The organism is Microvirga aerilata (assembly GCF_016743775.1).
Taxonomy (GTDB): Bacteria; Pseudomonadota; Alphaproteobacteria; order Rhizobiales; family Beijerinckiaceae; genus Microvirga; species Microvirga aerilata.
In genome coordinates this window covers 56,621-158,520 of record NZ_JAEQMY010000010.1, presented here as the reverse complement: position 1 = coordinate 158,520, position 101,900 = coordinate 56,621, and the positions used below count along the sequence as shown (strand labels likewise).

Below are 101,900 nucleotides of genomic sequence, written 5' to 3'. Positions count from 1 at the left end.
GAAGGGATCGCCCGCAAGCTGCTTGATGCCGAGCGAGATGCGCTCCTTCTCGACGTCCACGTCGAGAACCTGGGCGCGCACGACGTCGCCCTTCTTGAAGTCGTCGATGACCTGCTCGCCCGGACGGTTCCAGTCGAGGTCCGAGAGGTGGACCATGCCGTCGACGTCGTTCTCAAGGCCGATGAACAGACCGAATTCGGTCTTGTTCTTGACTTCGCCTTCGACCTCGGTGCCGACAGGGTGCTTCTCGGCGAAGGCCTCCCACGGGTTCTGGAGCGTCTGCTTCAGGCCCAGCGAGATGCGGCGCTTCACCTGATCGACCTCGAGGATCACGACCTCAACCTCCTGCGAGGTGGAGATGATCTTGCCCGGGTGGACGTTCTTCTTCGTCCAGGACATCTCGGAGACGTGGATCAGGCCTTCGATGCCGGGCTCCAGCTCCACGATCGCACCGTAGTCGGTGATGTTCGTGACGCGGCCCTTCAGCTTGGCGTCGACCGGGTAGCGGGCGGCGATGCCCTCCCACGGATCGGCGAGCAGCTGCTTGATGCCGAGCGAGATGCGGTGCGTCTCGTGGTTGATCTTGATGATCTTCACCTTCACCGTCTGGCCGATGGTTACGACCTCGGACGGGTGGTTCACGCGGCGCCATGCCATATCGGTGACGTGCAGCAGGCCGTCGATGCCGCCGAGATCAACGAACGCACCGTACTCGGTGATGTTCTTGACCACGCCGTCGATGACCTGACCCTCTTCGAGGTTCGCCACGAGCTCGGAACGCTGCTCGGCGCGGCTCTCTTCGAGAACCGTGCGGCGCGACACGACGATGTTGCCGCGGCGGCGGTCCATCTTGAGGATCTGGAACGGCTGAGCCACGCCCATGAGCGGGGTGACGTCGCGCACCGGGCGGATGTCGACCTGAGAGCGCGGCAGGAACGCCACTGCGCCGTCGAGGTCGACGGTGTAGCCGCCCTTGACCTGGTTGAAGATGGTGCCGTTGACGCGCTCCTGGGCCTCGAAGGCCTTCTCGAGCTTCACCCACGACTCTTCGCGGCGGGCCTTGTCACGGGAGATGACGGCCTCGCCCAGGGCATTCTCGATGCGCTCGACATAGACCTCGACCTCGTCGCCGACGACCACGGTCTGGTCGCGGTTCGGGCCGGCAAATTCCTTCAGAGCGACGCGACCTTCGGTCTTGGCGCCGATATCGATGACCGCGACGTCTTTCTCGATCGCGACCACCTTGCCCTTCACGACCGAGCCTTCGCTGATCTCGTTCGTGAGGAAGGATTCTTCGAGCAGGGCCGCGAAATCTTCACGGCTCGGCTGTTGCAAAGCTGCAGACATAGGTTCTCCTGAATGGCCCAACATAAGGGGCAACGCCGGCGGCTCGTGTGAACGGGCCGTTTCCAGCCGCCGCTGCCAAGGACGCCCCTTCAGGGCCATGTCCTGGGCATGCTGCCCTTAGATAAGAGCAGGCCGGCGTATCATCGACGGATGGAAACGCTTGATCCGCAAGGGTTTTTCGGAACGCCGCGAGGGCGCGGAACACGCACCCTCACAACCGAATACCGTCAACGCCTTGTCGGATCGGGGTTCTTTTATCCCAGTTGGCCCCGGATCACAAGGCTTTCAAGGCTTTGATGCGTTCGAGGTCCCGTGCTCAGCCGGGAGCCGCTCCCTGCGTGTTGACGTAGACCGCATAGAGCGACTGGCTCGCCGCCATGAACAGGCGGTTACGCTTGGGTCCTCCGAAGCAGACGTTGCCGCAGACCTCCGGCAGGCGGATGCGCCCGATCAGCCTGCCTTCGGGATTCCACACGGTCACGCCGCTATAGCCCACGGCGCGCCCGGCGTTGCTCGAGGCCCACAGGTTGCCGTTTACGTCGCAGCGAAGGCCGTCGGGACCGCACTTCACCCCATCGATCACGCAGTCGGTGAAGAGCCTGCGGTTCGAGAGCCTGTTGTCGGTGCCCACATCGAAAACATAAATGTCGCTTTTGCCGCCGGGCCCGGTGTCGCCCGGCCCCTTGCCGGTGCTGGCAACGTAGAGCCTCCGGTAGTCGGGCGAGAAGCACAAGCCGTTGGGATCGGGCACCTGGTCCTCGGTCACCACGAGGTCCACGCGGCCGCTCGGATCGATGCGGTAGCAATTGGTCGGCAGCTCCCGTCGCACACTGCCGATCCCCGGGGGCTGGCCCAGCCTCGGGTTGAGCCGCCCGGCCGTATTGCTGGGCCCGCCCGCGATGTCGGGCGCGCCTTCGTAGAGCTGCCCGCCATAGGGCGGATCGGTGAACCAGTAGCTCCCATCGGGATGAGGCACCACATCGTTGGGCGAGTTCAGGCGCTTTCCTTCAAAGGCCTCCGCCAGAACCGTGACCGAGCCGTCGAGCTCATAGCGAACGACCCGGCGGGTGAGATGCTCGCAGGAGAGCTGGCGGCCCTGGAAATCGAAGCTGTTGCCATTGCTGTTGTTGGACGGCATCCGGAACACGCTCACGTGACCGTCGTCCTCGAGCCAGCGCATCTGGCGGTTGTTGGGAATGTCGCTCCAGAGGAGGTATCGCCCTTGCGCGTTCCAGGCCGGCCCCTCGGCCCAGAGCGCCCCGGTCCAAAGGCGCGTGATGGCGCTGTTGGGCTGAACATACCCGTCGAAGACCGGATCGACGCTGAGGATGTCGGGATCGGTGAAATAGGTGGTGGGCGCACCGCCCGGAGCGAAATCGCGCGGGGGATTCGTCACTGTGCTGGGAGGTTGGGCTGGCGTTTGGGCCAGGGCGGAACCGGAGCCGGCCACGAGGGCCCCTGCGCCCACCGCCTTGATCAGTGTTCTTCTCGACAGGGCCTTGTCTCGCTCAGTCCGAGGCTGCTGACCATCCATGACTTGCTCCCGATTCGCCGGCTGGGGCAAAGATCCCACATCCAAGCATGACGGAAACCTCTTTTCTGCCGGACGACCCTGCTCTTTGGAGAGCCCGGACCCTTCCACGGCCGTCGCCGGGGTTAATCCCGTCGAAGGTGTGGCTGCGGCCGCTCAGGCTGTCGGCATGTCTGCGGTCAGCCCGGCGCCGCCCCGCGCCGCGCCTGGGCGATGGCCCAGTCGAGGGCCTGTTCGAGCCGGTCGTTGCCCCAGAACATCTCGCCGTCCTCGGCAAAGAAGGTGGGTGCGCCGAAGAGGCCTCGCGACAGAACCTCGTCGCCCATCCGGCGCAGGCGCGTCTTGTTGGTGTCCGATTGCGCCTCCGCGATGACGGCCTCGGCATCGAGGTTCAGGCCCGTCAGGATATCCAAGATAGTCTGCGGATCGGAGATGTCGCGGCCGTCGCCGAACTCCGCCGTGTAGACCGCCCGGGTAAAGGCCGGCGTCCAGCCGCGATCCGACCCGAGCAGGGCGACCCGCGCCGCCATCAGCCCATTCTGCGGGAAGATTTTGGGGTGGTAGAAGGGGATCCTGAGCCTTGCAGCCTCACGCTCCATGTCCCGCCACATGTAGCGGCCTTTGACGGGAAAGAGGTTGAAGGGAGAGTTGTCCCACCCTTGAGCCTTGAAGACGGGACCCAGCAGGAAGGGCCGCCACACGACCCTGACCCCCGCCTGCTCCGCCGCCGCCTCGACGCGCATGGCGGAGAGATACGAATAGGTCGAGGCGAACTCGTACCAGAATTCGAGGGTGGGCTGACGTTGCATGGAGGGTCTTTCGCTGCCACGGATCCGGGAGGGGAACGGTCAAACTCCGAAAGCCTGCCTTTCGCTCCCTCAGCCGGCTTAACGCATTCCCTCCCGCTACGGCAGGCTCCCCTTCTCCGGGCAGAAATGCATGACAAGCATACCCGTCCGTTAATTGCCCGTTGCGCCGATACGGCTTCCGTTTTAAGTCGCCAGCACCCTTACTCTTTCGGAACCTTCGCTATGGCTGAAAAGCGCGTGAACAAGGTCGTGCTCGCCTATTCCGGCGGCCTCGACACCTCCATCATCCTCAAGTGGCTGCAGACCACCTATGGCTGCGAGGTGGTGACGTTCACCGCCGATCTCGGCCAGGGCGAGGAGCTGGAGCCCGCGCGCCAGAAGGCCCTGCTGCTCGGCATCAAGCCCGAAAACATCTTCATCGAGGACCTGCGCGACGAGTTCGTGCGCGACTACGTGTTCCCCATGTTCCGGGCGAACGCCCAGTACGAGGGCCTTTATCTGCTCGGCACTTCGATCGCCCGGCCGCTCATCGCCAAGAAGCAGATCGAGATCGCCGAAAAGGTGGGCGCCGATGCGGTGTCCCACGGCGCCACCGGCAAGGGCAACGACCAGGTGCGCTTCGAGCTCGGCTATTATGCCCTGAAGCCGGACGTCACCGTGATCGCCCCCTGGCGCGAATGGGACCTGCGCTCCCGCGAGGCGCTCATCGCCTTCGCCGAGCAGAACCAGATCCCGATTGCCAAGGACAAGCGCGGCGAGGCCCCGTTCTCCGTGGACGCCAACCTGCTGCACGCCTCCTCCGAAGGCAAGGTGCTGGAGGATCCGGCCATGGAAGTGCCGGACTACGTTTATTCCCGCACAAACGACCCGGAATCCGCCCCTGATCAGCCCACCGTGATCTCGATCACCTTCGAGAAGGGCGATCCGGTCGCCATCGACGGCAAGAAGCTGGGCCCCGCAGATCTGCTGGCCAAGCTCAACGAGCTGGGCCGCCTCAACGGCATCGGCCGCCTCGACCTCGTGGAGAACCGGTTCGTGGGCATGAAGAGCCGCGGCATGTACGAGACCCCCGGCGGCACGATCCTGCACCTCGCCCATCGCGGCATCGAGTCGATCACCCTCGACCGCGGTGCCGCGCACCTGAAGGACGAGCTGATGCCGAAATACGCCGAGCTCATCTACAACGGCTTCTGGTTCTCGCCGGAGCGCGAGATGCTCCAGGCCTTGATCGACCGATCCCAGGAATTCGTCACCGGCGAGGTCAAGCTCAAGCTCTACAAGGGTGGCGTCCACCTCATCGGCCGCGAGAGCCCCTATTCCCTCTACGACCAGGACCTCGTTACCTTCGAGGAAGGCGCGGTCGCCTACGACCACCGGGATGCGGCCGGCTTCATCAAGCTCAATGCCCTGCGCCTGCGCACGCTTGCCCAGCGCAAGAAGAAGCTGGGGCTGTAGGGGAGCGGCTGCCGAACCGGCTCAAGGTGCATGGGCATCCCGTCGCACCCTGAGCCCCCTTTCTCGGCATATCGAGCAATGTTATTGCGTAGGAAGATTCCATTCCTGCAGAAACATCTCATGAAACTCCTCCTTGCTCCTGCCCTTCTTCTTTTGCTCTCCGCGTGTCAGGGAACCGGCACAGCCGGCTCTGGAGCGTTGAACGACCCGGTCGATTTGCCGCCCGACTATCAGGTGAAAGCTGCACCTCATTTGGTGACGGAGTATGTCCGGGATGCACTCGGACCGGCCGAGATCACCTCCGACGTGCGCTCGGGCCAAGGCCTCCTGGGGGCATCAAGCAGCGTTCTCGTGCGCTACCCCGTTCGCACCCATAGCCTCGGACAGCAGCTGATCGCCAAGGACTGGCTCCTCGACAGCATGGAAAAGACGGAAACCGGGATGCGCTGCATCACGATTTCCGTAGGTCGGAGCATGGCCACCGGCGGAGAGACCAAGTTCAGAGCCTCGCGTCCGAAAGTCGACGGCACGAGCTGTGGTGAGGGGCGGAGCTTCGTTCCCTACACCGAGCTGGAACAGGTCGCACAGCGATTGAAGGCGTGCCGAGCCAAAGGCGAGGAGCGGTGCCTGCTCTCCACGAACCTGCCCGACGCCCAAGCGCGCAAGCTCATGAATCAGCGCTGATCGAGCCTACGGGCTTCAGCCCCTTTGCCTGAGCATCAGAGCCGGTCTAGCGAAGGGTCGCTCTCGCCGAACCAGTTCTTCCGCATGAGCGCCCGCGCCTCCTCGGCCGCCGCCGCATCGCCACGGAACTCGGCGGCCTGAAGCAGACCGGCGGCCGCCCAGCCGTTGTTGGGCGCCCGCTCGATGGCGGCACGGAACGCGGCCTGCGCCTCCTCGGCCTTGCCCTGCTGCAGCAAGGCGGCGCCGAGCGACTGGTGCACCGGATAGTACCAAAAGGGCGGCTCCATGTAGGGCAACCGGTCCTGGATCTCGACGGCTTCCGCGAATTGCGCAGCAGCCCGGGCATGATCGCCCTTGGCCTGGGCAATCCGCGCTTCGATCACCTTGGCCTCGATGGCAAGCACATCCGGCCCCGGCACCCCGGCAGTGGGCAGCGCCGCGATGTCAGGCGTCTGCGCCAGGGCCGCGATGGCCGACATTTCGGCCTGCGCTTCGTCGCCCCGCCCCAGCCGCGCCAGGGCAATGCCGCGGGCATAGTGCCATGTCGCTCGCACAAACGGGAAGTTCGCGTCCGGAGCAGGCAGGGCCAGCACCTTGTCCGGCTCCGAGAAGCGCGCATGGGCCGTATAGGCTGCTGCGGCGATGGGCTGGGTCCAGGGAACCTCGCGCTGGGTTCGGTCCGACACCAATCCGCCGAGCTTCTCCGCGGCAGAAACGGCCGTCCTCCCGTCTCCGCCCATGAGGGCCGATGCCATCACGAAATGAACGTTATGGGCGTAGTAGCCCTCCGCGTAGAGCAGGCTCGCGCCTCCCCCCTTGAGCAGCCTCTCGTCGACGGCCGCAGCCTGCACGTTCGCATCCAGGCTCTCGCGCCAGCGGCCGAGGCGATACCAGATGTGGCTCGGCATATGGACCAGATGCCCGGCTCCGGGCATCAGCGCAGCCAAGCGGGCGGCATGGGGCGCCGCCCGTTCCGGCCGGTCGGAGGCCTCGACGGCATGGATGTAGAGGTGGATGGCTCCCGGATGGTCGGGCTCCGCCTTGAGGGATCCCACCTGCCGGTCTCCGAGCACGCCCTCGATCAGTTCGAGCATCCGGGCGGTCCTGCCCTTCGGGGTTTTGCCCCCGTTTTCCCAGTAATCCCACGGGCTGAGATTCATGAGAGCGTCGGCGGTCAGGAGGGCGACGTGCGCATTGTCCGGAAAGCGGGCCTGCACGGCCTCCATCGCGTCGGCATAGGCCTGGTCCAGCGCCTTGCGGTCCGCCTGGGGATCCGGGGAATGCCGCCGCGAAAGCGCATCGATGAGAGCGGCTTGCAGGTCATCCCTGGGCGCAAGGCGTCTGGCCTGCTCGAGCACACCAATCGCGCGAGCGTTGGCATCCGGGTCCATCGGATAGTTGATGTGCGGTCCGAGCACCCATGCCTCTCCCCAGAGGCACATGGCACAGGTCGGGTCGAGCGCCTGTGCCGCCCGGAACGCGCGGGCTGCTTCGGCATGGTTGAAGCCCCAGCCAAGGCGGTATCCCTGGTCGAAATAGGCGCGCGCCTCCTGTCCCGAAGGACCGATGGCGGACCAGGTCAGCCGACCCAGATTTTCATAGACGGGAGGGCGATCCTCGGCCCGCGGGGCGGCCGCGCCCTTCGGGAGATCGCGGCTGTAAGCGCCAAGCTCGTTGCGGGCCGGCGGCTGGGAATGGGCCTGGTGGTCGGCCTGCGCAATCCTCGTGTGGGACGCTGGGGTGTGTGCGTACCCGTGGAGAAGCTTCACGCGCGGGCTGTTGTGATCGCCGAGGGGGCAGGCTGCGGCTGAGCCTGCAAGAACGACCGCGATGGCAGCCGTCGCCGTGAGATGGATGGATGCCGGGGAACGCTTCGTGCGGTGAATCATCGGGAAGCCTCTCAGATCGGGCAGATTGGGCGGCAGGCGAGAACGATCCGAGAGCCTGCGGGAGCCTTTGTTGCCAAGTCAGGTGGTTCGCTGGTTCGCGCGAGGTCTCGGCTTTCCTTCGGGCGGTCAGCTCCACAGGCGATGCGGCATCGCGGCAGACGGTGAGAACGATGCACCGAAGATCGTGCCGCCGGTACGCACGGGCATTCGCCCAGTTCACCGCAGGACCTTTGCTGCCGATGAACCCCTTCAACCTGATCCCATGGGACGCGAAGATCTGTGCGCTTTGTCACAGCACGTAGGTTCGCGAGCACCCGCTCAAGGATGCCGGCATCTTGTTGCCCATTGGGGTTCCGGAACCGCCGCTTCTCCCCGGAGAGCAGATCGCTAGGGGTGTGCGACCGGGTGCGGCGTCGTTCCGCCGCCGTCGAGGACGAACTTCCACGATCCGTCCTGTTGCTTCTTCCAGATGCTCACATAAACCCCATAGGCCTTGATCTCACCGCCCTCGCGCAGGGTGTAGCGGCCGAAGGTGTAGCCGAGGTCCTGGCTTGCGGCGATCTCCGCCCGGAGGGGCTCCCAGGAGAGCGCCGAGCCGGTGACCTGGGAGAAGGCCTCGACAAAGGCGGATCTCCCTAAAAGCGGCATGCTGCCGGGGCGGATCATCACCGGGTCCTCGGCGGAATAGGCGATGAAGGCCGGTCCGGTGCCTTCCCGTTGGGCCATGGCGTTGAAGGCCTTGTCGGCATCGATCAATTGCTGGGCTGACATTTGTTTCGAGCAAGCTGTCCCAAGGGCAAACGAGAGAACCCGAGCGCAACGGACATCCAAGCTTCAGGCCTCTTCATGCAACGAAGTATCGCAAATACTTCGTCCCGCCTAGCTTGTAATCCTGTTCCCCGCCCTATTGCGGCCTCACCTTAATGCCTATATTGCAGTGCATCAGATTTCTCGCCCGGTACGAGCCAGGGGCGCGGCCACGCTTGCCGCGTGCCGGGCCCTTTTGTTTTGAAAGACTTCGCCCATGAAGCTGCGCAACATCGCCATCATCGCCCACGTCGACCATGGCAAGACCACCCTCGTCGACAAGCTCCTCTCCCAGTCCGGCAGCTTCCGTGAGAACCAGCGCGTGGAAGAGCGCGCCATGGATTCGAACGACCTCGAAAAAGAGCGCGGCATCACCATCCTGGCCAAGGCGACCTCGGTTGTCTGGAAGGACACCCGCATCAACATCGTCGATACCCCCGGCCACGCCGATTTCGGCGGCGAGGTGGAGCGCATCCTGAGCATGGTGGACGGCGCCATCGTTCTCGTGGACGCGGCCGAAGGCCCGATGCCACAGACCAAGTTCGTGGTGTCCAAGGCCCTCAAGATCGGCCTTCGCCCCATCGTGGCCATCAACAAGATCGACCGTCCCGATGCCCGCCACGTGGAGGTGGTCAACGAGGTGTTCGACCTGTTTGCGGCGCTCGACGCCACGGACGAGCAGCTCGACTTCCCGATCCTCTACGGTTCGGGCCGCAACGGCTGGATGGCCAAGGCCCCGGAAGGCCCGAGCGACGAGGGCCTGGCACCGCTCTTCGATCTCGTGCTCGAGCACGTGCCCCCGGCCAAGACCGAGGAAGGCCCGTTCCGCATGCTCGGAACGCTTCTGGAAGCCAACCCCTTCCTGGGCCGCATCGTCACGGGCCGCATCTCCTCCGGCACCGTGAAGCCGAACCAGTCGATCAAGGTGCTCGATCGCGAGGGCAAGGTGGTCGAGACCGGCCGCGTGTCCAAGATCCTTGCTTTCCGCGGCCTTGAGCGTCAGCCCATCGAGGTGGGCGAGGCCGGCGACATCGTGTCCATCGCGGGCCTCGTGAAGGGCTCCGTGGCCGACACCTTCTGCGCGCCGGAAAACGACATTCCGATCCAGGCCCAGCCCATCGATCCGCCGACCGTGACCATGTCGTTCATCGTCAACGACTCGCCGCTCGCCGGCACCGAGGGCGACAAGGTGACGAGCCGCATGATCCGCGACCGCCTGTTCAAGGAAGCGGAAGGCAACGTGACCCTCAAGATCGAGGAAGCCGCCGACAAGGACTCGTTCTACGTCTCGGGCCGCGGCGAATTGCAGCTTGCGATCCTGATCGAGACCATGCGCCGCGAGGGCTTCGAGCTTGCCGTGTCGCGTCCCCGCGTCGTCTTCGAGAAGGACGAGGCCGGCAACCTTCTCGAGCCCATCGAGGAAGTGGTCATCGACGTGGACGAGGAGCATTCCGGCGTCGTCGTGCAGAAGATGTCCGAGCGCCGCGCCGACATGGTCGAGATGCGTCCGTCCGGCGGCAACCGCCAGCGCCTCGTGTTCTACGCTCCCACCCGCGGCCTCATCGGCTACCAGGGCGAGCTGATGACCGACACCCGCGGCACGGCGATCATGAACCGCCTGTTCCACGCCTACGAGCCCTACCGCGGCGAGATCGCGGGACGGCGCAACGGCGTACTGATCTCGAACGACAACGGCGAGGCCGTGGCCTACGCTCTGTGGAACCTTGAAGACCGCGGACCGATGATGATCGAGCCCGGCTGGAAGGTCTATCAGGGCATGATCATTGGCGAGCACAACCGCGAGAACGACCTCGAGGTGAACGTGCTGAAGGGCAAGAAGCTCACCAACATCCGCACGACCTCCAAGGACGAAGCGGTGCGCCTGACGCCGCCGATCCGCATGACCCTGGAGAAGTCGCTCGCCTGGATCCAGGACGACGAGCTCGTCGAGGTGACGCCGAAGTCGATCCGCATCCGCAAGGCGATCCTCGATCCGAACGACCGCAAGCGCGCCGAGCGCTCGAAGGAAGCCTTGAGCGCTTAAGTCAAGCCTCACCGAGACAATGCAAAAGGCCGCCTTCATGGCGGCCTTTTGCATGCATGCCCCTCCCAGGGATGGCGCTTCCGTTCATGGCGGCCTAAAAGCCTAAGCTTAAGTGCCGCGGAGGAGAGCATGCTGAAAGTTCATGGCTATGCAGGGTCCATCAATGTCCGAAAGGTGCTTTGGACCTGCGTCGAGCTTGGCCTGCCCTTCGAGCGCGTCGACTGGGGTGGCGGGACCAGGCCCGTCACCGACGCCAGTTTTCTGGAGCTCAATCCGGTCGGGATGATCCCGGTGATCGAGGATGCAGGCCAGGTCTTCTGGGAATCGAACAGCATCGTCCGCTATCTCGCGGCACGCGAACACCGCCACGACCTGCTGCCCCCCGATCCCGCCGGGCGGGCGCAAGTCGAGAAGTGGATGGACTGGCAGGTCTCCGACTTCAACAACACCTGGCGCTACGTCTTCCAGGCAACGGTCCGCAGGAATCCGAGCTTTCAGGATCAGGAACAGATTGCTGCCTCCTGGAGCAGGTTCTGCTCCGCGGTTCAGATCCTCGACCGTGAACTGGCCCGCAGCGGCGCGTATATCGCCGGACCCACCTTCACCTGCGCCGACATCGTCATCGGATTGTCGATACACCGCTGGAAAAGCATTCCGCTGGAGCGGCCCGTTGTGCCGGACATCGATCGGTACTACGACCTTCTCTGCGAACGCGAAGGCTTCCGAACCTACGGACGAGACGGCGGGCTATAAAGGGAAGCCGGGATCGGCCTCCCCCGAGGTTCGGCGGGCGGGCAAGACGCTCAGCCTGTAAGACGCTCAGCCTGTAAGACGCTCGGCCCGAAGACCCTTAGCCCTCGGCCTTGTCGCCCTGCCCCTTCTTGGCACCCTCGCCCATCGGGTTGGTGGAATCCTCGCCGGAGGCATCGGGGTTCTCGCGCCCCTGCGGGGTCAGCCGAGGGGCGCTGATGTCGTCCTCGGTCGCCTGATCGGGCTTCTTGTCGGTCTGAGCCATCGCTGTCTTTCCTTCCTTGATCACGCGGGACCGCCGGAGCCGTCCGTCGGGCCCCCGCCGGCGTCGGACCCGCCCGTGCCGTCGCCGCCAAGCGGGCGCGAGCCGCTCGGATCGGTGAGACCGGTCGCCCGGCCGCCCGCATCGGTTCCGCCCGTGGGGCTGCCCTTCGGGCCGCCCGGAATGGTGCCGGACCCCACCTGGGTCGCGTTGGATGGGTCCACGGCGCCGCCCAGGTCGAAGCCGGGGCGATCCTGGGCGCCGGGGCCCGGATCGCGGGCCGCCGCTTCAGGATCGGGGCGCTCGGTGGGGACGCTGGGTCCCGAATTCTGATTCTGGGTCATGGCGATCTTGGATCCCTATGAGCTTGTGGTGTCGGTGGCGTCCCGGTCGCCCGGATCCGGCAGGGCTCCTGTGCCTGGCGTCGAATCCGGATTCGTCAGCGACGGCTTGCTGTGAGGCCCTGCCGCCGGCTGCTTGGCGCCGGTCTGCGGTTCAGGCGAAGCCTGGCCTCCGGTCTCCTGCCCTCCTGTCTCCTGGCCTCCGGTCTGCGGATCGGACCGCTTGATGTCGACGTAGTTCTTCGTGTCTTCGGTGTGGTTGCCGTAGCCTGCATTGCCCATGGGGTGCTCCTGTCAGCCTTCGCTCTCGTCCTTGCCGTTGACCGCCGTCATGCGCTCGATGGCCTCGGCGGTTGCGTCCTTGTCGTCCGGCGACAGGCTCGCATCGCTCAGGTGCTTGGTGGCATCGGGGGTCTCGGCGGCGGTGAGCTCGTCATGCCCGTCCATGCCGGCCTTGCTGGTCTGGCCGGTCAGGCCCTGGCGGTAGTTGTAGGCCTCGCCGCCGGGCTGGCTCCACACGCGCCGCAAGGTGGCGTTGCCCTCGATGCCGCCGTCCTGGTTGGGATCGATCGGGCTGTCGATGCCGCCGCGCTGCTCGTTGCGGATCTGGTCCGCCGTCTGATCCTTCAACGAATGGGGGGCTTTCCGGTCCGCCATGGTGAACTCCATCAAATCTCGTTCTTGCAAATTCTGTTGGAAACAACGTTCGAGCCGTCGTGCTTGCCAAACGTCGTGCTTGCAAGGAGAACCCGGCGAACACGCAGAGGTTCTGGCCACGCTTGAAGGCCCGCCCAAACAAAAAGGGCGGCTGTGACGCCGCCCTTCGGGTTGTTCGTGCCAGGCAAGAAGCCGAAGCTCAGAGCCCTTCGAAGAGCGCGCTCGAGATGTAGCGCTCGGCAAAGGAGCACGCGACCGTGACGATGCGCTTGCCCTTGAACTCGGGCCGCGCGGCCACTTCGAGGGCTGCCGCCACATTGGCGCCGGTGGAGATGCCGCCGGGAATGCCTTCGAGCTTGGCGAGCTTGCGCGCCATGTCGAACGCGGTCTGGTTGCCGACCGTCACCACCTCGTCGATCACGGAGCGGTCGAGCACGTCCGGCACGAAGCCGGCGCCGATGCCCTGGATCTTGTGCGGGCCGGGCTGGCCGCCGGACAGCACCGGAGAATCCTCCGGCTCCACGGCGATCACCCTTAAGGAAGGCAGGCGCGGCTTGATGACCTGGCCGACACCCGTGATGGTGCCGCCGGTGCCCACGGCCGCGACAAAGGCGTCGAACTGGCCGTTGGTGTCGTTCCAGATCTCCTCCGCCGTCGTCAGCCGATGAACCTCCGGATTGGCCGGGTTCTTGAACTGCTGCGGCATCACCGAGTTCGGGATCTCGTTCAGGAGTTCCTCGGCCCGGGCGACCGCACCCTTCATGCCCATCGGCCCGGGGGTCAGGACGAGTTCCGCGCCGAGGAAAGCCAGCATCTTGCGGCGCTCCAGGGACATGGTCTCGGGCATCACGAGGATCAGGCGGTAGCCGCGGGCCGCCGCCACGAAGGCCAGCGCGATGCCGGTGTTGCCCGAGGTGGGCTCGACCAGGGTCGTGCCGGGATCGATCTTTCCTGCGGCCTCCATGGCGTCGATCATGTTGACGCCGATACGGTCCTTCACGCTTGAGATCGGGTTGAAGAACTCGAGCTTGACCAGGATCTCGGCATCGACCCCGCGCTCCTTCGGCAGCCGGTTCAGGCGCACGAGCGGGGTGTTGCCGATGGTTTCCGTGATGGAACCGTAGATGCGGCCACGGCCGGGCTTGGTGTCAGCGTTGGATGTGTTGAGGGTGTCAGCCATGGAGGTCCTCCTTCGGGGCAGGGGAACATTATCGCTTTTCGCAACAGGTGTCGATAATCACCTTATTTCACATGTCAAATCGTGAAATCCACGGCGGGCATGGACTCGACGGCGGATTCCGCCTGCGCCTTCTGGCACAGATCCTCCACGGTCACCTGGTCCAGCTCGGTGAGAAAAGCTTCAGTTCCGCGCTGGACTAGGGGGCCGACAACAGCCTCGGCCAGGCGCGATTCCGGCACGGGCGAGGCGCCGTCCTCCTCCAGGGCCGACATGGCGATGCGCACAATGTCGCCCGCCGTGATCCGCCGCCGCTCGCGGGCGAGCTCATAGCCTCCCCGCGGCCCCCGCACGCCCTTGAGGATTCCCTGGCGGACCAGCGCCTGCAGGACCGGCTCGAGATAGCGGGGCGGCAGGTTGTGCCGGGCGGCGAGCGCCTTCGCCGAGACCGGCATGGGCCGTGCATGGAGCGCGATGTCCGTCACGGCGGCAATGGCGAGAAGCGAGCGGCGCGAGAGAAAGTTCATGCCAACAACCTTTAGCCCAATCCGGTCGATCCGAAACCGCCCGCCGCGCGATCGGTCTCGTCGACGTGTCCCACTTCGACCGGCTCCACCATGGTGACGGGGGCAATCACCATTTGGGCGATGCGCATGCCGCGCGTGATGGAAAAAGCCTCCTGGCCGAGATTGACGAGCAGCACCTGCACCTCGCCGCGATAGTCCGCGTCCACGGTCCCAGGCGCGTTGAGCACGGTGACGCCGTGCCTGAAGGCAAGCCCCGAGCGGGGCCGCACCTGCGCCTCGAAGCCAGGCTCAAGCTGGAGCACGAGGCCCGTGGGGATGAGCGCACGCTCGAAGGGCTCGAGAACGACGGGTGCATCGGCGGCGTTGGCGGCCATGAGATCCATCCCGGCCGCCCCGGCTGTCTCATAGCGCGGCAGCGGCAGATCGGCGGCATGCGCGAGGCGCTGGATATGCAGGCGGCGGCTCATGGCTTCGCACCCTCCGCCATGGCGCCCAACCGCTCGACGAGTTTCCTCGCCACCTCGGTTTTCGAGAGCGTCGGCCAGGTCTCGACCGCGGAGGCGGTCACGAGATGCACGGTGTTGCTGTCGCCGCCCATGACGCCTGCCTCGGCCGAGACATCGTTGGCGACGATGAGGTCGCAGCCCTTCTTGGCGAGCTTCTGCCGGGCATGCTCGATCACGTGTTCGGTTTCGGCCGCAAAGCCCACCATGAGTGGCGGGCGGTTCTCCGTGCGACGTGCGATGGTGGCGAGGATATCCGGGTTCTCGGTGAGCGACAGGCTGGGCAGCGCGCCGTCCTTCTTCTTGATCTTCTGCTCGCCCGCGTTGGCCACGCGCCAGTCGGCCACGGCGGCGGCGAAGATGCCGATATCGGCCGGCAGCGCCCCCTCGACCGCTTCCAGCATCGCGCGGGCGCTTTCCACGTGCACCGTCGTCACGCCCGGGGGATCGGGCAAGGTCACGGGGCCGGAGATCAGGGTCACCCGCGCCCCGGCTTCGCGTGCTGCCTTCGCGATGGCGTGGCCCTGCTTGCCGGAGGAGCGGTTGGCGATGTAGCGCACCGGATCGATGGGCTCGTGCGTCGGGCCGGAGGTGACGATCACGTGCCGGCCCGCGAGCGGTCCCGAGGGCGCGAGCAGGCCCTCGACGGCGGCTGCGATCTCCAGGGGCTCCGCCATGCGGCCGGGGCCGAATTCGGCCTCCGCCATGGCGCCCTCGTTGGGGCCTGCCACATGAACACCGTCGGCCTGGAGCGCCTTCAGATTGCGCTGCGTTGCCGGATGCAGCCACATGCGCACGTTCATGGCGGGCGCGATCAGGATCGGCAGCGTAGTGGCGAGCAGCACCGTGGAGGCGAGATCGTCCGCATGCCCGCCGGCCATCTTGGCCATGAGGTTGGCGGTGGCGGGCGCTACGACGATGAGGTCCGCATCGCGGGCGAGCTTGATGTGCCCGATATCGGCCTCGTCCTCGCGGTCGAACAGATCCGTGTGCGAGCGCTGGCCGGTGAGCGCGGAAGCGGCCAACGGCGTGATGAACTGCTGCGCGCCGTTCGTCAGCACGCAGCGCACGCAAGCACCGCGCTCGCGCAGACGGCGGATGAGATCGAGCGACTTGTAGGCCGCGATGCCGCCGCCGATGACGAGGAGAATGCGTTTGCCTGTAAGCGCCGTCATGCGAGCCCTCTGAACAGCATGATCATCAGCGAGGCCGCGATAATCCACAAGGCCGCCACGCCCCAGCGGTTGCCGCGAGCCTCGGCCCGCCCGATGGCCGCGACGCTGTCCTGGTTCAGCGACACGCCCCGCGCCGTCACGTCCTCAAGCTGGTTGAGAACCCGCTCGGCCCGAAGGGCCAGATCCGGCAGGTCGCCGATGACGCCGGCCAGCGTCCACAGGCCCCGGCCCGCCTGCTCGGCGCGGCCCAGCGGCCCGAGATTGCGCTCGATCCATTCGCGCACCACGGGCTCGGAGGTGGTCCACATGTCGAGCTTCGGGTCGAGATTACGGGCCACGCCCTCCACCACCACCATGGTCTTCTGCAGCATCACCAGTTCGATGCGGGTCGCCATGTCGAACAGCGCCGTGATCTCGAACAGAAGCGTGAGCAGCTTCGCCATGGAGATTTCGTCGGCCCGCCGGTCGTGGATCGGCTCGCCGATGGCCCGGATCGCCTGGGCGAAATCCTCCACCGAGTGGTGCGGCGGCACGTAGCCCGCCTCGAAATGCACCTGCGCCACCCGCAGGTAATCGCGGCGGATGAAGCCTAAAAGGATTTCGGCGAGGAAACGCCGCTCCTTCATGCCGAGCCGCCCCATGATGCCGAAATCGACGGCGACGAGGCGGCCTTCCGGGTCGATGAACAGGTTGCCGGGATGCATGTCGGCGTGGAAATAGCCGTCGCGGATGGCATGGCGCAGGAAGGACTGGATCACCGTGCGCCCGAGCGCCACCCGGTCGAAGCCTGCAGCCTGGATGGCCTCAATGTCGTTGAGGCGGATGCCGTCGATCCAGGTGGTGGTGAGCACGTCGCGGGCGGTGAGGTCCCATTCGGGCTTCGGCACCCGGAAATCGGGATCGTCCCGGGTGTTCTCCGCCAGCTCCGAGACGGCGGCCGCCTCCAGGCGCAGGTCCATCTCGACGGCGACGGAGCGGGCGAGCGCCTCCACGATCTCCAGGGGCTTGAGGCGGCGGGCATCGGGCACGAGGCGCTCGAACAGGCGGGCTGCGGCGCGCATGGCCTGCAGGTCGCGGGCAAAGCGCTCGCGGACGCCGGGCCGCACCACCTTCACGGCCACGGTTTCCTCGCCCTCCGCGGTGCGGATGCGAGCCTTGTGAACCTGCGCGATGGAGGCGGCGGCGAGCGGCTCGCTGAACTCCAGGAACAGCATGTCGAGGGGGCGGCCCAATGCGGTCTCGACCATGCGCACCGCCTCGGCCCTTGGAAAGGGTAGCATCCGGTCCTGCAGGCGTTCCAGGTCGCGGGCCGCCGCCACGCCGACGATATCGGGGCGGGTCGCCAGGAACTGGCCGAACTTCACATAGGAGGGTCCGAGCCGGGTGAGCGCCTTGGAAAGCCGTGCCGCGCCCTCCTCGGCCTGCGGCCGCTCGATGAGGCGCGCCATCCGCAAAGCAAGGCGAGCGGCAGGCGGCAGAGCGCTCGGATCGACGAGCGCGAGTGCGCCCTCGCGGGCAAGGACGAACCCGGCATGCAGGTTCCGGGCGAGGTGAAAGAAGCTGCCGATCACGGGCTTAGATCTTCCAGCCCGAGTGAACCGCCACCACGCCGGCGGTGAGCGAGCGATGGGTAACGCGCTTGAAGCCCGCCTCCTCGATCATCCGCGCAAAAGCGGCAGGCGTCGGGAAGCGGCGGATCGATTCCACGAGGTACTGATAGGACTCGGCGTCCCCCGTCACCATCTGCCCGAGGCGCGGGATGACGTTGAAGGAATAAGCGTCGTAGATCCTGTCCAGGACCGGCACGTCCACCTTCGAGAATTCAAGGCAGAGGAAGCGCCCGCCGGGCTTGAGAACCCGATGCGCCTCGCGCAGGGCCGCGTCGATGCGCGGCACGTTCCGGATGCCAAAGGCGATGGTGTAGGCGTCGTAGGTCTTCGATTCGAGGGGCAGCTCCTCCGCATTGGCCTCGACGAAATCGATGCGGCCGTCGTAAGCATGGCCGGCCCGCTCCTCGCCTACCTTCAGCATCTCGCCATTGATGTCGAGCACGGTCACGTGGGTCTGGGGACCGCCGGCGTCCAGGATGCGGAAGGCCACGTCCCCGGTGCCGCCGGCCACGTCGAGGTGGCGGAACGGCCGGTCCCGGGGCGGGCGTACGGTGTTGACGAGGGTGTCCTTCCAGATGCGGTGGAGGCCTGCCGACATGAGGTCGTTCATCAGGTCGTAGCGGCCCGCCACCGAGCGGAAGACCTCGTTGACCTTGCCCTGCTTTTCGCCCAGCGGCACGGACTGGAAGCCGAAATGGGTGTTCTCGTCGGTCATGATCTGGCAAAACCTCTCGTCACCTAGAGCATCGAGCCCAAAAGTGGATTTGCACTTTTGGGATATATCCGGTGCTCCACCCTTTGAAGTGCGCATCGTCGGCGCGGTAAACCGGAGCCACTTTTCCCGCACGATGCGCTAATGTGGGGATCCATAGCGGAAGCGGGACCGGATGGCTATGTAAGAGCCCTCAAGAAGCCGAGAGATGGTTGATGCCTGAACTGCCCGAAGTCGAAACCGTGCGCCGCGGCCTGGAGCCCGCCATGGTCGGAGCCCGCTTCACCCAGGTGATCCAGCGCCGGCCCGATCTGCGCTTTCCCTTCCCCGACCGGTTTGCCGAACGCCTGGAAGGCCAGGAGGTCAAGGCGCTCGGCCGCCGGGCCAAGTATCTGCTGGCCGATCTCTCCTCGGGCGAGGTTCTGGTCATGCATCTGGGCATGTCCGGCCGCTTTCTGGTAGCCCAAGGGGGCGCCACCCGCATGCCGGGGGAGTTCCATCATGAGCATGGCGGATCGGGGGCTCACGATCATGTGGTGTTCGGGCTCTCCAACGGCGCAACCGTCACCTACAATGACGCCCGCCGCTTCGGCTTCATGGATCTGGTGCCCCGGTCCGGCATCGAGACCTCCAAGCATTTCGCCGGCATGGGCATCGAGCCCCTCGGCAACGAGCTCTCGGGCGAGACCATCGCGGGGCTCTTTGCAGGCAAGCGCACGCCCCTGAAGGCGGCTCTCCTCGACCAGCGCCTGATCGCGGGCCTGGGCAACATCTATGTCTGCGAGGCCCTGTTCCGCACCGGCCTCCACCCCGAGGCTCCGGCAGGCTCCCTCGTGGGCAAGAAGGGCGAGCCCACGGACAAGGCCCGCCAGCTCGCGGACGTCATCAGGGACGTGCTCTCGGAGGCCGTTGAGGCCGGCGGCTCCACCTTGCGCGACCATGCCCAGGTGGACGGCTCGCTCGGCTATTTCCAGCACTCCTTCCGGGTCTACGACCGGGAGAAGGAGCCCTGCGTGACCCCCGGCTGCTCCGGCACGGTGGCCCGGCTGGTGCAATCCGGGCGCTCCACCTTCTACTGCCCGGAATGCCAGAAGCGGTCCTAAGCCCCCAAGAATGTGATCGCCACCCCGGCGACAGAACGGCTCAAGAGGCGTAGACTCCTCTCCTTCGGCAGGTTGCGACTCCCCGTCTGCGGCGTCTGCATGACCGGTCTCGCGGCCACTTGAACACGTGTTCAGGAAGGACAGCCATGGCCAGGCACACCATCGTCTCCGACACCCCCATCTCCGACTCCCAGGCAGGCCCGGCATCGGAGCCTCTCGCGGTCCGCCGCATCGGCTCTGCCGATCTCATGGAGGCCTTGAGGCAGGGCGTGGCCGATTTCTGGGCCAGCCCGACTCATTTGGTCTTTCTCGGCCTCATGTACCCGATTATCGGCATCTTCTTTGCGGGGCTTGCCTTCGGCTACAACATGCTGCCGATCCTGTTCCCGCTCATGTCGGGCTTTGCCCTGGTCGGCCCCCTGGCGGCCGTGGGCCTTTATGAGATCAGCCGCCGGAGGGAGCAGGGGCTGGACCTCTCCTGGCAGAGCATGGCGGATCTCTTCCGCTCGCCGTCCATCGGCTCCATCGCAGCCCTCGGGATCCTGCTGATGGTGATCTTCCTCGCCTGGCTGTTGACCGCCCAGACGCTCTATCAGTCCCTGTTCGGCTGGCACGCTCCCGAATCGATGAGCGCTTTCTTGAGCGAGGTCCTCACGACCCGGAACGGCTGGTGGCTGATCATCGCGGGCAACGCCCTCGGGTTCGTTTTCAGCGCGGTGGTCTTCTGCATCAGCGTGGTGTCCTTCCCGCTGCTGCTCGACCGGAACATCGGCGCTATCCCGGCAATCCTCACGTCGATCCGGGCGGTTGCGGCCAATCCCGGCCCGATGCTGCTTTGGGCGCTCATCGTCGGGGCTCTTCTGGCGGTGGGCTTCATCCCGCTTTTCATCGGGCTTGCGGTGGTGCTTCCCGTCCTGGGGCATGCCACTTGGCACCTGTATCGCCGGATGGTCCCTTGACGGCGAGAGCCCTGTTTTTCACTTGCGAGGCCTGGCGGCCTCGCCTACCGGTGTCTCCCGATTGAGGAGGAGATGCCGGCATGGCTTTTGAGACAATTCTCGTTGAGACCCGCGGAAAGGTGGGGCTGATCACGCTCAACCGGCCTCAGGCCCTGAACGCCCTCAACTCGGCGCTGCTTAACGAGGTGAACCAGGCGCTCGACGCCTTCGAGGCGGATCATGACATCGGCTGCATCGTCATCACCGGTTCGGAGAAGGCCTTTGCGGCCGGCGCCGACATCAAGGAAATGGCGGCGCTCACTTACCCGCACACCTACATGGCCGATTTCTTCTCCGGCTGGGAGAAGGTGTCGGGGCGGCGCAAGCCCATGATCGCCGCGGTGGCGGGCTTTGCGCTCGGCGGCGGCTGCGAGTTCGCCATGATGTGCGACTTCATCATCGCGGCCGACAACGCCAAGTTCGGCCAGCCCGAGATCAAGCTCGGCGTGATGCCCGGCATGGGCGGCACCCAGCGCCTGACCCGGCTGATCGGCAAGGCCAAGGCCATGGAAATGTGCCTGACGGGCCGCATGATGGGAGCCGAGGAAGCGGAGCGCTCCGGGCTCGTGGCCCGGGTGGTGCCCCTCGCCGATCTTCTTCCCGAGGTGATGAAGACGGCGGAGACCATCGCGTCCATGTCGCTGCCCATCGCCATGATGACGAAGGAGACGATCAGCCGGGCCGACGAAGTCTCGCTCTCCGAGGGCATCCGCTTCGAGCGGCGCCTGTTCCACGCGATGTTCGCCACCGCCGACCAGAAGGAAGGCATGGCCGCTTTCGTGGAAAAACGCCCGGCCGCGTTCAAGAACGACTGATCGTGGGCGAGATCGGGTTCGACATGATCGCGGCGCTCGCCGCGGTCTCCTTCCTGGCAGGCTTCGTGGATTCCATTGCGGGCGGCGGCGGGCTTCTGACGGTGCCGGCCCTTCTGCTCGCGGGCCTCGATCCGGCACAGGCCATCGCCACCAACAAGGTGCAGGGCTCGGTGGCTGCGGCCTCCGCCACCTATACTTTCGGGCGCAAGGGCCTGATCGAGTGGAAGAAGGCCTGGGGGTTCACCCTGGTCGCCTTCTTGAGCAGCATTGCGGGCGCCCTGTGCGTCCGCTTCCTGCCGCGCTCCGCCCTCGAGGTGCTGATCCCGCTGCTGCTGATCGCGATTGCCCTCTACTTCGCCTTCTCGCGCAAGGTAAAGGACGAAGATGCCCATGCCCGCATGACCACGCTGGCCTTCGGCCTCACCGCCCCGGTGGCGATCGGCTTTTACGACGGCATCTTCGGGCCCGGCGCAGGCTCCTTTTACATGCTCGCCTTCGTGACGCTCCTGGGCTACGGGGTGGTGCGGGCGACCGCCCATACCAAGCTCGTCAATTTCGCGAGCAATTTCGGCAGCCTCCTGCTTTATGCGGCCACCGGCACGGTGGTGTGGTCCTTGGGCTTTGTCATGGCCGGCGCATCGCTCCTCGGAGCCCAGCTCGGCTCGCGCGTGGCGATGCGGCTGGGGTCCCGGATCATCCGCCCCCTCTTGGTTCTGGTGTCGAGCCTGATGGCGCTCAGGCTCCTGCTCGATCCTGCCAATCCGTGGCGTCAGGGCCTGCAGCGGGCCGTCTCGATGCTTTTTTGACGCGCAAAGGCCTACAGTTATTGACGCTTGCGGTCTTCGCGTCTATAAGCCGCCTCACATGAGCCCGCGCGTCCCGCGGGCTCTTCGGTTTCCATGCAATCAACCGATCGCTGCCGGAGCTCTCGACAAGCTTGAGCTTGGCGCATCGGGATTTTTAAAGAACGAGGATGGGCCATGGCCAACACCGTGTCCGCCAAGAAGATGACCCGCAAGATCGCGAAGCGCACCGAGATCAATCGGTCGCGTCGCAGCCGCATGCGGACCTTCGTGCGCAAGGTCGAAGAGGCAATCGCCTCCGGCAACCAGACTGAAGCTGCGGCAGCCCTCCGTGCCGCCGAGCCGGAAATGATGCGCGCAGCCCAGAAGGGCATCGTGCACAAGAACACCGCTTCGCGGAAGGTCTCGCGCCTGGCGAGCCGCATCAAGACGCTGAGCGCCTAAAAAGCAGCCTCACAGCTGTCTTTTCATCCGACGATTCGACCCGGCCGCAAGGCCGGGTTTTTTCGTTTCCGGCCCCGAAATCGCCTGCGCAATTTATCCACACGAGAGCTTGACTTTATCCCGGATTGACAGGGTGAACGACCCATGGACCGGATTCAAAACGCACATAAAAGCCTGAGCATCTTCAAGAGCTTAGCAGGCAAAGCAACGCGAAGCATCAGAATCACCTCTTGAGTCGTTGCGAATCGACAGTGAATCAAGGTTGCGCAAAAACCTTTTTTGCGGCCCGCGAGCCGGCTGCGGTGGAACAGTGAATCAGTTGAAGAGTCAGGACTTTACAGCCCAGATTCAAAACCTGTGGACGAGGCTGTGGACCCGATGAAGGGGTTTGAGGGGCTTGCGTGTTGACGGACTCATATTGCGCCCCGTCGCGCTCCCTGTGTAAGGTCACCTTACTTCGACGGTTCGCCGTTAAGTCTTTCGATCAAGGCTCGAACTAAACACATCAAGTGCGGGGATAGGGCATTGTTTCATTCTCTCAAGAAGCAAGCGAAGGCTCATCCTTTACCAAGGGGTAGACTTGATAGACCTTGAGTGAAGACAAAGGAGATGGCGCCTGACGATCATCTCCACTGATAAATGAATATATAATCTTTAGTACAACTGGGGGCGCCAAGTTTTGAACACCCTGTGAGGCCGTTGTGCCTTGATGTGTTCAAAACGGGACATGCGTAGGGGTTCTGGCCTTGAACAGGCAGAACCTCGTGGAGGAACATTGATGTATCGCAGCGAAGATCACCGCACCTTTGCCGCTCCCAGCGAAAACGGCATGGAAGTTCCCGGCGAACAAACGGCATCGGATGTCTGGGCGCGGGTGAAGCGCCGTCTTCGGGCAGAGCTGGGCGAGGATATTTTCGCCAGCTGGTTCGGCCGCCTGGAGCTGGATTCGGTGATCGAGGGCTGCGCCTATCTGACGGTTCCCACCCGGTTTCTGAAGAGCTGGATCGAATCCCATTATGCCGACCGGGTGCTCGCGGTTTACCGCTCCGAGGCTCCCGATGTGGCGCGCGTTTCCATCGGTGTGCGCAACACCCTGGGCCGCGACCCCGCCGCCGGGCGGCGGGTCAGCGAAGCCCCGCGCCCGGCTCCGGCAGCCTCCATGGCCATGCCGAGCTCCGCGGGAGAGATCAAGCTTCCCTCCATGGCTGCGTCCCATGAGGAGCGTGGCGAGAACGGCGAGCTCGGCGGCGCACCGCTCGACTCCCGCCTTACCTTCGAGAGCTTCATCGTCGGACGCTCCAACGCCCTCGCCCATGCGGCGGCGGACCGGGTGGCGCACGCCCAGAACGGCCAGGCGATCTACAACCCGCTTTATCTTCATGCGGGCGTGGGCCTGGGCAAAACCCATCTTCTGCATGCGATCGGCCACGAGGTCCGCGCGCAGGGCCGCCGGGTCATCTATCTCACCGCCGACCGCTTCATGTACGGCTTCGTCGCCTCCCTGAAGGCCCAGACGTCCCTTGCCTTCAAGGAGCGCCTGCGCGGCATCGACCTGCTCATCATCGACGACGTGCAGTTCATCCAGGGCAAGCAGATCCAGCAGGAATTCGGCCATACGCTGAACGCGCTCATCGATGCCGGCCGCCAGATCGTGATCGCCGCGGATCGTCCGCCGGCGGACCTGGAGAACCTGGACGAGCGGGTGCGCTCGCGCCTGGCCGGCGGCCTCGTGGTGGAGGTCAGCGCTCTCGACGAGGCGCTGCGCACGTCGATCCTCACCACCCGCGTGGAGGCTCTGAAAACCATTCATCCCACCTTCGATGTGGGCTCGAACGTGATCGCCTACGTGGCTCGGGCGATTACCGCCAACGGGCGCGATCTGGAGGGAGCCGTCAACCGGCTTCTCGCCCATGCGACGCTCACCGGCTCCGCCATCACCCTGGAGACGGCCGAGACGGCGATCCGGGACTTGGTGCGCAACCGGGAGCCCAAGCGGGTCAAGATCGAGGACATCCAGAAGCTGGTGGCCTCGCGCTACAACGTCTCCCGTTCGGACATCCTCTCGGAACGCCGCACCGCCGCCGTGGTGCGGCCGCGCCAGATTGCCATGTACCTGTCCAAGGTGCTGACCCTTCGCTCCCTGCCCGAGATCGGCCGCCGCTTCGGCGGGCGCGACCACACCACGGTGCTGCACGCGGTGCGCAAGATCGAGAAGGCCATCGGCGAGGATCATACCCTGTCGGACGAGGTCGAGCTCCTCAAGCGGATGCTGCAGGAATAAGCCCTTTATCCGGGCGGCACCGGGCGGATGCTGCGAGGGGGCAAAGTCCTGGCCTTGCTTTCTCGCACAACACCCGCCAATCTTGCGGCCCTGCTTGATCCCGCTCGAGGCCGGTCCTGCTGCGGGGTCTGAGCCAAGAATTTCACCGAATACAGGTGCTGAGGTTATGAGAGTTACCGTTGAGCGCGCCGCTCTGCTGAAGGCGCTGGGGCACGTGCACCGCGTCGTCGAGCGCCGCAATACCATTCCGATCCTGTCCAACGTCCTGCTGCGCGCCGAGGAAGGCTCCCTGCGCCTGAAGGCCACCGACCTCGACATCGAGGTGACGGAAACGATCCCGGCCGACATCACGGAGGCAGGCTCGACCACCGTTCCGGCCTACATGATCTACGACATCGTCCGCAAATTGTCGGACGGCGCCCAGGTCTCCCTGGAAATGACCCCCGACATGGGTCAGGTGCAGATCCGCTCCGGCCGCTCGCGCTTTATGCTCCAGGCTCTGCCGGAAAGCGATTTTCCCGATCTCGCCGCCGGCGACCTGCCGCACCGCTTCACCCTGCCCGCCGCCGATCTCAAGCGCCTGATCGAGAAGACGCAATTCGCGATCTCGACGGAAGAGACGCGCTACTACCTCAACGGCATCTATCTCCACACCCTGGATGCGGGCGGATCGGTGGTGATGCGCGCGGTTGCCACGGACGGCCACCGCCTCGCCCGGGTCGAGATCCCGGCGCCCACGGGCTCGGAGGGCATGCCCGGCGTGATCGTTCCCCGCAAGGCGGTGGCCGAGATCGTCAAGCTCGTCGAGGACGGTTCCGAGACCATTACTATCGAGCTGTCCTCCGCCAAGGTGCGGCTGACCTTCGACGGCGTGGTGCTGACCTCCAAGCTCATCGACGGCACCTTCCCCGACTACCAGCGGGTCATCCCGGCCGGGAACGACAAGGTTCTGGTGGTCGAGCGGGCCGACTTCTCCAAGGCCGTGGACCGCGTTTCCACCATCTCGTCCGAGCGGGGCCGCGCGGTGAAGCTTGCCCTGGGCGAGGGACGCCTGACGCTTACCGTGAACAACCCGGACTCGGGCAGCGCCACGGAGGAGATCGAGGTCGACTACGACGCGTCTCCCATCGATATCGGCTTCAACGCCCGCTACCTCCTCGACATCACGGCTCAGCTCGACGGGGACACCGCCCTGTTCAAGCTTGCCGATCCCGGCTCCCCGACCATCGTCCAGGACCGCGAAGGCGCTTCCGCCCTCTACGTCCTGATGCCGATGCGGGTGTAATCCTTGATCCAGGCGCCTTGGGGCTGCGCAGCCCCGGGGCCGCCGGCTGAAGGCGCCCCCTTCCCTTTGGAAAGACTTGACCGGCGCTGCCCAGGCATCCGCGTTCCTGGGCTCCGGCGGAGCATGGCCTGCTCGGATCGGTTGTCGCGCCTGCAATTCTTGGCTACATGAGTGGGCCTCTCGCGAGTATCATTCATGTCTTCAAGCAAGCTTCACGGTGACAGGAAGGTTGCGGTCGTCATTCCGTGCTTTCGGGTCCGGAAGCACATCGCATCGGTTATCGGCGAAATCGGACCGGAGGTGGATTTCATCTACGTGGTCGACGACCGCTGCCCTGAAGAAACGGGTCGCTATGTAAGCGAGTCCATTGACGACCCGCGGATCAGGGTCATCTTCAACGAGGTCAACCTTGGGGTCGGCGGGGCGACGTTGGCCGGCATGGCCCGAGCCGCTGAGGACGACGTGGATGTGATCGTGAAGATCGACGGCGACGGCCAAATGGATCCGCGCCTCATTCCCGCTTTCACGGCCGTCATCCTGTCCTCCGAGGCCGATTTCGCCAAGGGCAACAGGTTCTTTGAGCCCGAAGGGGTGATGACCATGCCGCGGGCGCGCCTGATCGGCAATGCCGGCCTCTCCTTCATGGCCAAGTTCTCGACCGGCTACTGGCACAGCTTCGATCCGACGAACGGTTTCTTTGCCATTCACGCAAGCCTCATGAGCCTCCTGCCCGTGGAGAAGATCAGCAAGCGCTACTTCTTCGAGTCGGACCTGCTGTTTCGGCTGGGCGTGGTCGAGGCCAGGGTCGTGGACATTCCCATGCATGCCCATTACGCGGACGAGCAGAGCAGCATGCAGCCGCACAAGGAAATCCTGCGGTTCGCAAAAGGGCACCTGAAAAACCTCCTCAAGCGGATTTTCTACCGGTACTTCCTGCGGGATTTCAGCCTCGCCTCCATCGAACTTCTGCTGGGCCTGGCCCTCCTTGCCTTCGGAACCGTCTTCGGGCTGCTGAACTGGCAGTCCGAGTCCTATGCGAGCGCCGGAACCGTGATGCTGGCGGCCATGCCGATCATCGTCGGCACGCAGTTGCTGCTGGCCTTTCTCAACTACGACATCCACTCGACGCCCAGCACGGCACTTCACCCGCGGCTCGAGAAATCGAAGCGGCCCGGCAGGGCCTTGCGCCATCGCAAGAGCGCGCCATGAACGTCAACGCCTATGCCCTGGCCCTGTTCTCGGTGATCGTGATCGCGATCGGGCAGACGATCTTCAAATACTCCGCATTGCGTTTCGATTTTATTCCCGGCGAGCCCATCGCCGAACTGATCCGCCGCAACTTCGCGCCGCTTGCCGCGGTGGCAGGCGCGCTCTCGCTTTACATGATATCGACGGTGGCATGGATCACGGCCTTGCGGACGATACCGCTCTCCGTAGCCTTCATGTTCAACGCGCTTGCTTTCGCGTTCATTCCCATCGTCAGCACGATCTTTTTCGGGGAGCAGCTGCCGCGTTTCCTCATTCCTGGATTGGCGGCGATCGCGCTTGGAATTTACCTCATCACGATCAAGTAGTTTCAAAGAATGCATTCTCCCTCAGACAGACGAGACGCCGTCCTTGTGCCCCGGCCTTCCTGGAGGAGCCACCTAGCCTCCTGGCCGAACGCACTCCTCAAGGAACGACCTGCGGGGAGCATCTATTCCGTTCGTTTTCTGCCCCTGCTTTATCTGATCATCTGCGTTCCCACGGTCTTGTTTCTGGTTTTCTTCCGCCAGCCCCTCGGCAATCCGGACGAGGCCTCCCATGTGGCCCGGGCCTACCAGATCTCGAAGGGTGTCGTTCTGACGGAGGAGGCCGTTCCGGGCCTTCATCCCAAGGGCATGGTCGATAACGCCTGGTTCCGCCTCGGCTCGGAGGTCAACAAAAGGCGTTTCGAATCCTTGGACACTGCGCTGCCGGTCTTTCAGGAATTTGGCTGGTCAGGCAACGAAAGGCTCAGGCGCTTCAACTCCTCCGTCTATTTCCCCGCAGCCTTCATTCCGCAAGCCGTCGGCCTCAAGATCGCCCAGGCCTTGGATCTTCGTCTGGTCCAGTCCCTTCAGCTTGCAAGCATGCTCAATGCTGTCATCTGCTTTCTGATCATTGCCTTTGCCATTCACGTCGCGGCGGAGGGAAAGCACTTCATCGCTCTGATCGGCGCGCTGCCGATGACGCTTCATCAGCTTGCATCCACGTCCCCGGATGGGCTTGTGATCGCCGGATCGCTGCTGATGTTCGCATTGACGATCACGGCGGTCGTGCGGCGAAAGGTCAGTTCGTCAACAGTGTTTGCAGTCGTTGTTCTCGGGGCCTTCACCGGGGCCACGAAACTGCCTTATCTGCCGGTCGCCCTCGTCGCCCTCGTCGCGCTCTGGTGGGCAGAGCCGCGGCCCCGCAAGGGAGCTGTGAAGTACATCCTGGCATGCATGGTGCTGGTGCTTATCCCGGTTCTTTGGGCAAAGATCAGCAATGCCGGTGCCGTGAAGCACAGCATTCGGATCCAAACCGATCCTGGCGACCAGATCGCCTTTCTCCTGTCCCACCCCCTTGAGATCCCCAGCCTCGCTTTTTCGACCCTTTATGCTCATCTGCATTCCTACCTGTCGCAGATCGTCGGAGTTCTCGGCTGGCTGGATGCCCCTCTTCCGCACGGTGTTTACGTCGTGCTGGGTTTGGGCTTCGCCGCAGTCCTGGTCATGGATGGGGTTTCCGTTCAGCCGCTCATCCGCTGGATCGCTCTGGCGGGCTTCGCCTTATCGGTCGCGCTTATCTTCCTGAGCCTTTATCTCATCTGGAACCCATTGGGCTCGCCAGGGCCCATCGAAGGCGTCCAGGGACGCTACTTCCTGCCCATCCTGCCGTTTCTTGTGTTCCTGCTGCCGAAATCCGAGCGCTTCAGATCCGAGAGCCTCAAACTGTCGGTTTTCACGTTCTGCGGACTTGTCGGAGGCCTTGCCACGGTGGCAACCATCATCAAGCGCTACTATTCATAAATCCGTCCCAGGCTGACGCCCCGGAGCATCGGCCGGCAGCACTTGCCGCAGCCTGTCGGATGAACCGGATGGACGTGTCTCTTGATCTTTCAGGCCCAGTCCTGAAAGAAGGGGGTGCATGTCCTCCACCCCCATTGCCGCCTCCCGAATCGCCCGTCTGATCCTTCAGGATTTCCGCACCTATGCGAGCCTGGACCTGCCCGTTTCGCGCTCGCTTGTGGCGCTGGTTGGTGAAAACGGCGCCGGCAAGACCAATGTGCTGGAGGCGATCTCCCTGTTCATGCCGGGCCGTGGCCTGCGGCGCGCCGAGCTTGGCGAGATGGCCCGGAAAGACGGCCCGGGCTCCTTCGCGGTTTCGGTCACGCTCGATGCCCCTTACGGCGAGCACCGCCTCGGCACGGGGCTTGAGCCGCAGAGCGAGAACGCCAGAGCCTCGCGCATCTGCCGCATCGACGGGGCGTCCGCCTCCTCGCCTACGGCCTTTGCCGAGTACCTGCGCATCGTCTGGCTTACTCCCGATCTCGACGCGCTGTTTCGCGGCCCCGCGGGCGACCGGCGCCGCTTCCTGGACCGGCTCGTGCTCGCCGTCGATGCGGAGCACGGCACACGGGTGAACGCCCTGGAGCGTGCCTTGCGCTCCCGCAACCGGGTGCTGGAGGAAAACCCCGACGACCGGCTCTGGCTCGATGCGCTCGAGCGCGAGGTGGCGGAGCTCGCCATTGCGGTGGCGGCCGCCCGCCGCGAGACGGTTGAGCGCCTTAGCCAGCTCATCCTGGAAACCCGGACCGAAGAATCTCCCTTCCCCTTCGCCACGATGGGCCTCGAAGGCGATCTCGATACCTTGGTGACCACCTTGCCTGCCGTCGATGCCGAGGACCGGTACCGGGCGATCTTGCGCGAGTACCGCTCCCGCGACCGGGCCGCGGGCCGCACCCTCGTAGGCCCACAGGCCTCGGACCTGCTCGTGCGCCACGGCCCCAAGGACATTCCGGCCAATACCGCCTCCACGGGCGAGCAGAAGGCCCTGCTCATCGGCCTCGTGCTGGCCCATGCGCGGCTCGTCGCCAGCATGAGCGGCATCGCCCCTTTCGTGCTGCTCGACGAAGTCGCCGCCCATCTCGACCCCCGCCGCCGGGCCGGCCTCTTCGCGGCCCTGGAGTCCCTGGGAGGCCAGGTCTGGATGACGGGTGCCGATCCTAGCCTGTTTTCCGAGCTGCAGGGGCGAGCCGATGTGCTGCAAGTGCAGCCCGGAGTGATCGAACCCATCAATATTGCTTGATGGTGCAAGACGCGGCCACGGTCTAAAGTGGTGCCGCAACACCGTCATTCCGTTCTCTCCGTTAGACCCATGGACCTTGCAGGCCTCCTCGTCTTCGCCACTGCGCTCTTTATCGCCGCAGCCTCGCCGGGCCCGGGCATTGCTGCCATCGTGGCCCGGGTGCTGGGACGGGGGCCGCAAGGAGCGATCGCGTTCAGCATCGGGGTGGCGCTTGGCGACGTGGTGTGGCTGACCTTCGCGATCCTGGGGCTGGCGGCCATCGCACAGGCTTTTCACGGGATCTTCCTGGTCATCAAATATGCGGGCGCGGCTTATCTGCTCTACATCGCCTACAAGCTCTGGACCGCACCGGCGGAAACCCTGGATGCCGGGGCCGAGACGGCGGCGGAAAGGCCGTCCCGGCTTCTCCTGGGCGGGCTTGCCCTAACCTTGGGAAATCCCAAGCCTATCGTGTTCTACCTGGCCCTCCTGCCCACGATCCTCGACCTCACGCAGGTGACGCTTCTCGGCTATGCGGAACTGGTAGCTGCCACCTTCGCCGTTCTGGCAGTGGTCTTTGCGATTTATATCGGCTTGGCCTCCCGGGCCCGGCGGCTCTTCACCAGCCCGAAGGCCCTGCGCATCCTCAACAAGAGCACGGGTGCGGTGATGGCCGGAGCTGCCGCGGCCATTGCGGCTCGCTGAGGCCGCGGCAGCTCCGGCCATGCCGATCCTGACGGTGGGGCAACTATCGAGCAGGCTGGATTTATCCGGGGAACCCCACTCATTTCCGGGATCCTGTTCTTAAGCTCCCTCCGGCGGCTCCTGAGGCGAGGAACCGCTCCTCCATCTCTTCGATTCGGCAAATTTTCGTGGATTTTCAGCCTCTAATTCACGCGCGCGTATGCGCGTGGGGGTGAAATTTCAACCAATCATCACTAAATATCTGATCTGACGAATCAAAACCCTGGCGCGCCTATGACCTTTTTCGCCGCGCCTTGAAGGATCCCAAATGGCCGAACCTGCTATCAACGTGAATGCCGATGCCTATGGCGCGGAATCGATCAAGGTGCTCAAGGGCCTTGATGCGGTGCGCAAGCGGCCGGGCATGTATATCGGCGATACCGACGACGGCTCGGGCCTGCACCACATGGTCTACGAGGTGGTGGACAACGCCATCGACGAGGCGCTCGCGGGTCATGCGACGGAGGTCACCGTCACGCTCAATGCGGACGGCTCGGTGACCGTGACCGACAACGGCCGCGGCATTCCCACGGACATCCACCAGGGCGAAGGCATCTCGGCCGCCGAGGTCATCATGACCCAGCTGCACGCGGGCGGTAAGTTCGACCAGAACTCCTACAAGGTCTCCGGCGGCCTGCACGGAGTCGGCGTCTCCGTGGTGAACGCGCTTTCGAGCTGGCTCAAGCTGCGCATCTACCGCAACGGCAAGGCGCACGAGATCGAGTTCCGGCACGGCAATGCGGTTGCGCCTCTGGCAGTCGTCGGCGACGCCGAAGGCAAGCGCGGCACGGAGGTCACCTTCCTGGCCTCCACCGAAACCTTCACCATGGTGGAGTACGATTACGCCACCCTGGAGCACCGCCTGCGCGAGCTCGCGTTCCTCAACTCGGGCGTGCGCATCGTCATCACCGACAAGCGTCATGCGGAGCACAAGCGCGAGGAGCTGATGTATGAGGGCGGCGTCGAGGCCTTCGTGCGCTATCTCGACCGGGCCAAGTCCCCGCTGATCCAGCAGCCGATCCTGATCCGCGCGGAGAAGGACAATATCGGCGTCGAGGTCGCCCTGTGGTGGAACGACTCGTACCACGAGAACGTGCTCTGCTTCACCAACAACATCCCGCAGCGGGACGGCGGCACGCACCTCGCGGGCTTCCGGGCAGCCCTGACCCGTCAGGTCAACGGCTATGCGGAATCCTCCGGCCTCACCAAGAAGGAAAAGGTTTCGCTCACCGGCGACGATTGCCGTGAGGGCCTGACCGCCGTCGTGTCCGTGAAGGTGCCCGACCCGAAGTTCTCCTCGCAGACCAAGGACAAGCTCGTCTCCTCAGAGGTGCGGCCCGTGGTCGAGAACGTGCTCAACGAGGCGCTCAACAACTGGCTCGAAGAGCATCCGCAGGAAGCCCGCACGCTCGTCGGCAAGGTGGTGGAAGCCGCCGCCGCCCGCGAGGCCGCGCGCAAGGCCCGTGAGCTCACCCGCCGCAAAGGCGCGCTCGACATTGCCTCGCTCCCCGGCAAGCTTGCCGACTGCCAGGAGCGCGACCCGTCGAAGTGCGAAATCCTGCTGGTCGAGGGCGACTCGGCCGGCGGCTCCGCCAAGCAGGGCCGGGACCGCGCCTTCCAGGCAGTTCTTCCCCTGCGCGGCAAGATCCTCAACGTGGAGCGGGCGCGCTTCGACAAGATGCTGGGCAGCCAGGAGATCGGCACCCTGATCACGGCGCTCGGCACGGGCATCGGCCGCGAGGAGTTCAACGCCGACAAGCTGCGCTACCACCGCATCATCATCATGACGGATGCGGACGTGGACGGCTCGCACATTCGCACGCTCCTGCTCACCTTCTTCTTCCGGCAGATGCCGGAGTTGATCGAGCGCGGGCACCTCTACATCGCGCAGCCTCCGCTCTACAAGGCAACCCGCGGCAAGCAGGCGATCTACCTGAAGGACGAGCGTGCGCTCGAGGACTTCCTGATCGACGCCGGCATCGAGAACGCGGCCCTGCGCCTCGAGAGCGGCCTGGAGTTCCAAGGCGCGCAGCTCAGGGGCCTCATCGACGAGGCCCGCCTCGTGCGCCAGGTTCTGAACAGCCTGCACACCCGCTATGACCGCAAGGTGGTGGAGCAGGCGGCGATCGCCAGCGCGCTTCGCCCCGATGTGGTGGAAGATCCCGAGCGCGGGCCGGCTGCCGCGGCCTTCATCGCTCAGCGCCTCGATGCGATCTCGGAGGATCTTGAGCGCGGCTGGACCGGGGAGGTCCGGGAGGGCGGCTATGCGTTCTCACGCACCGTGCGCGGCGTGACGCAAACGGCCGTTCTCGACCAGGCTCTCATCGCCAGCCAGGAGGCCAAGAAGCTCGACGAGCGCGCCCAATCCCTGCAGGACGTCTATGCCCGGCCGACGAAGCTCGTCCGCAAGGCGGACGAGATGCAGATCGACGGGCCGCTGACCCTGTTCAACGCCCTGCTGGCTGCCGGCCGCAAGGGCTTGCAGCTCCAGCGCTACAAGGGCCTTGGCGAGATGACCGCCCAGCAGCTGTGGGAAACCACCCTCGACCGCGACGTGCGCTCCCTGCTGCAGGTGAAGGTGAAGGACACCACCGACGCCGACGACCTGTTCGTCAAGCTCATGGGCGACGTGGTGGAGCCCCGCCGCGAGTTCATCCAGGAGAACGCGCTCTCGGTGGCGAATCTCGACGTGTAAGCAACATGGATCTTCGGGTGTGAAAGTCCGCTTCCACCCGAAGATCTTTGCCTCACCCTGTGGGCTTCAAGTCCCCCAAAACCGTCGGGATCAACTCTGAAACGGTTGGATGGATCGGCACCGCCCATTGCAGGGTCGGGTACTCGGCTCCGGCGTTCATCATGTTCAGAATGCCGTGGATCGCCTCGTCGCCGCCCGTTCCCAGGATGGCCGCGCCGAGGATCTGCTTGGTGTCCTGATCGGCGACGATCTTCATGAAGCCCTTGGTCTCGTCCTTCTCGATGGCGCGCCCGATCCGCGCCATCGGGCGCTTGGAAACGAGAAGATTTCGACCCGTCTTGCGCGCCTCCGACTCCGTCATGCCGACGCGGCCCAGCGGCGGGTCGACATAAAGCGCATAGCCTGAAATCCGGTCGCTGACCCGGCGGGCTGCCCCGTCGAGAAGGTTGGCGGCGACGATCTCGTAATCGTTATAGGCCGTGTGGGTGAAGGCGCCGCGACCGTTGCAGTCCCCCAAGGCCCAGATGCCGGGCACGCTCGTTGCAAGCGTGTCGTCCACCTTGATGGCGCCTTTCTCATCCACCGTGACGCCTGCCCGATCGAGGCCGAGATCATCTGTATTGGGACGACGCCCGACGGCAAGCAGCACATGCGAGCCGGCCACCACCGGCTCGCCGGAGGTGCAGTCGACATCGACCGCCACGCCGTCGGGATGCGGCTTGAACCCGATGCAGGTGGCGTTGGTGCGAACGGTAATCCCCTCGGCGGCGAGGATATCCCGAACAGCCTCGGACACGTCTTCGTCCTCCCGGGCGATCAGGCGCGGCCCTTTCTCCACGACCGTGACCTGAGCGCCGAAACGGCGATAGATCTGCGCGAATTCGAGCCCGATATAGCTGCCGCCGACCACGACCAGATGGCGCGGAATGGCATCGAGCTGGAGGATCGATGTGTTGGTGAGGTATTCGACCGTGCCGACGCCCGGCATGGCCGGAATGCTCGCCCGGCCGCCGACATTGATGAAGATGCGCGGTGCTTGCAGGAGTTCGTCGCCCACGCGAATGCGATCAGGCCCCTCGAAGCGGGCGTGGCCCCTGATGACCGTCAGACCGTCCATGCCTTGCAGCCATGCCTCCACGTTGGATCGGGCATTGGTCGAGACCGTGTCGGCGCGGGCTTTGACCCGCTTCATGTCGATGCCGACGGAACCCGCGATCGCAACGCCGAAATCCTCTCCCCGGCGGGCGAGGTGGGCCGCATAGGCGCTGGCCACCAGCGTCTTGGTGGGCATGCAGCCGGTATTGACGCAGGTTCCGCCAAAGAGCTTGCGCTCGACGAGGGCCACTTTCATGCCCGCCTTGGTCAGCCGCCCGGCGAGGGAAGGCCCCGCCTGTCCGGCGCCGATGACGATGGCATCTAAAGACTGCGTCATGGAACGGCTCCCACGATCAACGCGGCGCCAAGGATCGCGACCGCATCTTCCAGCAATGCGGCAGGACGATCCTTGCCGAAGGCGGCAGCCAGGCGCGCCCGGATCGCTGCTCCTCCCAAGGTACCGACAACAGACCCAAGGGCTCCGGCGATCGCCCCGCCCAGCAAGGCACCGCCCGCAACCCCGATGGCTGCGCCGCACAGAGCTCCCGAGAGGATCCGCGTGGCGAACGCGACCGGAACCTTGCGGCTCGGCGTGGTGGGGAGTTGATCGGTGACCAGTTCTCCGATGGCCAGAGCCGTGAGGAGCCAGGGCGTGAAGCGATAGCCCAGAAAGGCAAGCCAGGTTCCCTCGAGATTGAGCAGCCCAAGGGAGGCTGCCCAACTGACCGCTGCGGGAGCCGTCATGGCGCGCAGGCCGGCGATGACCCCGATGAGGAGAGCCAACAGGTAAAGCACCATCCATCTCCTCCAGGGTTTTGCCAAGGTTACACCCCGGGGTGTCTTTTTCAATCCTCCAGGGAAGCGGCGGCCTTCATGATCGCCCCGCAAAGATACCCTAAAGTAAGATTGATGGGATAATGCTTCATCCTCGAACAGGATTTCCGGCAGGCCAGCAGACATGGTGAGAATGCGACATCAATCGCTCCGGCAGCAGCTCACCCTGCTTGTCAGCGTACTGTGCCTTGCCCTCATGTGCATTCTGGCGGCAGGTGCGGCCTACATTGCCCAGAGCCGGGTTCGACAGATCGTCATGCATCATGCGGCACAGGAGGCGGCGCTCACGGCCAGCATCCTGGATCGGGGCATGTTCGAGCGCTATCGGGAGGCTCGCAACCTGGCAGCGATGCCGCCCCTGAGGACAGTCTGGTCCGGCGATCCCGCAGAAATCCGCCGGGTGCTCGAACAGGTGCGGGCCTCCTACCCCGACTATGCCTGGATCGGCTATGCCACGCCCGACGGGATCGTCCGGGCCGCAACGCACGGCATGCTGGAAGGTCAATCCGTCGAGGCGCGTCCCTGGTTCCAGGATGGCCTCAAGGGACCGGCCGTCGGCGACGTGCATGAGGCGAAACTCCTGGCCAAGCTGCTCGGCCCCTCACCGGACAACGAGCCCTTTCGCTTCGTCGACGTGGCCGCCCCGGTTCGCGATGCGGAGGGCCGCGTGGCCGGCGTCATTGGCGTTCACCTGAGCTGGACATGGGCGGACGAGGCGCGCCGGGCCATTCTCTGCGGACAAGCGCGCCTGACCGGCAAATCGATCTGGATCCTGTCGGGCGACGGAACGATGCTGCTTGGACCCGACACGGGCAGCAAGCCGTTCTCCGACGACGAGATCCGGACGATGCGCCAATCCAAAGCCGGAGCCTTTGAGGATCAAGGCGCGCCGGAAGCCATGCTGACGGGCTTCGCCGTCGCCGAAGGCTACAGGGATTATCCAGGGCTCAATTGGATCATCGTCTCGCGCCAGCCGGACAGCATCGCGTTCGCGGCGACCAAAGGCATCGTCTGGACGATCCTAGGATTGGGCTGCGGCATCGCCCTCGTGGGATTGATCTGCACTCTGTTCATCGCCAAGCGGGTGACGCGCCCATTGCGCGCCATCATCGAAGCGGCGAACAAGATCGGCCGCGATCCGACCATCTCGCAGCTTCCGCGGGTTTCCGGCTCCCTGGAGATCGTGCAGCTCTCGGCGGCGCTGCGCTCGCTCCTTCGCCGGGCGGGGGCTGCGGAGCAGCAGGTGGTCGCAACCTCGTCGCAGCATGTAAAGGACGTGACGGCCCTTCGCCACTTGGCGGAGACGGATGCCTTGTCCGGACTTTTCAACCGCCGCGGCTTCGGCCTCCTCGCGGAGGATGCCTTCGGTCTCTACAAGCGCTATGAGCGGCCTCTCGCCGTCCTGATCCTGGACATCGACTTCTTCAAGAAGGTCAACGACACCTATGGGCACGCGGCCGGCGATGAAGCGATCCGGGCTATCGGGGCCGCTTTGACCAAGACCCTGCGCGCATCCGACAAGGTTGCCAGGTTCGGCGGAGAGGAGTTCGTGGTTCTCGTGCACGAGGTGGATGCAAGCGGCATCATCACCGTGGCCCAGAACCTGCGCCGAACGATCGAGACCCTCCCCATCGCCTATCAGGAGCATCAGCTTTCCGTCACGATCAGCATTGGAGGCGCCATGGCCCGCCAAGAGGATCGCGATATCCAGGATGTGATCGAACGGGCGGACGACGCCCTCTACAAAGCCAAGGCGGCCGGGCGAAACCGCGTGATGATCGACGGGCTGCAGATCCAGCTCGCAACCGCGGTGGCCTGACGCGGCAGCGAGCAGGATAGGTTTGCACGTTGACCAGAGCATTTTCAGGTGAAGTGGATCCGGTTCACCGTTGAAAATGCGGCACAGCCGAGAGGAGAGCTGATTCCATGGAAAGGGAAACAGCTCTAGGCTGCCGACACGCCTCGATAGGCTGCCTCAAGCGCCCCGACGTCCAGCTTCACCATCTGCTGCATGGCTTCCATGACCCTGCGCACCTTCGCCGGATCCTTGTCTTTCGTCATGATGCCGAGGGCCTCCGGCACGATCTGCCAGGAGACGCCATAGCGGTCCGTGATCCAGCCGCATTGTATCGGTGAGCCGCCGACGGACAGGGCATCCCACAACCGGTCGACCTCCGCCTGATCGACGCAGTTCACGAACAGGGAAACGGCGGGCGTGAACTGGAAGTAGGGCCCGCCGTTCAAGGCCATGTAGCTTTCGCCTGCGAGCGTGAACTCCACCAGCATCACGTCGCCCGGTTTCCCGCCGGGCGTCTCCACGCTGTAGGGCACGACCGCATCGATCCGCGAATCCGGCAGCAGCGACACATAGAACTCCGCTGCCTCCTCGGCCTTTCCGTCGAACCACAGGCACGGCTTGATCTTGGACATGGAAAACCCTTCAGTGTGTGTTGAGCTTGGTGGCTCATGCAGCCGTCGCTGCGGCTTGCCCCTCGGCGAGTTCGGCCAGCTGAGCCGCCACGATGCCCCATCCTTCATGGAAGCCCATGGCCTCGTGGCTCTTCAGCGTCTCCTCGTTCCAGTGCCGCACGCGGGCGGTGTAGCGGGTGCCGGAGCCTTCCGGCTCGAAGGTGACGATCACCACCATAAAGGGATCCTGCGGAATCCAGCCGGGCGCGAAGGCGTTGGTGAAGACGATCTTGCGGTTCGGCTCCACTTCCAGGAACACGCCTTCCTCGTCGGGCAGGTTGGTGCCGTCGGGCGCACGCATCAGCATGCGGCAGCGACCGCCTGGGCGCAGGTCGATGTTGACCTCGGGCGTAGTGTAGGGCTTGGGTGCCCACCACTCGCCGGTGCGCTCGGTCCAGACGCGGTAGACAGTTTCGGGCGAGGCCCCAATCAGGCGCGTGATCAGGAGTTCATATTTGGCGGCATTCTGTTCGATCATGGTTGTCCTCCCTGGTTCTGTGCGTTCAGGCGGTTGCCAATTCGCCCATGGCTTCTTTCGCCGCCTCGACATCCATCCACATTACTTCCCAGATGTGCCCGTCGAGGTCCTCGAAGCTGCGGCCATACATGAAGCCGTAGTCCTGCTTCGGGCCCGGATCGATGACGCCGCCCGCAGCACCTGCGCGGGCCGTCATATCGTCCACGGCGTCGCGGCTGTCGGCGGACATGCAGATCAGCACCTCCGTCGTCTCTCTCGCGTCGGCGATTGTCTTGGGCGTGAACTGGCGGAACTTGTCGTGTGTCAGCAGCATCACGTGGATGGTCTCGGAAAAGACCATGCAGGCGGCGGTGTGATCGGTGAACTGCTCGTTCTTCCGGGCTCCGAGGGCCTCGTAGAACGCGATCGAACGCGACAGGTCGCGAACAGGCAGGTTGATGAAGATCAGCTTGGACATCGGTCTCTCCCTCACGGCTTCTGGTTTGACATTGATCCTCTAAAAAGTTATTAATAGCAACTATGAAGTTAGAAAAATTAACTGAAAAGTCGGAAGCCCGCTCGCGGCGCCAATACGAGGATGCCTGTGCGGCCGCCCACGCCCTCGATCTCGTCGGGGAACGCTGGGCGCTTCTCGTCATGCGGGAGCTCATGCTGGGGCCGAAGCGCTTCAGCGACCTGCGCGAGAGCCTGCCCGGGATCAGCGCCAATGTTCTCACCCAGCGCCTCGAAGGCCTGGAAGCAGCCGGCGTTCTCGTGCGGCGCAAGCTGCCGCCGCCGGCGGCCATCCAGGTTTATGAGCTCACCCAGTGGGGCTACGAGAGCGAGCCGATCTTCCAGGCGCTCGGCCGCTGGGCTGCGCGCTCGCCCGCGCACGATCCCACCCTGCCGTTCAGCGCCGCATCCTTCTTCCTGTCGCTTCGGACGATGCTCGACCCTGAGCGGGCCAGGGGCATCGACGCCCGTGTCGGCTTCCGTCTGGCTGAGGAAACGTTTTTGGCGCATATCACCGACGGCCGGATCGAGATCGCGCGCGGTGCCTTGGGCGACGCCGACCTGATCTTTGCGGGAACGCCGCCGGTGCTGGCAGGCGCGATCTATGGCGGCCAGGCGCTGGAGGCGATCGAGCAAGCCGGCGCGCTGAAGGTCGAAGGCGACCGTGCGCTGGCGCAGCGGTTCGTAGGCCTGTTTCCATTGCCGCCCAAAGCGGAGCGGACCGCCTGACGGATCCGGCAAAGCCTCCGGCGCGAGCGTGAAGCCGCGCCGGAGGCAGGATGCTGTCTAGCGCAGGGTTTCATCAAACAGGGTGAGCAGCCGGGTCCAGTGCCGCTCGGCTCCACGCTCGTCATAGACGCTGTGGTCCGACACCGCCCAGCCATGAGCCATGCCGACGTAGTTCTCGATCACATGGTCGATCTCGGCCCGCCGCAGGGCCTCCGCCAGGCGGGCGGATTGCTCGGGCGGGAAGCTGCCGTCCACGCCCGCGCTGCCCACATAGACGCGTCCCTTGATCGTGTGCGCATGAAGATGCGGGCTGTCCGGCGCATCCCCTGCGAGGTGGCCCCCATGGAAGCTCGCGGCAGCAGCGATGCGGTCGGGATAGGCAGCCGCCGCCGTGATCGCCCGTCCGCCGCCCATGCAGTAGCCGACCGTGCCGATCCGTCCCGTCACCCCGGCATCGGTCAGCGCCGCGATGAAGGCTGCCGTGTCGCGTCGGGTCATGTCCTGGGTGGTGCCGCGGATCATGCCCATCAACTCGCCTCGCGTCCGCTCGTCCGAGAAGGCGGTCTTGGCATCGAACGGACCGTAATCGCCAAAGCGATAAAAGAGATCGGGAACGAGAACCGCATAGCCTTCGCTCACAAGGCGCTCGGCCATCCGGTCGAGGGCAGGTCGCGGCCCGAAGGCATCCATGTAGAGGATCACGCCTGCCCGGCTGGTTGTCCGATCCGGAAGGAGCAGCCCTGCCGCGGCGGTTCCATCCTGGGTCTCAATCGAGATGTCCTGCTTTGCCAAAACGGTCTCTCCCTCGCCTTCAGGCGTTCCCGCATCCACGTCACCGGAACCCTCGCCGGCTGCGAGCGTTCCCTGCCCTCTCCTATGAGGCCGCCAGCGCGCTATTTCAAACCCTAGAGCGCCCCCGGGCCTTGTGTTTTAAGGCACTTCAGATGACCCTTTCGTCAAAGCTCGGCCGAGAAATCTCGGCCACGGAGCATCCTCTCGTTTTGGCTCTCGGGGGCGGCAACGCGCTCGGCTCCTATCTGGCGGGCGCTTACGAGCAACTGCAGAAGCAGGAAATCGAGCCGCAATGGATCGTCGGCGGGTCGATCGGGGCGGTGACGGGCGCGATCATCGCCGGCAATGCTCCCGAGGACCGCCTGCCCCGGCTCCGGGAATTCTGGGATGAGGCGATGATCCAGTCGCCGGGCCTCATGGGGCGCGGCTCGAAGGTCCGGCACACCTACAACGAGCTTCACACCCTCTCCGCGCTCCTGTTCGGGCGGCCCGGCCTGTTCGGACACCGCTTTCCGGGCATGCTGTCGATGCTGCCCTGGATGCCGAACGACGTGGCGCTCTACGACCACGGGCCGCTCCGTCGGACCTTGGAGCGGCTGATCGACTTCAACAGGCTGAACCGGGGCGAGATCAGGCTCACTATCGGCTGCGTCGATCTCGAATCCGGCGATGAAGTTCTGTTCGACACCACGCGGGACGAACTCAGGCCCGAGCATTTTCTGGCCAGCGCAGCGATTACGCCGGTCTTCCCGCCGGTCGAGATCAATGGGCGCCTGCTGTGCGACCCGGGCTACACCAACAATCTGCCCCTCGACGTGCCGTTTGAAGAACCCATGAACCGGGATTTCACCTGCATCGCCGTCGAGCTGTTCAGCCTTCAGGCCTTGCGCCCAGCTTCCCTGAGCGCAACCGCCGAGCGGGCGAACGATTTGATCTTCGCCAGCCCCACCCGGCGAGCCCTGGAGGGTCTGCAGCGGGAATATGCCTTGCGCGAGAAGCTGGAGCCGGACGGCCCCAAGGCCACGCTGCTGCACATGGCCTATTATGCGGGAAGCGATGAACGAGCCGGAAAGACCTTCGATTACTCGCCCTCGTCGATCAAGGACCGCTGGGCGGCCGGACAGCGCGACATGGCAAAAAGCCTGGAGCTGCTGGACAGCTCGCCGGCCAGCAACCGGCGCTTCCGATATCTGCCGCTGGGCCCGCAGCAGGAGGCGATCTCGGCGGAACGCGGCGCTGCCGCCGCTCGCGCCTAGCGCCGTTACGGGCCGCCGGCGAGGGAGCCCACCACCGCCATGGTCAGCTCGTCGAGATTGACGCGGCCCTCGATGGTGATCGTCTCGGCGTCGCCCGTGTTGACCCTCAAGCCCTGCTCGCCGCCCTCCGACTGGCGCTTCAGCTCCGCCACGATGGCCTCGCGCACTTGATCCTCGATGTTCATTGCCGTCTCCCTTTGACCGGTAACGCTTCTCTGTGTTCGAACGTCGGGGCGGATGGCCTGTTCCAACCTCAGGCGATCACGCGGGTTTTCCGGCAGCCTTCAGGACTCGAAACGCGCTGGCCTCCATGACCCCGCGCTCGTTGTTGCAGGCCGAACAGGCCAGCACGATGTTGTCGCGGGACAGCGGACCTCCGAAGGACTTCGGATGCACATGGTCGAGAGTGGCGAGATCGGGTGAGCGTTTCACCCCCCGTCCGGGACGGCGCGCAGGGATGCCGCAATAGACGCAGCATCCTCCGTCACGGGCGAAGACCTCGTTGAAAAGCCTGATGCGCTGTGCTGTTTTCATGCCTGGATCTTCGTTTGGAACCACTTGGGAAGTGGGTTGGTTGCTCCTGCGAGAACAGGAGCAGCGCCATGGTAGACACCCGCCGCAGGAACACAAACCCCTTCAACGATGACAACGGCTACGGTGACGTGCCTCAGGGCGCCGTGGGCACTCGGGGCGACGGCCGGGAGTATCCGGGCGGCTATGGCAGCGAGGCCAACGAGTTTACCGGAGGCGTCGTCGACGACGGACGGGGCGGTCCCGTCGACGACGAAGGCTTCGATCCGGGCTACAGCCGTCACCGCTCGGGCTTCGGCGCCCTTGGCACGCGGGATCCCAACGACGCGGATGTGCGCGACGACGGACGCCCGTCGGGCGGCGCCCACCGCGGCCGCGGCCCCAAAGGCTACAAGCGCTCCGATGAGCGCATCCATGAAGATATTTGCGAGCGCCTGACGGAGGATCCGTTCATCGACGCCTCGAATGTCGAGGTCGCCGTAAAGGAGGGCGAGGTCACCCTCAACGGCACCGTCTCCAGCCGCGGCCTCAAGCGCCGTGCCGAGGACCTTGCCGAGATGGCCTCTGGCGTCGCCCACGTACAGAACAATCTTCGCGTGCAGGGCGCTTGAGGGACAGCGTTGTTGCAGACGAGGGGACACAGCAGTGCTGAGCATGTGTGGATCCCCTTCCCTCGCCTCCGGCTCGCCGGAGATGAGAACGGCACACCCCACTGTCATTCCCGGCCGGAGCGAAAGAGGAGGGGAAGGGAATCCATGGCGCCGAGTCCCTCCTCGCTTCGCCTAGTCTGAGGATGACGTCCTGTGATCCCGGATGGTGGAAGCTGATCCGGGGTCATGTGCAGGATGAAGTGTTCATCCCTCGCTCTCTGTGACCGGCAGAGCTCAGGAAGCAATCGGCGACCTATCGTAGTTTTTCAGGAGGTCCTCCGGCCCGCCATAGACTGCGATGCATCCCGCATCCTTGAGGGCCTGTTCGGCAAACCCTCCGGTGAGCACGCCGATGGACTTGATCCCGGCCTTGCGGGCAGCCTCGGCGTCATAGGGAGTGTCGCCGATCACCACGGCCTCGTCGGGACCCAGAGGCGCGAGCTTGGCAAGTGCGGCCTGGAAGATGTCGGGGAATGGTTTCGAGCGCTCTGCATCATCCGAGGAAGTGGCCGAGTCGATGAGGTCGGCGATGCCGGCGATCTCCTTGTACTGCTCCACCTCCTCAGCCGTTCCCGACGAGGCGAGCACCGCCCGTTGCCCTGAGGCACGGATGCGCTCGAAGAGTTCTCGCACGCCCGGAAACGCACGGGCCTTGTGCAGGTAATCGCGCTTGAACAGATCGGCGCGAAAATCTTTGATTTCGTCGGCCCGCTGCTCGATCACATCCGGCGGCAAAAGCCCGTGCAGGATCTGATCGCCGCCCTTGCCGATCTGAGACCGCATGTCTTGGAAGGCGATCTCGTAGCCGAAATGCTTCAGCGCCTGAACCCAGGCATCGGCATGCAGATCGACCGTATCGATAAGCGTGCCATCGACATCTAAAATCACTGCTTTGATCATCTTAGAAGAATCTCCCGGAAGGTTGGTTCAGAGCCTCGGGAGAACAGGTCCCGTGCGGTCTCCTGGCACATCACGCAAGAGCATCGGATCCGACCGATGCTCTTGCGTTCATCCATGCTTGAGCTTGAAGAACAGGATCGTGCCCGCGAGCATCAGCGTGATGCCGTTTGCGGCGATCAGGGGGATCTCTCCCTTCCAGAAGCCGTAAGCGAGCCACAGGGCGAGGCCGGTGACGAGCACCAGAAACATCTTGAGCGAAATATCCTTGGTGGAGCGCGTGCGCCAGACCCGCATCACCTGCGGCACATATGCCGAGGTCGTGCAGATGGCAGCCGCGTAGCCGGTATAGTCCATGAGAGACATCGAGCGCACCATAATGTGTGAGACGCCTCTAACGATGGAGGCAGATCGATGTTCCTGCGCCATTCCGTCCCGCTCCCATGCCGAAGGAACAGTGAGCCTCGCTCCGGCGTTGGCGCGCAACGTGAACGGGACCTACCATGGCCAATCTCAACGCGGACTATTCGGCAGGACTGCTCCGCGCGCGCCCGGAGCGCATCGCTGCGCCGTCCAGCGCAGCGCCGGGCCGTCATCCGCTGGGTCTCGAGAATGGGCGGCGCGACGGCGCATTGCTGGTGCCGGATGGGCTCGATCCTTTGAGGCCCGCGCCACTTCTCGTGGCGCTCCATGGGGCAGGAGGGGTTGCAACGCACATCATCGATCTCGTGGCACAGCAGGCGCAAGCGCATGGGATCATCGTTCTCGCGCCGGAGTCGCGCGGCCCCACATGGGATGTGATCAGGGGCGGCTACGGTCCCGACGTTGCTTTCATCGACCGGGCGCTTGCCAAGGTGTTCGGGCTGCACCCGGTCGATCCCGCGCGGGTTGCGCTCTCGGGCTTTTCGGACGGTGCTTCCTATGCGTTGTCGCTCGGCGTCATCAACGGCGAGCTGTTCGATCACATCCTCGCCTTCTCGCCAGGCTTCATGGCGCCGACGCAAACCGCCGATACTCCGCGGGTGTTCGTGTCCCATGGTGTTCATGACGAGGTGCTGCCCATCGATCCCTGCAGCCGGCGCATCGTTCCTGCACTCCGGCGGGCGGGCTATGACGTGGAGTACCACGAGTTCGACGGCGGCCATCTGGTCCCGCCCGGCATGGTCGAGCGCGCCGTCACCCGCTTCCTTGGCTGATCCACTGCCGCATGCACCGCCCGAATGGGCTGAAGCGGCAGAGCACATCTGCCGCCATGCACCCGCACGGGTTCTCGTGATCGGAGCCCGGGATGCCGGCAAAAGCACGTTCTGCCGCTTCCTGGCCGATGCGGCCCCGCAACTTGGTCGCAGCGCCGCTCTGCTCGATACGGATGTGGGCCAGAAGACAATCGGGCCGCCGGCCAGCGTCACCCTGCAAGATCGCCATGGCATGAGACTCGCCTTCGTCGGCACCACCGATCCGGTTCTCGGCTGGAGGCGTTTGGTCGAAGGAACGCACAGGCTCGCTCATGAGGCGGATGCGGATCTCCTCGTCGTCAACACGAGCGGGCTTCTGGGTGGACCCGGCCGGAGCTTGAAGGCTGCCAAGATCGATGCGGTTCGGCCGGACCTGCTGATCGCCCTTGGGGACGATCCTGCCGTCCGTTCGGTTCTCGTCGATCATCCTCATTACCTGGCTTTGCGTCTTCCCCTGTCGCCGGAAGCAAGGCGCAAAACCTACGGCGAGAGGCGGGGGGCCCGGCGGGAGGCGTTTCGGGCTTATTTCGCGCAAGGTTCGGTTCTGACCATCGACGGGGAAATGCTCGCGCGCCCGGAGCCGGATGCTGCGCTTTCTCCGGGTCTTCTGGTCGGGCTGGCTGGCCGGGACGGAAAAGACCTGGGTCTCGGCCTCCTGACCGGGTGTGGCGATGGCCCCAAGCTCGCAGTCCTGTCGCCCGTTGCCGAGGCTGAAATCTGCCGGATCACGCAGGGCTTCCTGTGCCTGGACCGGACCTTCTCCGAGGCCAAGCCTCAGGGAACTTCCGGCTGCGGCATGGGGTGAATGACAGGCCTCTCCGGCTCCAGGGGCTGCTCGGGCAGGGATGACGGGATGCTGGACGGAACCGTCGGCTGGGGCGCCTCGGGCGGCTTGGGGGTCACAGGCAGGGGCTCCGTCGGAGGAGGCTTCGGATAGAACTCGTCCGGCTGCGGTCGGCTGCTGGCGATCTGCTGGACCAAGAAGCCCTCCCTTGCACCATGCTGTCGCCGGATCAACGGCCCGGCTCGGCGAAAGTTCGCGTGCCTCCTTGGGGTCACTTGATCTCCGGCGCTCACGATGGCGAAACCATAGAGGCAATCCCCGGCTTGACGTTACGGCGTTTTGAGGCCACCACGGCAGGGTGAAACCTTGAACCGGAAGAACTCATGCGCGCAGCCCGATCGTTCGTCCTCCTCGGCTCCCTTGTGGCTGGCCCGACCATGGCTCAGGCCGCGGACCTGCTTTTCTCGCCCGCTCCGCTGCAGGCGCAGCCTCAGGTTCAAACGTCGTCGGACTGGATCATCACCGTCAAGGGCAACCTGCGGGCAGGGCCGTCCTATCCGGGCGCAGACGACTTCAGCTTCATCGGCTATCCGTCCTTGAGCTTCCGCCGCGCCGGAACGCCGGAGCGTTTCAGCGCGCCCGACGACGGCCTGAGCTTCTCGTTCCTGGAGGAATCGGCTTTTCGGTTCGGCATCGTCGGCCGGTTCCAGGGCGGACGTTACCTGGAGGACGACCGGCGGCTCGCTGGACTTGAGAAGATCGATTGGGCCGTGGAGCCCGGCGTGTTCGTGGAATACTGGCCCGTCGAATTCCTGCGGGCGCGGGCCGAGATCCGGCGCGGTTTCAATGGGCATGAGGGATTCGTGGCCGATTTCGGTCTCGACATCGTCCAGAAATTCGGCGCCCTCACACTCTCCGCCGGCCCGCGGCTGGCGCTCGGCGACAGCGAGTTCACGCGCACCTATTTCGGCGTGACTCCCGTCGAGGCGGCGCTGAACGGGGAGGTCACCGCCTACCGGCCCTCCGGCGGCATCACCTCTGTCGGCGCGACAGCGGCTGTGGGCTACGATTGGACGGATCAGTGGTCGACGATAGCTTTCGTCTCGTACAAGCACCTCGTGGGCGACGCGGCAGACAGCCCGATTGTCGAGCGTTTCGGCTCGGAGCACCAGGTCGGGGTTGGGCTGACGGTCTCCTACTCCTTCGGTTACACTCCCTGAGGAACGAACGATCCTCGAAACGGAAAAGCCGCCTTGCAGGGCGGCTTTTTTGCATGTGGAAGGTCGTATTCCCTCAGGCCGCCAGGCTGCTGCCCGCAGGGCTCTCGCCGCGATAGATGCAGCCTTCCGTCGATCCTGCCATGCCGCGCTTGAGCTCCACTTCCTCGAGATTGGGGAAGCGCTCCTTCACCAGCCGCCAGATGTAGGTGGTGACGTTCTCAAGCGAAGCGACGCCAATGTCGGGGTTGAGATCCAGGTTCCCGTGATCGAGGCCCGATCCGTGCTCGCCCTTGATCTCCTTGATGTAGTTCTCGACATCGTAAAGGTTGACCGGCCAGCCGTAGACCTCGTCGACGGCTCCGCCGAAGGTGAGCTTGACGATGAAGGTATGTCCGTGCAGCCCGGAATAGGGAGCAACCGAGTGAGCCGCATCAAACGTAAACTCGCAATACGTCTTCATTCACCTTGCTCCAGCGCCTGTTTTCAAAACTGCCAATAAGGAGACGTGCTGCAATCCATGCCGCCGCAACGGAATGGACATTCCTGCCGCCTGTTTTTGCCTAACACAGGTGAAGGCACCCGGCAAAGAGAGAACAGGTATTTTCTCTCATCGGCTCGACTCCTGCGACACTTGGCTTGCTCTTCTCCACGGACGCTCGATTTTACAGCCTGATCGGATGTATATCGAAGGCGGAGTGCAAGCATGCATCTACGTCAGGCCTCATAGCTCTTGCTGGGAATGCCAGAAGCGATGGAGCCCCACGATGTCGGATGAGCACAGGAGCGGCATGGCCTGCCTGATCCGCTCGAGCGGCCAGTCCCACCAGGCCATCTCGAGAAGCATGGCGATGTACTCGTCGGAAAAGCGCTTGCGGATCGGCTTTGCCGGATGACCGCCGACGATCGTGTAGGGATCGACGTCACGGGTCACCAGGGCGCGGCTGCCAACCACCGCGCCATGACCGATTTTGACGCCCGGCATGATCATGGCCTCCGTGCCGATCCAGACATCGTTGCCGACCACCGTGTCGCCCGCGGGCCGGAACGGATCTGGCGGATCTCCGAAGGCCCCGTCCTTGTTCATGTAGAAGAACGGGAACGTGGATGCCCAATCGGACCGGTGACCCTGGTTGCCATGCATCACGAAGGTTGCTCCGGTCGCGATGGAGCAGAAGCTTCCGATGATCAGCTTGTCGACTTCCGCATCCTCGGGCAGGAGATAGCGGGCGCAGTCATCGAAGGAATGCCCGTGGTAGTAGCCTGAATAATAGCTGTAGCGCCCGACGCTGATGTTAGGATTGGTAACCTGCTCCGACAGCGGTTTTCCCTGCAGAGGGCTCTCGAAGGGGTTTGTCATGATGGCGCTGTCTCGTGGAAGGATCGCTCTGGTCCGGCAGCGGAGGATGCAGGATCAGGCCATCCGGTCATAGGATTGGCCCGTCAGGCGACCTTCGTGGTGTGCCTGAGAGCAGCCAGGGTGTGAACCATGTCCTGGGCCGGCTTGGGGCGCCCGAAATAGTAGCCTTGGGCATCGGTGCATCCGGCAGCCTGGATCTGAAGCAGCTGCTCCTCCGTCTCGACGCCCTCCGCGACGGTCGGCATCCCGAGGCTGGCGCCAAGGTTGGCGACGGATTGCACGATGGCCAGGCAGTCGGCCCGCTGCGACATCTCCCGCACGAAGGACTGGTCGATCTTGAGCTTATCGAATGGAAAGCTGCGCAGGTAGCTCAGGGACGAATAACCGGTCCCAAAATCGTCCATGGCGATGCGAACGCCGAGCCGGCGCAGCTGATGGAGGGTGGACACCGTCGCGTCGGTATCCTGAAGCAGAACCGACTCGGTGATTTCCAGCTCCAGGCGGTTCGGGGCGAGGCCCGACAGCGCCAGAGCCCGGCTGACGCTCTGTACGAGCGATCTGTTCCGGAACTGCACGGGCGAGAGGTTCACGGCCACGTTGATGTTTCTCGGCCACCCAGCCGCCTCCTTGCAGGCCTGCTCGATGATCCAGTCGCCCAGCGGAATGATCAGGCCGGTATCTTCCACGACGGGGATGAACTCCGACGGGGGAACGAGGCCGCGCTCGGGATGGTGCCACCGCAGGAGAGCCTCGAAGCCGCCGATCTCGTTGTCCTTGAGATTGATCTGCGGCTGATAGAAGAGCTCGAACTCTCCGTTGGTTATCGCCTTGCGCAGATTGACCTCCAGGGCTCGGCGAGATTGCAGCTGAGCGTCCATATCAGGCTCGAAGAAGCGGAACGTGCCCCGCCCGTCGGCCTTGGCATAGTAGAGAGCCATGTCGGCATGCTTCAGGATCTGGCTGGGGGTCACGCCCCCCTGGGCCAAAGCGATGCCGATGCTCGTGCCGATGAAGATCTCCTGCCCGTTGACGCTGAACGGCTCGCGCAGGGCATCGACGATGCGCGATGCCAGCACGGCGCATTCCTCGGGCTTGCGAATGCCCGTCTGAAGAATGGCGAACTCGTCGCCGCCGAAGCGGGCGATCAGGTTCTTGGCATGGCCTTCGCCGTGGACGGGAATGCAGGCCTTCAGACGATCCGCGACAGCCTTGAGCAAGTCGTCGCCCGTCTCATGCCCGAAGGAGTCGTTGACGTCCTTGAAGTGATCGAGATCGAGATAGGATACGGCAACCGTGCGGCCCTGCGGTTTGATGCGGGCAAGAGCCTGCCCCAGCTCGTTGCGCAGCACCACGCGATTGGGCAGGCCTGTCAGCGCATCCTGATGGGCCAGAACGTGAAGTTCCTGATGGGCGCGGCCCAGCAGGCGATTGTGCCTGTCGAGCAGGCCGATCAGGGCGAGCCCGATCAGGATCAGGATCGCCGCAATGCCCGAGAAGGCCCAATGCAGCCGGATGAGCTCCTGCTGATCCTTCTGGACGACTTCGGATCCGTAATTGAGCACAGCCGAGGCGATCTGCGAGAGGCTGCCCTCGAAGGGACGAAGGATGTCGAGCACTTTCTGGACGGTACCCGAACTGTCCAGGCCGTCGATCAGCGGCTCCACTGTAACAAGGGCCTGGTCGAGCTGGCGCAGGGTGAGCTGATGCTCGGGATGGCGCCAGAGGAGGGCATGAAAGTCGCCCTCGTTCAGCATCTTCAACCGGCCGACCAGGATGTCGTAGCGCAGTGCAACCTCATCCTTGTCGACGCCGCTGCTTGGCCTCTCGAATTCGGACAACCGGTGCTCGAACCGGATGAACTCGGAGGCCGCCTGGCTCGCCTCCCAGGACGGATTATAGGCAGCGATCTGTTGCAATGCGCCCTGGCGCTTGACCACCAGCACCGAGATATAGATGCCGGAGACCAGAAATCCGCCGATAATGATGGCGATGACTGCTTTGAAGGTGCTTAGCGACAAATGGGCGGCCTCCGGACCTGCCTACCCTGTTATCTCACATCGATCCTGGCGACCTGCCATGCGGAGCGACCGTAATAGGTCTGCGTCTTCAGGGCGGGATTACTGTCGTAAGGATAGATGATGAACAGAGGGCCCTTGTCGCGAACCGACATGTACTCGCCGTTCAGCTTGATGGCGAGGATCACGTTATGCCGCTCGAAGTCCTCCATCGGGATCTCCGTGGTGTAATCGTTGAGCGCCACCACGGCAACGCGCTGCCCGGTCGCACCAACCTGCTTCATCAGCTTGTCGAGGGGGATGCCCTCGAACTTGACCTTGCCGTCGTGCCAGGGGGTGGTCGTTTCGATCGTTGTCATGCCGAGCGCTTCGAGCATCGGTCGGTCGAACTGCGCGGTGCTGTTATTGTTGGTCACTGCGATCTTGCCGGAAATCGTCAGGATCGGCCTCTCAGCCGGGGTATCCAGCGCATGAGCGTAAGTTGCGCCCATGACTCCGAGGAATGCGATGAGCACCCCCATCAGGCTGGTTCTTACCTTAGCGCCAAGCATGCTGCCCCCTAATCGGGAAATCCCGCTATTCAGATCATCTGAAGAATTCAATGGTTTGGTATACGCTCAAGACTCTAAAGTAAAAGTTACAGACTTATCAATGTAGTAATATTAGTGCATTTTACCAAGATGTAGCTGCCCTCCAGTACAGGAAAGCGCGTGTCAGGGCTCGCATCACACAGATGCTGGAGGCCTCCGGCAGGACTGGCAGAACAGGCTTCCTGCCGAGACAGCCGCCTCGCAGAAATCTGAGAGGCGGCTGAGGTTGTTTCCTGATGCAAAACAGAGGGGCCGCTTCGGCCGTAGGAGCCTTAAAGAGGCTTGAGGCCTGCCTCGATCTCCGCCCGGCGCGGCTCCAGGAAGGGCGGGAGGGCCAAGCGTTCGCCGAGCTTGTCCATCGGCTCGTCGGTGGCGAAGCCCGGACCGTCCGTGGCGATCTCGAACAGGATGCCGCCAGGCTCGCGGAAGTAGAGGCTCTGGAAGTAGTAGCGGTCTACGGGGCCGCTCGAGGGCGCCCGCAGGGACTGGAGGCGCTCCCAGCATTCCTGGTAGGTCTGCTCGTTGGGGGTGCGGAAGGCCACGTGATGCACGCCGCCCGCCCCGGGAGCCGCGGGAGACAGACCTGGCTCGACGGCCACATGCAGTTCGGCGGCAGGACCGCCTTCGCCCATCTCGAACACATGAACCGGCGTGTCGCCCACGCGGTACTCCCGCGCGGCGCGCATATCCATGGCCTCGGTCAGGACACGAGCCGTGCGCTCGAGCTTCGGCACGCTGATCCGGATGGGTCCCAAGCCCCTGATCTGGTGCTCGGCCGGTACGGGGCTGCGATCCCATGGGTGAGCCTCACCTTGCCCGCCATCGTCCACGAGACTGAAACGCTGGCCTTCGAAATCCTCGAAGTCGAGGGTGAGCCGCCCATCCCGCTCAACGATGTTCTGGCTCGTGATGTCCGAGGCATCGAAGCGCTCCTTCCACCATTGCAGGGCCTTCTCGCCGTTCACGCGCAAGGCCGTCTGCGAGATGCTGTGGGTGCCGCGCCGCTCACGCCCGACCGGCCAGTCGAAGAAGGTGAGGTCCGTTCCAGGCGAAGCGAGACCGTCGGCATAGAACAGGTGATAGGCGCTCACATCGTCCTGGTTGACGGTCTTCTTCACGAGACGCATCCCCAGAGCCTGCGTGTAGAAGGCATGGTTCCTGGGTGCGTCCGCGGTCACGGCGGTCAAATGGTGAATTCCGGTCAGCTTCATGGTGCTGTCTCCATCAATGCTGCGGTGAAGATAGACCTGCGGGGATGCGGTTGCGAGCCTGCGGGACGCCAAGGCGACATTGCCAAAATGCAAAAAGCGTCCCAGCCGTAAGCTGGGACGCTTGCAAAAGTAAAAGTTTCTGCGATCAGGCCGCTTTCGCCCGCAGATCGTCCGGCGTTACGCTCTCCGGGATCGGGCAGACATAATCCCGGCCGCCGGTGCGCTCCTTCAGCTCCGCCTTGGCGCGGGCGACGAGGTCCGGATTGCGTAAGGCATCCGCTGCGGTAGCAGCCATGGCCTTGGCGGCCAGCACCATACCCTTGTGGGCTGCAGGCAGATTGCCCTGCGTCACCATTTGCCAGGTGTGGAACGGGGTGCCAATGGCAAAGCAGGCCGTGTGGCACTGGACGGTCGGGACGATCCAGCTCACATCGCCCACATCGGTGGTGCCCATCATCACCTCTTCCCGCGTCGGCATGGAGAGCACCCCGTCGTGCAGCACCTTGGCTTTGAGGGAAAGATCATGCGGCTTCACGCTCGCGAGAATCTCCTCCTCCGTCAGAGCGGTTTTCTGAAGATCACGGGCAAAGGCCATATCGGCCTCGTCGAAGGCCGGCGGCCCGAGGCGGCGCATGTTCTCGTACATGGCCTCCTGCAGCGCCGTGTTGGGCACGACATTGGAGGTGGCATCCGTGATCTGCACCGAAACGGCGGTTTCCGTCATGAGGGCAGCGCCCTCTGCGATCTTTCGCACCCGCTCGAATAGTCGCTCCGCGTCGGGCAGATGCGGCGAGCGCACCAGGTAGAGGGATTCCGCATAGGCCTGCACAACGTTCGGCGCATCGCCGCCGGTGTTGGTAATGGCGTAGTGCACCCGGGCATCGGAGGGCATGTGCTCGCGCATGTAATTCACGCCCACGTTCATGAGCTCCACCGCATCGAGCGCGGAGCGGCCCACATGGGGCGAGGCCGCCGCGTGGGCAGAGCGGCCCGTGAAGCGAAAGTAGGCCTGGATGCAGGCAAGCGACGATGTGGTCGACACCTCGTTGATCACGTTCGGATGCCAGCAGAAGGCGGCATCGAGATCGTGAAACAGGCCGGCGCGGGCCATGAAGGTCTTGCCCGAACCGCTCTCCTCGGCCGGGCAGCCGTAGTAGCGCACGGTGCCGGCGATCCCTTCGGCTTCCAGCGCGTCTTTGAGCGCGACCGCGGCCAATGCGGATCCGGCTCCCAGCAGGTTATGGCCGCAGCCATGGCCGGGCGCGCCCTTCGTCGTGGGCGCATGCTCGATGCGTCCGGAGTGCTGAGCCAGATCGGGCAGCGCATCGAACTCGCCGAGAATGCCGACGACGGGACCGCCCTGGCCTGCTTCCGCGATGAAGGCGGTTGCCATGCCGCCGACGTTACGCGTGATGCGGAAGCCCTCGCGCTCCAGGATGGCGATCTGCTCGGCGACCGAGCGGTGCTCCTCGAAGGCGAGCTCCGGCATGGCCCAGATCCGGTCGCTCAAGGCGCAGTAATCGTTGGCTTTGGCATCGACATGGCGGGCGATGGCATCGAGGCTCAGGCGATCGTTATGCATGATGTTTCAAAACTCGTGGTGATCGGAAAGGCGCGACCATAATCCATAATCCATGATCGCGTGATGGCGAAAGGCGGAACGAAGTTGCAAGCTATGCCTCCCTGCCCTTACGGCGTTTGCGCGAGGCGGCTGCAGCGCCTCCCTTCTCCCGTGTGGAAGAGGGAGAAGCGGCATGCTGGTTTCAGGCCTCACCCAGCCGCACCATCCCCGCAAGGGGAAAGGAAACGGTGCCCCACCGTTTCAGACCGCCTCGTCCCTGATCTCCTTGCGTGGCGCAAGAAACCCGCCGGACTGACGCGACCACAGGCCGGCATAGAGGCCTTCGTTCCCGAGCAGTTCCTCGTGAGTGCCCTCCTCCACGATCCGCGCGTCGTCCATCACGATGAGGCGGTCCATGAGCTGCAAGGTCGAGAGACGGTGCGCGATGGCGATCACCGTCTTGCCCTGCATGAGGGTCGCCAGCGAGTCCTGGATCGCGGCCTCCACCTCCGAGTCGAGCGCCGAGGTGGCCTCGTCCAGAACCAGGATCGGCGCGTCCTTCAGGATCACGCGGGCGATGGCGATGCGCTGGCGCTGGCCGCCGGAGAGCTTGACGCCGCGCTCGCCCACATGGGCGTCGAAGCCGCGCCGACCCCGGCCGTCGACGAGGCGCTCGATGAATTCGGTGGCGTGGGCCTGGCGGGCCGCCTCCCGCATGGCCTCCTCGCTCGCATCGGGCCGCCCATAGAGGATGTTCTCCCGGATGGAGCGGTGCAGCAGCGAGGTATCCTGCGTGACCACGGAGATCTGCGCGCGCAAGCTCTCCTCCATCACGTCGGCAATGTCCTGCCCGTCGATCAGGATGCGGCCATCTTGAGGCTCGAAGAAACGCAGCAGCAGGTTGACCAGCGTGGTCTTGCCGACGCCGGAGCGTCCCACGAGGCCGATCTTCTCGCCGGGCCGGATGGTGAGATCGAGCCGGTCGATCACCTTGTCGCCCTCGCCGTAGGAGAAGCTCACATCGATGAAGCGGATCTCTCCCCTCGTGACCGTCAGAGGTCTGGCGGTCGGCTTATCCTGCATGGTGAGCGGGCGCGAGATCGTCTTCATGCCCTCCTGCACGGTGCCCACATTCTCGAAGATGCTCATGACCTCGAAGGCCACCCAGCCGGACATGGAGACGATCTGGGTGGAGAGCAGCAAGGCAGTGGTCATGGTACCGGCATCGACGCGATTGGCGCTGAAGAGCCACACCGCCATGGCGCCGGTCGCGACCAGGAAGAACGCATTGAGAAATGTGAGGCTCGCCACATAAACCGTGTTCACCCTCTGCTGCAGCAGGAAGGCATCGTTGAACCGGCGATAACCGTCGCTGATGTAATCGTCCTCATCCCGCCGGCGCCCGAACAGCTTGACGGTCATGATGTTGGTGAAGCTGTCCACGACCTTGCCGGTGACCGCCGAGCGTGCCTCGCTCGACTCGCGGGAGCGGCGTTGAATGCGCGGCAGGGCAATGGCCAGCAGGCCTGCGTAGAGCACGAACCATCCGGCCATCGGCAAGGCGAGTCGAATATCCTGCGTGCCGAGAAGACCGATGGAGGCCGCCCCGAAAATCAGGATCTGCCAGACGGCGCGGGCCACCGACAGAACGCTCTCGCGCAAAGGCCGCGCCGTCTGCAGCACCCGGTTGGCGATGCGCCCGGCAAAGTCCTCCTGAAAGAACCCCAGGGGCTGGCGCACCACGTGCCAGTAGTTCTGCCAGTGCACCATGCTGGTGAAGGAAACGGCGAGCGAATGGTTGACCAGGAGTCGGAACAGGATCGTGCCGAGGGGCCGAACCAGGAGAATGATAGCCGCCATAGAGAGGAGCAGCGGCCCCGCCTCGCGGAAAATGCCCTCAGGCGACGTATTCGACAGGGCCGAGACCAAGCGCCCGATGAGATAGGGAATGAGCGCCTCGAACACCGCCAGCACGAAGCCGAGCCCGAACAGCGCCAGGAACAGGCCTTTCGCCTGGGAAACGAAATGCCAGTAGAAGCCCCACAGCGTATCCGGCGGCGACACCCCCGGAGGCTTTTTCATGAAATCGAGGCGGGACTCGAAGTAGCGGAACATCGGTGCATCTCACGGTCTTAGGCCCGACTCAGATGGGGCAAAGGCGCAATGATGCAACACTCTTTGTTGTTGGGGTGACGATCGCCCTGCAAATTAATTGATGGATGGCATCAGCGGGCTTCCGTGTGCCTGAGGTCCATGAGAGCTTGGGCCGCCTCAGCTCCCCGCGATGAGGGAACTACCCCACCGCAAACAGATCCCGCGTCTCGGCCGGACCTTGCGGCTCTTCAAAAGCGTTCGGATCGCCCGGAGCCGTCTCCCACCCAAGATCGGGGAGCGCGATGATGCGAAGCCCGCGCGGATCGTTGCGGGTCACGACCACGTTGCGGCTCTCCATATAGGCGATGAGGCGGCGCGCCCGGCCCGGCGAGCGGCTTCCGCAGGCCCGCGCAATCTCGCCGTCCGGCGGGCAGGGCGAGCCTTCCATGGCGGCGCGGGCGATGAGCAGGTAGATGCCCTGGATGTCCTCGGTGAGTTCGCCCGCGAAGGCCACGGCGCGGTCCCATTCGGAGCCCTCGGCGGTTGCCGTGTCGACGCCGGCGCGGGCCACCGCCAGGCGGCGGCGGAAGGCGGGCAGGTTCAAGGGCTCGCCGGCCACGCGCCGGATGCGGCAGCGCACGAGGAAATCCTGGTAGAGCACGGCGACCGAGCGGAAGGCGGCTTCGGGATCGTCCATGATCTCGCGCAGGATCGTGTTAAGCGCCGCCTCGCGCTCGGCTTTCGACTGCGCGGTCTCCTCCGCCTGCGGCTCGGGTGCTGCGGCAGGGCGCGTGCGGGCGAGCTGGGCCAGGAGATCGTTGGTGGAGGGAGCCGGCGGCGGTGGAGGGGCGCGGCGCGGCATGACCGGGCGGGCGGGCTCGTCCTCGCCCGCCTTGAAGATGAGGTCGCGGGCTTCTTCCTTCGGCTGCTCCGGCAACGGCATCAGCTTGAAGGAGCCGCTGCGGGTGGAGGTTTCGACCTCGCCGATGCGGATGGGCAGCGGGCGGCGCGAAAGGGCGGGACCCAAGGCCACGAAGTGCCCGCGCTCGAGGTCGCGGAACATCTCGGCCTGGCGGCGCTCCATGCCCAACAGGTCGGCGGCGCGCGCCATGTCGATGTCGAGGAAGGTGCGGCCCATGAGAAAGTTGGAGGCCTCCGCCGCCACGTTCTTGGCGAGCTTGGCGAGGCGCTGGGTGGCGATGATGCCGGCCAGCCCCCGCTTGCGGCCGCGGCACATGAGGTTGGTCATGGCGCCCAGCGAGACCTTTCTCGCCTCATCCGACACGTCGCCTGCGGCGGCCGGCGCAAAGAGCTGCGCTTCGTCCACCACCACCAGCATGGGGTACCAGTAGTCGCGCTCCGCATCGAAGAGGCCGCCGAGAAAGGCCGCAGCACACCGCATCTGCGCCTCTGCGTCGAGGCCTTCCAGGCTCAGCACCACGGAGACCCGGTGCTGGCGCACGCGAGCGGCGATGCGCTGGAGGTCGCCCTCGCTGCGGGAGGCATCCACCACCACATGGCCGAACCGGTCGGCGAGCGTGACGAAATCGCCCTCTGGGTCGATGATGGCCTGCTGGACGAGGTTGGCGCTCTGCTCGAGAAGGCGGCGCAGGAGATGCGACTTGCCGGAGCCGGAATTGCCCTGGACGAGCAGACGCGTCGCCAGAAGCTCTTCCAGATCGAGCAGAGCCGATTGTCCTCCAGGGGCGGGGGACAACCCTCCCGAGGACACCTGTCCCATGTCGATGCCAGCCTTCATCAGCCTCCCTCGCACGATCGAAAGCATCGGACCCGAAAGTGGAAGGCACTTTTGGGGTTATCCGATGCTCATTCTTCCAAGCGCATCGTTCGGAGCGGACCCGAAGGGCCGCACGATGCGCGAAATCCAGCTTGGTCCTAACACGGCAAAGCCTAGGAAAGTGCCGACGGATGCGAAGCTCTCCACAGGCGAGAGGGGCTATCCCCAGGCATGACGCCGCAGACCCAAGGAAACCTGGGCCGGAGAGGATCATTAATCCCCGACAGACGCTCCCAGGATGAAAGATGCCGATCCCTGCCCCTGCCACCCGAATCGCCGACGAGTCCCCTGTCCTCCGGGTGCAGGGCACGGGTCAGCCGATGAGCCCGGGCGAGGGCGCGGCCGGAACGCAGGCGGTTCCGCCCGGCACGGAGCGGGCGGAAGGGGCCTTCGGGGTCTTCGGCATGATGATCTCGGGGCTGATCATCATCTTCGCCCTCGTGCTGCTTTTCCTGCGCTTCCGGAACCGGGGCTGATCAGTCGGCCGCGGCCGCTTCGGCAGCCTTCACGGCGCTGCCGCGCAGGGGCCGCTCCTCCAGGGCCAGCAGGAAGGCGAGCGCCAGCCCGAAGCCGACGAGGGCCGCCAGGAATACGTAGCTGAAGACATCCCCGAGATTGATGCCGCTCGCGGACGCCGCAGCGCCCAGAGCTTCGAAGCTCGCAGCCCCGCTCAGGCCCGATCCGCTGAGCACGATGGCACCGAAGATTGCCACGATGAAGGCGCCGCCGAGCGAGCGGAAGAAGTTGGCCGTGCCCGTCGCGGTTCCCATCTCGTGGGAGGCCACCGCGTTCTGGGTGGTGACCATGGTCACGGGCAGGAGCGTGCCCAGGCCGACGCTGATGACGGCCAGGACGACCTCGACGGCGGTGATGGACAGGGCTTGGCCGTAGACCACGAGCACCCCGGTGGCCGCCATGGCCACCAGAAGGCCCGCGATGGGAAGCCGCTTGTAGTGCTTCACCTTCGCCATGGTGCGGCCGGACAGGGTTGCGCCCACCACCGTTCCGGCCATGAGCGGAATGAGCGCCAGGCCCGACAGGCTCGCCGAGAGGCCGCGCACCGCCTCGAAATAGACCGGCAGGTAGATGGTAAGCCCGATATAGGTGCCCATGCCGAAGCAGGCGGCGAGCACCCCCATGCGCACCACGGGATTGTGCAGCACGCCCGGTGGGATCAGCGGCTCGGGCGCCAGACGCATGCGCGCCGCAAACAGCCCCCAGAGCACCAGAGAGACGGCAAAAAGGCCCAAGATCGGCAGCGAGCCCCAGGGAAAGCGGATCCCGCCCCAGCTCAGGCTCAAGAGCAGCGCCACGGTCGCCGTTACCAGAAGAACGGCTCCCAGGAGGTCGAGCCTGTGCGGTCGCTCGAAGCGCGGGAGCTTTTTCAGGCTGCGGAACGCGATGGCGAAGGCCACGAGCCCGAGCGGCAGGTTGATCCAGAAGATCGCCGACCAGTGCAGGTGCTCGGCAAAATAGCCGCCCAGCACCGGCCCGAGGAGGCTCGAGGTCATGAACACGCTGGCGAAGTAGACCTGATAGCGCCCGCGCTCCCGCGGCGGCACGATGTCGGCGATGATGGTCTGCGCCAGCGCGATCAGCCCCCCGCCGCCGATGCCCTGGATGCCCCGGGCCAGGATGAGGAAAAACATCGTGGGCGCGAGCGCGCAGGCGATGGATCCGGCGATGAAGACCACGATGCCGATCAGCATGATGACGCGGCGGCCATAGGAATCGCTGAGCTTGCCGTAGAGCGGCGTCACGGCCGTGGAGGTCAGGAGATAAACCGTCACGATCCAGGGCAGGTGCTCCAGATCGCCCAGCTCACGGCCGATCGTCGGCAGCGCCGTCGCGATGATGGTCTGGTCCAAGGCCGCCAGGAACATGGCCAGGAGAACGCCGACGATGATCGTGCGGATCTCGGCATGGCTCAAGGCGGGTGTCGGGCTGCCCCGAAGCGTCTCGTTGGTTGATTGATCCATCGTGTCCGTCGTGTTCCGGCAAGCCCATCTAGGGGACGAGGAGCAGCTTTGTCCTCGCCCGGGCCGCAGGGCGGGTATGCGTTCCGGCTGACGAGCGAGCTTAAACCCGGGAGCCATCCACAGGTTCCGCAGCATTGCACCATTCCATACAGGGCTAGGGTCTGGCATCCGGCAGGATCGTTCCTGTAATGTTCGCCCATGGCACCTCGCACCCATCTCTCCCTCGCCCAAGCGCGTCGCGTTGCCCTCGCCGCCCAGGGCTTCCTCGAACGCCGCCCCGAAGCCGCGACCAAGCGCCACCTGAGCCGCGTGCTGGGGCGCTCGCACCTGCTCCAGATCGATTCGGTCAACGTGCTGGTGCGGGCCCACTACATGCCGCTTTTCTCGCGGATCGGCGCCTATGACCGTGGGCTTCTCGAAAAGACCGCCTACCACCCGAGGAGGCGCGAGACCTTTGAATACTGGGGCCACGAGGCCTCCCTGATCCGGCTCGACCTGCATCCCCTCTTCCGCTGGCGCATGGAGCGCGCGCGGCAGGGCGAGGGCATCTACGGCGGGCTCGCCCGCTTCGGGCAGGAGAAGCGCGCCTTCATCGAGGAGGTGCGCTGCGAGATCGAGACACGCGGGCCGATCGGTGCAGGCGAACTCTCGATCGGCGGCAAGGGAAAGGGCTCCTGGTGGGGCTGGAGCGACGGCAAGCGCGCGCTGGAATGGCTGTTCTGGGCAGGCGAGGTCACCACCGCCACACGGCGCGGCTTCGAGCGCATCTACGACCTGCCGGAGCGGGCTCTGCCCTCCGACATCCTGAACGCGCCGACGCCTTCCGCAGACGAGGCGCAGCGCGAACTCCTGCGGCTCTCCATTCGGGCGCTCGGCATCGCGTCCGAGCGTTGCCTGCGCGACTATTTCCGCCTGGAGCCGAAGGATACGAAGGCCCGCATTCCCGAACTGGTGGAGGCGGGCGATCTCATCCCTGTCACGGTCGAGGGCTGGGGTCCGGTCTATCTCGATCCGGAGGCCAAGATCCCGCGGCGCGTCGAGGCGCGGGCGCTGGTGTCGCCCTTCGACCCCATCGTCTGGGAGCGCACACGCACGGAGCGCCTGTTCGATTTCCGCTACCGCATCGAGATCTACACCCCGGCCGAGAAACGGGAATTCGGCTATTACTGCCTGCCCTTCGTGCTCGGCGAAAAAATCGTCGCCCGCGTCGACCTCAAGGCGGACCGTGCGGCGGGCAATCTCATCGTGCACTCGATCCACCCGGAGGCCTCCGTTCCGCCGGAGGAGATCGCACCGGCCCTCGGCGACGAGCTTCGCCTGATGGCCGGGTGGCTCAATCTCGGCAGCGTCACTGCGCCGAACGAGTGGCGGAAGAGGCTGGGGCTTTGAGATCAGCACGGCCGCAGAGTCATTCCTGGGCGGAGCGCAGGTCGGGAAGGAAACGCATAGCACTGCGCATGTGGGTGGATCCCCTTCCCTCACTTCGTTCGCGGGGATGACAGGGTGGTGCCGACCTCGTGGTTCTGCCGCCGTTGCTCACCCTCCGTGTCATTCCCGGCCGGAGCGTTAGCGGAGGGGAAGGGAATCCATAGCACCACGCATGGGAGTGGATCCCCTTCCCGCCCTGGGGTCGCCAGGGATGACCTAGCGGATCGCCATGAGTGCTTGGCTCTCGCCAGACACGCTCAAGCCCCTATCTGATGCGACCATGAACACGCTCATTGCCCCCGCCACGCGCCTGTGGCTTCGCCTGCGTCTCAACGAAATCGGCCCGTTGCTGTCGGTTTCCGCCTGCGGTTTCTTCGCCTGGGCCTTCATCGCACTGGCCGACGAGGTGCAGGAAGGCGAGACGCACACCTTCGACCGCCAGCTCCTGCTCGCCCTGCGCGATCCCCAGAACCCGGCCAATCCCCTCGGGCCCTCCTGGCTGGAGGAGTCGGCGCGGGACTTCACGGGGCTTGGCGGCTACGCGATCCTGACGCTTCTCACCCTGGCGACGGTCACCTATCTGCTCATGGCGGGAAAGCGCGGCGCAGCCCTACTGGTGCTGGTCGCCATCGTCGGCGGCACCCTCATTTCCACTGGCCTGAAACTCGGCTTCGAGCGGCCGCGGCCGGATCTCGTGCCCCATGCGACCAGGGTTTACACGGCCAGCTTCCCGAGCGGCCATGCGATGATGTCCGCCATCACCTATCTGACCCTGGGCGCCTTGCTCGCCCGCGTGGAGAAGAGCCGACGCGTCAGCGCCTTCATCATGGGACTGGCCATCGTCATGACCCTGCTCGTGGGCGTGAGCCGCGTCTATCTCGGCGTTCACTGGCCGAGCGACGTGCTCGCCGGATGGTCCGTCGGCGCCGCCTGGGCAGCCCTGTGCTGGTTTGTGGCGTTGCAGCTGCAGCGGCAGGGACAGGTGGAGAAGCCGGGCGAGCACACGCGGGCATCCGACGCGAAGGAATCATGACCGACCCACGCGACAGGCCCGAAAGGAAGCCGCCGCGCAAGGTGAGCCCGGCTTATCTGCAGCGGGCCGCCATGTCCTATCTTGAGCGCTATTCCTCCTCGGCCGAGAACCTGCGCCGGGTCCTGCGGCGGAAGGTGGACAAGCGCTGCCGCCTGCGCGGCGAGGACCCGGCCGAGTTTCACGAGCTGATCGACGAGGTGGTGGCGAAAAGCCTGCGGGTCGGCCTCATCGACGACAGCCGCTACGCGGAGGCCCGCGTCGCCACCCTGCGGCGCCGGGGCGGTTCGGCCCGGGCTATCCAGGCGAAGCTCTCCGCCAAGGGGGTGGACCGCACCACCATCGCGGCGGCTCTGGAGGGAGAAGAGGGCGACGAAGAGCAGGCCGCCCGCGCCTTTGCCCGCCGCCGCAAGCTCGGGCCGTTCCGGCCCGGCGAGCGCGCGCCCTATCGCGACAAGGACTTGGCCGCCATGGCCCGCGCCGGCTTCCGGTTCGACGTGGCGCGGCAGGTGATCGAAGGCGAGCGGGAGTGAAAGGCTTCTTCAAAGAGCATGAGGCGAGGGCAACAAGCTAATGGGCTGTTCGCCGCTTCTTTGACGCTGTGCGGCGCTTCGGAGGTGGCAGCAAGGACTTATGCTCCGGCAGGCTGACCCAACATGATCCTGCGAGGATCAGCATGACCATGATCCCCAAGAACGCCGCTAGGCCGCCTATCCCGAAAGGGGGCTGGCTGACAACCAATGCATAGCCCAGCACGGCATGTATGGCTGCATAAAACAGCGTGCACAGGATCAGAGGCACCGGAAGGCGCGGTGCCTGAGGGTTGCTGGCAATCGGAGGATAGAGCAGGCAGATGAGCATTCCGAGAATCGGCCCTATCCATTCAGTTGACCCGTCAAACAGTAACACGTCTAACATGTCGCCTCCCGACATCGTCTTACTCCGGGAGCGCCACCGGAACAGCCAGCGCGCTGTCATCCTGGTGCTGGCTGCTAGCAAAGGCGGCAAGCCGACATAGATGAACCAGAAGAGACGTTGTTGGAAGAGATCATTGCCTGGGTTCTCAAGGTTGAATGAGCAATCACCCCATACGAGCAGCAGGATCGCTCCACCGAGCCAATCCCATTCCAGGGCAGGAGAGCTACTTGGCTTATGAAATGCATCTTCGCCTGAGACCGCCGCCCGATTGGCCGAGGCAAATTCGGGAGCCTTTGAGAAAAGGTGATGAAAAACGAGATCAGAAAGCGCCGACAGGCTAACGATGCCCGTCAAAGTCATCCAATCATGAAACAGTAGGGCGGTCGGGGCAAGGATCAGAACTGTGGCCCACCGTGTGGTCCACTGAAGAGAAAGCTTCTTTCTCTGAGGCACGATCAACGCTCTAAGCAATGTGGAATGTAATTTGCTTACATAGTGCGGAGTGCTACTCGCAACAGTGCTCCAATGTTTATTGGTTATCTCGACTCTGTGAGTACCGACGGTCAACAAGAGCAGGGCTTCTCGGCTCACCTCACGAACATGATCGTCGGCTGGTCCTTGTAGGTGGTGCGCCGGAACTCCCGGTAACCGCATTTCTCCGCCACGCGGATGGACGGCCCGTTCTCAGGAGCGATGATGCAGGCGGTGCGCACGGGGCCGAAATGCGTCTCGCCCCAGGTGATGGCAGCGCGAGCGGCCTCCGTCGCATAGCCCTGCCCATGCTGGTCGCCGGCGAGCACCCAGCCGATTTCCGGCATGCCGTCGAGGGAGGGTTCGATATCGCGCTTGAAGTTGCCGAACCCGACCTCGCCCACGAACCGGCCCGTCTCCTTGTCGGTCACAACCCAGTAGCCGAAGCCCAGAAGCAACCAGTGGCCGGCATAGCGCAGCATCCTGGCCCAGACCTCCTCCTGCGTGGAGGGCTTGCCGCCGATGAACCGCACGCTCTCCGGATCGGTCCAGAGGGCAAGGGAGTCGGCAAAATCGTCGAGCCGGTGCCCGCGCAGGACGAGACGGTTCGTTTCGACGGTGGGGACGAGGTCGGATGAAGGAAAGGAACTGAGCATCGGGCAACCTGGCGAGAAAGCCTTCGAGAACGTGTTCTACAACAAGCCTGCGCCGACATTGACCGCAAGAGCCAGAATCGTCGTGTTGAACAGGAAGGACAGAATCGTGTGGGCAAGCGCCAGGCGGCGCATGCGCCGGGACACGATGACCACATCCGATGTCTGCGCCGCGGCACCGAGATTGAAGGAGAAATACAGAAAGTCCCAGTAGTCGGGCCGGCTCTCCTGCGGAAAGGTAAGGCCCTGCCGCTCTCCCCCATCGCCGTAGTATTCATGGGCGTAGTGGATCGCATAAATCGTGTGCACGAAGAACCAGGAGCACAGAATCGTGACGGCGGCGATCGAGAGGCGGAAGACCTGCTGCCCGGCCTGCTCGTCCTGAATGCCGCTCAACTCCACCGCGATGGCCGCAAGGCTCGCGATGGAGGCCGCGAGCGTCAGCACCAGCACGACGACGGCGCTTTCGTCCTCCTCCGCCGCGCGCTCCTGCATCTTCGCGGTGGATGAACGAGCCGCCATGGTCCAGGCGAGAGCCAGATAGGAGACGACGCCGATGTCCCAGGCCGCGAGAAGCCGTGAGTTCGCCAGCCATGAGGACGGTAGGACGCCAAAGACCAGGGCAGCGACGATCGCCGCACCGAGAAGCCGCGGACGCAGGCGAGCCTGTACGGAAACGATCATCAAAAACTCGCAAATCGAACGGGATAATACCCTCTGGAGGCTCGCGCCCCATGTCCTAGATCACCCATCCTATCCACAAAAGGAGAGACCAGCATGAACCGCAAGGCAAGAGCCGTCTGGCAGGGCACGGGCAAGGAGGGCATGGGCCAGCTTACCTCCGATTCCGGCGTTCTGTCGTCGACGCCCTATTCGTTCAAGACCCGCTTCGAGAACGAGAAGGGCACGAATCCCGAGGAGCTGATCGCCGCGGCCCATGCGGGCTGCTTTACCATGGCGCTCGCCTTCCAGCTCCAGGGCGCGGGCTTTACGGCCAACGAGCTTGCCACGGAAGCGGTGGTGTCCGTCGAGCAGCAGGGCGGCGGTTTCGTGATCACCCGATCGGCGCTGACGTTGAACGCCAACGTGCCGGGGATCGACCGCGCCAAGTTCGAGGAACTCGCCCGCGCGGCGGAGAAGAATTGCCCGGTCTCGAAGGTGCTCAACGCGGAGATCACGATGGACTTCACGCTGGCTTAGATTCTTGCTGTGATTCCGGGGCGGCGCGTTGGAACCGCCCCGGGATCCATCACCGCTGACAGTCGAGCATGTGACGCCGCGGCCATCGGAAGACCTTAAGCTTTGGCGTCGTGTTTCCGGATTCCGGGCTCCGCCTATGGCGGCCCCGGAACGCCAGTGACTTCGAGGACGATTACATTCCCGCCTTCTTGTAGCCGTCGACGATGGCCTGCCCGTCGGCACCGGCCTTCTTCAGCCAATCGGCGGTGAGCTGCTCACCGACCTTCAGCAGGCCCGCCTTGAGTTCAGGGCCGGGAGGCTGCACCTTCATGCCGTTCTTGGCCAGCTGCTCAAGGTACCACTTGGTCTTCTCCTGGGCGAGCTTCCAGCCGCGCTCCTCGGCGGTTTTGGCGGCCTTGAGCAAAGCCTCCTGGACTGGCTTGTCGAGGGCATCGAAGGCCGCCTTGTTGATGAAGGTCATGTTCTTCGGAATCCAGGCCTGCGCGTCGTAGAAGTGCGTGAGCGACTCCCACACCTTCGCGTCGTAGCCCGTGGCGCCCGAGGTCATGAAGGTGGTGACCACGCCGGTGGCCAGAGCCTGCGGCAGCTCGGCTGCCTGGACGGTCACCGGCTGCGCACCGACGATCTCGGCGATGCGCGAGGTGCCCACATTGTAGGCGCGCCACTTCACGCCTTTGAGGTCCTCGACGGTGTTGATGTCCTTCTTGGCGAAGATCCCCTGCGGCGGCCACGGCACCGCGAAGAGCAGCATCAGGCCCTGGCCTGAGAGCTTCTTCTCGATGGCAGGCCGCTGCACGTCCCAGAGCTTCTTCGACTGGTCGAAGGAGGTGGCGAGGAAAGGCACCACGTCGAGACCGTAGAGCGGATCCTCGTTCTCGTGCAGCGACATCAGCACCTCGCCGGCCTGCGCCTGGCCGGTCTGCACCGCGCGCTTGATCTCCGGCGCCTTGAAGAGCGAGGCGTTGGCATGCACCGTAATCTGCAGCTTGCCGCCCGTTGCGTCCGCGACATCCTTGGAGAAGGCGTTCAGGTTCTCGGTGTGGAAGTTGTCGGTCGGATAGGCGGCGGGCAGGTTCCACTTGGTCTGGGCCAGGGCGGGTGCCGCCATCAGCAGCGCGCCGGCAAGGCTCAGGGTCAGTCGCGTCATGTGCTTCATCAGTCTGTCTCCCTCTGATTATGTTTTATCCTACTCCGGAAAAGCGAGCCGCGGCAGCCACAGCGCGATGTCCGGAAAAGCCGTGATGATGGCGACCGCAACCACGAGCAGGAAGAAGAACGGCAGCGCCGCCCTGGCGACGGCGAAGCTGTCCCGCCCGCTCATGTTCTGCAGCACGAAAAGATTAAATCCGACCGGCGGCGTGATCTGCGCCATCTCCACCAGGATGATGAGGAAGACGCCGAACCAGATGAGGTCGAAGCCCGCCTGCTTCACCATGGGCAGCACCACGACCGTGGTGAGCACGATCATGGAGATGCCGTCGATAAGGCACCCCAGCAGGATGTACATGACTGTCAGTGCCGCGATCAGCACGTAAGGCGAGAGCTGCAGCGACTCGACCCAGGCCGCCAGGGCCGCAGGAATCCCCGTATAGGCCATGGCCGCCGTGGTAAAGGCGGCGCCGGCAAGGATCAGCATGATCGTGACGGTCAGGCGGGTCGCGCTCAGAAGGCTGTCCCGGAATGTCGCCCAGGTCAGCGTGCCCGACCACCAGGCGAGGAGGAGCGCCCCGGTCACGCCCCAGGCGGCACATTCCGTCGCCGTCGCCAAGCCGAAGATGAGGGCGGAGAAGATGAAGGCGATCAGCAGGAGAACGGGCAGGAGCTTCGCCGAGCGGCGCAGCTTGTAACCGAGGCTCGTCCGCGGCTCGGGCAGCGGGGACTTCTTCGGATTGAGCGACGACCAGACGACGATGTAGCCCGAATAAAGCCCCATCACCAGAAGACCGGGCAGGAAGCCGGCCAGGAAGACCTGGATGACGGACACGTTGGCCGCGATGGCATAGACCACCATGGGAATGGAGGGCGGAATGAGAAGCCCGAGCGTGCCGGATCCGGCAAGGCTCCCTAAGCTCATCATGTCGTCGTAGCCGCGTTTTTTAAGCTCCGGCAGCGCGATCTTGCCGATGGTGGCGCAAGTGGCGGCCGACGAGCCCGACACCGCGGCAAACACGCCGCAGCCTACCACGTTCACATGCAAAAGGCGGCCGGGAAGCCAGTTGAGCCAGGGCGCCAGCCCCAGAAACATCTGCTCTGACAAGCGCGTGCGAAACAGGATCTCGCCCATCCAGATGAAAAGCGGCAGGGCAGCCAGCGACCAGGATGCGGAGCTCGACCAGACGGTGGTGGCAAGAACTGGCCCGATGGGAACGGGCGTGACCATGAAGATGGCCGCAAACCCCACGATGAGCAGGGCGATTCCGATCCACACCCCAAGCGCCAGCAGGGAAACCAGGAGACCGAACAGGATGGCGGCGGTGGTGACGAGACTGAGATCTGCAAACATCGTTCAGAGCCCACTCTCGGCCGCGCGGTCGACGATCTCTTCGGGCGTGGCGGGCGGCTCCTTTTCATAGCGGGGCGCATGGCCGGTGAGCACATGGGCGAGCTCGTCCAGGAACGCGATGGCCAGGATGGCGAGGCCCACCGAATATCCGAGCTGGGGAAACCACAAGGGCACGGCCAAGGCGCCTTGGGACATGTCGTTGAAGCGCCAGCTGTCATAGGTCATGTGCAGGGCATAGAAGGCGAAGAAGAGGATCACGGCCGCACCGATGACCAGGCATAGGATCTCGATGCCGCGCCGGCCGGAGGCAGGCAGCCGGTCGAGCACCAGTCCGACACGAATCAACTCACCGGACCTGAAGGTGTGAGCAAGCCCGAGGAACGCCATCGCCGCCATGGACCAGGCCGCGAAATCGTCGCCTGCGGGGATGTTCATGCCAGCCTCGCGGCCCAACGAGAGGGCCATCATCAAAAGGAAGATGACAAGGAGAAACACGCCTGCGAGATAGCCGGCGAAGCGATAAAGGCCGTCGAGAGCGGAACGGAGCATGCAGCACGTTTTCTTTGGCGCGTAGTGCGCGGGCTGAGCTTACCGCCACGGCAGGCCAGGGCAAGAGCCTCTCCGATCATGAATGCACAAGCTAGAGCCTTTTCTGCGCAAGGTGTGGGCAGGCGTGCCCTTCAATCCTGGCCGTCGGCTGGGCGGCCAAAGCCGAACCGGGATCGTTGGACGAGCAGAGCGCAGGCTTCCCTCCCCTTGTAGGGAGGGCCAGGACGGGGTGTGGGCGTTAGCCTATCCGCGTGTGGCGCCAGCACCCCCACCTTCTCGCCATTGGGAAGGAGGGCTGGTCGCGCCATTCCCGGCTACCGAGCATGAATTCTGCTGCGCGGGCTCTGGTGACAAAGATCGCCCTCCTGATCATGCGACCTCCCGCCCCTTCCGGAACCCTCGCCACAACCCTATCTGCATGCTAGAACAAAAAGCGAACAATTCAGCGAAAAGACCCATGGACGAGAAGCTTAGCCGAAAGCTGCGCATCCTGGCGGATGCGGCGAAATACGATGCCTCCTGCTCCTCCTCGGGCGCACCCAAGCGCAAGGCGGATGTGGGCGGCCTGGGCTCCACGGTCGGGAGCGGCATCTGCCATGCCTACACGCCGGACGGGCGCTGCGTGTCCCTGCTCAAGATTCTGCTCACCAACTACTGCCTGTTCGACTGCGCCTATTGCGTGAACCGGCGCTCGTCCAACGTGAAGCGGGCGAAGTTCTCCGTGGACGAGGTGGTGACGCTCACGGTCGAGTTCTACAAGCGCAACTACATCGAGGGCCTGTTCCTGTCGTCCGGCATCATCCGCTCGCCGGATTACACCATGGAGCAGATGCTTCTGGTGGCCAAGAAGCTGCGCCGCGACCACGGCTTTCGCGGCTACATCCACCTGAAGACGATCCCCGAGGCGAGCCCCTGGCTCATCGAGGAGGCGGGGCTTTGGGCTGACCGCCTGTCGATCAACCTCGAGCTGCCCACCGAGACCAGCCTGGAGCGGCTGGCGCCGGAGAAGGACGGCGCCTCCATCGAGAGCGCCATGGCCCAGATGTTCGAGCGCATCGAGGAGGCTCGCGAGGAGCGACGGCACTTCTCGCCGGCCGGCCAGACCACGCAGATGATCGTGGGCGCCGACGAGACCACGGACCAGGATGTGCTGCGCACCTCGGCCAAGCTCTACGGTCATTACGACATGAAGCGGGTGTATTATTCCGCCTTCAGCCCGATCCCGGATTCGAGCGCCATCCTGCCCCTGAAATCGCCGCCGTTGATGCGCGAGAGCAGGCTCTACCAAGCCGATTGGCTGCTGCGCTACTACGGGTTCAACGTGGACGAGATCGCGTCCGGCGGCGAACAGGGCATGCTCGACCTGGACGTCGACCCCAAGCTCGCCTGGGCGCTCAAGAACCGACACCTGTTCCCGGTGGACGTGAATCGGGCCGAGCGCGAGATGCTGCTGCGCGTGCCGGGCCTCGGCGCGCGGGCCGTCGACAAGATCGTGGTGGCGCGAAAGCACACCACCCTGCGGCTGGAGGACGTGGCCCGGCTCACCTCGGGGCTGAAACGTGCCAGACCCTTTCTGATCACGGCGGATCATCACCCGAAAGCCAAGCTCGACAGGCTCGACTTGCGCGAGCGGCTGATCGAGAAGCCCGAGCAGTTGAGCATGTTCGTATGATCCAACCAGTGAACGGTCATTCCAGGGCCGCGCAGCGGTGGGCTCTCGTTTCACTCGCCCCGGAATGACAGGGAAGAATACTCATGACCCTCCACCGCATCACCCTGAAATGCGGCGCGGACCTCCAGGGCTTTCGCCGGGCGGTGCGCTGGCTGATCGCGGAGGAGCTTGCACCGCAGCACGTGGTCTTCGCCATCGACGACGCGCCGAGCCTGTTCGGCAACGAGCAGACAGGCGATGCACCGGCAGTGACGATTCCGAAAGGCGTGGCGCAGCTCATCGAGCATGTGGTCTGCCATTGCGACCCGGAGCGCTACGCCCTGCTCTACGGCCTCGTCTGGCGGGCGCTGAACGGGGAGCGCGATCTGCTCGAGGTTGCGAGCGATCCGCTGGTGCACCGCATCGACATGATGGCGCGCTCGGTGCGGCGCGACCTGCACAAGATGCACGCCTTCGTGCGCTTTCGTCGGATGAAGGGCGAAGAGGTTGAGCGTTTCGCGGCCTGGTTCGAGCCGGAGCATTTCATCCTTGCGGCTGCAGCCCCCTTCTTCGTCGACCGCTTCCGCTCCCTCGATTGGACGATCCTCACGCCGCTCGGCTCCATCCATTGGAACCGGGAGGCCTTGAGCTTCGGCCTGCCGGCCCGGCGCGAGGATGCGCCGGATGAGGACAGCTTCGAAGAGGGTTGGCGCGGCTATTACGAGAGCGTGTTCAACCCGGCGCGGGTGAACCCCACCGCCATGCGGGCCGAGATGCCCAAGAAGTACTGGCGCAACATGCCGGAGACCGCCGCGATCCCGGGGCTGATCCAAACTGCCTCCCAGCGCGTTGAACGGATGATCGAACAGGAGGCAAGCATGCCGGCAAAACGCACCCCGGAGCGCGCGCTCGAAGCCATGTTCGACCAGGACCCGAAGAGCCTGGAAGAACTCAACGCCATCATCGCGAAAGCCGGCCCCCTCGTGCCCGGCGCCACCCAGGCCGTGTTCGGCGAAGGCCCGCTGCATGCGGACATCATGTTCGTCGGCGAGCAGCCAGGCGATCAGGAGGATCTGCAGGGGCGGCCCTTCGTGGGTCCTGCCGGCAAGCTCCTGACCAAGGCCATGGGGGAGGCTGGAATCGTGCGGGAGCAGGCTTATCTCACCAATGCGGTCAAGCACTTCAAGTTCGACCAGCGCGGCCACCGGCGCATTCATGCCAAGCCTACGGCGGGCGAGGTAAAGCATTACCGGCCCTGGCTCATGAAGGAGCTGGAGCTGGTGAAACCCAAGCTCGTGGTGGCGCTCGGCGCAACCGCCGTTCTGGCGCTCTCGGGCAAGGCGACGCCGATCACCCGTTCCCGGGGACGGGCGCGGTTCGGAGACTACGAGGGCTACATCACCGTCCACCCTTCCTACCTGCTGCGCCTGCCCGACGAGGCGACGAAGCGGGAGGCCTATGAGGCGTTCCTCACCGACCTGCGCCGCATCCGCGATCTCGCGCAGGCGGATCCTGAGACGGGCGAGTTACCCCTGGCGGCGGAGTAGGCAAGAGTACGGCTCACCCGTTTGGGATGTTGCCAGGCTTTCCCGAAGAGCAGACCGTGCCCGAAGCCAGAGCCGATCCGGCCTGGCCGAGGGAGGCGCCGGACAACCGGCGAGAATGTCATGCCGCAGTTCGTGATCGAGCGAGAGATGCCGGGCGCCGGCAGCCTGTCTGCCGCAGATCTGAAAGGAGCCTCGCAGACCTCATGCAACGTGCTGCGCGAGCTCGGGCCCGAGATTCAGTGGGTCCAGAGCTACGTTACGGACGACAAGATCTACTGCGTCTATCGCGCGCCCGATGAAGGCCTGATCCGTGAGCATGCCGAAAAGGCGGGATTTCCGGCAAACAGCGTCTCCCAGGTCCGGTCGATCATAGATCCGACCACCGCTGACTAGCGCATCGTAAAACGAGGCGAAGCTGGTCAGCTAAGCCGCTGGCCGATCCATTCCCCGGCTCCCTGGAGATCGGCGGAGGTGGGTTGCTTCGGCCCCTCTGGCGGTCTGAAGCCCGCTTCCAGAAACCAGTGGCCGGGTTAATGTGCTGCCCGCGCCGCAAGCTTCCGGCGATGGTCGAGGTGACGCATGGCCGGCGTCACCGTGATGCCGTGGAGCACGATGGACACGAGGATGATGAACCCGGCCGTGCTCCAGAGCAGGTTCGCGTTGTCGAATTTCGCGTGGTTCAGGGCATAGGCGAGGTAATAGATCGACCCGAGGCCGCGGATGCCGAAGAAGCTGATCGCCGCTCTCTCGCCGGGGGGCGGATCGGTGCCGATCAGGCCGATCCAACCGGCGAGCGGCCGCACCACGAACAGCGCCAGGAGACCGAAACCGGCGGCCTGCCACGTGAGGGTGGCGAACAGGTTTCCGCCCGTCATGGCGCCTCCGAGCAGAACGAGCAGCACCATCATCAGGAGGCGCTCGAGCTCTTCGGCAAAATCGTGCAGCTTGGAATGGTATTCGTGCTCCGGCTCCGTGGCCCGGAGCGCCAGCGCCGCCACGAAGACGGCAAGAAACCCGTAGCCCCTGACCATTTCCGTCAACCCGTAGGCAACGCAGGTGATGCCCACCGCCACGAAGCCGGCGCCGGTGCGCGACAGCTTGGCCCGGTTCGGCAGGTGGAAGGTGAGCCAGCCGAGCGCCCGCCCGATCACATATCCCATGCCGATGCCGGCTGCGATCTTCCAGACCACCGCATAGGCGAACCATTCCATCACGCTGGTCGCGCTCACCTCATGGGCAAAGGCGACGGCGAGCAGAATGAACGGAAAGGCGAGGCCGTCGTTGAGGCCTGCCTCCGAGGTGAGGGTGAAGCGCACTTCGTCCTCTTCGCTGTCTCCGGGAGGCCCGACCTGGATGTCGCTGGCGAGCACCGGATCCGTTGGCGCGAGAGCGGCCGCCAGCAGCAGAGCCGCCGCAAGGCTCAGGCCCATCATGACCTGGCCGAGCCAGGCCAGCGCCACAATCGTCAGGGGCATGGAAATGCCGAGGAGCCGCCAGGTGAGCCGCCATCGCTTCCAGCCGAAGGGACGGTCGATCTTGAGGCCTGCGCCCATGAGCGAGATGATGACCACGAATTCGCTCAGGCGTTCGACGAGGGCGAGTTCTTCGTTGGGGTGAGGCATCACGCCCGGAATTTGAGGAAAGGCGAAGATGAGCGCACCTAGTCCGACGCAGAAGATCGGCAGGGACAGGGGCAGTTCCTTGAGAACCATGGGAAGCCAGGCTGTGAGCAGGACGACGACCCCGAATCCAGCCAGCACGACGATGTAAGCGCTCATAAGGCAGCGAACGCCGTCCAGACTCGGCGGTTCCCCTGAGGGAGGGGTTAATCCCCGTTAACCGTCCCTTAAACCGCCACAATTAGGGTGCCTCAGAGCACCAAAGGCCGGGCAGCACCGGCCGCAGCGCATCGGGCGGAAAAGTGGATCCGGTTTTCCGCAGGAACGACGCGCCTTTAGGAAATGAGCGTCGGATTGATCTCAAAAGTGGACACCACTTTTAGGTCCGAGGCTCTCAATGCGGGGTAACGGGACGTGGCGAACGGACGTGATCGGCGTGAGCCGGTGTTCGATGCGCCCGCTGGGCAAGCGGGAGAGCTGAGTTTTCGCCTCTCGCCCGAGGACCGGGCAGGGGGAACGATGGCGCGCAGGCAGGCCTCTCGAAACGGTGGCAAGCCGCCGCGCCTCAAGAAAGCCAAGCGCAAGGGAGGTCGCTCCCTGTTCAGCAAGCTGGTCTATGCCGGGCTGGTGCTCTGCCTCTGGGGCGTCATCGGCGTCGGCGGCATCGTGGCCTATTACGCCTCGCAGCTGCCCCCCATCGACCAGCTCTCCGTTCCCAAGCGACCGCCGAACATCGCCATCCTGGCGAGCGACGGCTCGCTGCTCGCCAATCGCGGTGAAACCGGCGGACGCACGGTCAACCTCAAGGAACTGCCGCCCTATCTGCCGAAGGCCTTCGTGGCCATCGAGGACCGGCGCTTCTACGACCATTTCGGCATCGATCCCATCGGCATCGGGCGCGCGGTCTACCGCAACCTGGCTCACAAGGGCGGCCTGCAGGGCGGCTCGACGCTGACGCAGCAGCTCGCCAAGAACCTCTTCCTCACCCAGGAGCGCACCGCCTCGCGCAAGATCCAGGAAGCGATCCTGGCGCTTTGGCTCGAGCGCAACTACTCCAAGGACCAGATCCTCGAGCTCTACCTCAACCGTGTCTATTTCGGCGCCGGCGCCTATGGGGTCGAGGCCGCAGCCCAGCGCTATTACGGCAAGTCGGCCCGCAACGTGTCGCTCGCGGAAGCGGCCGTGCTGGCGGGCCTCGTCCAGTCCCCGTCGCGTCTGGCCCCCAACCGCAATCCGGATCGGGCCCAGGCCCGCGCGGAACTCGTGATCGCGGCCATGAACGAGCTCGGCTTCATCACGCCCGGCATGACCAAGACCGCGCTCGGCACCCCGGCCGAGCCCGTGCGCCCCAACGGGGCGGGATCGGCCAATTACGCGGCCGACTACGTGATGGACGTGCTCGACGATTTCGTCGGCACCGTGGAGTCCGACATCGTGGTCTCGACCACCATCGAGCCCTCCATGCAGGCAACGGCCGAGCGGGTGCTCGTGGAGGAGCTCAACGCCAAGGGTCAGAAGTTCAACGTGAGCCAGGGCGCCTTCGTGGCCCTGCAGCCGGACGGCGCCGTCAAGGCCCTGGTGGGCGGGCGCAATTACGAGGCAAGCCAGTTCAACCGGGCGACCGCCGCCCGCCGCCAGCCTGGCTCGTCCTTCAAGCCCTTCGTGTATCTCGCCGCCGTGGAGCATGGCTATACGCCCGACACGGTGATGGAGGACGCCCCCATCGCCTATAAGGGCTGGGCTCCTAAGAACTACGACCGCAAATATCGCGGACCCATCACCTTGCGGGACGCCCTGGCGCTCTCGCTGAACACCATCGCGGTCAAGCTCAACATGGAGGTGGGGCCGAAAGCCGTGGTGCAGACGGCGCAGCGCCTCGGCATCTCCTCGCCTCTGCAGGCCAACGGCTCGCTGGCGCTCGGCACCTCCGAGGTGACGCCGCTCGAACTGGTGAGCGCCTATGCGGCCTTCGCCAATGGCGGCATCGGCGTGGTGCCCTACGTGATCTCTCAGGTGAAGACCACGGACGGCAAGCTGGTCTACAAGCGCCCGACCTCGGGAGGCTTGGGGCGTGTGATGGATCCGGGCGTCGTGGCCCAGATGAACGAGATGATGCACAACACCTTCGTGATCGGCAGCGCCCGCAAGGCCCAGGTTCCCGGCTGGCCCATGGCCGGCAAGACCGGAACGACCGACGATTACAAGGACGCCTGGTTCGTGGGTTTCACCGGCAATCTCGTGGCCGGCGTCTGGCTCGGCAACGACGACGGGGCGCTCACCAAGAACGTGACCGGCGGCAACCTGCCGACGGAGGTCTGGCACAACTTCATGAAGGCAGCCCTGAAGGACCAGCAGCCCGTGGCGCTCCCCGGCAGCGAACGCTTCCGCACCCCGTCGGACGTGCCGGTGGCGGGCACCGGGCAGGATCCGCGCTATGCGAGCGCCGGTGAAGGCAGCTGGGTTGCACCCGCACCCCAGCCTCGGCGCGCCGCCAGCCGCGAGAAGAACTTCTTCGAGAAGCTGTTCGGACTGTAAGGCACCGGGTCTGCGATCCTCGAACGATTACCTGGCACGTAATCGCCATCGCTTTCCGATCCCGGCATACTGGCTTCCATCACGCAAGCCCGGGAGCATGCCATGCCTGCCTACGCCGTCGCCCATCTGCAGGACGTCAATGTCGGCCCTGAAATCGTTGCGTATATCCGGCGCATCGACGAGACGCTGGCGCCCTTCGGCGGCCGTTTCCTGATCCACGGAGGACCTGTCGAGGTCCTGGAGGGAACATGGCGGGAGGACCTGATCGTGATCGCGTTCCCGGACAGGATCCAAGCTCGCGCCTGGTACGCCTCACCTGCCTACAGGCAGATCCTGCCCCTGCGCACCGAAAACGCAAAGGGGGATACGTTCTTCATCGACGGCGTATCGGACGATCACAAGGCGACCGATATTCTGGCCGGGTTGCCCATGGGCGCCTAGAACATCGGACCCGCAGGCCCGCGCGGCGCGCTAGAACTGTTTCCATTTCCATGGAATCGGCTTTCTTCCTGGCTGTGGCGCATGTTCAACGATGAACCGGATCCACTTCACCTGAAAATGCTCTAGTGCTGGGCTGACGTGCCCCGTGCCCGCCCCGTCGCCAGGAACAGGACGAGCGCCAGCATGCCGGTCGTGGCGATGGTGGCGGGCAGCGGCAGGGCGGAGGCGTCGAGGTTTCGGCCCAGGAGAATCCCCAGGACCGCCGCGAAGGTCATCTGGCAGATCCCCAGCAGCGACGAGGCCGCGCCGGCGCGGTCCGGAAACGGCATCAGGGCGGAGGCCATGGATTGCGGCATGGTGAGGCCGACGCCGAGCGCATAGATCGCCATCGGTCCGGTGATGGCAAAGGACGACGGGACGCCCGCGAGCACCAGGATCAGCATGGTGACGCCGCCGACCGCGAGGCTCGTCACGCCGAGCTTGATGGTGCCGTCGAGCCCGCGCCGGCCGACCAGATGCTGCGCCAGATAGGTGCCGCCGATGAAGCCGATCACCATGAAGCCGAAGGAGAAGGAGAAGGACAGCGCGTCGAGCCCGTAGATGTTCTGGAGCACGAAGGACGAGCCGGAGATGAAGGCGAACAGCCCGCCATAGGTGAGCATGGATAGGCCCACATAGGTCCGGTAGCCCCGATGGGCGAGGAGCGACCTGAACCCACGGATGATCGACAGGAAGGAGATCGGCATGTCCGACTTCCTGCGGATGCTCTCCGGCATGCGCAAGAGGATCGTGACCGCAAGCGCCACCCCGAACAGGATCATTACGCCGAACGTCACCCGCCAGCCCGTGAACCGCTCGATGACGCCGCCGAGGATCGGGGCCGCGGCCGGCACCACGCCCATGATCGTGCCCATGCGCGACAGCTCCCGCCCTGCGCGCGGCCCTTCGTAGAAGTCGCGCACGATGGCCCGGCCCAGCACAATGGGGCCGGAAGCCCCGAGCGCCTGGAGGAAGCGGGCCGCGATCAGGGTCTCGATGTTGGGAGCGAAGGCGCAGATGAGGCTGGCGAGGGTGAAGAGCCCGAGCCCGAAGAGCAGCACGGGCTTGCGTCCGACCCGGTCTGAGATCGGCCCATAGAAGAACTGCCCTGCCGCAAAGCCCAGCAGAAAGGCCGACAGGGTGAGCTGCGTCTGTCCCGTGGTGGCCCCGAGCCCCGCCGCGATGGCGGGCAGCGAAGGCAGGTACATGTCCGTCGAGAGGGGGCCGAGCGCGGTAAGTAGCGCCAGGACGACGGTGAGGGCCAGCGTTTCGGGCTTGAGCATGGGATGGTTTTCAGCAATGAGGGGCAAGCCGCAGTAGGCCTAAACGGCGCGTCTGTCACGTTTTTATGGATTGGCCGCGAGGCATATCGTGAGCGTCATCCCTGAAGGGCCTGAGGCTGAGGGAAGGGAGGCCGTAGCGTGGCGCATGTGAGTGGATCCCCTTCCCTCGCTACGCGCTCGCCGGGGATGACAGCCTCAGTGTTATGATCGGTGGACGAGCGTAATACGGGCTTCCCTCCCCCTTGTGGGGAGGAGGGTTCCAGCGCCTTGATGGTCCTGACTCGCCAAGAGGAGACAGGTCTCGGGAAAGCTCGATGCCAACAGGACTCCTATAACGGTAGGTGAGGAGCCCCTACCCGATCCGGTGCAGGGCGCTGCCATAGGCTTTGAGCCAAGCCTCCGCTTCGTCGGTGCGCGGGCAGAGCTGGTGCGTGAGCTTCCAGAAGCGGTTGGAGTGGTTGAGTTCGCGCAGGTGCGCCACCTCGTGGGCGGCGAGATAATCCAGCACGAAGGGCGGGGCCATGATCAGGCGCCAGGAGAAGTTGAGCGCGCCGTTGGCCGAGCAGGAGCCCCAGCGGCTCTTGGTGTCGCGCACGGTGATGCGCTTGGCCGGCACCCCGAGCTGCGCCGTGTGGCGCTTCACGGCGACGGCGAAATCCCGCTTGGCCTCCGCCTCGAGGAAATCGCGCACCCGGCGGGCCACGTGAGACGCCTCGCCCGCAACCGCGATGATCGGCTCGCCGGCGCTGCCCTTGGTGGCCTGGGTCACGCCGCGCACGGTCGACCAGTGGACGATGCGGTGGGGCACACCCCGCAGGGGCACAAGGGCGCCGGGCTCGAACGGCACCCGCTCCGGCACCCGGGCGAGCCGCGTGGCGATCCAGTGGCTGTGGCTGTCGGCGAAACGTTGGGCGAGGCCCACATCGGTTCGCTCGGGTATGCTGAGCACGACCTCGCCGGTCGCATTGGAGACGCGCAGCGTGATCCGTTTGGCGGTCGGACGCCGTTTGAGGGCCACCTTGAAGGATTGGCCCTCGTGAAGAACCTTGAGATGAGGCGGGTCCGCAGGAACGCGGCGGAACAGGGCGGATTTCATATCCGCAATCTGCCCTGTCACGCTGATTCTGTCAGCGCAGCCGTTTGCCGCTCCTAAGAACGTATCGAGAACAGCCTCAAGCCCTTGACGGCTTCTTCCTGGCTGGTTCTCGATTATGGGTCTCAATGAATTCAGCGATTCGAGGAGCGATCTGAGTCCTGAAACGAGAACCGTTGAAGACGCCATAGTGACCGACCCCGGCCTGCAGGTGGTAGAGCTTCTTGTCGGAGGACAGGTTGGGGGTCAACTCCAGGGCGGCCAGGGTCTGGCCCACGCCCGAGATGTCGTCCCGCTCCCCTTCGACCGCCATGATGGCGCAGCGCCGGATCGCCATGAGGTCCACCGGCTGGTCCCTGTGCATCATCTCGCCCTTGGGCAGTTCGTGGTTCACGAACACCTTCTCGACCGTCTGGAGGTAGAACTCGGCGGTCAGGTCCATGACGGCGAGGTACTCGTCGTAGAACTCCCGGTGCTTCTCGGCCGAATCGCCGTCGCCCTCCACCAGGTGGTTGAACATCTCCCAATGGGCGGTGAGATGCCGGTCGATGTTCATGGCCATGAAGCCGGAGAGCTGCTGGAAGCCTGGATACACGTCGCGCCAGAAGCCCGGATGGGACGGGGGCACCTTGGTGATGCAGTGCTGCCGGAACCAGTCGATGCCGCGCTCCTCCGCCAGCCGGTTGACGGCGGTGGGCGAGCGGCGGGTGTCGATGGGACCGCCCATGAGGGTCATGGAGCGCGGCGTGAGAGGATCCTTCTCGTCCTCCATGCGGGCGATGGCGGCGATCACCGGCACGGCCGGCTGGCACACGGCCATCACGTGGAGGTCCGGCCCGAGATCCTGGAACATGATTTTCAGGTAATCGATGTAGTCGTCCAGGTCGAACCGGCCTTCGGCCAGGGGCACCATGCGGGCGTCGGTCCAGTCGGTGATCATCACCTGGTGGCTGGGCAGGAAGGTCTCGACCGTTCCGCGCAGGAGGGTGGCGTAGTGACCGGACATGGGCGCCACGATGAGGAGCTTCGGCTGATCCTTGGCGGCGGGGTGGTCGCGCTCGAAGGAGATTACCCGGCAGAAGGGGCGCTCCCAGACGGTTCGCTCGGTGACCGCCACCTCCGCGTTGCCGATCCTGGTGGTCGGCAGGCCGAAGACTGGCTTGCCGTAGCGCCGGGTGGTGCGCTCGAACAGTTCGCAGGCGGCGGACACCGTCCGGCCATAGGGCGTGTTCGTGAGCGGGTTACCGGGATTGTCGAAGAAATGCTTCGTGAAATCGGAAGCCGCGCGAGCGGGGCTCAAAAGCCAATGGGCGGTATCGTACCAATAATAAGAAAAGTTCATTCATATCCCCAAGGTTGGGCGCCCGTTCTCGCAGATTGTCGTAGGCTTTATCCTCAACCGTAATTTTAAGATTAAAGTTCCTGCGGCTGATTGCAACATACTTGTTTTTCCAAGCCGAAACGGTCTCACTGGTGTTTTGCTGCATCACCCCGGGCGATCTTAGGAAAATAGACGAGGCCTGGGTTGCTTGGCGAACCGGGCGGCGGCCCTATTCTGTTCGGGGATGTCCAAAATCGAACCGAAGAGCCTGACCCACCACGCCCGGCATCTGCGCCTCGACACCCTCGTTCGCCTGCGCTGGCTTGCCGTCGCGGGCCAGGCGGCCGCCGTGTCCGGGGTCCGGTTCGGCCTGGGCTTTTCCCTGCCCTTCGGTCTCTGCTTCCTGGTGATCGCGGCCTCGGCGTGGGTCAACCTGTTCCTGCGCATCCAGTATCCGGCGAGCCACCGGCTCAGCGACAACCTCGCCACGGCGCTCCTGGCCTTCGACATCCTGCAGCTGGCAGCCCTCCTCTACCTGACCGGAGGTCTCGAGAACCCGTTCGCCATGCTGTTTCTGGCGCCCGTGCTCATCTCCGCCACCGCGCTGCCGCCGGAGCGGACCCTTGGGCTCGGGCTTCTCGCCGTCGGCTCGGCAACGCTTCTCGTGCTCGCCCACAAGCCCCTGCCCTGGTTTCCGGGGCAAGGATTCAAGCTGCCCTTCCTGTATGTAACCGGGATCTGGACCGCCATCCTCCTCGGCACGGCCTTCATCGGCATCTATGCCTGGCGGGTGGCGGAGGAGGCCCGCCAGCTCGCGCAGGCGCTCGCCGCCACGGAGCTGGTGCTCGCCCGCGAGCAGCACTTGTCCCAGCTCGACGGCCTGGCGGCGGCGGCGGCCCACGAGCTGGGAACGCCCCTCGCCACCATCGCCCTGGTGACCAAGGAGCTGGGCCATGCGCTCCCCAAGGACGGCCCGGTGGGAGAGGATCTGCGGCTCCTGCAGGAGCAGGTGGAGCGCTGCCGCACGATCCTGACCAAGCTCACCTCCATGGGCCAGGAGGACGAGACGGAGTTCCTGGAGACGATCACGCTCAGCCACCTGGTGGAGGAGATCGTCGAGCCACAGCGGGCGGTGGGCTTCGACGTGAAGGTGGTGTCGAAGGGTGACGGCCCCGAGCCCATGGGGCGCCGCAATCCGGGCGTGGTCTACGGCCTGTCCAACATCCTCGACAACGCCACGGACTTTGCCGAGAGCCAGGTGACGATCGAGGCCTGCTGGTCCCCTCACGAAGTGTTCATCGAGATCCGGGACGACGGCCCCGGATACGCTCCCGAAATCCTCCTCAGGGTCGGAGAACCCTATGTGACCACCCGCAGCGCCGCCGAGCGCAGCGAAGACAGCGAGGAGGGTGGAGGACTCGGCCTGGGCCTGTTCATCGCCAAGACCCTGATCGAGCGTTCCGGGGCCGAATTGACCCTCACGAACGCGGCTCCGCCCGCCTCGGGCGCCATCGCGCGGATCGTTTGGCCTCGTCATGCGTTTGAACGAGGTGCGGCAATTTCGCCGCAGGGAGATCCTTCGGGGTCCCTCACAGAAGAGGGGAAGAATTCCCATATGAGAGAGGAGCTCAACTAGCTCGTCTCACAGAGGAATTTTCCCAGCATGCAAGGAGATGTTCTGATGGCCGATGCGCCTGTCGCGTTCGAAGATCGTGCCGATAAGAGCCTCTTGATCGTGGACGACGATCGGCCGTTCTCGACCCGGCTTGCCCGTGCCATGGAAGGCCGCGGCTATCAGGTTCGCGTGGCCGAAAGCGTCGCGGACGGCATCGCCGCCATCGAGACCGAGGCGCCGGCCTTTGCCGTCATCGACATGCGGCTCGGGGACGGCAACGGGCTCGACGTGATCGAGCGGCTGAAAAACCGTCGCCCCGACGCCCGGGGCGTCATCCTCACCGGCTACGGCAACATCGCCACCGCCGTCACGGCGGTCAAGATGGGAGCGTTCGACTACCTCGCCAAGCCTGCGGATGCGGACGAAATCCACGCGGCTCTCATGGCCCAGCCCGGCGAGCGGGCGCTGCCGCCCGAGAACCCCATGTCGGCCGACCGGGTGCGCTGGGAGCACATCCAGCGGGTTTATGAACTGTGCGGACGCAACGTCTCGGAAACCGCGCGCCGCCTCAACATGCACCGCCGCACCCTGCAGCGGATCCTGGCCAAGCGCGCGCCGCGCTGAACCCCCTTAAAGCCGTCCGTCCGCAACCCTGTCGGGATCGGCCAGCGCGTGCAGCAGGGATGCGGCCGCATGGGCGAAGCGCAGGGTCACGGCCTTGCGGCGCGCCCCTGCGAGCGGGTGGTGGGAGGCCTCGCGCAGGATCGCCGCCCCGAAGCTGTCGGCGATGATCAGGCCCCGATCCTCCGGCAGGATGTCGAACGGCACGGTCTCCGGCACGGCAAAGTAGAACCGGTCGCAGAAATCCTCGTAATCGGGCCATTTCCGGTCGGCCCGGAAATCCGCCACGCTCGACTTGATCTCCACGATGGTGAGCGCGCCATCGGGAGCAAGCGCGATGAGATCGGCCCGCCTGCCGTTGGCGAGGGTGAATTCCGGCAGGGTGACATGGCCCAGCTGCGAGAACAGGCGGCGCACGCCGCGCTGGATGCCGGCCGCGACCGGCGACTGGCGGCCATCGTGGGGGAGAAGGATCGGACGTCGGAGAGCTGCAGGCGAATCGGACATGCGGCTAGGGTAGCCTGCCGCCGTCGGCCTGCAACGGCCCCGTTGTCGCGCTTGGCATGGAGGGCGCCGTCTGTTCCGATGGAGCCTTCCAAGGGATCCTGAGCCGTCCGGGACGGCTCAGGATCCATGCCCTCGTGGAAACACGGCGGGCCTTAGTTTTTGGGCGGGATTGCCCCGGCACTGGCAGCAGGAGCCTGGACCGGATTGCCGGGAGCGCTCATCTGCCGGCTGCGGAGCTCTTCCTGGCGCTTCTGAAGCTCCTCCTGCATCTGCTTCTGCCGCTCCGCCAGCACCTGCGGATCGATTGGCGGCCCGTCGAAGGCTTTGCCGAAGCCCTCTACCGGGATGGTGAACGTGATCTCCTTGCCGGCCGGGTTTCGGGCGCTGACATTCAGGGTCGTGCCTTTCTTGATCGCCGCGATGAAATCGTCCTTCACGGGCGCCTCGACGAAGCAGCCGTGGGGAAGGCAGGACGAGAAGCGCCCGCCGACGGGCGAGCTCTTGTCCACCACGATCCGGGTGCCCGGCGCCACAAGGAATCCGAGGGGCACCAGGATCCGCATGAGCTTCTGCGCGCCCTTGCCCTTCGCGTCGTAGAGCGCCACCGCCGCGATTCGCTGGCCCTTGTCCGTGACGAAGTCCCGTGTGGTGTAGCAGACCTCCGTGCTGGCAGCCTGCTCCTTCCCACAGACCTTGGTCCATTCCGGCTGGGACGGCTCTGCCTTGAGTGCCACGGTCACGGCACCGGCGTTCTGGGGCTGTGCCTGCTGGGGCTGGGCCTTTTGAGGCTGCGCCTGCTGCCCCTTGGGGGCGGGCTGCTTGGGCTTCGGAGCTTGTCCGGACGTTTGAGCCAAGCCCGGCAGGGCACTGAGCGTCAGCACCGCGGTCATGAGGCCGGCACGGGCGATCGCGGAACCTGCAAGGCGGGAGGTGAATGGCATCGTGGGAGTCGTCCTCTCGTTAGAACCTGTTCTCATGGGGTTGAACCAGGCCAGGAGCTGCTTACCCCAGTCTGGGGAGATTATTGGAAGCGGTGAGCTGACGCAGTGTCGATGAATAACGTCTTAACGATGACGGCGGTCGGTTTCTCGGCCCCCTCTTGGAACCTGCTCCGGGGATGGGCCGTCTATCGAGGACGGACCGGTATCATGGGCCCGGCGCACGAACCACCTGGAGAGCGGCTGGATGAACAAGGGATTTGGCGTCACCGTGACGGTACCGCAGCCGGGCGATCAAGAGCCCAAGGTCGCGCCTCTTGTGGTCGTGGCCCGGGACGAACAGGACGCCGAGCTGGTCGCCGCACGGGCAGCCGGGGCCAATGCGTCCGCCGAGACCTTGCGCGAGCTCACGGACGACGAGGTGGTGGCCTATGGCCTGGACCTGCAGGCCCATGGCAGCGCGAAGGTGCTGCCGATCCTCAATCTCTAGCCCTTCCCTTTAATGCAGCATCAGGTGATGCGGGGACAGGTTCTCCAGCATGTCGCGCAAGTCTTCCATATGCGGGTTGATGGACAGCGCAATCTGAAAGGCCGCGCGGGCTTCGTTGAGATGGCCGTGCCGCAGGCAGATGTTGCCGAAGCCGGCGATGGCCCCAAAGTGGCGCGGCTCCAGCCTTAGGGTCTGGGCAATGTCGAGGAGGCTGTCCGCGTCGCGTTTCTCGATGGAGGCCAGCGTCGCGCGCTTGTTCCAGGCCTCCGGCCAGTCCGGATGCTTGGCGACCAGGTGGTCGAGCAGGGGCCTGGCCTTCTTGAGCGCGCCCGACGAGAGGGCCTCCACCGCCGCTGCCATGGTCTCCTCCGCCACCCGGTCCTCGTGGGAGCCCCAGAGCGCCCAGATCTGGTCTTCGATATCCTCCACCGGCCGCACGGGTTCGCTCAGCGCCAGCTCCTGAAAAAGCCGCGTCAGACGGTGCGGCAGGCCAGGGCTTGGCGCACGGGTCGGCAGTTCGAGGATGAGCTGGAAAACCGGGTCGAGCGGCAGCTGGGATGTCATGGGCGGGCTCAACGATCCTCCATGGAAGGCGACAAGGCAGATGACATAGAGTCCAAGCGCGGCATGGCGAGGGGTAGGGCGGCAGAGTTTGGGCTCGCCGGCCGCGCAAGGCCTTGCCGGCGCATAGGACATGAAAGGGGATTTGCCCTCTTTCTGGCTCATCCATTGCCCTCGTTCTCTAACGACAGCATCGTTGAAAGAGGCCCGCAGGGCCACGCCCGTGAAAACCGAGTCCACTTTTCCGCGCGATGCGCTAACGTCGGGCACCTTGACCGATTATGGGAGCTGTCGTGGAGCGCGATCCGTTGCGCCTGGCGTGGAAGACCTCTCCTGTCCGCCACCTCGCCGGATTTCTTCTTCTGGCGCTGACGGGTCTTCTGATCCTCGGCGGCCTCGACCTCATCCGCATCCTGGTGGACCGGGCGACCGGAGGCGCCGGCGGCTGGACTGCGCCGGCGGCCTTCCTGAGGATCGCCATCAGCCCGCCTGCAGGTCCCTGGCCGGAGCCTCTCGTTCTGTTTCCCGGTTTCATGTTGCAGCCTGAGGCTTTCGCCATCGCCTCGGTGGCCAGCGTGCTCGTGGTTCCGCTTCTCATCGGCCTGATCCTGGTGGCTCTGGAGTGGCTTGCCATCGGCATCGGCCTAAGAATGCTGACGCGCACCCAGACCACGGCCCTCGACGCGATCCTGAAGGCTCCCTCCTCGTCCCACGAGGACATCGCCATGGTGACGGCGCTTGCCGCCCGGGGACTTGCCCGCGAAAACGGCGTTCTGGGATCGAGCCTGCTCGTTCCGGTGAAGCTGGGCGGCATGATCGGGCTTGCCTGCGCCTATGTGTTCGTCATGCATTGGTATCTGGGCGCGGCTTTGGCCCTGGTGCTGGTGCTGGGCGCGGTCGTGAGCGCCCGCCGGTCCCTCCTGCGCTTCGACGCCACCGCCGCCCGGCACCGGGAGGGCGAGGAAGCCGGAGAGGTTCTGGCGGAGCTGGAGCACCGGATTCCGGCCCTGCGCGCCCACGGCACCGGTCCTTACGAGCGCGACAGGGTGCGCAATGCCCTTGCCCGCGGCCACCGGCCCGTGATGAAGCGGGAATACCGCCTGGCGCTGGCCGAGTCCGCCTCTGCCGCCGTGCTCATGATCGCTCCCCTGGCGGTGCTGGCGCTCGGCGCCTGGTTCTCCCAAACCCGTCCGGTCACGGCCGGCACGGTGGCGTCCTGCGTTCTGGCCGCGGCGCTGGCGGCTCACGGCACCCGGGAGGTGGTTCAATGGCACCGCCTCATCACGCGGGCCCGCGCGCTGCTGATCGATCTGGGCCAGGGCCTGGCGCCCCTGAAGCTGCGCGCGGCCATCAAGGGAAAGGCCGCCCTGCCCGACAACGGCGCTCTCGTGGCGCAGGGCGTCTCGGCCTACGATCCCGCAAGCGGAGCCCGGGTGGCCGCAGTCAACCTGAACCTGGCCTTTCCGTCCCACATCGCCCTGGTGGGCGACCGGGATGCGGGCCCGCGGCTCCTGGCGGCCCTCATGAGCGGTCAGCTGCAGCCCTCCACGGGACGCCTGACCTTTGGGGGGATCGATCTTGCGGCCGCAGACCCGGTGGAGCGCAGCCAGCGCATCGCCGTTGCAGGCGACACGGTTCTGATCGACGGAACCCTCAAGGACAATCTTCTCTACGGCTGCTCCGCACCGGCGCCTGAGCGCGATCACCGCCTCTCGGAGGCGATCACCGTTGCCGGGCTCGAGCGCCTGACCCATGCCCGCGGCCTGACCGGAACCATCGACCTGCAGCGGGAGCCGAAGCTTGCCGCCGCCATCGTGGAAGCCCGCCGCGCCGTGCAGGCGGCGCTCGTCACCGAGGGGCTCGACCGCTTCGTCGATCCCTTCAGCGCCGAGCGCTACAACCGCTATGCCACGGTGGGCGAGAACCTGCTGTTCGGCAAGGCCATCGGCGACGCATTCCAGGAGGACGGGTTGTCGAGCCACCCCTTCGTGCGGGCCGTGCTCGAGGCCAACGAGCTCACCAAGCCGCTCGCCAGGATGGGTCTTTCGATTGCCACCAGCATGATCGAGATCTTCGCCGACATCCCGGACGGGCATCCGCTCTTCGAGCGCTTCTCCTTCTTTTCGGCCGCCGACCGGGCCTACTTCCAGGACCTGGTCGAGCGGAAGAACGAGCAGCGGCGCAGCGCCCAGACCGCCCGCGATCAGGCCCGCCTGATCGGCCTGGCCCTGCGCTACAGCGAGAGCCGGCACCGCCTGGGGCTTCTCGACGAGGCCATGGAGGAGCGCATTCTCGTGGCCCGCGCGGATTTCGCCCGCATGCTGCCGGTGAGCCTTAAACCTGCAATCGAGTTCTACGACGAAGCCCGCTTCTGCGCGGCGGCGAGCGTGCAGGACAACCTGCTCTTCGGGCGCATCGCCACCGATCAGGCCGGAGCCCTCGAGGCCGTGCAGGGCGTGACCCGCCGGGTGCTGACCCAGAGGGGCCTCGACGGGGAGGTGTCGCGCATCGGGCTCGATACCCCCATCGACGCTCAAGGGGACGATCTCACCCTGACCGAGATCGCCGCGGTCGATCTTGTGCGCTGCCTCGTGCGCCGCCCGAGCATCCTGGTGGTTCAGCGCGCCCTCGAAGGGCTGCCGGGGCCTGCCGCCGACAGGCTGGTGGCGAACCTGCGCCGCGTCCTGGTGGGCCGGGGACTGATCCTCCTGACGCCGGCGATCTCACCTGCCATGGATCAACCGTCCTTCGACGCGGTTATCCATTTCGAGAGGGGCGAACCGGTGCTGGACCGCCGTACCGTGAAACGGGAGGTGCTGAGTGCGTGACATATTTGGCCTTGACCAGCCCCTCGGCTCGGGCTCTGCTGAACCTGTGTGCGCTATCGCACATCAACAGGGTTTTCGATTGGTCATGATCCTGACATGGTAAGGCGCGTTGCATCCTCTGAGGCGTTGCAGGTCCGGTTCTGGGGCACTCGGGGCTCGACCTGCGCATCCGGTCCGCAATTCGTCGAGTTCGGTTCCCATACGCCCTGCGTCGAAGTCCGCTGCGGCGAGCGCATGTTCATCCTCGATGCGGGCACCGGCCTTTCGGCCCTGGGGATGGAGATCGGCCCCTCGGCGCCCGACAAGATCGACATCCTCTTCAGCCACCTTCATCTCGACCACATCAGCGGCCTGCCCTTCTTCAAGCCCGCCCTTCTGGCCAAGGAGCGGGTGATCCGCACCTATTGCGGCAACCTGGAAGGGGACAGCGCCATGGACGCCCTGGGCCGTCTCTTCGCGCCGCCGCTGTTCCCGGTGCGCCTCGGCCAGCTTCCCGCCCGCTTCGAGCATCACGGCTTCCTGGCCGGAGAGCCCCTGACCTTCGACGACGGAACCCGGATCGACACCCATCTCCTGAACCACCCCGGCGGCGCCACTGGCTACCGCCTCAGCCACGGCGGCCGCAGCGTCTGCTACATCAGCGACGTGGAGCACAGCGACCCCTGGCCCGATCCCGGCCTCATGGAGTTCGTCCGGGATGCCGACCTCATGATCTTCGACGGCATGTTCTCGGACGCGGAATACTCATATTGCCGCGGCTGGGGCCACTCCACCTGGCAAAAGGGCGTGGAGCTTGCGCAGAAGGCCGGCGTCAAGGCGCTGGCGATCTTCCACCTTTATCCCGGCCACGACGACGCCTTCCTGCGCCAGGCCGAAGCCGAGATGCAGGCCGTGATGCCCACAGCCTTCATGGCCCGGGAGCGGCAACACTTCACATTCGAGCCGGCGGATCGGGAAGCAGCGGCGGAACGGCATGAGCCTGCTCTGGCACAGGCCACTGAGGGCTGATCGGATCTTCTTCTAGCAAACTTCGCGCCATGAGCGAGGGACTATTCACTTTACGGCATAGGCCCGTTTGGCAGCATCTGGGACAACCCTTTCGTTAAGGCATTTTGGGTTGCAGTATATATATGTAATAACGTATGGGAAGTCTTAGAAGGCGCTGCGAAGATCAAGCGGCGCATGCCTATCTTCAAGGAAATCCTATGGCCAAAACCATCGATACATGGAATCTCGACGGCGACTTCACGCGCATAAGAGATGGGGACGGGCCCGCACTTCTCGACTGGGGCGGCAATGCCGAAGTCATCAGCGGCTATGGCATCATGTACATCACAGTCAGTGTGTGGTCGCCCGACCCGGTGCATGACCGCCTCGGGATCGCGACGGGACGCGGGGTGACCCTATCCGACGGCTTCAATACGTTGAGCAAGATCTCCATCGATGGTTTTCCTGCCGTCGTCCTGGTCGGCGGGTCCGAGACTTACAATTTTACCATTGCTTTCCCCGATCCGGACGAGCCGGACGGTTTCAGACCGGCTCCGCCTGCCATTGCCCAGAAGTTCATCCGAGCCCTGACCTACGACAACACGGCGGCATCGCTCCCGCCCGATTTTCAGCGAACCATCGGCATCACGATCGAGAACGACGGCGACGGAAAGACCGGCCACGAGGTCACCGAGGAATACGTGGTCTTCACGAAATGGCTTGCGGAGCATCATGAGACAACGGACAGGGGCGGCAGCAATTGGGGCGGCACGGGCGGCTTGAACCTCCCTCCCGAGATCACCGGCCTTCCGGCGCGCAAGGCGATCACGGACGGGGGCCACCCGTTGTCATCGGTGACGATCACGGACCCGAACAACGACAAGCTGACCCTCACGGTCAAGATCAGCGATCCGAAGAAGGGCGGCTTCCTGGCCTCCAGCCTCGGCGGTGGCACCTATGATCCGGAAACCGGAATCTACACCGTCACCGGCACTCCGGCCGAGGTGCAGGAGGCCGTGCGCAAGCTCGTCTTCACCCAAGGTTCCGGCCTGGACGGCTCACGCTCCTCCAAGGCTTCCGTTTCCTTCGAGATCGTCGTCTCCGACCCTGTCTTCGTCGACACTACGACAATGGCGGCGGATTTCCAGGCCAACAAGGCCGACACCATCAAGGGCAAGGCCGGCAGCGAGAAGCTCTACGGACACGGGGGCAAGGACACGATCGACGGCAAGGGCGGCAGCGACAAGATCTGGGGCGGCTCCGGCAACGACCAGCTCACCGGCGGCACGGGCAAGGATTGCTTCGTGTTCGACTCGAAGCCAAGCTCGAAAACCAACAAGGACAAGATCGTCGACTTCAGCGTCAAGGACGACGCGATCTGGCTCGACAACGCCTTCTTCAGCGCCCTTGGTACCGGCACTGAGAGCAGGCCGGGGCAGCTGAAGAGCAGCTTCTTCGCCAAGGGCTCCAAGGCCAAGGACAAGAACGACTTCATCATCTACGACAAGGCCAAAGGCAAGCTCCTCTACGACGCCGACGGATCGGGCTCGAAGGTCAAGGCGGTGGAGATCGCCACCCTCTCCAAGGATCTGGGCCTGACCTACAAGGACTTCTTCATCATCTAAGCCGCACGCAAGGGTGTAGATCGCCCACATCACCGGCAGCCTTCGCCCGGCGAGGGCTGCGCCTTGTGCGAACGGTCTCCCCTTTACTGAAAAATCCACTATGGTGCCCGCACCTTCGTGAAACGGGCTCAGCATGTCCTCTCCCATTCTTGTCACCGGTGCAGCCGGCTTCATCGGCTATCATGTGGTCGAGCGGCTTCTGGCCGAGGGCCACCCGGTGGTGGGTGTCGACAGCTTCACGCCCTACTACGATGTTGCTCTCAAGGAAGCCCGCTTCGCCAGACTCACCCCGCACAACACCTTTCTGGGCGAGCGCCTCGATCTGGCGGATGCCCAAGCAACCCGCGACCTGTTTCAGCACCACCGCTTCGAGCGCGTCATCCATCTTGCCGCCCAGCCGGGGGTGCGCTTTGTCGATCCGCAGCCCTATGCGGCCTCAAACCTCATAGGCTTCATGAACCTGCTGGAGGCCTGCCGGCATGCGGGGGTTCAGCACCTGGTCTATGCCTCGTCGAGCTCCGTCTACGGCGCCAACCGCAAGCTGCCGTTTTCCGAGCACGACACCACGGATCATCCGATCAGCCTGTATGCGGCCACCAAGAAGGCCAACGAGATGATGGCGCATTCCTACGCGCATCTCTTCGGCCTGTCCTCGACGGGCCTGCGTTTCTTTACCGTCTATGGTCCCTGGGGCCGGCCGGACATGGCGGTGTACAAGTTCACCCACGCCATCGCTCAAGAGCGCGAGATCCAGGTGGCCAATGCCGGCCGGGTCTGGCGCGACTTCACCTACGTGGACGACATCGTGGAGGGGATCGTGCGGCTCGTGGACCGGGCGCCCTCTGGCAACCCGGCCTGGAACGCCGAGGCTCCCGACCCGGCCACCAGCGCCGCGCCGCACCGGGTCTACAACATCGGCAACGACTCGCCCGAGGAGGTGAACCGTCTGATCGCGCTGATCGAGGCGGCCCTGGGCAGACGGGCCGTTCGGGCGGATGTGCCCCTGCCCCCCGGCGACGTGCTAGAGACCCGCGCCAACGTGACGGATCTTCGCCGCGACGTGGGCTTTGCGCCCTCCACCTCCCTGGAGGAGGGCGTCAGGCGCTTCGTCGAGTGGTATCGCGGCTATCATGGGGTCTGAGCCGATGGACCGGGAAAGCCTCGCCTGTTCTCAAGCCCCTGCCCTATAAAGCCCCTCATGCTCTTCCTTGCCCTGCCGGTATCGGCGCTCCTTTCGGCTCTTCTGATCGTCACGCTGAGGCCGCTGCTCGTCCGCTATGCGCTGGCGCGTCCCAATGCGCGCTCGAGCCACCGGACTCCAACCCCCCAGGGCGGAGGCATCGCGGTTGTCGGCGCAAGCCTCCTCGTGGCCGGCACCATCCTCCTCGCGGCTGGAATGCCGGGAGGCGCCCTCCCCCTGGTGGCCGTGGCCGCGCTCGCGCTCGCCGCGGTTGGAGCCGTAGACGACATCCGCCCGCTGCCGGCGGGTCCCCGCCTCCTCCTGCAGGCGGCTGCGGTGGCGGCGGTGGTCTGGGCAAGCGACGGGCGCGTCCTGCCGGAGGCGGTGCCCCTCGGGCTGGAACGTGCTCTCCTCGTTCTCGGCGGCGTCTGGTTCGTGAACCTCGTCAACTTCATGGATGGCCTCGACTGGATCACCGTTGCCGAGATGGTGCCGGTCACGGCGGCCATCACCGTCCTCGGGGCCATGGCCGGCGCACCGATGGCGGTGGTCTGCCTCGCCCTCGCCCTTTGCGGGGCCTGCCTCGGCTTCGCGCCCTTCAACAAGCCGGTGGCACGGCTCTTCCTCGGCGACGTCGGCTCGCTGCCCATCGGCCTCCTGGTCGGCTGGATGCTGCTGGAACTTGCCACAACCGGGGCGATCGCGGCAGCCCTCCTGCTGCCGCTCTACTACCTGATGGATGCCACCATCACCCTGCTGCGCCGCCTCGCAAGGGCCGAGAAGGTGTGGGAGGCCCATCGCAGCCATTTCTACCAGAAGGCTACCGACAACGGCTTTTCGGCGCTGTCCGTCAGCGCCCATGTGCTCGGGCTGAACATCGCGCTCGCGGGCCTTGCCGCGGTGACGCTTTTTTGGCCCTCGGGCGTTGTGCAGATTGCGGCCCTGGCTTTGGGCCTCGTTCTCGTCGGCCTGGTTCTCAGGCGCTTCTCCCGTTCCCGATCGACCCTGTCCTTGGAGGTTTCCCGATGAATGCACCCTTGATTGCCCTGACCGGCTCCACGGGCTTCATCGGCCGCCATCTGCTGAGCGAGCTGCCCAAGCGCGGCTACCGGGTGCGGGTGCTCCTGCGCCGTCCGTCCGAGGTGCCGGCGGGCGCGTCGAGCGCGGTCATCGGCGACATCGCCTCGCCCCATAACATGGCGGCAGCCTTGCGCGACGTGGACATGGTGATCCACTCCGCAGGCCTGGCCCATGCCATGTCGGGACGCCCGGAGGACGATTACCGGGCTATCAACACGGAGGCGACCGTCAGGCTGGCCCAGGCGGCCGAGCGGGCAGGCGTGAAGCGCTTCGTGTTTTTGTCCTCCATCCGGGCCCAGAGCGGACCCACGGCCGAGGGCGTGCTGACCGAGGCGCATGAGGCGCAGCCCACGGATCCATACGGCCGCTCCAAGCTGGACGCCGAAAAGGGCCTGGGCGAGCTCGGCCTCGACTGGGCGGCCCTTCGCCCGGTTCTCGTCTACGGACCGGGCGTGAAGGGCAACATGGGCGCTTTGCTGGGCCTGGCGCAGTCGCCCTGGCCGCTGCCCCTGGGAGGCCTGAGGGCCAAGCGCTCGCTTCTGTCCCTCGATAACCTGGCTGCGGCGGTGGACGCGGTCCTGAGGGCGCCCGGTCCCCTGCGACGCCCCTTCATTGCCGCCGATCCCGAGCCGGTGACCATCCCGGAGATCGTCACCGCTCTGCGGGAGGGCTTGGGCCGTGGGCCGGGCCTGATCCCAGTTCCGTCCTTCGTGCTGAGGGGAGCGGCCACGCTCGCGGGGCGGAACGAGGCCTATCAGCGCCTGGCGGGCTCGCTGGTGGCGAGCCCGGAGGCCCTGAGGGGCTTGGGCTGGCAGCCGGTCAGTTCGACGCGAGACGCGCTTGCGGCAATGGCGCGGCAGGCTGCGGCGCAGGCTTCCGGCGCTTGAACTCCGGGATCGCATCCTCGAACACCCGCTCGGCCAGGGAACGGTCCCCGTCTGCGATGGCGCGGGCCAGGACCGTCAGCCACCCGTCGACCCGCGAGCGGTCCGCAAAGATGGGCTTGGCCGCCATGACCCCGTCGATGCCGATCTCGGTGCGGGGCTCCTCGCGGGCGAAGAGAATCTCGTGCAGCCGCTCGCCGGGGCGCGTGCCGGTGACCTGAATCTCGATATCCTCGCCGGGCTCGTAGCCGGCAAGCCGGATCATGCGCTCCGCCAGATCGTAGATGCGCACGGGCTGGCCCATCTTGAGCACATAGACGGAGGCGCGCTCGTCGCCGTTCGACCGGGCCGTCAGGGTGCGGCCGTCCTCCGCGTGGGAGGCGGAGGTGAGCACCAGGTCCGCCGCCTCGCGGGTGGTCATGAAGTAGCGCACCATGTCGGGGTGGGTGACGGTGATCGGCCCGCCCCGGGCGATCTGCGCCTTGAACTTCGGCACCACGGAGCCCACGGAGCCCAGCACGTTCCCGAAGCGCACGGCGATGATCCGGGTGGCGCCGTTGCGGCCCATGAACTCGGCGTCCAGCGCCTGCCCGTACATCTCGGCAAAGCGCTTGGTGGCGCCGAGCATGGACACCGGATCGATGGCCTTGTCGGTGGAGATCATCACGATGGTGTCGGCGCCGGCCTCCACCGCCGCGTCGGCTACGTTCACGGAGCCGAAGACATTGGTCTTGATCCCTTCCGTCCAGTTCTTCTCCAGATACGGAACGTGCTTGAGGGCGGCGGCGTGGAAGACTACGTCGGGCCTGAACGCGGTCATCACCTCGCGTACGCGCTCGCGGTCGCGCACGTCGGCGATGACCCCGTCCACATTGGTGTCGCTCGACAGAAGGGTCGGATTTTCCAGGATGTGGTGCAGGGACGGCTCGGAGCTTTCCAGCACCATGAGGTCGCTTGCCCCGAAGGCCACGACGCGGGTGCAGATCTCCGAACCGATGGAGCCGCCCCCGCCCGTGACGAGCACGCGCTTGCCGCGGATGAAGGTTTCGAGGCGCTGCCGGTCGATCTGCACCGTGGGGCGCAGGAGCAGGTCCTCGATTTCAAGCGGCGCGAGCTCCGCGTTGCGCATGCCCTCGCCCAGGCTCGTGACCCGCACCAGCGGCAGGCCGAGGCGGCGGGCGCGGGCGAGCAGCATGTCCGGGTTCGCCTCCGGCATCAGCGCGCCCGGGGTTGCGACGAGGCGGCGGATGGGGATGCCCCGCTCCTGGAAATCCTGAACCACCTGGTCGAGATCGTTGAACGTGCCCAGCACCGGCACGCCGCGCATGGACTGCCCGAGATCGTCGGAGCGGTAGGACAGGATGCCTTTGGGCTGCATCTTCTTGACCGTGCCCGCCTCGATGGCCCGGAGAATGACCTCGATGTCGCTGCCGCGCCCGAGCAGTAGGGTCGGGGTGCTCGAGTCGTGCTGCAGGGTATGGCGGGAGCGGGCATATTTCAGGTAACGGAAAGCCAGCCGCGGGCCGCCCAGCAGGAACATCTGTATCAACCAATAAAGGGCGATCGAGATCTTGCCGAAGAAGAAGGCGCCGAGGAACTGCGGCGAGACGAGGACGTAGTCCACCACCAGCAGGGCCAGCGCCAGGATGCCGGACGCGCGAAAGATGTTGAAGAGATCCGGCAGGGAGGCAAAGCGCCACTTGGACCGGTAGAGCTGGGAAAACCAGTAGATCGCCCCGGCAAAAGCGATGAAGGGGGGCAAAAACAGCGGCAGATAAACCAGTCGCTCGTTCAGAAGCGGGCCTTCGAAGCGCACAAAGAAGGTCGCGATGACGGCAACGCCCGTCATCACGAGATCATGGAAAACGATGAGCGTCTTCTTGAAATCCTGCCGATTCATAGCCTTGCCGATATCCCAGCCTGCGGTATCGGACGGGCACACCTCTTTGTCAATGTAAGCTTGTTGCTTCTCGGCTGCGCCCAAAGCACGCCTTTCATGCTCCCGGCGAGGGCCTCTGGCAGGCACCAGGCAGCGTTCCCTCTCATGCCGAATTGGGCCTAATACCGGCATATAGGCCTGAGGCCTAGGGCAGTGCGGTCCGACCCGAGGGCAGCCGCTCAGGGCGCGATAATTGCAAGAGGCGCGGCCATGGCGAGCGCTGTCATCCCCTCGCAGGCGGCGATGGCACGGGGAGTGCCCGAAGGCGCCGGATGTTTCAGAATGCCGGTTCGAACTTCCCCCGCTCCGTGATACGAAGCAGGCCAACACCGCAAAATCCACGGATGAGGAATCGGCATGAACCCGATGTTCGCCAACCTGCCCACCACGATCTTCGAAGTGATGTCGAGCCTCGCCCGGGAGACCGGCGCGATCAATCTGGGCCAGGGCTTTCCGGACGATCCCGGCCCGGAGGACGTGCGGCGCGTGGCGGCGGATGCGGTGCTGAACGGCTACAACCAATACCCCTCCATGATGGGCATTCCGGAGCTGCGCGCAGGCGTTGCGGCCCACTATAAGCACTGGCAGGGCGTCGATCTGGATCCGGCCACGGAAGTGATGGTGACGTCGGGGGCGACCGAAGCGCTTGCTGGCGCGATCCTCGGCATCGTGGAGCCAGGCGACGAGGTGGTGCTGTTCGAGCCCATGTACGACGCCTACCTGCCCCTCGTGCGGCTCGCCGGCGGCGTTCCGAAATTCGTCACCCTCCAGCCCCCGCATTTCCGGCTCACCGAAGAGGCGCTCGCGAAGGCCTTCTCGCCCAAGACCAAGGCGGTGGTGTTCAACAATCCGCTCAACCCGACCGCCACCGTCTTCAGCCCTGAGGACTTGGCGCTGCTGGCCGATTTCTGCCGGCGTTTCGACGCCATCGCCATCTCGGATGAGGTCTGGGAGCACGTGGTCTTCGACGGGCGCCGCCACCAGCCGGTGCTGGGCCTGGAGGGCATGCGCGACCGGTCGGTGAAGATCGGCTCGGCGGGAAAGATCTTCAGCCTAACGGGCTGGAAGGTGGGCTTCGTCTGCGCCGCGCCGCACATCATGAAGGTGCTGGCGAAATCGCATCAGTTCCTCGCCTTCACCACGGCCCCCAACCTGCAGACGGCGGTGGCCTATGGGCTCGCCAAGGATGATGCTTATTTCGAGGGCATGCGCAAAAACTTCGCCCGCAGCCGCGACCGCTTCACCCAAGGCCTCCAGACCCTCGGGTTCGAGGTGATCCCGAGCCAGGGCACCTACTTTCTCAACATCGACATCACGCCCTTAGGAGAAAGCGACGACGTCGCCTTCTGCCGCCGCCTCGTTATGGAGCATGGGGTTGCGGCAATCCCGGTCTCGGCGTTCTATGCCGAAGGGGCGGTGAAGACTGTGGTGCGCTTCTGCTTCGCCAAGAAGGACTCCACCCTCGATGCCGGGTTGGAGCGGCTGGCGGATGCCATCCGGAGCGCTTAGAATCCGTCAGGCCGGCCAAGATCTTGCACATTGTTTCTTGCGTTGGAATTTCTTAGCTTGAGCCCGTTGTGTCTTTTCTCAGGAGTGCCGCCCTCGATGTTTCGTTTTCTCGCTTCGGTTGCCCTAGGCCTTGGCCTCGTCACCGCCGCCGCCGCTCAGGAGCGCGTGGTCAACGTCTATAACTGGTCCGACTACGTGGACCCCAAGGCGCTGGACGAGTTCACGAAGCAGACCGGCATCAAGGTGGTCTACGATACCTACGACAACAACGAGATCGTCGAGACCAAGCTTCTGGCCGGCAAGTCGGGCTACGACATCGTCGTGCCGTCGGGCCCCTTCGTGCAGCGGCTGATCGGCGCGAAAATCTTCCAGAAGCTCGACAAGTCCAAGCTGCCGAACCTCGCCAACCAATGGCCGGACGTGACGCAGCGGCTGGCCGTGTTCGATCCGGGCAACCAGCATGCGGTCAACTACATGTGGGGCACCACCGGCCTTGGCGTGAACGTCAAGAAGGTGAAGGAAGTTCTGGGCGACATGCCGCTCAACACCTGGGATCTGGTGATGAAGCCCGAGGTTGCCTCGAAGCTCAAGGGCTGCGGCATCTACATGCTGGACAGCCCCGAGGACCTCTTTCCCGGCGTCATGGCCTATCTCGGCCTCAACCCGGATTCCAAGCGCACCGAAGACCTGAACAAGGCGGGCGAGGCCCTGTTCCGGGTTCGCGGCAACGTGCAGAAGTTCCACTCCTCCGAGTACATCAATGCGCTCGCCAACGGCGACATCTGCGTGGCGGTGGGCTATTCGGGCGACATAATCCAGGCCAAGAACCGCGCCGAGGAAGCCAAGAACGGGGTCGAGGTCGGCTATTTCATCCCGCGCGAGGGCGCCCTGATGTGGTTCGACAGCTTCGCGATTCCCGCGGACGCCAAGAACGTGGCCGAGGCGCATGAGTTCATCAACTTCATGCTCCGCCCCGAGATCGCCGCCATGAACACGAATTTTGTGTCCTACGCCTCCGGCAATCTCGCCGCCAAGCAGCACATCGACAAGGCGATCCTCGACAATCCCGGCATCTACCCGGACGAGGCCACCATGAAGCGCCTCTTCACCAACACGGCCTATGACGAGCGCTCCCAGCGCACGGTCACCCGGCTCTGGACCCGGGTGAAGACGGGCCGTTAATCCGGCGCTCAGGTATCGTTGTGCATCGTCCCGGTGCCTCCAAGCTCCGCCCATGAGGCGGAGCTTTTGTTTTTGGAAAAGGACGTTCCGTTATGCGCCTCCCCGTTGCCGTTCTCCTGGCCCTCGGCCTCGCCACGCCGGCTCTGGCCCAGGCTCCAGCGCCGCGCCAGCCCACGATCAGCGTGATGGGAACGGGGGAGGCGGAACTGAAGCCTGATTTCGCGCGGGTCCATGTCACGGTCGCAACCCAGGCCGATACGGTGGCGCAGTCGACCACCGCCAACCGCACGGCCACGGAACGGGTTCTCGCCCGGATCCAGGGCCTCGGCATCAAGCGGGACGACATCCAGACGGCGAATTTCCAGGTGTTCCAGACACCGCCCTCCATTGGTGCCGACGGCAAGGAGATCAAGACGCCGAAATTCTCGGCCCATCACCAATTGCGAATCACCACCCGCGACCTGGACGGCGTCGGGCGCCTGGCCGGGGAAATCCTGGCAAGCGGCGACATGACCTTCCAGTCCGTCACCTTCGGTCTCGACAAACAGGAGCAAGGCGGCGACCGGGCGCGGGAGGCCGCGGTGCGGGACGCCCGCCGCCAGGCGGATGTTTATGCAGCTGCCGCCGGCGTGGCCCTGGGCCGCCTCGTGGAGATCAGGGACGGCTCCGCCCAGCCCTTCGAGCCGCAGCCCGAGATGCGCATGCAGATGTCCATGGCCAAGGGCTCCGAGGTGGTGCCCATCGTGCCGCCGGCCACCATCCGCTACACGGCCAACGTTCAGCTGGTCTGGGAGATGGCTGGTCAGCCGTAAAGCATGGGACCCGGAGGTGCGCACCCGGCGCCGGGCGAGCCGGCCCGGGCTTATGTTTTAAGCCGCCCTCACATTGTTGAGGAACCGGCCGATCTCGGTGCCGAGGCGCTGGGCCTGCTGCTCCAGCGCCACCGAGAGATCCGCCACGGTCCGCGCGGCATCCAGCGACTGCGAGGCGACGCCCTGCGTCATCGCGATGGCGGAGGTCCCGGCCTGCGCCTCGGTCGAGACCTGCGCCACGGAGCGGGCGATCTCCGACACGGCTGCCGTCTGCTGGCCCACGGTGCCGGCCACCGTGGAGACCACGCCTGCGAGATCTTCGACGGAGGCCTGCACGGTGCCGAGCGCCACCAGGGTTTCCCGGGAGGCCGCCTGCACGGCCTCGATCTGCCGGGCGATCTCCTCGGTTGCCTTGGCGGTCTGGCCCGCCAGGTCCTTCACCTCGTTGGCCACGACCGCGAAGCCCTTGCCGGCCTCTCCGGCGCGGGCCGCCTCGATGGTGGCGTTAAGCGCCAGGAGGTTGGTCTGCGAGGCGATGGAGCGGATGAGGTTGGCCACTTCGCCGATCTGGGAGGTTGCCGTCGACAGGATCGTCATGCTGCCGGAAGCGCCTCGCGCCTCCACGACGGCGCGCTCGGATGCCTTTGCCGAGGCGCTCGTCTGGGCGGCTACTTCGGCAAGCGAGGCGTCGAGCTCCTCGGCCGCGCTCGCCACCGCAGACATGTTCTGGGACGTGCAGGTCGAGGCCGCCCCTGCGATCTGCGCCTGCTGGGTCACATGATTGGCCGACCCCTCCAACTGCCCGGAGGCTGCGGCGAGCTCGCCCGTGACCTGCCGGACCTCTGCCAGGATCTGCTCGACAGACGCATCGAAGGCCGTAATGGCACCTGCGATCGCATGGGCGCGCTCGGCATCGAGAGCGGCCATGCCCTCGCGCTCCTGGGTCAGCCGCTCGCGTTCGCGGGCATTGTCGCGGAAGACCAGCACCGTGCGGGCCATGGCGCCGATCTCGTCCGTAGCGGCGGTGGACGGGATCTCGGCAGCGGCGTCGCCGTTGGCCAGCCGCTGCATCGCCTGCTGGAGCCGGGCGAGCGGCAGGGAGATCGAGCGTCCGACGAGGAAGTTGAGGATAAGGCCCAGGGCCAAGGTCCCGCCCATGGCCCACAGGATCAGGGTGAAAGTGCGGTTTTGCGAGGCGGTCAGCTGTTCTTCCGTCTTGTGGGCCTCCGTGCGGACCTTTGCCAGGAGTTCGTCCAGGACCGGCACGAGCAGATCGAACTGCCCCATGAGCTTCTCGCCCTGGCCCGACACCTGCTGCTCCAGCTCCGCCCAGGCATGGAAGGCCTCCTGGAAGGACACGCTGGCGGACTCGACCGCCGCCTTCTCCTTGGCGGCATCGCCCGAGAGCTGAGCCAGCGCGCGGGAAAAGCGTCCCTGCTCGACCTCGAAGGCGCCCAGGATGCTCTCCTCCAGCAGGATGCGGGCGCGAGCCTCCTGGTTGAACATGCCGAGCATGGCTGCCCACAGGCGCCACGCGATGGTCTCGCCGCTGCCCGTCAGGGGGCGCACGAGCTTCTCCAGGTTCGACTCCGCCTTGAGAAGGCGACCCTGCGCCCCCTCGTCCGGCTTGGCTCCGATGGAACCATAGAGTTTGTTGAGGGCATTGCCCTGGCTGATGAGCGCGGAGGAATGCTGCTTCAGCGCCGTCATCTCGGGCTCGATCAGGCTGGCGCCGGAGGCGGCGCTCATCTCGTCGAGCTGGGCGGCGAGGGCCTTGTGCTGGTCGATGAAGGCCTGGCCATAATGGCCGAGGCGGCTTGCGGTCCATTCCCCGGCCGTGACCTTCAGGGCATCGGCGCGGCCGCGAAACTGGTAGGCCTTTTCCGCCAGCGCAGAGTAGGTCTGCTGGGCGGAGAGCGCCCGATCCACCTCGTTGCGCCCCGTCTGAAACACCGCACCGATGACCGCAAATCCAAGCACCATCACGCCGCTCAACGCAGCGACGCGCACCCGCACCGACGGCCGTCTCAACCGAGCAAGAGACAGCATCCCCCGAATCCCCCATCTAACCTTGCGGCAAGACTGCAGGGGACGTGTTAAAGATATCTTTACGTTACGTCAGATCTTCACTGCACGGCAGCTTACGCGGCCTTGGGCAGCTCGGTCATGATGGCATAGAGGGCAGCCGCGTCCCGCGTAGCGCGGATCCGCTCGATCAGGCCGGGCTCCCGCAGCACGCGGGCGACCCGCGCGAGGGCCTTCAGGTGATCGGCCCCAGCCCCTTCGGGCGCCAGCAGCAGGAAGAGCACGTCCACCGGCTGACCGTCCAGGGCCTCGAAATCGACAGGCTTGTCGAGCCTTGCCACCAAACCGAAGATCGTGTCGAGGCCGGGCAGCTTGCCGTGGGGAATGGCGATGCCCTCGCCGATTCCCGTCGAGCCGAGGCGCTCGCGCTGCAGCAGGGCCTCATAGATGGCGGTGCTGCTCAGCCCCGTGAGGCGTGCCGCATGGGAGGCCAACTCCTGAAGAGCCTGCTTTTTGCCGCTGACGCGCAAGGCGGGCAGGACGGCCTGAGGGTCTAGAAAATCCAGCAAAGGCATCGATCACGCTGCATTATGGTGTGAAGCCGAGAAGGCCCCTCACCGTTCCACGCAAGAACCGGGCCAAGAAGAGGTAACCCCATCAAGGCTGTGCAAGCGGCGGGTCGACCCAACCGATCGCCCCGTCGCCGCGGCGGTATACGACGTTCACGCGGCCGGTGCTAGCGTGGATAAACACCAGAGCTGCCGCCCCGGTCAGGTCGAGCTGCATCACGGCGTCGCTCACCGAGAAGTGATGAAGCGGCTTCGTCGTCTCGGCGATCACCATCGGGTGGTAGGTCTCTTCCTCGACCGCCTCGTCGGATGGAGCCTCGAAGACCGCATAGGGCACCTCCAGGGTACTCGCGCGTCCGCCGGGCGGACCAAACCGCCCCTTCAGGCGCTGCTTGTAGCGGCGCAGGCGACTCTCGATCCGCATCGCGCTCTGATCGAAGCTGGCATAGGCGTCCCCGGCCG

General features: G+C 65.0%; 98 protein-coding genes (1 of these 98 cut by a window edge). 46 read left to right on the top strand and 52 right to left on the bottom strand.

The window, feature by feature from the left end:
* The 3 genes from rpsA to JKG68_RS09605 all read right to left on the bottom strand — a co-directional run.
* A partial coding sequence (gene rpsA / locus JKG68_RS09615) for a 30S ribosomal protein S1 (RefSeq protein ID WP_202058655.1) occupies nt 1-1,347 on the bottom strand: 1,347 nt, incomplete at its 3' end.
* Between the two features lie 316 nt (nt 1,348-1,663).
* Complete coding sequence (locus JKG68_RS09610; RefSeq protein ID WP_202058653.1) at nt 1,664-2,881, bottom strand: SMP-30/gluconolactonase/LRE family protein; 1,218 nt, start codon at nt 2,879-2,881, stop codon at nt 1,664-1,666.
* Between the two features lie 176 nt (nt 2,882-3,057).
* Nucleotides 3,058-3,687: a 2-hydroxychromene-2-carboxylate isomerase gene (locus JKG68_RS09605; protein WP_202058651.1), complete on the bottom strand. Its 630-nt coding sequence runs from the start codon at nt 3,685-3,687 to the stop codon at nt 3,058-3,060.
* A 222-nt stretch (nt 3,688-3,909) separates the two neighbouring features.
* Between JKG68_RS09605 and JKG68_RS09600 the strand changes: the two genes are divergently transcribed.
* Together JKG68_RS09600 and JKG68_RS09595 are read left to right on the top strand one after the other, a co-directional pair.
* On the top strand, nt 3,910-5,142 hold the full coding sequence (locus tag JKG68_RS09600; protein WP_202058649.1) for an argininosuccinate synthase: 1,233 nt from the start codon (nt 3,910-3,912) through the stop codon (nt 5,140-5,142).
* A 120-nt stretch (nt 5,143-5,262) separates the two neighbouring features.
* Complete coding sequence (locus JKG68_RS09595; protein WP_202058648.1) at nt 5,263-5,826, top strand: hypothetical protein; 564 nt, start codon at nt 5,263-5,265, stop codon at nt 5,824-5,826.
* A gap of 35 nt (nt 5,827-5,861) precedes the next feature.
* Here JKG68_RS09595 and JKG68_RS09590 read toward each other — a convergent pair whose 3' ends face one another.
* The gene (locus JKG68_RS09590) at nt 5,862-7,715 is read right to left on the bottom strand and encodes a tetratricopeptide repeat protein (RefSeq protein ID WP_202058646.1); all 1,854 of its coding nucleotides are present in this window, start codon (nt 7,713-7,715) and stop codon (nt 5,862-5,864) included.
* Between the two features lie 387 nt (nt 7,716-8,102).
* Entirely contained in the window at nt 8,103-8,486 is a 384-nt protein-coding gene (locus JKG68_RS09585) for a YybH family protein (RefSeq protein WP_202058644.1), read from the bottom strand.
* Nucleotides 8,487-8,739: 253 nt separating this feature from the next.
* Between JKG68_RS09585 and typA the strand changes: the two genes are divergently transcribed.
* Nucleotides 8,740-10,566 (top strand): translational GTPase TypA, encoded by a 1,827-nt coding sequence (gene typA / locus JKG68_RS09580; RefSeq protein WP_202058643.1) that lies wholly within the window; start codon nt 8,740-8,742, stop codon nt 10,564-10,566.
* A gap of 129 nt (nt 10,567-10,695) precedes the next feature.
* Nucleotides 10,696-11,319: a glutathione S-transferase family protein gene (locus tag JKG68_RS09575; RefSeq protein ID WP_202058641.1), complete on the top strand. Its 624-nt coding sequence runs from the start codon at nt 10,696-10,698 to the stop codon at nt 11,317-11,319.
* A 97-nt stretch (nt 11,320-11,416) separates the two neighbouring features.
* Here JKG68_RS09575 and JKG68_RS09570 read toward each other — a convergent pair whose 3' ends face one another.
* The 10 genes from JKG68_RS09570 to ubiE all read right to left on the bottom strand — a co-directional run bounded on the left by JKG68_RS09570 (nt 11,417) and on the right by ubiE (nt 18,283).
* Entirely contained in the window at nt 11,417-11,581 is a 165-nt protein-coding gene (locus JKG68_RS09570; RefSeq protein ID WP_202058639.1) for a hypothetical protein, read from the bottom strand.
* 20 nt (nt 11,582-11,601) lie between these two features.
* On the bottom strand, nt 11,602-11,922 hold the full coding sequence (locus JKG68_RS09565) for a hypothetical protein (RefSeq protein WP_202058637.1): 321 nt from the start codon (nt 11,920-11,922) through the stop codon (nt 11,602-11,604).
* Between the two features lie 15 nt (nt 11,923-11,937).
* Nucleotides 11,938-12,201, bottom strand: coding sequence for a hypothetical protein (locus JKG68_RS09560; RefSeq protein ID WP_202058684.1), 264 nt, complete (start codon nt 12,199-12,201; stop codon nt 11,938-11,940).
* A gap of 12 nt (nt 12,202-12,213) precedes the next feature.
* On the bottom strand, nt 12,214-12,576 hold the full coding sequence (locus JKG68_RS09555; RefSeq protein WP_202058635.1) for a hypothetical protein: 363 nt from the start codon (nt 12,574-12,576) through the stop codon (nt 12,214-12,216).
* Between the two features lie 199 nt (nt 12,577-12,775).
* Nucleotides 12,776-13,756 carry a cysteine synthase A gene (gene cysK, locus JKG68_RS09550; protein WP_202058633.1) on the bottom strand — a complete coding sequence of 327 codons (981 nt, stop codon included), beginning with the start codon at nt 13,754-13,756 and terminating at the stop codon, nt 12,776-12,778.
* A gap of 74 nt (nt 13,757-13,830) precedes the next feature.
* The gene (locus JKG68_RS09545; RefSeq protein ID WP_202058631.1) at nt 13,831-14,280 is read right to left on the bottom strand and encodes an RrF2 family transcriptional regulator; all 450 of its coding nucleotides are present in this window, start codon (nt 14,278-14,280) and stop codon (nt 13,831-13,833) included.
* An 11-nt stretch (nt 14,281-14,291) separates the two neighbouring features.
* Nucleotides 14,292-14,747, bottom strand: a complete 456-nt coding sequence (gene dut, locus JKG68_RS09540; protein WP_202058629.1) for a dUTP diphosphatase — start codon at nt 14,745-14,747, stop codon at nt 14,292-14,294.
* On the bottom strand, nt 14,744-15,958 hold the full coding sequence (gene coaBC, locus JKG68_RS09535; RefSeq protein ID WP_202058627.1) for a bifunctional phosphopantothenoylcysteine decarboxylase/phosphopantothenate--cysteine ligase CoaBC: 1,215 nt from the start codon (nt 15,956-15,958) through the stop codon (nt 14,744-14,746). The genes dut and coaBC overlap by 4 nt, the downstream gene beginning before the upstream one ends.
* Entirely contained in the window at nt 15,955-17,529 is a 1,575-nt protein-coding gene (gene ubiB, locus JKG68_RS09530; protein ID WP_202058625.1) for a 2-polyprenylphenol 6-hydroxylase, read from the bottom strand. The genes coaBC and ubiB overlap by 4 nt, the downstream gene beginning before the upstream one ends.
* Before the next feature lie 4 nt (nt 17,530-17,533).
* Nucleotides 17,534-18,283 (bottom strand): bifunctional demethylmenaquinone methyltransferase/2-methoxy-6-polyprenyl-1,4-benzoquinol methylase UbiE, encoded by a 750-nt coding sequence (gene ubiE, locus JKG68_RS09525; RefSeq protein ID WP_202058623.1) that lies wholly within the window; start codon nt 18,281-18,283, stop codon nt 17,534-17,536.
* Between the two features lie 212 nt (nt 18,284-18,495).
* On the opposite strand from ubiE, the gene mutM reads away from it, so the two are divergent.
* The 13 genes from mutM to gyrB all read left to right on the top strand — a co-directional run bounded on the left by mutM (nt 18,496) and on the right by gyrB (nt 33,738).
* Nucleotides 18,496-19,383 (top strand): bifunctional DNA-formamidopyrimidine glycosylase/DNA-(apurinic or apyrimidinic site) lyase, encoded by an 888-nt coding sequence (gene mutM / locus JKG68_RS09520; RefSeq protein ID WP_202058621.1) that lies wholly within the window; start codon nt 18,496-18,498, stop codon nt 19,381-19,383.
* 248 nt (nt 19,384-19,631) lie between these two features.
* The gene (locus tag JKG68_RS09515) at nt 19,632-20,342 is read left to right on the top strand and encodes a DUF2189 domain-containing protein (protein ID WP_246515270.1); all 711 of its coding nucleotides are present in this window, start codon (nt 19,632-19,634) and stop codon (nt 20,340-20,342) included.
* Between the two features lie 80 nt (nt 20,343-20,422).
* Nucleotides 20,423-21,196, top strand: coding sequence for an enoyl-CoA hydratase (locus tag JKG68_RS09510; protein ID WP_202058617.1), 774 nt, complete (start codon nt 20,423-20,425; stop codon nt 21,194-21,196).
* Between the two features lie 2 nt (nt 21,197-21,198).
* A complete protein-coding gene (locus JKG68_RS09505) occupies nt 21,199-22,002 on the top strand; it encodes a TSUP family transporter (RefSeq protein WP_376773125.1) in 804 nt (267 codons plus the stop codon).
* Between the two features lie 174 nt (nt 22,003-22,176).
* Nucleotides 22,177-22,443 (top strand): 30S ribosomal protein S20, encoded by a 267-nt coding sequence (gene rpsT, locus JKG68_RS09500; RefSeq protein ID WP_202058615.1) that lies wholly within the window; start codon nt 22,177-22,179, stop codon nt 22,441-22,443.
* An 829-nt stretch (nt 22,444-23,272) separates the two neighbouring features.
* Nucleotides 23,273-24,724, top strand: coding sequence for a chromosomal replication initiator protein DnaA (dnaA, locus tag JKG68_RS09495; protein WP_246515268.1), 1,452 nt, complete (start codon nt 23,273-23,275; stop codon nt 24,722-24,724).
* A gap of 166 nt (nt 24,725-24,890) precedes the next feature.
* Complete coding sequence (gene dnaN / locus JKG68_RS09490; protein ID WP_202058611.1) at nt 24,891-26,009, top strand: DNA polymerase III subunit beta; 1,119 nt, start codon at nt 24,891-24,893, stop codon at nt 26,007-26,009.
* A gap of 195 nt (nt 26,010-26,204) precedes the next feature.
* Nucleotides 26,205-27,218, top strand: coding sequence for a glycosyltransferase family 2 protein (locus JKG68_RS09485; protein WP_202058609.1), 1,014 nt, complete (start codon nt 26,205-26,207; stop codon nt 27,216-27,218).
* Complete coding sequence (locus tag JKG68_RS09480; RefSeq protein WP_202058607.1) at nt 27,215-27,583, top strand: DMT family transporter; 369 nt, start codon at nt 27,215-27,217, stop codon at nt 27,581-27,583. The genes JKG68_RS09485 and JKG68_RS09480 overlap by 4 nt, the downstream gene beginning before the upstream one ends.
* A 45-nt stretch (nt 27,584-27,628) precedes the next feature.
* Nucleotides 27,629-29,041 carry a DUF2142 domain-containing protein gene (locus JKG68_RS09475; protein ID WP_202058605.1) on the top strand — a complete coding sequence of 471 codons (1,413 nt, stop codon included), beginning with the start codon at nt 27,629-27,631 and terminating at the stop codon, nt 29,039-29,041.
* Nucleotides 29,042-29,159: 118 nt separating this feature from the next.
* Complete coding sequence (recF, locus tag JKG68_RS09470; protein WP_202058604.1) at nt 29,160-30,320, top strand: DNA replication/repair protein RecF; 1,161 nt, start codon at nt 29,160-29,162, stop codon at nt 30,318-30,320.
* Between the two features lie 69 nt (nt 30,321-30,389).
* Nucleotides 30,390-31,004: a LysE family translocator gene (locus JKG68_RS09465; RefSeq protein ID WP_202058602.1), complete on the top strand. Its 615-nt coding sequence runs from the start codon at nt 30,390-30,392 to the stop codon at nt 31,002-31,004.
* Between the two features lie 307 nt (nt 31,005-31,311).
* Entirely contained in the window at nt 31,312-33,738 is a 2,427-nt protein-coding gene (gene gyrB, locus JKG68_RS09460) for a DNA topoisomerase (ATP-hydrolyzing) subunit B (RefSeq protein WP_202058600.1), read from the top strand.
* A 52-nt stretch (nt 33,739-33,790) separates the two neighbouring features.
* Here the strand turns inward: gyrB and JKG68_RS09455 are convergent, their stop codons facing one another.
* Together JKG68_RS09455 and JKG68_RS09450 are read right to left on the bottom strand one after the other, a co-directional pair.
* Nucleotides 33,791-35,170, bottom strand: coding sequence for an FAD-containing oxidoreductase (locus JKG68_RS09455; RefSeq protein ID WP_202058598.1), 1,380 nt, complete (start codon nt 35,168-35,170; stop codon nt 33,791-33,793).
* On the bottom strand, nt 35,167-35,628 hold the full coding sequence (locus JKG68_RS09450) for a DUF4126 domain-containing protein (RefSeq protein WP_202058676.1): 462 nt from the start codon (nt 35,626-35,628) through the stop codon (nt 35,167-35,169). The genes JKG68_RS09455 and JKG68_RS09450 overlap by 4 nt, the downstream gene beginning before the upstream one ends.
* A 172-nt stretch (nt 35,629-35,800) precedes the next feature.
* Here JKG68_RS09450 and JKG68_RS09445 point away from each other — a divergent pair, with 172 nt between their 5' ends.
* Nucleotides 35,801-37,486 carry a sensor domain-containing diguanylate cyclase gene (locus JKG68_RS09445; protein WP_202058596.1) on the top strand — a complete coding sequence of 562 codons (1,686 nt, stop codon included), beginning with the start codon at nt 35,801-35,803 and terminating at the stop codon, nt 37,484-37,486.
* 125 nt (nt 37,487-37,611) lie between these two features.
* Here JKG68_RS09445 and JKG68_RS09440 read toward each other — a convergent pair whose 3' ends face one another.
* From JKG68_RS09440 to JKG68_RS09430, 3 genes are read right to left on the bottom strand one after another with little or no spacing between them, the layout of a single operon-like run.
* Entirely contained in the window at nt 37,612-38,097 is a 486-nt protein-coding gene (locus JKG68_RS09440) for a VOC family protein (protein ID WP_202058594.1), read from the bottom strand.
* A gap of 34 nt (nt 38,098-38,131) precedes the next feature.
* Nucleotides 38,132-38,614, bottom strand: coding sequence for an SRPBCC family protein (locus tag JKG68_RS09435; RefSeq protein WP_202058592.1), 483 nt, complete (start codon nt 38,612-38,614; stop codon nt 38,132-38,134).
* 25 nt (nt 38,615-38,639) lie between these two features.
* Nucleotides 38,640-39,071 carry a VOC family protein gene (locus JKG68_RS09430; RefSeq protein ID WP_202058590.1) on the bottom strand — a complete coding sequence of 144 codons (432 nt, stop codon included), beginning with the start codon at nt 39,069-39,071 and terminating at the stop codon, nt 38,640-38,642.
* A 62-nt stretch (nt 39,072-39,133) separates the two neighbouring features.
* Here JKG68_RS09430 and JKG68_RS09425 point away from each other — a divergent pair, with 62 nt between their 5' ends.
* Nucleotides 39,134-39,835, top strand: a complete 702-nt coding sequence (locus tag JKG68_RS09425; protein ID WP_202058588.1) for a winged helix-turn-helix transcriptional regulator — start codon at nt 39,134-39,136, stop codon at nt 39,833-39,835.
* 57 nt (nt 39,836-39,892) lie between these two features.
* Here JKG68_RS09425 and JKG68_RS09420 read toward each other — a convergent pair whose 3' ends face one another.
* Entirely contained in the window at nt 39,893-40,627 is a 735-nt protein-coding gene (locus tag JKG68_RS09420) for a dienelactone hydrolase family protein (protein WP_202058586.1), read from the bottom strand.
* 152 nt (nt 40,628-40,779) lie between these two features.
* On the opposite strand from JKG68_RS09420, the gene JKG68_RS09415 reads away from it, so the two are divergent.
* Nucleotides 40,780-41,883, top strand: a complete 1,104-nt coding sequence (locus tag JKG68_RS09415; protein ID WP_202058584.1) for a patatin-like phospholipase family protein — start codon at nt 40,780-40,782, stop codon at nt 41,881-41,883.
* Between the two features lie 5 nt (nt 41,884-41,888).
* Here JKG68_RS09415 and JKG68_RS09410 read toward each other — a convergent pair whose 3' ends face one another.
* A complete protein-coding gene (locus tag JKG68_RS09410) occupies nt 41,889-42,068 on the bottom strand; it encodes a hypothetical protein (RefSeq protein ID WP_202058582.1) in 180 nt (59 codons plus the stop codon).
* Nucleotides 42,069-42,144: 76 nt separating this feature from the next.
* A complete protein-coding gene (locus JKG68_RS09405) occupies nt 42,145-42,417 on the bottom strand; it encodes an HNH endonuclease (protein WP_202058580.1) in 273 nt (90 codons plus the stop codon).
* A 68-nt stretch (nt 42,418-42,485) separates the two neighbouring features.
* Between JKG68_RS09405 and JKG68_RS09400 the strand changes: the two genes are divergently transcribed.
* On the top strand, nt 42,486-43,025 hold the full coding sequence (locus JKG68_RS09400) for a BON domain-containing protein (RefSeq protein ID WP_202058578.1): 540 nt from the start codon (nt 42,486-42,488) through the stop codon (nt 43,023-43,025).
* Nucleotides 43,026-43,298: 273 nt separating this feature from the next.
* On the opposite strand, the gene JKG68_RS09395 is transcribed toward JKG68_RS09400, so the two are convergent.
* Both JKG68_RS09395 and JKG68_RS09390 read right to left on the bottom strand, forming a co-directional pair.
* Nucleotides 43,299-43,964: an HAD family hydrolase gene (locus JKG68_RS09395; protein ID WP_202058576.1), complete on the bottom strand. Its 666-nt coding sequence runs from the start codon at nt 43,962-43,964 to the stop codon at nt 43,299-43,301.
* A gap of 108 nt (nt 43,965-44,072) precedes the next feature.
* Nucleotides 44,073-44,327 carry an SWEET family sugar transporter gene (locus JKG68_RS09390; RefSeq protein ID WP_376773124.1) on the bottom strand — a complete coding sequence of 85 codons (255 nt, stop codon included), beginning with the start codon at nt 44,325-44,327 and terminating at the stop codon, nt 44,073-44,075.
* A 137-nt stretch (nt 44,328-44,464) separates the two neighbouring features.
* Between JKG68_RS09390 and JKG68_RS09385 the strand changes: the two genes are divergently transcribed.
* Both JKG68_RS09385 and JKG68_RS09380 read left to right on the top strand, forming a co-directional pair.
* On the top strand, nt 44,465-45,157 hold the full coding sequence (locus JKG68_RS09385; RefSeq protein ID WP_202058574.1) for an alpha/beta hydrolase: 693 nt from the start codon (nt 44,465-44,467) through the stop codon (nt 45,155-45,157).
* Nucleotides 45,150-46,001: a Clp1/GlmU family protein gene (locus JKG68_RS09380; RefSeq protein WP_202058572.1), complete on the top strand. Its 852-nt coding sequence runs from the start codon at nt 45,150-45,152 to the stop codon at nt 45,999-46,001. Before JKG68_RS09385 ends, JKG68_RS09380 begins: the two co-directional genes overlap by 8 nt.
* Here JKG68_RS09380 and JKG68_RS09375 read toward each other — a convergent pair.
* Nucleotides 45,971-46,177 carry a hypothetical protein gene (locus tag JKG68_RS09375; RefSeq protein ID WP_202058570.1) on the bottom strand — a complete coding sequence of 69 codons (207 nt, stop codon included), beginning with the start codon at nt 46,175-46,177 and terminating at the stop codon, nt 45,971-45,973. The two genes, JKG68_RS09380 and JKG68_RS09375, sit on opposite strands and share 31 nt — an antisense overlap.
* A 186-nt stretch (nt 46,178-46,363) precedes the next feature.
* Here JKG68_RS09375 and JKG68_RS09370 point away from each other — a divergent pair, with 186 nt between their 5' ends.
* Complete coding sequence (locus tag JKG68_RS09370) at nt 46,364-47,200, top strand: MipA/OmpV family protein (RefSeq protein WP_202058568.1); 837 nt, start codon at nt 46,364-46,366, stop codon at nt 47,198-47,200.
* Between the two features lie 73 nt (nt 47,201-47,273).
* On the opposite strand, the gene JKG68_RS09365 is transcribed toward JKG68_RS09370, so the two are convergent.
* The 8 genes from JKG68_RS09365 to JKG68_RS09330 form a co-directional block, all read right to left on the bottom strand.
* Entirely contained in the window at nt 47,274-47,660 is a 387-nt protein-coding gene (locus JKG68_RS09365) for a 6-carboxytetrahydropterin synthase (protein WP_202058566.1), read from the bottom strand.
* A gap of 261 nt (nt 47,661-47,921) precedes the next feature.
* On the bottom strand, nt 47,922-48,557 hold the full coding sequence (gene catB, locus JKG68_RS09360) for a type B chloramphenicol O-acetyltransferase (RefSeq protein ID WP_202058564.1): 636 nt from the start codon (nt 48,555-48,557) through the stop codon (nt 47,922-47,924).
* Between the two features lie 83 nt (nt 48,558-48,640).
* Nucleotides 48,641-50,575 (bottom strand): putative bifunctional diguanylate cyclase/phosphodiesterase, encoded by a 1,935-nt coding sequence (locus JKG68_RS09355; protein WP_202058562.1) that lies wholly within the window; start codon nt 50,573-50,575, stop codon nt 48,641-48,643.
* A 29-nt stretch (nt 50,576-50,604) separates the two neighbouring features.
* On the bottom strand, nt 50,605-51,123 hold the full coding sequence (locus JKG68_RS09350) for a putative pterin-binding protein (protein ID WP_202058560.1): 519 nt from the start codon (nt 51,121-51,123) through the stop codon (nt 50,605-50,607).
* Nucleotides 51,124-51,434: 311 nt separating this feature from the next.
* Nucleotides 51,435-52,373, bottom strand: a complete 939-nt coding sequence (locus tag JKG68_RS09345; RefSeq protein WP_202058558.1) for a ring-cleaving dioxygenase — start codon at nt 52,371-52,373, stop codon at nt 51,435-51,437.
* Between the two features lie 145 nt (nt 52,374-52,518).
* A complete protein-coding gene (locus JKG68_RS09340; protein ID WP_202058556.1) occupies nt 52,519-53,955 on the bottom strand; it encodes a M20 family metallopeptidase in 1,437 nt (478 codons plus the stop codon).
* Nucleotides 53,956-54,195: 240 nt separating this feature from the next.
* A complete protein-coding gene (locus tag JKG68_RS09335; protein ID WP_202058554.1) occupies nt 54,196-56,049 on the bottom strand; it encodes an ABC transporter ATP-binding protein in 1,854 nt (617 codons plus the stop codon).
* Nucleotides 56,050-56,227: 178 nt separating this feature from the next.
* A complete protein-coding gene (locus JKG68_RS09330) occupies nt 56,228-57,787 on the bottom strand; it encodes a helicase HerA domain-containing protein (protein WP_202058552.1) in 1,560 nt (519 codons plus the stop codon).
* A gap of 284 nt (nt 57,788-58,071) precedes the next feature.
* Here JKG68_RS09330 and JKG68_RS09325 point away from each other — a divergent pair, with 284 nt between their 5' ends.
* Nucleotides 58,072-58,302 carry a hypothetical protein gene (locus JKG68_RS09325; protein ID WP_202058551.1) on the top strand — a complete coding sequence of 77 codons (231 nt, stop codon included), beginning with the start codon at nt 58,072-58,074 and terminating at the stop codon, nt 58,300-58,302.
* Here the strand turns inward: JKG68_RS09325 and JKG68_RS09320 are convergent, their stop codons facing one another.
* On the bottom strand, nt 58,303-59,805 hold the full coding sequence (locus tag JKG68_RS09320) for an MDR family MFS transporter (RefSeq protein ID WP_202058549.1): 1,503 nt from the start codon (nt 59,803-59,805) through the stop codon (nt 58,303-58,305).
* A 198-nt stretch (nt 59,806-60,003) separates the two neighbouring features.
* Between JKG68_RS09320 and JKG68_RS09315 the strand changes: the two genes are divergently transcribed.
* From JKG68_RS09315 to JKG68_RS09305, 3 genes are all read left to right on the top strand, one after another.
* Nucleotides 60,004-61,194 carry a winged helix-turn-helix domain-containing protein gene (locus JKG68_RS09315; protein ID WP_202058547.1) on the top strand — a complete coding sequence of 397 codons (1,191 nt, stop codon included), beginning with the start codon at nt 60,004-60,006 and terminating at the stop codon, nt 61,192-61,194.
* A gap of 319 nt (nt 61,195-61,513) precedes the next feature.
* Nucleotides 61,514-62,266, top strand: a complete 753-nt coding sequence (locus JKG68_RS09310; protein WP_202058669.1) for a phosphatase PAP2 family protein — start codon at nt 61,514-61,516, stop codon at nt 62,264-62,266.
* On the top strand, nt 62,263-62,796 hold the full coding sequence (locus JKG68_RS09305) for a regulatory protein RecX (protein ID WP_202058545.1): 534 nt from the start codon (nt 62,263-62,265) through the stop codon (nt 62,794-62,796). The genes JKG68_RS09310 and JKG68_RS09305 overlap by 4 nt, the downstream gene beginning before the upstream one ends.
* A 37-nt stretch (nt 62,797-62,833) precedes the next feature.
* Here the strand turns inward: JKG68_RS09305 and JKG68_RS09300 are convergent, their stop codons facing one another.
* From JKG68_RS09300 to JKG68_RS09290, 3 genes are all read right to left on the bottom strand, one after another.
* Nucleotides 62,834-63,634, bottom strand: a complete 801-nt coding sequence (locus JKG68_RS09300; RefSeq protein WP_202058543.1) for a hypothetical protein — start codon at nt 63,632-63,634, stop codon at nt 62,834-62,836.
* Nucleotides 63,635-63,768: 134 nt separating this feature from the next.
* Nucleotides 63,769-64,308, bottom strand: a complete 540-nt coding sequence (locus tag JKG68_RS09295) for a GNAT family N-acetyltransferase (protein WP_202058541.1) — start codon at nt 64,306-64,308, stop codon at nt 63,769-63,771.
* A gap of 36 nt (nt 64,309-64,344) precedes the next feature.
* On the bottom strand, nt 64,345-64,989 hold the full coding sequence (locus JKG68_RS09290; protein ID WP_202058540.1) for a DUF1345 domain-containing protein: 645 nt from the start codon (nt 64,987-64,989) through the stop codon (nt 64,345-64,347).
* A gap of 93 nt (nt 64,990-65,082) precedes the next feature.
* On the opposite strand from JKG68_RS09290, the gene JKG68_RS09285 reads away from it, so the two are divergent.
* The gene (locus tag JKG68_RS09285) at nt 65,083-65,505 is read left to right on the top strand and encodes an OsmC family protein (RefSeq protein WP_202058538.1); all 423 of its coding nucleotides are present in this window, start codon (nt 65,083-65,085) and stop codon (nt 65,503-65,505) included.
* Between the two features lie 172 nt (nt 65,506-65,677).
* On the opposite strand, the gene JKG68_RS09280 is transcribed toward JKG68_RS09285, so the two are convergent.
* Genes JKG68_RS09280 through JKG68_RS09270 form a run of 3 tightly spaced genes read right to left on the bottom strand, consistent with a single transcriptional unit; the run spans nt 65,678 to nt 68,557 of the window.
* On the bottom strand, nt 65,678-66,661 hold the full coding sequence (locus tag JKG68_RS09280) for a TRAP transporter substrate-binding protein (protein ID WP_202058536.1): 984 nt from the start codon (nt 66,659-66,661) through the stop codon (nt 65,678-65,680).
* 30 nt (nt 66,662-66,691) lie between these two features.
* Nucleotides 66,692-68,008, bottom strand: coding sequence for a TRAP transporter large permease (locus JKG68_RS09275; protein WP_202058534.1), 1,317 nt, complete (start codon nt 68,006-68,008; stop codon nt 66,692-66,694).
* Nucleotides 68,009-68,011: 3 nt separating this feature from the next.
* Entirely contained in the window at nt 68,012-68,557 is a 546-nt protein-coding gene (locus tag JKG68_RS09270) for a TRAP transporter small permease (RefSeq protein WP_202058532.1), read from the bottom strand.
* A 457-nt stretch (nt 68,558-69,014) separates the two neighbouring features.
* Between JKG68_RS09270 and JKG68_RS09265 the strand changes: the two genes are divergently transcribed.
* The 3 genes from JKG68_RS09265 (at nt 69,015) to JKG68_RS09255 (ending at nt 72,148) form a co-directional block, all read left to right on the top strand.
* Complete coding sequence (locus JKG68_RS09265) at nt 69,015-70,229, top strand: putative DNA modification/repair radical SAM protein (RefSeq protein WP_202058531.1); 1,215 nt, start codon at nt 69,015-69,017, stop codon at nt 70,227-70,229.
* A gap of 83 nt (nt 70,230-70,312) precedes the next feature.
* Entirely contained in the window at nt 70,313-71,755 is a 1,443-nt protein-coding gene (locus JKG68_RS09260) for a UdgX family uracil-DNA binding protein (RefSeq protein WP_202058529.1), read from the top strand.
* Between the two features lie 120 nt (nt 71,756-71,875).
* Nucleotides 71,876-72,148, top strand: a complete 273-nt coding sequence (locus JKG68_RS09255; protein WP_202058527.1) for a DUF4242 domain-containing protein — start codon at nt 71,876-71,878, stop codon at nt 72,146-72,148.
* A 137-nt stretch (nt 72,149-72,285) separates the two neighbouring features.
* On the opposite strand, the gene JKG68_RS09250 is transcribed toward JKG68_RS09255, so the two are convergent.
* Nucleotides 72,286-73,533, bottom strand: a complete 1,248-nt coding sequence (locus tag JKG68_RS09250; RefSeq protein ID WP_202058525.1) for a cation:proton antiporter — start codon at nt 73,531-73,533, stop codon at nt 72,286-72,288.
* A gap of 255 nt (nt 73,534-73,788) precedes the next feature.
* Here JKG68_RS09250 and JKG68_RS09245 point away from each other — a divergent pair, with 255 nt between their 5' ends.
* Together JKG68_RS09245 and JKG68_RS09240 are read left to right on the top strand one after the other, a co-directional pair.
* Nucleotides 73,789-75,909 (top strand): transglycosylase domain-containing protein, encoded by a 2,121-nt coding sequence (locus JKG68_RS09245; RefSeq protein WP_202058523.1) that lies wholly within the window; start codon nt 73,789-73,791, stop codon nt 75,907-75,909.
* Between the two features lie 102 nt (nt 75,910-76,011).
* On the top strand, nt 76,012-76,350 hold the full coding sequence (locus JKG68_RS09240) for a DUF1330 domain-containing protein (protein WP_202058521.1): 339 nt from the start codon (nt 76,012-76,014) through the stop codon (nt 76,348-76,350).
* Between the two features lie 122 nt (nt 76,351-76,472).
* Here the strand turns inward: JKG68_RS09240 and JKG68_RS09235 are convergent, their stop codons facing one another.
* The 3 genes from JKG68_RS09235 to JKG68_RS09225 form a co-directional block, all read right to left on the bottom strand.
* Complete coding sequence (locus JKG68_RS09235; RefSeq protein WP_202058519.1) at nt 76,473-77,672, bottom strand: multidrug effflux MFS transporter; 1,200 nt, start codon at nt 77,670-77,672, stop codon at nt 76,473-76,475.
* A gap of 352 nt (nt 77,673-78,024) precedes the next feature.
* On the bottom strand, nt 78,025-78,768 hold the full coding sequence (locus JKG68_RS09230; protein ID WP_202058517.1) for a M48 family metallopeptidase: 744 nt from the start codon (nt 78,766-78,768) through the stop codon (nt 78,025-78,027).
* A gap of 76 nt (nt 78,769-78,844) precedes the next feature.
* Nucleotides 78,845-80,107 (bottom strand): polyhydroxyalkanoate depolymerase, encoded by a 1,263-nt coding sequence (locus JKG68_RS09225; protein ID WP_202058515.1) that lies wholly within the window; start codon nt 80,105-80,107, stop codon nt 78,845-78,847.
* Between the two features lie 223 nt (nt 80,108-80,330).
* On the opposite strand from JKG68_RS09225, the gene JKG68_RS09220 reads away from it, so the two are divergent.
* Together JKG68_RS09220 and JKG68_RS09215 are read left to right on the top strand one after the other, a co-directional pair.
* Complete coding sequence (locus JKG68_RS09220) at nt 80,331-81,722, top strand: ActS/PrrB/RegB family redox-sensitive histidine kinase (RefSeq protein WP_202058513.1); 1,392 nt, start codon at nt 80,331-80,333, stop codon at nt 81,720-81,722.
* 45 nt (nt 81,723-81,767) lie between these two features.
* Nucleotides 81,768-82,325 carry an ActR/PrrA/RegA family redox response regulator transcription factor gene (locus JKG68_RS09215; protein ID WP_202058511.1) on the top strand — a complete coding sequence of 186 codons (558 nt, stop codon included), beginning with the start codon at nt 81,768-81,770 and terminating at the stop codon, nt 82,323-82,325.
* 6 nt (nt 82,326-82,331) lie between these two features.
* Here the strand turns inward: JKG68_RS09215 and JKG68_RS09210 are convergent, their stop codons facing one another.
* Nucleotides 82,332-82,829, bottom strand: a complete 498-nt coding sequence (locus JKG68_RS09210) for an MmcB family DNA repair protein (protein WP_202058509.1) — start codon at nt 82,827-82,829, stop codon at nt 82,332-82,334.
* Between the two features lie 152 nt (nt 82,830-82,981).
* On the bottom strand, nt 82,982-83,770 hold the full coding sequence (locus JKG68_RS09205) for an invasion associated locus B family protein (RefSeq protein ID WP_202058507.1): 789 nt from the start codon (nt 83,768-83,770) through the stop codon (nt 82,982-82,984).
* A gap of 244 nt (nt 83,771-84,014) precedes the next feature.
* Here JKG68_RS09205 and JKG68_RS09200 point away from each other — a divergent pair, with 244 nt between their 5' ends.
* Nucleotides 84,015-84,257, top strand: a complete 243-nt coding sequence (locus JKG68_RS09200; protein ID WP_202058505.1) for a hypothetical protein — start codon at nt 84,015-84,017, stop codon at nt 84,255-84,257.
* Between the two features lie 9 nt (nt 84,258-84,266).
* On the opposite strand, the gene JKG68_RS09195 is transcribed toward JKG68_RS09200, so the two are convergent.
* Nucleotides 84,267-84,821, bottom strand: coding sequence for a tetratricopeptide repeat protein (locus JKG68_RS09195; RefSeq protein ID WP_202058503.1), 555 nt, complete (start codon nt 84,819-84,821; stop codon nt 84,267-84,269).
* Between the two features lie 290 nt (nt 84,822-85,111).
* On the opposite strand from JKG68_RS09195, the gene JKG68_RS09190 reads away from it, so the two are divergent.
* The 6 genes from JKG68_RS09190 to JKG68_RS09165 all read left to right on the top strand — a co-directional run bounded on the left by JKG68_RS09190 (nt 85,112) and on the right by JKG68_RS09165 (nt 93,405).
* Nucleotides 85,112-87,646 (top strand): ABC transporter transmembrane domain-containing protein, encoded by a 2,535-nt coding sequence (locus tag JKG68_RS09190; RefSeq protein WP_202058501.1) that lies wholly within the window; start codon nt 85,112-85,114, stop codon nt 87,644-87,646.
* Nucleotides 87,647-87,742: 96 nt separating this feature from the next.
* Nucleotides 87,743-88,654: an MBL fold metallo-hydrolase gene (locus JKG68_RS09185; protein ID WP_202058499.1), complete on the top strand. Its 912-nt coding sequence runs from the start codon at nt 87,743-87,745 to the stop codon at nt 88,652-88,654.
* A 197-nt stretch (nt 88,655-88,851) separates the two neighbouring features.
* A complete protein-coding gene (locus JKG68_RS09180) occupies nt 88,852-90,258 on the top strand; it encodes a M10 family metallopeptidase C-terminal domain-containing protein (protein WP_202058497.1) in 1,407 nt (468 codons plus the stop codon).
* Between the two features lie 133 nt (nt 90,259-90,391).
* The gene (locus tag JKG68_RS09175) at nt 90,392-91,399 is read left to right on the top strand and encodes an NAD-dependent epimerase/dehydratase family protein (protein WP_202058495.1); all 1,008 of its coding nucleotides are present in this window, start codon (nt 90,392-90,394) and stop codon (nt 91,397-91,399) included.
* Between the two features lie 57 nt (nt 91,400-91,456).
* Entirely contained in the window at nt 91,457-92,467 is a 1,011-nt protein-coding gene (locus JKG68_RS09170) for an MraY family glycosyltransferase (protein ID WP_202058493.1), read from the top strand.
* Nucleotides 92,464-93,405 (top strand): NAD-dependent epimerase/dehydratase family protein, encoded by a 942-nt coding sequence (locus tag JKG68_RS09165; RefSeq protein ID WP_202058491.1) that lies wholly within the window; start codon nt 92,464-92,466, stop codon nt 93,403-93,405. The genes JKG68_RS09170 and JKG68_RS09165 overlap by 4 nt, the downstream gene beginning before the upstream one ends.
* Here JKG68_RS09165 and JKG68_RS09160 read toward each other — a convergent pair.
* Complete coding sequence (locus JKG68_RS09160) at nt 93,338-95,302, bottom strand: nucleoside-diphosphate sugar epimerase/dehydratase (protein ID WP_202058489.1); 1,965 nt, start codon at nt 95,300-95,302, stop codon at nt 93,338-93,340. The two genes, JKG68_RS09165 and JKG68_RS09160, sit on opposite strands and share 68 nt — an antisense overlap.
* 396 nt (nt 95,303-95,698) lie before the next feature.
* On the opposite strand from JKG68_RS09160, the gene JKG68_RS09155 reads away from it, so the two are divergent.
* The 3 genes from JKG68_RS09155 to JKG68_RS09145 all read left to right on the top strand — a co-directional run bounded on the left by JKG68_RS09155 (nt 95,699) and on the right by JKG68_RS09145 (nt 98,844).
* A complete protein-coding gene (locus JKG68_RS09155) occupies nt 95,699-96,850 on the top strand; it encodes an aminotransferase (protein WP_202058487.1) in 1,152 nt (383 codons plus the stop codon).
* 96 nt (nt 96,851-96,946) lie between these two features.
* Entirely contained in the window at nt 96,947-98,032 is a 1,086-nt protein-coding gene (locus JKG68_RS09150) for a polyamine ABC transporter substrate-binding protein (protein WP_202058484.1), read from the top strand.
* A 92-nt stretch (nt 98,033-98,124) separates the two neighbouring features.
* Nucleotides 98,125-98,844 (top strand): SIMPL domain-containing protein, encoded by a 720-nt coding sequence (locus JKG68_RS09145; protein WP_202058482.1) that lies wholly within the window; start codon nt 98,125-98,127, stop codon nt 98,842-98,844.
* A gap of 57 nt (nt 98,845-98,901) precedes the next feature.
* Here the strand turns inward: JKG68_RS09145 and JKG68_RS09140 are convergent, their stop codons facing one another.
* From JKG68_RS09140 to hpf, 3 genes are all read right to left on the bottom strand, one after another.
* Nucleotides 98,902-100,893 (bottom strand): methyl-accepting chemotaxis protein, encoded by a 1,992-nt coding sequence (locus tag JKG68_RS09140; protein WP_202058480.1) that lies wholly within the window; start codon nt 100,891-100,893, stop codon nt 98,902-98,904.
* A 92-nt stretch (nt 100,894-100,985) separates the two neighbouring features.
* Entirely contained in the window at nt 100,986-101,444 is a 459-nt protein-coding gene (gene ptsN, locus JKG68_RS09135) for a PTS IIA-like nitrogen regulatory protein PtsN (RefSeq protein ID WP_202058478.1), read from the bottom strand.
* An 82-nt stretch (nt 101,445-101,526) separates the two neighbouring features.
* Nucleotides 101,527-101,900 carry the 3' portion of a ribosome hibernation-promoting factor, HPF/YfiA family gene (gene hpf, locus JKG68_RS09130; RefSeq protein ID WP_202058476.1) on the bottom strand. The gene runs 202 nt beyond the window's last position, so the window shows 374 of its 576 coding nt (coding positions 203-576); its start codon lies beyond the right edge, outside the window — the gene reads right to left on this strand; it ends in the stop codon at nt 101,527-101,529.

Excerpts from the sequence above, each read along its gene's own strand:
- JKG68_RS09290 (WP_202058540.1), bottom strand. The coding sequence starts at position 64,989 with ATGATCGTTTCCGTACAGGCTCGCCTGCGTCCGCGGCTTCTCGGTGCG.
- JKG68_RS09230 (WP_202058517.1), bottom strand. The coding sequence starts at position 78,768 with ATGAAATCCGCCCTGTTCCGCCGCGTTCCTGCGGACCCGCCTCATCTC.
- dnaN (WP_202058611.1), top strand. The coding sequence starts at position 24,891 with ATGAGAGTTACCGTTGAGCGCGCCGCTCTGCTGAAGGCGCTGGGGCAC.
- JKG68_RS09455 (WP_202058598.1), bottom strand. The coding sequence starts at position 35,170 with ATGACGCAGTCTTTAGATGCCATCGTCATCGGCGCCGGACAGGCGGGG.
- JKG68_RS09345 (WP_202058558.1), bottom strand. The coding sequence starts at position 52,373 with ATGAAGCTGACCGGAATTCACCATTTGACCGCCGTGACCGCGGACGCA.
- JKG68_RS09330 (WP_202058552.1), bottom strand. The coding sequence starts at position 57,787 with ATGAAGGCTGGCATCGACATGGGACAGGTGTCCTCGGGAGGGTTGTCC.
- JKG68_RS09515 (WP_246515270.1), top strand. The coding sequence starts at position 19,632 with ATGGAGGCCTTGAGGCAGGGCGTGGCCGATTTCTGGGCCAGCCCGACT.
- JKG68_RS09425 (WP_202058588.1), top strand. The coding sequence starts at position 39,134 with ATGAAGTTAGAAAAATTAACTGAAAAGTCGGAAGCCCGCTCGCGGCGC.
- JKG68_RS09485 (WP_202058609.1), top strand. The coding sequence starts at position 26,205 with ATGTCTTCAAGCAAGCTTCACGGTGACAGGAAGGTTGCGGTCGTCATT.
- JKG68_RS09215 (WP_202058511.1), top strand. The coding sequence starts at position 81,768 with ATGGCCGATGCGCCTGTCGCGTTCGAAGATCGTGCCGATAAGAGCCTC.
- JKG68_RS09595 (WP_202058648.1), top strand. The coding sequence starts at position 5,263 with ATGAAACTCCTCCTTGCTCCTGCCCTTCTTCTTTTGCTCTCCGCGTGT.
- JKG68_RS09150 (WP_202058484.1), top strand. The coding sequence starts at position 96,947 with ATGTTTCGTTTTCTCGCTTCGGTTGCCCTAGGCCTTGGCCTCGTCACC.
- JKG68_RS09445 (WP_202058596.1), top strand. The coding sequence starts at position 35,801 with ATGCGACATCAATCGCTCCGGCAGCAGCTCACCCTGCTTGTCAGCGTA.
- dnaA (WP_246515268.1), top strand. The coding sequence starts at position 23,273 with ATGGAAGTTCCCGGCGAACAAACGGCATCGGATGTCTGGGCGCGGGTG.
- ptsN (WP_202058478.1), bottom strand. The coding sequence starts at position 101,444 with ATGCCTTTGCTGGATTTTCTAGACCCTCAGGCCGTCCTGCCCGCCTTG.
- catB (WP_202058564.1), bottom strand. The coding sequence starts at position 48,557 with ATGACAAACCCCTTCGAGAGCCCTCTGCAGGGAAAACCGCTGTCGGAG.
- JKG68_RS09235 (WP_202058519.1), bottom strand. The coding sequence starts at position 77,672 with ATGCTCAAGCCCGAAACGCTGGCCCTCACCGTCGTCCTGGCGCTACTT.
- JKG68_RS09610 (WP_202058653.1), bottom strand. The coding sequence starts at position 2,881 with ATGGATGGTCAGCAGCCTCGGACTGAGCGAGACAAGGCCCTGTCGAGA.
- JKG68_RS09285 (WP_202058538.1), top strand. The coding sequence starts at position 65,083 with ATGAACCGCAAGGCAAGAGCCGTCTGGCAGGGCACGGGCAAGGAGGGC.
- JKG68_RS09195 (WP_202058503.1), bottom strand. The coding sequence starts at position 84,821 with ATGACATCCCAGCTGCCGCTCGACCCGGTTTTCCAGCTCATCCTCGAA.
- JKG68_RS09255 (WP_202058527.1), top strand. The coding sequence starts at position 71,876 with ATGCCGCAGTTCGTGATCGAGCGAGAGATGCCGGGCGCCGGCAGCCTG.
- JKG68_RS09405 (WP_202058580.1), bottom strand. The coding sequence starts at position 42,417 with ATGAAAACAGCACAGCGCATCAGGCTTTTCAACGAGGTCTTCGCCCGT.
- ubiE (WP_202058623.1), bottom strand. The coding sequence starts at position 18,283 with ATGACCGACGAGAACACCCATTTCGGCTTCCAGTCCGTGCCGCTGGGC.
- JKG68_RS09570 (WP_202058639.1), bottom strand. The coding sequence starts at position 11,581 with ATGGCTCAGACCGACAAGAAGCCCGATCAGGCGACCGAGGACGACATC.
- JKG68_RS09415 (WP_202058584.1), top strand. The coding sequence starts at position 40,780 with ATGACCCTTTCGTCAAAGCTCGGCCGAGAAATCTCGGCCACGGAGCAT.
- JKG68_RS09400 (WP_202058578.1), top strand. The coding sequence starts at position 42,486 with ATGGTAGACACCCGCCGCAGGAACACAAACCCCTTCAACGATGACAAC.
- JKG68_RS09395 (WP_202058576.1), bottom strand. The coding sequence starts at position 43,964 with ATGATCAAAGCAGTGATTTTAGATGTCGATGGCACGCTTATCGATACG.
- JKG68_RS09310 (WP_202058669.1), top strand. The coding sequence starts at position 61,514 with ATGAACACGCTCATTGCCCCCGCCACGCGCCTGTGGCTTCGCCTGCGT.
- JKG68_RS09435 (WP_202058592.1), bottom strand. The coding sequence starts at position 38,614 with ATGATCGAACAGAATGCCGCCAAATATGAACTCCTGATCACGCGCCTG.
- JKG68_RS09220 (WP_202058513.1), top strand. The coding sequence starts at position 80,331 with ATGTCCAAAATCGAACCGAAGAGCCTGACCCACCACGCCCGGCATCTG.
- JKG68_RS09185 (WP_202058499.1), top strand. The coding sequence starts at position 87,743 with ATGGTAAGGCGCGTTGCATCCTCTGAGGCGTTGCAGGTCCGGTTCTGG.
- JKG68_RS09145 (WP_202058482.1), top strand. The coding sequence starts at position 98,125 with ATGCGCCTCCCCGTTGCCGTTCTCCTGGCCCTCGGCCTCGCCACGCCG.
- JKG68_RS09270 (WP_202058532.1), bottom strand. The coding sequence starts at position 68,557 with ATGCTCCGTTCCGCTCTCGACGGCCTTTATCGCTTCGCCGGCTATCTC.
- JKG68_RS09180 (WP_202058497.1), top strand. The coding sequence starts at position 88,852 with ATGGCCAAAACCATCGATACATGGAATCTCGACGGCGACTTCACGCGC.
- JKG68_RS09575 (WP_202058641.1), top strand. The coding sequence starts at position 10,696 with ATGCTGAAAGTTCATGGCTATGCAGGGTCCATCAATGTCCGAAAGGTG.
- JKG68_RS09510 (WP_202058617.1), top strand. The coding sequence starts at position 20,423 with ATGGCTTTTGAGACAATTCTCGTTGAGACCCGCGGAAAGGTGGGGCTG.
- JKG68_RS09140 (WP_202058480.1), bottom strand. The coding sequence starts at position 100,893 with ATGCTGTCTCTTGCTCGGTTGAGACGGCCGTCGGTGCGGGTGCGCGTC.
- JKG68_RS09600 (WP_202058649.1), top strand. The coding sequence starts at position 3,910 with ATGGCTGAAAAGCGCGTGAACAAGGTCGTGCTCGCCTATTCCGGCGGC.
- JKG68_RS09325 (WP_202058551.1), top strand. The coding sequence starts at position 58,072 with ATGCCGATCCCTGCCCCTGCCACCCGAATCGCCGACGAGTCCCCTGTC.
- JKG68_RS09370 (WP_202058568.1), top strand. The coding sequence starts at position 46,364 with ATGCGCGCAGCCCGATCGTTCGTCCTCCTCGGCTCCCTTGTGGCTGGC.
- JKG68_RS09160 (WP_202058489.1), bottom strand. The coding sequence starts at position 95,302 with ATGAATCGGCAGGATTTCAAGAAGACGCTCATCGTTTTCCATGATCTC.
- recF (WP_202058604.1), top strand. The coding sequence starts at position 29,160 with ATGTCCTCCACCCCCATTGCCGCCTCCCGAATCGCCCGTCTGATCCTT.
- JKG68_RS09545 (WP_202058631.1), bottom strand. The coding sequence starts at position 14,280 with ATGAACTTTCTCTCGCGCCGCTCGCTTCTCGCCATTGCCGCCGTGACG.
- JKG68_RS09260 (WP_202058529.1), top strand. The coding sequence starts at position 70,313 with ATGACCCTCCACCGCATCACCCTGAAATGCGGCGCGGACCTCCAGGGC.
- JKG68_RS09250 (WP_202058525.1), bottom strand. The coding sequence starts at position 73,533 with ATGAGCGCTTACATCGTCGTGCTGGCTGGATTCGGGGTCGTCGTCCTG.
- gyrB (WP_202058600.1), top strand. The coding sequence starts at position 31,312 with ATGGCCGAACCTGCTATCAACGTGAATGCCGATGCCTATGGCGCGGAA.
- JKG68_RS09315 (WP_202058547.1), top strand. The coding sequence starts at position 60,004 with ATGGCACCTCGCACCCATCTCTCCCTCGCCCAAGCGCGTCGCGTTGCC.
- JKG68_RS09275 (WP_202058534.1), bottom strand. The coding sequence starts at position 68,008 with ATGTTTGCAGATCTCAGTCTCGTCACCACCGCCGCCATCCTGTTCGGT.
- JKG68_RS09305 (WP_202058545.1), top strand. The coding sequence starts at position 62,263 with ATGACCGACCCACGCGACAGGCCCGAAAGGAAGCCGCCGCGCAAGGTG.
- JKG68_RS09350 (WP_202058560.1), bottom strand. The coding sequence starts at position 51,123 with ATGCTTGGCGCTAAGGTAAGAACCAGCCTGATGGGGGTGCTCATCGCA.
- JKG68_RS09335 (WP_202058554.1), bottom strand. The coding sequence starts at position 56,049 with ATGTTCCGCTACTTCGAGTCCCGCCTCGATTTCATGAAAAAGCCTCCG.
- cysK (WP_202058633.1), bottom strand. The coding sequence starts at position 13,756 with ATGGCTGACACCCTCAACACATCCAACGCTGACACCAAGCCCGGCCGT.
- JKG68_RS09200 (WP_202058505.1), top strand. The coding sequence starts at position 84,015 with ATGAACAAGGGATTTGGCGTCACCGTGACGGTACCGCAGCCGGGCGAT.
- rpsT (WP_202058615.1), top strand. The coding sequence starts at position 22,177 with ATGGCCAACACCGTGTCCGCCAAGAAGATGACCCGCAAGATCGCGAAG.
- JKG68_RS09205 (WP_202058507.1), bottom strand. The coding sequence starts at position 83,770 with ATGCCATTCACCTCCCGCCTTGCAGGTTCCGCGATCGCCCGTGCCGGC.
- JKG68_RS09155 (WP_202058487.1), top strand. The coding sequence starts at position 95,699 with ATGAACCCGATGTTCGCCAACCTGCCCACCACGATCTTCGAAGTGATG.
- mutM (WP_202058621.1), top strand. The coding sequence starts at position 18,496 with ATGCCTGAACTGCCCGAAGTCGAAACCGTGCGCCGCGGCCTGGAGCCC.
- JKG68_RS09590 (WP_202058646.1), bottom strand. The coding sequence starts at position 7,715 with ATGATTCACCGCACGAAGCGTTCCCCGGCATCCATCCATCTCACGGCG.
- JKG68_RS09390 (WP_376773124.1), bottom strand. The coding sequence starts at position 44,327 with ATGTCTCTCATGGACTATACCGGCTACGCGGCTGCCATCTGCACGACC.
- JKG68_RS09430 (WP_202058590.1), bottom strand. The coding sequence starts at position 39,071 with ATGTCCAAGCTGATCTTCATCAACCTGCCTGTTCGCGACCTGTCGCGT.
- JKG68_RS09340 (WP_202058556.1), bottom strand. The coding sequence starts at position 53,955 with ATGCATAACGATCGCCTGAGCCTCGATGCCATCGCCCGCCATGTCGAT.
- JKG68_RS09565 (WP_202058637.1), bottom strand. The coding sequence starts at position 11,922 with ATGACCCAGAATCAGAATTCGGGACCCAGCGTCCCCACCGAGCGCCCC.
- JKG68_RS09605 (WP_202058651.1), bottom strand. The coding sequence starts at position 3,687 with ATGCAACGTCAGCCCACCCTCGAATTCTGGTACGAGTTCGCCTCGACC.
- JKG68_RS09410 (WP_202058582.1), bottom strand. The coding sequence starts at position 42,068 with ATGAACATCGAGGATCAAGTGCGCGAGGCCATCGTGGCGGAGCTGAAG.
- JKG68_RS09240 (WP_202058521.1), top strand. The coding sequence starts at position 76,012 with ATGCCTGCCTACGCCGTCGCCCATCTGCAGGACGTCAATGTCGGCCCT.
- typA (WP_202058643.1), top strand. The coding sequence starts at position 8,740 with ATGAAGCTGCGCAACATCGCCATCATCGCCCACGTCGACCATGGCAAG.
- JKG68_RS09295 (WP_202058541.1), bottom strand. The coding sequence starts at position 64,308 with ATGCTCAGTTCCTTTCCTTCATCCGACCTCGTCCCCACCGTCGAAACG.
- JKG68_RS09170 (WP_202058493.1), top strand. The coding sequence starts at position 91,457 with ATGCTCTTCCTTGCCCTGCCGGTATCGGCGCTCCTTTCGGCTCTTCTG.
- JKG68_RS09585 (WP_202058644.1), bottom strand. The coding sequence starts at position 8,486 with ATGTCAGCCCAGCAATTGATCGATGCCGACAAGGCCTTCAACGCCATG.
- JKG68_RS09480 (WP_202058607.1), top strand. The coding sequence starts at position 27,215 with ATGAACGTCAACGCCTATGCCCTGGCCCTGTTCTCGGTGATCGTGATC.
- dut (WP_202058629.1), bottom strand. The coding sequence starts at position 14,747 with ATGAGCCGCCGCCTGCATATCCAGCGCCTCGCGCATGCCGCCGATCTG.
- JKG68_RS09280 (WP_202058536.1), bottom strand. The coding sequence starts at position 66,661 with ATGAAGCACATGACGCGACTGACCCTGAGCCTTGCCGGCGCGCTGCTG.
- JKG68_RS09210 (WP_202058509.1), bottom strand. The coding sequence starts at position 82,829 with ATGTCCGATTCGCCTGCAGCTCTCCGACGTCCGATCCTTCTCCCCCAC.
- JKG68_RS09560 (WP_202058684.1), bottom strand. The coding sequence starts at position 12,201 with ATGGGCAATGCAGGCTACGGCAACCACACCGAAGACACGAAGAACTAC.
- JKG68_RS09385 (WP_202058574.1), top strand. The coding sequence starts at position 44,465 with ATGGCCAATCTCAACGCGGACTATTCGGCAGGACTGCTCCGCGCGCGC.
- coaBC (WP_202058627.1), bottom strand. The coding sequence starts at position 15,958 with ATGACGGCGCTTACAGGCAAACGCATTCTCCTCGTCATCGGCGGCGGC.
- JKG68_RS09555 (WP_202058635.1), bottom strand. The coding sequence starts at position 12,576 with ATGGCGGACCGGAAAGCCCCCCATTCGTTGAAGGATCAGACGGCGGAC.
- JKG68_RS09175 (WP_202058495.1), top strand. The coding sequence starts at position 90,392 with ATGTCCTCTCCCATTCTTGTCACCGGTGCAGCCGGCTTCATCGGCTAT.
- JKG68_RS09225 (WP_202058515.1), bottom strand. The coding sequence starts at position 80,107 with ATGAACTTTTCTTATTATTGGTACGATACCGCCCATTGGCTTTTGAGC.
- JKG68_RS09265 (WP_202058531.1), top strand. The coding sequence starts at position 69,015 with ATGGACGAGAAGCTTAGCCGAAAGCTGCGCATCCTGGCGGATGCGGCG.
- JKG68_RS09465 (WP_202058602.1), top strand. The coding sequence starts at position 30,390 with ATGGACCTTGCAGGCCTCCTCGTCTTCGCCACTGCGCTCTTTATCGCC.
- JKG68_RS09365 (WP_202058566.1), bottom strand. The coding sequence starts at position 47,660 with ATGAAGACGTATTGCGAGTTTACGTTTGATGCGGCTCACTCGGTTGCT.
- JKG68_RS09440 (WP_202058594.1), bottom strand. The coding sequence starts at position 38,097 with ATGTCCAAGATCAAGCCGTGCCTGTGGTTCGACGGAAAGGCCGAGGAG.
- JKG68_RS09165 (WP_202058491.1), top strand. The coding sequence starts at position 92,464 with ATGAATGCACCCTTGATTGCCCTGACCGGCTCCACGGGCTTCATCGGC.
- JKG68_RS09320 (WP_202058549.1), bottom strand. The coding sequence starts at position 59,805 with ATGGATCAATCAACCAACGAGACGCTTCGGGGCAGCCCGACACCCGCC.